This window comes from Streptomyces sp. NPDC059080 (assembly GCF_042739975.1).
Classification (GTDB): Bacteria; Actinomycetota; Actinomycetes; order Streptomycetales; family Streptomycetaceae; genus Streptomyces; species Streptomyces benahoarensis.
On the sequence record NZ_JBHYGX010000001.1, the window covers coordinates 93,738 to 174,566 of the forward strand.

The following is an 80,829-nucleotide window of genomic DNA, read 5'->3' on the forward strand; positions in this document are numbered from 1 at the left end:
GGCACGGACGTCAGCTGTTCGGCGAGGTCGACCAGGTGGGGCCGCGACTCTTGGGGCAGATCGAGCTTGTGGGCGAGGTTCACCAGGTCCCGGGCGCTGAACCAGGGGTGGCGGACCGCGTCGTTGAGTGCGTGGAACCGTTCCGGGGTCAGTCCCAGTTGCTGGGTGCGCCAGGCGGCGACGGCCGGGATGAGGGCGTCGTGGCGCTCGGCGGCGTACTGCCACAGTGCGCGGCGCTGTGCGCGTGTTGCCGCGTAGTAGCCGTTCTCCGGCAGCTCGGGTGCCTGCGGGACCTGCGTCGCCAGGTAGGCGACGAGTGCCGGGAGCTCCTCGATACCGGCGTCCCATGCCCGGAGCCCGGCGAACAGTGACACGAGGTGGGCGGCTTCGGCTTCGTCGCGCCTGCCCAGGGCCCGGCCATTGATGCCGTGCCGTACCAGCAGATCTGAGAGGTCGTGATAACCCCAGCGGATGAGGGCGTCGCCCTGCTCCGCGAGGTCCTGGAAGTAGTCCTTGAACACGTCGAACAGGGCGCGGTGATTGCCGTGCATGAAGGGGAGTCCGGAGACGCGCAGAAGGCCGAGCGCCAGGGCCGGATCGACGTGCAGCTCTTCGGCGAGTGCGCGGACCTCGTCCACCACGGGCCGTCCGACGTGCACGCTGTACTGGTAGAGGGCGTGCATCAGCTCGTCGGGCGCGCCGGTCTCGCGGACGTAGTCGACGGTGCTCGTGAGTGTGATGCCGTTCGCGGCCAGCCGTCGGTAGCCTTCGGCGCTCTGCTCGCCCCCGGTGTTGCCGATGCGGCCTGCATAGGCGGCGACCGTCTGCTCCATCGCCGCCATGAGCATGCGCCCGCCGGCGGCCAGCATGAGCTCGTCCCGGATGTCGACCCCCTGCATGATGAGCGCCCTATGGCCCACGGCGTTGTCGATCCGTTCGAGGAAGGCGAGGAAGAACTCGTTGCGCATCTCTTCGAACGGGTGCCAGGCCATCAGGTGGAACAGGTGCAGCGGCGAGAGCCACCGTCCGGACCACGGCCGCCGGCCGGCGTTGCCGGGGCCGGTGAACGCGGGGTCGGACAGGGCCCGGAACAGCCAGGCACGGTCCTGCGGTGTGTAGGCCCTCGAAAGGGTGGCGAAATCCTTGAGCAGCCGCTCGTACTCCGGGGCGACCGGGAGGCCGAAGACGTGGAGGAAGTACTCGATGGCGGCGTGTTCGTCGTCGAGCAGCCCTGTCTGTTCCGACCAGTGGATGCCGGCGACCCTGCCCTGCTGGGCAGGGCGCCGGGACAGCTGGTCGAGCAAGGCGACGGTGTTCAACACCTCCGGGTCGGATTCCCGGACCCGCCGGTTGGCCAGTGGCCTGAACAGCAACCTCAGCCCGTCTGGCGCGGCGAGGGAGTGGAGTGTGTCCAGCCGCATGGGGCGGTGCTTGAGCACCTGGTAGAGGGCGCGGGGGTTGTTGCGCAGTCCGAGGGCGTCGAGTGAATCCTGGAAGGTCTCGGGGGCCGGGACGTCGCCTGTGGTGCGGACGAGGCGGACGAGGTCACCCATCGAGATGTCCAGCATGCGGTGCAGGGTGTCCAGGCGCACGACCTCCCAGGCGGTGAAGCCCGTGAGGATGTCGCCGTGTTCCTGGACCAGGGCGGACGCGACCGCCTGAGGCGGCGCTTGACCGTATTCGGGCAGCCCGGAGACGCCGTTGTAGTCCGGCGGGAGCGCGCCGGTGCCGGCCTCCGGCACCCGATTGATCACCTCCCCTTCGCGGTCGATTTGGCGGAGGGGCACGCGGTAGTCCATGCGGCGCTGCATGCGCCGGTCTTCCGTGCCGATCCAGGATTCGACGGTGCTCGGCGCGTTTTGGATCGGGCCGGCCCGTCGCTCGTCGGTGAGCCTGATGGGTTCGCCGGCGCGGAATGCGGTGCGTCGCTCGTCGATGAGGGTCATGGTTTCGCCGGCGAGGAATGCGGTGCGCTGTTCGTCGGTGGGCGTCACGAGTTCGTCGGCGAGGAGTGCGGTGCGCTGTTCGTCGGTGAGCGTCACGATGCGGCCGTCGCGGTATGCGGTGCGCTGTTCGTTGGTGAGCGTGGTGTGTTCGGCGTCGAGGTATGCGGTGCGTTGCTCTTCGGTGAACGTGACGGGTCGGCTGGTGAGGAGCGCGATGCGCTGTTGGTTGGTGAGCGTCAGGGGTTGGCTGGCGAGGAGTGTGGGGCGCTGCTGGGCAGTGAACGTGACGGGTTCGCCGGCGAGGAATGCGGTGCGCTGCTCGGGGGTGAGTGTCACGAGTTGGCGGGCGAGGAGTGCGGTGGCCTGGTCCTCGGTGAGCCTTACGGGTGCGGCGGCGCGGAACGCGGTGCCCTGTTCCTCGGTGAGCGTGACCAGCTCGCCGGCGAGGAATGCGGTGCGCTGCTCTTCGGTGAGCAGGTTCTGCACCTGCTGGGGCAGGGCGGCGAAGTCTTGCGCACGCTGGTGGTGCGACGCGGCTGCCGCCGTCTCGCGCGCTGCGGCCAGGCCGTTGAGGAACAGTGCCCTGGTCACCTGGCTGACCGCGTTGCTCATCCCCGCCCGGCGACGCATGGCCTCGGCGTCGTTGTAGGGGCCGAAGACCGAGGGCCACCGCAGGTACTGGGACACCGCCCAGTCTCGCTCCTGGGGGCTGAGAGTCACCAACTGCTGCGGGGTGACGTCCCAGGCCGTGGCGACCTCGGTCAGTGCACGGGGCACTTCGCCTATCGCCTGGGCCAGGGTCACGAGGTGTGCTGCCGACCCGCCGGTCAGGCGGAAGTCGCGCAGGGTGTGCGGCACGGCGCGGAGCTGTTCGGCGAGGTCGACCAGGTCGGGTCGAGCCTCTCGGGGGAGGTCGAGGTCGTGGGCGAGGGCCACCAGTTGCCGGGCGTCGAACCAGGGGTGGCGGGTGGTGTCGTTGAGTGCCTCGAACCGTTCCTGGGCCAGCCCCAGTACCACTCCCAGCCGCAGTTCCTGGGCGGTGCGTGCCGTCGGCGTCCGGGTGGAGGCGGAGCTCTCCCCGGAGTTCTGGTGGTGCGGTGCGGTGGTGCTGCGGCTGCTGGAGCCGGAGCCGGAGCCGCCGGCCTGGTGGGCCGAGTTCCCCGGGGCGGTGAGGTCGCGCTGGTTGCGGGGTGTGCCGCCCAGGCGGCGTCGCTTGCGCCGGTCTTCCGTGCCGATCCAGGAGGTGACGGTGCCCGGCATGTCCTGGGACAGGCCGCTGCGCTGCTCGTCGGTCAGCGTCAGACGTTCGCCGGCGAGGAATGCGGTGCGCTGGTCTTCGGTGAGGAGGTCCTGCACCTGCGGGGGGAGGGCGGCGAGGTCTTCCTCACGCTGTGTCTGTGACGCGGCATTCGCCGCTGCGCGTGCGGCGTCGGGGCCTTCCAGGAGGAGTGCCTTCGCAACCTGGTTGATCGCGCGGTCCAGGCCCGTCCGGCGTCGGTGGGCCTCGGCGTCGGTGCCGATGATCGGGGGCCACTTCAGAATCACGGACGCGAGCCCGGCCCACCTCTCTGCGCTGTACGCCACCAACTCCTGCGGAGTCGTGTGGTACATCTCCGCGACCTGGGGCAGAGCCAGGGGAAGAGCGCCCAGTTCCTGTGTCAGACGCACGAGGTGTGCTGCCGCCTGGCCGGTCAGGCCCAGGGCGAGCAGGGCGTGGGGCACGGTGCGGAGCTGTTCGGCGAGGTCGGCCAGGTGAGGCCGCGCCTCGTGGGGCAGGTTGAGGTCGACGGCGAGGTGCAGCAGTTCCCGGGCGTGGAACCAGGGGTGGCGGGTGGTGTCGTTGAGCTCGTTGAACCGTTCCCGGGTCAGGCCCAGTTCCTGGGCGCGCCAGGCGGCGACGACCGGGGTGAGGGCGTCGCGGCGCGCGACGGCGTACTCCCACAGCTCGCGGCGCTGTTCAGGCGCTGTGTGGTTGTTGTCGTAGCTGCGGGAGTTGAGCGAGGGTGCCTGCGGGTCGTGAACCGTCAGGTGTTCGACGAATGACCCGAGTTCGTCGATATCGGCGTCCCATGTGTGGAGCGCGGTGAGCAGCGAGATGAGGTGGGGGGCTTCGTTTCCGCCGCGCTCGATCACGTCTCGGGCGTGGAAACCGTGCTCTTCCAGCAGGTCTTCGAATGCCGCCTCGCCCCAACGGATGAGGGTGTCGCCCTGCGCCGCGAGGCCCTGGAGGTGGTCCTTGAACGCGGTGAGCAGGTTGCGCTGTTCGTCTTGCAGGCCGAGGGTGTCGGCGACGTACAGGAGGTTGGCCGCCACGGCCGGGTCGACGTGCAGGTGTTCGGCGAGCGCGCGGGCCTCGTTCACCACGGGCCGGTCGGTGCTCGCGCTGTACTCGTAGAGGGCGTGGATCAGGTCGCTGTGCGCGCCGGCCTCATGGACGTAGTCGGCGATGTCCACGAGTGAGATGCCGCGGTCGGCAAGAAGCTGGTACTGCCTGGTGTTCCGGCCCCCACCGGCGTTGCCGATGCGGCCTGCCCGGGAGGCGACTTCGTGCCTGATCGCCGCCATGAGCGTGTGCCCGCCGGGGGGCAGCCGGAGCTCTTGCCGGATGTCCACCCCCACGCGGAGCGCCCTGGTGTCCACGGTGTTGTCGATCCGTCCGAGGAAGGTGGCGAAGTCCTCGTTGCGCATCGCGTCGAACGGGTGCCAGGACATCAGGTGGAACACGTGCAGCGGCGAGAGCCATCGCCCGGTCCACTGCCGCTGGCCGGCGTTGCCGGGACCGGTGAATGCGGGGTCGGACAGGGCCCGGAACAGCCAGGCACGGTCCTGCGGCCCGCGAGCCCCCGCAAGGGTGGCGAAATCCTTGAGCAGCTGCCCGAAGCCCGCGCTGAACGGGACGCCGAAGACGCCGAAGAAGTGCTCGATGGCGGCTTGTTCGTTGTCGAGCAGCCCGGCCTGTTCCGACCAGTGGAGGCCGGCGACCCTTCCCTGCTGGGCGGGGTGCCGGGACAGTTGGTCGAGCACGGCGACGGTCTTACCCACCTCCGACTCGGACTCCCCGGTCCCCGGGACGTCCAGTGAGTGGAATGCCACCCTCAGCATCAGTGGTGCGGCGAGGGAGTGGAGTGTGGCCAGCCGCATGGGGCGGCGCTTGAGCACCTGGTAGAGGGCGCGGGGGTTGTTGCGCAGTCCGAGGGCGTCGAGTGATTCCCGGAGCGCTTCGGGGGCCGGGACTTCACCCGTGGCGCCGACGAGGCGGACGAGGTCGCCCATCGAGATGTGCAGCATGCGGTGCAGGGCGCCCAGGCGCACGACCTCCCAGGCGGTGAAGCCCGTGAGGATGTCGCCGTGTTCCTGGATCAGGGCGGACGCGACGGCCTGAGGCGGCGCTTGACCGTACTCGGGCAGCCCGGAGACGCCGGTGTAGGCCGGCGGGCGGACACCGGCGGCGGCCTGCGACACCGGGGTGATCGCCCTGCCTTCGAGGTCGATTTGGCTGAGGGACCTGCGGAAGTCCATGGGGCGCTGCAGGCGCCGGTCTTCCGTGCCGACCCAGGACCCGACGGTGTCCGGCGTCGTCGCGGGTGCGTCGGTCCACAGCGTCGCGGCGCCGGCGAGGAGTGCGGTGCGCTGTGCGTCGGTGAGCGTCGTGGGTTCGCCGGCGAGGAATGTGGTGCGCTGTTCGTCGGTGAGCGTCACGGGTTGGCGGGCGCGGAGTGCGGTGTGCTGTGCGTTGGTGAGCGTGACGAGTTCGTCGGAGAGGAGTGCGGTGCGCTGTGTGCTGGTGAGCGTGACGGGTTCGTAAGGGAGGAGTGCGGTGCGCTGCGGTCCGGTCAGTGCCACCGGCCGGCCCGTGAGGAAGGTGGTGCGCTGCTCTTCGGTGAGCAGGTTCTGCACATGCTGGGGCAGGGCGGCGAGGTCTTCCGCACGCTGGCGGTGCGAAGCGGCTGCCGCCGCGGTGTGCGCTGCTGCTGTGCCGTTGAGGAACAGTTCCCTCTCCACCTGACTGGCCGCAGTGTTCAGCGCCGCCCGGCGACGGTTGGTCTCGGCATCGTTGTAGGGGCCGAAGACCGAGGGCCACCGCAGGAACTGGGACACCACCCAGGCCCGCGCCTGCGTGCCCGCGACCAGGAGCCCCTGCGGGGTGCTGCCGCAGGCCCTGGCCACCTGGGGCAACGCCAGCGGGATTCCGCCCACTGCCTGGGCCAGGGTCACGAGGAGCGCTGCCGACCCGCCGGTCAGGCGGAAGGCGCGCAGGGTGTGCGGCACGGTGCGGAGCTGCTCGGCGAGGTCGACCAGGTGGGGCCACGACTCTCGGGGCAGGGCGAGGCGGTGGGCGAGGTTCACCAGTTTCCGGGCGTCGAACCAGGGGTGGCGGGTGGCGTCGTTGAGCGCGTCGAGTCGTTCCCGGGTCAGCCCCAGACTCAGGTCCTGGGCCCGCCAGGCGGCGACGGCCGGGGTGAGGGCGTCGCGGTGCGCGACGGCGTACTCCCACAGCGCGCGGCGCTGTTCGTCTGTTGCTTCGGCGTAGCTGTCCACCGGCATCTGGGGTGCCTGTGGGTCGTGAACCGTCAGGTATTCGACGATTTCCGGGAGTTCCTCGATACCGGCGTTCCACGTGTGGAGCGCGGTCAGCAGGGAGAGGGCGTGGGAGGTTTCGGTTCCGCCCCTGACCAGGAGGAAAACGTCGATGCCGTGCTGTGCCAGCAGCTGTCCGAGGTTCCGTTCCCTCCAGCGGAGAGCGTCGCCCTCCGCCTCAAGGTTCCGGAGGTAGCCCGTGAACACGTGGAGCAGGTTGCGCTGTTCGCCGTGCAGGCCGAGGAGTTCGACGAGGTGCAGAAGGCTGAACGCCAGGTCCGGAACGACGTCCAGCTCTTCGGCGAGTGCGCGGATGTCGTCCGTGTGGCGCTGAGTGCGCTGGGCGTCCGTGCCGAGCCAGGGCGTGAGGGTGTGGGGTGCGTCCTGGGGCAGACGGACGCGCTGTTGGGCGGTGAGCGTCACCGGTTCGCCCGTGAGGAAGGTGGTGCGCTGCTCGTCGGTGAGCAGGTTCTGCACCTGCTGGGGCAGGGCGGCGAGGTCTTCCGCACGCTGGTGGTGCGAAGCGGCTGCCGCCGCAGTGAGTACTGCCTGGGGACCCTCCACGAGGAATGCCTGTACCACCTGGTTGACCGCGTCGCTCAGGCTCGCCCGGCGGCGGACGGCCTCGGCGTCGGCACCCTGGATCGTGGGCCACTTCAGGTAGCGGAACGCCAGCCAGATGTGTTCCTGCGCGCCGGCCGCTATCAACTCCCGCGGAGTCGTGTGGTACATCTCCGCGACCATGGGCAGCCCGTGGGGCACTCCGCCCAGTACCTGGGACCAGGTCACGAGGTGTGCTGCGTCCTGGCCGGTCAGGCCCAGGCTGAGCAGGTCGTACGGCACGGTGCGGAGCTGTTCGGCGAGGCTCAGCAGGTGGGGCCACGCCTCTCCGGGGAGGGCGAGGTCGCGGGCGAGGCCCACCAGTTCCTGGGTGGGTACCGCCGGCGTCTGGATGGAGGCGGAGCTCTCCCCGGGGTTTTGGTGGTGGTGCGGTGCGGTGGTGCTGTGGCTGCTGGAGCCGGAGCCGGAGCTGGAGCTGCCGGCCTGGTGGGCTGAGTTCTCCGGGGCGGTGAGGTCGCGCTGGTTGCGGGGTGTGCCGCCCAGGCGGCGTCGCTTGCGCCGGTCTTCCGTGCCGATCCAGGAGGTGACGGTGTCCGGCATGTTCTGGGGCAGACCGTCGTGCTGCTCGTCGGTGAGTGTCAGTGTCAGCAGCTCGCCGGCGAGGAATGCGGTGCGCTGGTCTTCGGTGAGGAGGTCCTGCACCTGCTGGGGGAGGGCGGCGAGGTCTTCCTCTCGCTGTGCCAGTGAGGCGGCTTCCGCCGCGGCATGTGCCGCTGCGGGTCCTTCCAGGAACAGTGCCCTTGTCACGCGCTCGATCGCGCGGTCCCGGCCCGTCCGGCGTCGGTCGGCCTCGGCGTCGGTGCCGATGATCGGGGGCCACCGCAGAATCCCGGACGCGAGCCCGGCCCAGTCCTGCTCGTCGGCCGCCACCAGCTCCTCGGGGGTGAGGGCGTAAGCGTCCGCGACCTGGGCCAGCGCCAGCGGAACGGCGCCCACTTCCTGTGCCAGTCGCACGAGGTGTGCCGAATCCTCGCCGACCACGTTCAGGGCGAGCAGGGTGCGGGGCACGGCATCGAGCTGTTCGGCCAGTTCGACCAGGCGGGGCCGCGCCTCTTCGGGCAGGTCGAGGATGTGGGCGAGGTTCACCAGCTCCCGGGCGTGGAACCAGGGGTGGCGGGCCGCGTCGTTGAGCTCGTTGAACCGTTCCGGGGTCAGTCCCAGATCCTGGGCGCGCCAGGCGTCGACGGCCGGGATGAGGGCGTCGCGGTGCGCGACGGCGTACTCCCACACCTCGCGGCGCTGTTCAGGCGTTATGTGGTTGTCGTCGTCGCTGTCGGAAGTCAGCAGGGGTGCCTGAGGGTCGTGATCCACCAGGTACACGACGAGTGAGGAGAGTTCGTCGAAACCGGCGTCCCATGTGTGGAGCGCGGTGAGCAGCGAGATGACGTTGGGGGCTTCGATTCCGCCGGGCGTGGTCACGTCCTGGGCATCGAAACCGAGCTCCTCCAGCAGCGGTTCGAATTCCTCATCCCTCCATTCCAGGAGGGTGTCGCCCTGCGCCGCGAGGTTTTGGAGGTAGTCCTTGAACGCGGTGAGCAGGTCGCGCTGTTCGTCTTGCAGGCCGAGGATGTCGGAGAGGTACAGGAGGTTGAAGGCCACGGCCGGGTCGACGTGCAGTTGTTCGGTGAGTGCGCGGACCTCGTCCACCACGGGCCGTTCGACGCTCGCGCTGTACTCGTAGAGGGCGTGGATCAGGTCGCTGTGCGCGCCGGTCCCGTGGACGTAGTCGGCGATGTCCCGGAACGTGATCCCGCTGTCGATGAGCTCCAGGTACTGCTCGACGCTTCGGTTGCCCCCGCCGTCATCGGTGCGGCCTGCCTGGGAGGCGACCTCCGCCTCCATCGCCGCCATGAGCTCCTCCCCGCCGGGGGCCAGCCGGAGCTCTTGCTGGATGTCGAGGCTCATCACGATCGCCCTGACGGCCGCGGAGTCGTTGATCCGTTCGAGGAAGGAGAGGAAGTCCTCGTTGCGCATCTCGTCGAACGGGTGCCCGGCCATCAGGTGGAACACGTGCAGCGGCGAGAGCCATCGTCCGGTCCACTGCCGCTCGGCGGCGTTGCCGGGGCCGGTGAACGCGGTGTCGGACAGGGCCCGGAACAGCCAGGCACGGTCCTGCGGCTCGTAGGCCCTCGCCAAGGCGGCGAAGTCCTGGAGGGTTTGCCAGTATTCCGCAGAGTCCAGGAGGCCGAAGACGTTGCAGAAGTGCTCGATGGCGGCGTCTTCGTCGTCGAGCAGTCCCAGCTGGAGCGACCAGTGGGTGCCCGGCAGAATTTCCTGCCGGAACGGGGCTTGGGCGAGTTCGCCGAGCGCTTCGACGATCCGCTGCACCTCCGGGTCGGACTCCTGGATCCGCCGGTGGGTCAGAGGGGCGAACAGGCCCCGCAGAACATCGGGTGCGGCGAGGGAGTGGAGTGTGTCCAGCCGCATGGGGAAGCGCCTGAGCACCTGGTAGAGGGCGTGGGGGTTGTCGCTCAGCCCGAGGGCGTCGAGTGAATCCCGGAGCGCTTCGGGGGCCGGGACTTCGCCTGTGGCGCGGACGAGGCGGACGAGGTCGCCCATCGAGATGCGCAGCGTGCGGTGCAGGGTGCCCAGGCGCACGACCTCCCAGGCGGTGAAGCCCGTGAGGATGTCGCCGTGTTCCTGGACCAGGGCGGACGCGACCGCCTGAGGCGGCGCCTCGCCGTATTCGGGCAGCCCGGAGACGCCGTCGTAGTCCGGCGGGAGCGCACGGGTGACCGGCCGCACCGGGTCGATCACGCTGCCTTCGACATCGATGTGGCTGAAGGACATGCGGAAGTCCATGGGGCGCTGCATGCGCCGGGCTTCCGTGCCGATCCAGGACTCGACGGTGCTCGGCGCGTTCGGCGGGTCGGCCCGTCGCTCGTCGATGAGCCGCATGGTTTCGCCGGCGAGGAATGCGGTGCGCTGCTCGTCGGTGAGCGTCATGAATGCGCTGTTGAGGAGTGCGGTGCGCTGTTGGTCGGTGAGCGTCACGGCTCGGCCGTCGCGGAACGCGGCGCGCTGTCCGTTGGTGAGCGAGGTGGATTCGGCGGCGAGGAGTGCGGTGCGCTGTGGGTTGGTGAGCGTGACGGGTCGGCCGGTGAGAAGTGCGGTGCGCTGCTCGTTGGTGAGCGTCAAGGGTTGGCCGGCGAGGAGTGCGGGGCGCTGCTGGGCGGTGAACGTGACGGGTTCGCCGGCGAGGAACGCGGTGCGCTGTTCGTCGGTGAGCGTCACGGGTTGGCGGGCGAGGAGCGCGGTGCCCTGGTCCTCGGTGAGCCTTACGGGTGCAGCGGCGAGGAATGCGATGCCCTGTTCCTCGGTGAGCGTCATGGGCTCGCCCGCCAGGAATGCGGTGCGCTGTTCTTCGGTGAGCTGGTTCTGCACCTGCTGGGGGAGGGAGGCGAGGTCTTCCGCACGCTGGTGGTGCGACGCGGCTGCCGCCGCCTCGCGCGCTGCTGTCGGGCCGTTGAGGAACAGTGCCCTCTCCACCTGGCTGACCGCGGTGTTCAGCGCCGCCCGGCGACGGTTGGTCTCGGCATCGTTGTAGGGGCCGAGGACCGAGGGCCACCGCAGGAGCTGGGACACCATCCAGGCCCGCCCCTCGGGGGCGAAAGCCACCAGCTGCTGCGGGGTGACGCCCCAGGCCGTGGCGACCTCGGCCAGTGCACGGGGCACTCCGCCTACTTCCTCGGCCAGGATCACCAGGTAATCGGCCGACCAGCCGGTCAGGCCGAAGCTGCGCAGGTCGTGCGGCACGGCATCGAGCTGTTCGGCCAGTTCCACCAGGCGGGGCCGCCCCTCTAGGGAGAGGCCGAGGTCGTCGGCGAGGGTCACCAGTTCCCGGGCGTGGAACCAGGGGTGGCGGGCCGTGTCGTTGAGTTCGTCGAACGACTCCCGGGGCAGCCCCAGTGCCAGATCCAGTCGCAGATCCTGGGCGGAGTTCTCCTCAGACATCTGGGTGGAGGCGGAGCTCTCCCCGGAGTTCTGGTGGTGGTGCGGTGCGGTGGTGCTGTGGCTGCTGGAGCCGGAGCTGGAGCTGCCGGCCTGGTGGGCTGAGTTCTCCGGGGCGGTGAGGTCGCGCTGGTTGCGGGGTGTGCCGCCCAGGCGGCGTCGCTTGCGCCGGTCTTCCGTGCCGATCCAGGAGGTGATGGTGTCCGGCGTGTTCTGGGGCAGGCCGTTGCGCTGCTCGTCGGTCAGTGTCAGCCGTTCGCCGGCGAGGAATGCGGTGCGTTGGTCTTCGGTGAGGAGGTCCTGCACCTGCGGGGGGAGGGCGTTGAAGTCTTCCTCACGCTGCGCCTGCGAGGCGGCTTCCGCCGCCGCGCGTGCGGCTTCGCGGCCTTCCAGGAGGAGCGCCCTCGACACCTGGTCGATCGCGCGGGCCATGCCCATCCGGCGTCGCCGGATCTCGGGGTCGGTGTTGGGGCCGATGATCGGGGGCCACTTCAAGATTCCGAACGCGAGCCCGGTCAGTGTCCCCCCGTTGTCCACCAGCAGTTCCTGCGGGGCGAGGTCGTAAGCGTCCGCGACCTGGGCCAGCGCCAGCGGAACGGCGCCCAGTTCCTGTGTCAGTCGCACGAGGTGTGCTGCGTCCTGGCCGGTCAGGTTCAGGGCGAGCAGGTCGCGGGGCAGGGTGTGGAGCTGTTTGGCCAGGGCGACCAGGTGGGGTCGTGCCTGGTGGGGCAGGTCGAGCTTGTGGACGAGGTCGACCAGTTCCCGGACGCTGAACCAGGGCCTTGCGTCGTTGAGTGCCCGGAACTGTTCCGGGGCCAGTTCCCGTTCCTGGGGGCTGAACGAGGGCTGTGCGTCGTTGAGTGCGTGGAACTGTTCCGGGGGCAGTTGCAGTTGCTGGGCGCGCCAGGCGGCGACGACCGGGATGAGGGTGTCGTGGTGTGCGGCGGCGTACTGCCACAGTGCGCGGCGTTGTGCGGGTGTTGCTGCGTAGTAGGTGTTCCCTGCCAGCTGGAATGTCTGTGGGGCGTGGGCTGTCAGGTGTGTGGCGAGTTCTGGGAGTTCGTCGATGCCGGCGTCCCATGTCTGGAGCGCGGTGAGCAGTGAGGAGACGTGGGTGGCTTCGGCTGCGTCGGACATGAGCAGGGCTTGGGCGTCGATGCCGTGCTGTGCCAGGAGCGCTCCGAGGTCCCGGTCCCTCCAGCGGAGGAGGGTGTCGTCGTCCTGCTCTGCGAGGTCCTGGAGATAGTTCCCGAACACGTCGAGCAGGGCGTGGTGTTCGTCTTGGAGGCCGAGGAGGTTGGCGAGGTGCAGAAGGCTGAGCGCCGACGTCGGGGCGATGTGCAGCTCTTCGGTGAGTGTGCGGAGGGTGTCGGTGTGGTGCTGCGTGCGGTGGGCTTCTGTGCCGATCCAGGGCGTGAGGGTGTGAGGTGTGCCCTCGGGCAGGCCGTCGCGCTGCTCGTCGGTGAGCGTCACGGGTTCGCCGGTGAGGAAGGTGGTGCGTTGGTCTTCGGTGAGCAGGTCCTGTACCTGCGGGGGGAGGGCGTGGAGGTCTTCTGCGCGCTGTGCGCGTGACGCGGATTCCGCCGCTGCGCGTGCGGAGTCGGGGCCTTCCAGGAGGAGTGCCTTTGCCACCTGGTCGACCGCGTTGCTCAGGCCCGTCCGGCGTCGGTCGGCCTCGGCGTCGGCACCGTGGATCGAGGGCCACTTCAGGATCTGGAACGCCAGCCAGATACGTCCCCGTGCGCCGGCCGCCATCAACTCCTGCGGAGTCGTGCGGTGGATCTCCGCGACCCGGGGCAGCGCGTGAGGAACGCCGCCCAGTGCCTGGGCCAGGGTCACGAGGTGTGCTGCGTCCTCGCCGATCAGGTTCAGGGCGAGCAGGGTGCGGGGCACGGTGCGGAGCTGTTCGGCGAGGTCGGCCAGGTGGGGCCGCGACTCTTGGGGCACGTCGAGGATGTGGGTGAGGTTCACCAGGTCCCGGGCGCTGAACCAAGGGTGGCGGACCGCGTCGTTGAGCTCGTTGAACCGATCCTGGTGCAGCCCCAGATCCTGGGCGCGCCAGGCAGCGACGACCGGGATGACGGCGTCGCGGCGCGCGACGGCGTACTCCCACAGTGCGCGGCGCTGTGCGGGTGTTGCCGCGTAGTAGCTGTTCCCCGGCAGCTGGAGTGCCTGCGGGGCGTGAACCGTCAGATGTCCGAGGAGCGCCGGGAGTTCGTCGAAGCCGGCGTCCCATGTGTGGAGCGCGTCGAGCAGCGGGATGAGGCTTGGGGTTCCGGTTTCGAGCCCGATCACGTCCTGGGCATCGAAATCGAGCTCCTCCAGCAGCGGTGCGAATTCCTCATTCTGCCAGTTGAGAAGGGTATCGCCCTGCTCCGCGAGGTTTTGGAGGTAGTCCTTGAACGCGGTGAACACCTTGTGCTGTTCGGCCTCCGGTGCGTCGTGCAGCTCAAGGGTATGGGTGACAAGCAGGAGGTTGAACGCCACGGCCGGGGCGACGTGCAGTTGTTCGGCGAGTGCGCGGACCTCGTTCACCACGGGCCGGTCGAGGTCCGCGCTGTACTCGTAGAGGGCGTGGATCAGGTCGCTGTGCGCGCCGGTCTCGTGGACGTAGTCGGCGATCTCCGCGAACGTGACCTCGTCGTCGATGAGTTCCCAGTACTGCTGGACGGTTCGGTTGCCCCCGGTGTCGCCGATGCGGCCTGCCTGGGAGGCGACCTCCGCCTCCATCGCCGCCATGAGCTCCTGCCCGCCGGCGCGCAGGGGGAGCTCGTCCCGGATGTCGACCCCGCGCATGATGAGCGCCCTATGGCTCACGGCGTTGTCGATCCGTTCGAGGAAGGCGGGGAAGCTCTCGTTGCGCATCTCTTCGAACGGGTGCCAGGCCATCAGGTGGAACAGGTGCAGCGGTGAGAGCCATCGTCCGGTCCACTGCCGCTCGGCGGCGTTGCCGGGGCCGGTGAACGCGGGGTCGGACAGGGTCCGGAACAGCCAGGCACGGTCCTGCGGTGCGTAGGCCCTCGCCAAGGCGGCGAAATCCCGGAGGGTTTGCAGGTGCTCCGCAGGGTCCTGGAGGCCGAAGACGTTGCAGAAGTGCGCGATGGCGGCTTCTTCGCTGTGGAGCAGCCCTGTCTGTTCCGACCAGTGGATGCCGGAGACCCTTCCCTGATGGGCGGGGGTTCGGGCGAGTTCGTCGAGCGTTTCGACGATCTGCTGCACCTTCGGGTCGGAGTCCTGGATCTGCTGGTGGGTCAGAGGGGCGAACAGGTTCCGCAGAACGTCGGGTGCGGCGAGGGAGTGGAGTGTGTCCAGCCGCATGGGGCGGTGCTTGAGCACCTGGTAGAGGGCGTGGGGGTGGTCGGTCAGTCCGAGGGCGTCGAGTGAATCCTGGAAGGTTTCGGGGGCCGGGACGTCGCCTGTGGTGCGGACGAGGTGGACGAGGTCGCCCATCGAGATGCGCAGCGTGTGGTGCAGGGTGCCCAGGCGCACGACCTCCCAGGCGGTGAAGCCCGTGAGGATGTCGCCGTGTTCCTGGACCAGGGCGGACGCGACCGTTTGAGGGGGCGCTTGGCTGTATTCGGGCAGCCCGGAGACACCTTCGTGGGCCGGCGGGCGGACACCGGCGGCGGCCGGCGGCACCACGTTGATCAGCCTGCCTTCGACATCGACCTGGCTGAGGGGACCGCTGTAGTTCACGTGGCGCTGCATGCGCCGGGCTTCCGTGCCGATCCAGGACCCGAGGGTGCTCGGCGCGTTCGGCGTGTCGGCCCGCCGCTCGTCGAGGGGCCTGAGGGGTTGGCCGGCGCGGAATGCGGTGCGTCGCTCGTCGGTGAGCCTGATGGGTTCGCCGGCGCGGAATGCGGTGTGCCGCTCGTCGATGAGGGTCATGGGTTCGCCGGCGAGGAACGCGGTGCGCTGTTCGTCGGTGGGGGTCACGAATGTGCTGTTGAGGAGTGCGGTGTGCTGCTCGGCGGTGAGCGTCACGATGCGGCCGTCGCGGTATGCGGTGCGCTGTTCGTTGGTGAGCGTGGTGGCTTCGGCGTCGAGGTATGCGGTGCGTTGCTCTTCGGTGAACGTGACGGGTCGGCCGGTGAGGAGCGCGATGCGCTGCCCGTTGGTGAGCGTCAGGGGCTGGCTGGCGAGGAGTGTGGGGCGCTGCTGGGCAGTGAACGTGACGGGGCGGCCGGCGAGGAATGCGGTGCGCTGCTCGGGGGTGAGTGTCACGAGTTGGCGGGCGAGGAGCGCGGTGCCCTGGTCCTCGGTGAGCCTTACGGGTGCGGCGGCGCGGAATGCGATGCCCTGTTCCTCGGTGAGCGCCACCTCCTCGCCGGCGAGGAATGCGGTGCGCTGCTCGTCGGTGAACAGGTTCTGCACCTGCTGGGGCAGGGCGGCGAAGTCTTCCGCACGCTGGTGGCGCGACGCGGCTGCCGCCGTCTCGCGCGCTGCGGCCACGCCATTGAGGAACAGTGCCCTCGCCACCCGGCTGATCGCGTGGCTCTGCCCCGCCCGGCGACGCATGGCCTCGGCATCGTTGTAGGGGCCGAGGATCGAGGGCCACCGCAGGAACTGGGACGCCAGCCAGGGCCGCGCCTGCGCGCCGGACGCCAGCAGGGCCTGCGGGGTGTTGCGGCAGGCCGTGGCCACCTCGGCCAGTGCACGGGGCACTCCGCCTATCGCCTGGGCCAGGGTCACGAGGTGTGCTGCGTCCTGGCCGGTCAGGCGGAAGCCGCGCAGGGTGTGCGGCACAGCGCGGAGCTGTTCGGCGAGGTCGACCAGGTGGGGCCGTGCCTCTTCGGGGAGGGCGAGGTTGTGGGCGAGGATCACCAGTTGCCGGGCGTCGAACCAGGGGTGGCGGGCTTCGTCGTTGAGTGCGTCGAACCGTTCCCGGGTCAGTCCCAGTTCCCGTTGCAGTTGCTGGGCGGAGTTCTCCTCAGACATCTGGGTGGAGGCGGAGCTCTCCCCGGAGTTCTGGTGGTGGTGCGGTGCGGGGGTGCTGTGGCTGCTGGAGCCGGAGCCGGAGCCGCCGGCCTGGTGGGCCGAGTTCTCCGGGGCGGAGCTGTCGCGCTGGTTGTGGCGTGCGCCGCCCACCTGGCGCTGCGTGCGCCGGTCTTCCGTGCCGATCCAGGACTCGACGGTGTCCGGCGTGCGCTCGGGCAGTCCGGTGCGCTGCTCGTCGGTCAGCGTCACCGGCTTGCCCGTGAGGAACGCGGTGCGCTGGTCTTCGGTGAGCAGGTCCTGCACCTGCTGGGGGAGGGCGGCGAGGTCTTCTGCGCGCTGTACCTGTGAGGCGGCTTCCGCCGCGGTGCGTGCGGCTGCGGGTCCTTCCAGGAACAGTGCCCTGGTGACGCGCTCGATCGCGTGGTCCCGGCCCGTCCGGCGCCGGTCGGCCTCGGCGTCGGTGCCGATGATCGGGGGCCACTTCAGAATCCTGGACGCGAGCCCGGCCCGCTCCTGCTCGTCGGCCGCCACCAGCTCCTCGGGGGTGAGGGCGTAAGTGTCCGCGACCTGGGCCAGCGCCAGGGGAACGGCGCCCACTTCCTGTGCCAGTCGCACGAGGTGTGCCGCATCCTCGCCGGTCAGGCCCAGGGCGAGCAGGGTGCGGGGCACGGTGCGGAGCTGTTCGGCCAGTTCCACCAGGTGGGGCCGCGCCTCTTGGGGCAGGTCGAGGAGGTGGGTGAGGTTCACCAGGTCCCGGGCGTCGAACCAGGGGTGGCGGGGGGTGTCGTTGAGCTCGTGGAACCGTTCCGGGGTCAGTTCCAGTTCCTGGGCGCGCCAGGCGGCGACGGTCGGGATGAGGGCGTCGCGGTGCTCGGCGGCGTACTCCCACAGCTCGCGGAGCCGCAGGGGCATGGTGATGTCGAGGTTACCGGGACTACTCGGCGGGGGTGCCTGTGGGTCGTGAACCGCCAGGTATCCGACGAGTGAGGCGAGTTCGTCGAAGCCGGCGTCCCATGTGTGGAGCGCGGTGAGCAGCGAGATGACGTGGGGGGCTTCGTTTCCGCCGCGCATGGTCACGTCCTGGACATCGAAACCGTGCTCCTCCAGCAGCGATTCGAAGCCCTCATCCCTCCATTCGAGGAGGAGGTCGCCCTGCTCCGTGAGGTCTTGGAGGTAGTCCTTGAACACGTGGAGCAGGCTGCGCTGTTCGTCTTGCAGGCCGAGGGTGTGGGCGACGTACAGGAGGTTGAAGGCCACGGCCGGGTCGACGTGCAGTTGTTCGGTGAGTGCGCGGATCTCCCTCACCACGGGCCGTCGGACGTTCGCGCTGTACTCGTAGAGGGCGTGGATCAGGTCGCTGTGCGCGCCGGCCTCGTGGATGTAGTCGGCGATGTCCACGAGTGAGATGCCGCGCTCGGCAAGACGCTGGTGCTGCTCGACATCTCGGCTCCCCCCGTCGTTGCCGATGCGGCCTGCCCGGGAGGCGATCTCCTCCTCCATCGCCGCCATGAGCGTGTGCCCGCCGGGGGCCAGCGGGAGCTCTTGCCGGATGTCGACCCCCTGCATGATGAGCGCCCTATGGCTCACGGCGTTGTCGATCCGTTCGAGGAAGGCGGCGAAGTTCTCGTTGCGCATCTCTTCGAACGAGTGCCAGGACATCAGGTGGAACACGTGCATCGGCGAGAGCCATCGTCCGGTCCACCGCCGCCGGCCGGCGTTGCCGGGGCCGGTGAACGCGGGGTCGGACAGGGCCCGGAACAGCCAGGCACGGTCCTGCGGTCCGCGAGCCCCCGCAAGGGTGGCGAAATCCCGGAGGATCTGCACGTACTTCGTGGCCTCCTCGGGGTCCGTGAGGCGGAAGACGTGGAGGAAGTGCTCGATGGCGGCGTGTTCGTTGTGGAGCAGCCCTGGCTGTTCCGACCAGTGGATGCCGGAGACCCTTCCCTGCTGGGCCGGGGCTTGGGCGAGTTCGTCGAGCGTTTCGACGACCTGCTGCACCTCTGGGTCGGAGTCCTGGATCTGCGGGTGGGCCAGAGGGGCGAACAGGTTCCGCAGAACGTCGGGTGCGGCGAGGGAGTGGAGTGTGTCCAGCCGCATGGGGCGGTGCTTGAGCACCTGGTAGAGGGCGCGGGGAGTGTCGGTCAGTCCGAGGGCGTCGAGTGATTCCTGGAGGGCTTCCGGATCCGGGACGTCGCCGGTTGTCCGGGCCAGGGCGGTGAACTCGTCCATCGAGATGTCGAGCATGGAGTGCAGGGTGCCCAGGCGCAGAACCTGCTCGGTGGTGAAGCCCGTGAGGATGTCCCCGTGTTCTTGGCGCAGGGCGGACGCGACCATGCCGGATACGGGCAACGGCGCGAGGTCTTCCCGTGCCGGAGGGGGATTGATGCTGTATTCGGGCAGCTCGAAGACGCTGGTGTAGGCCGGCGGGAGCGCACCGGTGCCGGCCTCCGGCGCCGGGTTGATCACCCTGCCTTCGACATCGATTTGGCGGAGGGGCCCGCGGTGGTCCATGCGGCGCTGCATGCGCCGGTCTTCCGTGCCGATCCAGGATTCGACGGTGCTCGGCGCGTTCGGCGTGTCGGCCCGCCGCTCGTCGAGGGGCCTGAGGGGTTGGCCGGCGCGGAATGCGGTGCGTCGCTCGTCGGTGAGCCTGATGGGTTCGCCGGCGCGGAATGCGGTGCGTCGCTCGTCGATGAGGGTCATGGTTTCGCCGGCGAGGAATGCGGTGCGCTGCTCGTCGGTGGGCGTCACGAGTTCGTCGGCGAGGAATGCGGTGCGCTGCTCGGGGGTGAGCGTCACGATGCGGCCGTCGCGGTATGCGGTGCGCTGTTCGTTGGTGAGCGTGGTGGCTTCGGCGTCGAGGTATGCGGTGCGTTGCTCTTCGGTGAACGTGACGGGTCGGCTGGTGAGGAGTGCGATGCGCTGCCCGTTGGTGAGCGTCAAGGGCTGGCTGGCGAGGAGTGTGGGGCGCTGCTGGGCAGTGAACGTGACGGGTTCGCCGGCGAGGAATGCGGTGCGCTGCTCGGCGGTGAGTGTCACGAGTTGCCGGGCGAGGAGCGCGGTGCCCTGGTCCTCGGTGAGCCTTACGGGTGCGGCGGCGCGGAACGCGGTGCCCTGTTCCTCGGTGAGCGTGACCAGCTCGCCGTCGAGGAATGCGGTGCGCTGCTCGTCGGTGAACAGGTTCTGCACCTGCTGGGGCAGGGCGGCGAAGTCTTGCGCACGCTGGTGGCGCGACACGGCTACCGCCGCCTCCTCCGCTGCGGCCAGGCCGTTGAGGAACAGTGCCCTCGCCACCTGGCTGACCGCGTGGTCCTGCCCTGCCCGGCGACGCATGGCCTCGGCGTCGTTGTAGGGGCCGAAGACCGAGGGCCACCGCAGGAACTGCGACACCGCCCGGAACCGCCCCTGCTCGCCGGAGGCCAGGAGCTCCTGCGGGGTGAGGGTGACGGTCGTGGCTACCTGGGACAACGCCAGCGGGATTCCGCCTACTGCCTGGGCCAGGGTCACGAGGTGTGCTGCTGCCTGGCCGGTCAGGCCGAAGGTGCGCAGGGTGTGCGGCACGGCGCGGAGCTGTTCGGCGAGGTCGACCAGGTGGGGCCGTGCCTCTTCGGGGAGGGTGAGGGTGTGGGCGAGGTTCGCCAGTTCCCGGGCGTGGAACCAGGGGTGGCGGGTGGTGTCGTTGAGTGCGTCGAGCCGTTCCCGGGTAAGCCCCAGCCTCAGTTCCGGGGCGGTGCGCCATGCGGCGACGGCCGGGGTGAGGGCGTCGTGGTGTGCGGCGGCGTACTGCCACAGTGCGCGGCGCTGTGCGGGTGTTGCTTCGGCGTAACTGTCCACCGGCATCTGGAGTGCCTGTGGGTCCTGCGACGTCAGGTATTCGACGAGTTCAGGGAGTTCCTCGATACCGGCGTCCCAGGCGTGGAGCGCGGTGAGCAGCGAGAGGGCGTGGGAGGTTTCGCTCCCGCCCTTGATCAGGTCCGAGAGGCTGATGCCGTGCTGTGTCAGCAGCACGCCGAGGTCCCGGTCCCTCCGGTGGAGGAGGACGTTCTCCTGGTTCGGGAGGTTCTGGAGGTAGCCCTTGAACACCTGGAGCAGGTTGCGCTGTTCGCTTTGCAGGCCGAGGAGGTCGGCGACGTGCAGAAGGCTGACTGCCAGCCTCTGATCGATGTGCAGCTCTTCGGCGAGTGCGTGGACGTCGTCCTCGCGGCGTTGCTTGCGCTGGGCGTCCGTGCCGAGCCAGGGCGTGAGCGTATGGGGTGTGCCCTGGGGCAGTCCGGTGCGCTGCTCGTCGGTGAGCGTCACCGGTTCGCCTGTGAGGAATGCGGTGCGCTGCTCTTCGGTGAGCAGGTCCTGCACCTGCTGGGGCAGGGCGGCGAGGTCTTCCGCACGCTGGTGGTGCGAAGCGGCTGCCGCCGCCGCGCGTAGTGCCGGGGGACCCTCCAGGAGGAGTGCCCTTATCGCCTGGTCGACCGCGTTGCTCAGGCCCGTCCGGCGGCGGACGGCCTCGGCGTCGGCACCCTGGATCGTGGGCCACTTCAGGTAGCGGAACGCCAGCGCGATGTGTTCCTGCGCGCCGGCCGCCACCAGCTCCTGCGGAGTCGTGTGGTACATCTCCGCGACCTCGGGCAGTGCGTGGGGAATTCCGCCCACCGCCTGGGCCAGGGTCACGAGGTGTGCTGCCGCCTGACCGGTCAGGTTCAGGGCGCGCAGGTCGTTGGGTACGGCACCGAGCTGTTCGGCGAGGTCCACCAGGTGGGGCCGCGACCGGTGGAGCAGGTCGAGGTCGCGGGCGAGGTCCACCAGTTCCTGGGCCTTGAACCAGGGGTGGCGGGCCTCGTCGTTGAGTGCGTCGAACCGTTCCCGGGTCAGCCCCAGCTCCAGCCTCAGTTCCTGGGCGGTGCGCCAGGCTTCGACGGCCGGGACGAGGGCGTCGCGGTGCTCGGCGGCGTACTGCCACAGTGCGCGGCGCTGTGCGGGTGTTGCCTCGGCGTAGCTGTTCTCCGGCAGTTCAGGTGCCTGAGGGTCCTGCGTCGTCAGGTATTCGACGAGTTCCGGGAGTTCCTCGATGTCGGCGCCCCATGTGTCGAGCGCGATGAGCAGGGAGAGGGCGTGGGAGGTTTCGGTTTCGCCGGGCGCGATCATGTCGCGGACGCTGATGCCGTGCTGTGCCAGCAGCACGCCGAAGTCCCGGTCCCTCCAGCGGAGGGCGTCGCCCTGCTTCGCAAGCTTCCGGAGGTGGGCCTCGAACACGTAGATCAGGCCGTGCTGTTCGCCGTGCAGGCCGAGGAGTTCGACGACGTGCAGAAGGCTGAACGCCAACCTCTGCTCGATGCGCAGCTCTGCGGCGAGTGCGCGGGCGTCGTCCTCGCGGCGTTGCGTGCGCTGTTCTTCCGTGCCGATCCAGGACTCGACGGTGTCCGGTGTGCCCTCGGGCAGACCGGTGCGCTGCTCGTCGGTCAGCGTCACCGGCTCGCCCGAGAGGAACGCGGCGCGCTGCTCTTCGGTGAGCAGGTTCTGTACCTGCTGGGGAAGGGCGGCGAGGTCTTCCGCATGCTGGTCGTGCGAAGCGGCTGCCGCCGCCGCGCGTCCTGCCTCGGGACCCTCCAGGAGGAATGCCGATATCACCTGGTCGACCGCGGTGTTCAGGCTCGTCCGGCGGCGGTCGGCCTCGGCGTCGGTACCGTGGATCGAGGGCCACTTCAGGACCTGGAACGCCATCCAGAGGTGTCCCTGCGCGCCGGCCGCCACCAGCTCCTGCGGAGTCGTGTGGTACATCTCCGCGACCTGGGGCAGTGCGCGGGGCACTCCGTCCAGTACCTGGGCCCAGTTCACGAGGTGTGCTGCATCCTCGCCGGTCAGGTTCAGGTCGAGCAGGTCGAACGGCACAGCACCGAGCTGTTCGGCGAGGTCGACCAGGTGGGGACGCGCCTCTTCGGGGAGGCCGAGGTCGCGGGCGATGCCCCCCAGTTCCCGGGCGTCGAACCAGGGGTGGCGGGCTTCGTCGTTGAGTTCGTCGAGCCGTTCCCGGGTCAGCCCCAGCCCCAGCACCCCCTGCTCCAGCCTCAGGTCGAGGGCGGCGCGCCAGGCGGCGACGGTCGGGATGAGGGCGTCGCGGTGCGCGACGGCGTACTCCCACAGCTCCCGGCGCTGCGCGAACGTTGCGGTGTCGTAGCTGCCGGACGTCAGCTGGGATGCCTGTGTGTCGTGGGCCGTCAGGTAGGTGAGGAGTGACGCGAGTTCGTCGAAATCGGCGTTCCATGTGTGGAGCGCGGTGAGCAGCGAGATGAGATGGGAGGTTTCGTCTCCACCCCTGGCCAGAAGGAGGAGGTCGAAGTCGTGCTGTGCCAGCGTCTGTCCGACGTCCTGGTCGCACCAGCGGAGGCCGTCGCCTTGCGCCGAGAGGTATCGGAGGTGGCCCTTGAACACGTGGAGCAGGTTGCGTTGTTCGCCTTGCAGGCCGAGGAGGTCGGCGACGTTCAGCAGGCGGAGCGCCGACTGCTGAGGGATGTCCAGCTCTTCGGCGAGTGCGCGGACGTCGTCCTCGCGGCGCTGCGTGCGCTGTTCTTCCGTGCCGAGCCAGGGCGTGAGGGTGTGGGCTGTGTCCTGGGGCAGACCGGCACGCTGTTGGTCGGTGAGCGTCACCGGTTCGCCCGTGAGGAATGCGGTGTGCTGCTCTTCCGTGAGCAGGTTCCACACCTGCTCGGGAAGGGCGGCGAGGTCTTCCGCACGCTCTTGGTCCGAGGCGGCTTCCGCCACCGCGCGCGCTGCCTGGAAACCCTCCACGAGGAGTGTCTTCGTCACGAGCCAGATCGCCTCGCTCCGGTTCCTCCGGCGTCGGTCGGCCTCGGCGTCGGCACCATGGATCGAGGGCCACTTCAGGTAGCGGAACGCCAGCCAGAAAAGATCCCGCCCGTGGGTCATCAACTCCTGCGGAGTCGTGCGGTACACCTCCGCGACCTGGTGCAGGGCGCGGGGCACTCGGCCCACTGCCCTGGTCATGGTCATCAGGCGTACTGCATCCTGACCGGTCAGGCCCAGGTCGAGCAGGTCGTACGGCACGGTGCGGAGCTGTTCGGCGACGTCGACCAGGTGGGGCCGCGCCTCTTCGGGGAGGGCGAGGGTGTGGGCAAGGAGCACCAGTTCCTGGGCCTGGAACCAGGGGTGGCGGGTGGTGTCGTTGAGTGCGTCGAACCGTTCCCGGGTCAGCCTCAGTTCCAGTCCCAGTCGCAGTTGCTCGGCGGTCTCCTCAGACATCTGGGTGGAGGCAGAGCTCTCCCCGGAGTTTTGGTGGAGGCGCGGTGCGGTGGCGCTGTGGCTGCTGGAGTCGTCGGCCTGGTGGGCCGAGTTGTCCGGGGCGGAGCTGTCGTGCTGGTTGTGGGGCGTGCTGCCCACGCGGCGCTGCTCGTCCCGGCGTTCCGTGTCGATCCAGGAGGTGAGGGTGTCCGGTGTGCCCTCGGGCAGTCCGGTGCGCTGTTCGTCGGTCAGCGTCACCGGCTCGCCCGTGAGGAACGCGGCGCGCTGCTCTTCGGTGAGCAGGTCCTGTACCTGCTGGGGGAGGGCGTGGAGGTCTTCCGCGCGCTGTGCCTGTGAGGCGGATTCCGCCGCGGCGTGTGCCGCTGCGGGTCCTTCCAGGAACAGTGCCCTCGTCACGCGTGCGAGCGCGTGGTGCAGGGCCGTCCGGTGGCGGTCGGCCTCGGCGTCGGTGCCGGTGATCGGGTGCCACTTCAGAATCTGGGAGGCGAGTCCGGCGCGCTCCTCCTCGCCGTACGCCAGCAGTTCCTGCGGGGTGACGTGGTGGGCCTCCGCGACCTGTGCCAGAGCCAGGGGAACGGCGTCCACTTCCTGTGCCAGTCGCACGAGGCGTGCTGCATCCTCGCCGGTCAGGTTCAGGGCGAGCAGGGTACGGGGCACGGTGTGGAGCTGTTCGGCGAGGTCGACCAGGTGGGGCCGCGCCTCTTCGGGCAGGGCGAGGGTGTGGGTGAGGTTCACCAGGTCCCGGGCGCTGAACCAGGGGTGGCGGACCGCGTCGTTGAGCTCGTTGAACCGTTCCGGGGTCAGTTCCAGTTCCTGGGCGCGCCAGGCGGCGACGGCCGGGATGAGGTCGTCGTGGCGCTCGGCGGCGTACTCCCACAGCTCGCGGCGCTGCTCGGGCGTTGTGTGGTTGTTGTCGTAGCTGCGGGAATCCAGCGAGGGTGCCTGTGAGTCGTGAGTCGTCAGGTATTCGAGGAATGACCCGAGCTCGTCGATATCGGCGTCCCAGGTGCGGAGCGCGGTGAGCAGCGAGATGAGGCGGAAAGTTTCGCCACTGCCGGGCACGGTCACGTCTTCGCGGTCGAAACCGTGCTCCGCCATCAGGTCTTCGAAGTCCACATTCCCCCAGTCGATGAGGGCGTTGCCCTGCGCCGCGAGGTCGTGGAGGTGGTCCTTGAACGCGTTGAGCAGGTTGAGCTGTTCGTCTTGCAGGCTGAGGAGGTCGGCGAGGTACATGAGGTTGAACGCCACGGCCGGGTCGACGTGCAGTTGTTCGGCGAGTGCGCGGAGGTCGTCCACCACGGGATGCTCGGCGCCCACGCTGTACTCGTAGATAGCGTGGATCAGGTCGCTGTGCGCGCCGGCCTCGTGGACGTAGTCGGCGATGTCCACGAGCGTGATGCCGCTGTCGAGCAGCTCCTGGTACTCCTCGGTGGTTCGGCCCCCGCCTTCGTTGTCGATGCGGCCTGCCCGGCGGGCGACTTCCTCCTCCATCGCCGCCATGAATGCGCGCCCGCCGGGAGTCAGCGGCAGCTCGGTCCGGATGTCCATGCGCATGTGGAGCGCCCTGTTGTCCACGGTGGCGTCGATCCGGTCGAGGAAGGCGGAGAAGCCCTCGTTGCGCATCACGTCGAACCGGTGCCAGGACATCAGGGTGAGCACATGCAGCGGCGAGAGCCACCGTCCGGTCCACTCCTGCTCGGCGGCGTCGCCGGGGCCGGGGCCGGTGAACGCGGGGTCGGACAGGGCCCGGAACAGCCAGGCACGGTCCTGCGGTCCGCGAGCCCCCGCAAGGGTGGCGAAATCCTGGAGGACGGGCGTGTACCTCGGGGAGTTGTCCGTGAGGCCGAAGACGGAGAGGAAGTGCTCAATGGCGGCTTCTTCGTCGTCGAGCAGCCCTGGCTGTACCGACCAGTGGGTGCCCGGCAGCGCTCCCTGCTGGAGGCGGGCTTGGGCGAGTTCGCCGAGCGTTTCGACGACTCGCTGGACCTCGGACTCGGCGGGCTCCTCGTCGCGGGTCAGAGGGGCGAACAGGCGCCGCAGAACACCGGGTGAGGAGAGTGAGTGGAGGGTGTCCAGCCGCATGGGGTGGTGCCTGAGCACCTGGTAGAGGGCGTGGGGGTGGTCGGTCAGTCTGAGGGCGTCGAGCGATTCCTGGAGGGCGTCCGGGTGCGGGAGGTGGTCCGGTGCCCAGCCCAGGGCGGCGAACTCGTCCATCGAGACGTTGAGCATGGTGTGCAGGGTGCCCGCGCGCAGAACCTGCTCGGTGGTGAAGCCCGCGACGGCGTCACCGTGTTCCTCGCGCAGGGCGGACGCGACGATGTCGGTGACGGACAACGGCGCGAGGTCTCCCCGTGCCGGAGGGAGAGCGCGGCTGTATTCGGGCAGCTCGAAGACGTCGGTGTAGGCCGGCGGGCGGACACCGGTGCCGGCCTCCGGCGTCCAGTCGATTCCGTTGCCCTCGGCGTCGATCAGGCTGAGGGAAACGCGGAAGTCCATGGGGCGCCGTATGCGCCGGGCTTCCGTACCGATCCAGGACTCGATGACATTCGGCGTCGTCGCGGGTGCGTCGGTCCACAGCGTCGCGGCGCCGGCGAGGAGCGCGGTGCTCTGTGGGTTGGTGAGCGTTGTGGGCTCGGCGGCGAGGAATGCGGTGCGCTGCTCGTCGGTGAGCGTCACAGGCTGGCGGGTGACGAGTGCGGTGTGCTGTTCGTTGGTGAGCGTGACGGGTTGACCGGAGAGCAGTGCGGTGCGCTGTGCGCTGGTCAGCGTCACGGGTTCGTAGGGGAGGAGCGCGGTGCGTTGCGGTTCGGTGAGCGTCACCGGCTCGCCCCGGAGGAACGCGTCGCGCTGGTCGGTGCCGAGCAGGTTCTGCACATGCTGGGGCAGCGCGCGGAGGTCATCACCACGCTGGTGGAGCGAAGCGGCTGCCGCCGCGGTGAACGCTGCTGCCGTGCCGTGGAGGAACAGTGCCCGCTCCACCTGGCGGGCCGCGGTGTTCAGCCCTGCCCGGCGACGGTTGGTCTCGGCATCGTTGGAGGGGCCGAGGACCGCGGGCCACGCCAGGATCTGGGACACCAGCCAGGCCCGCGTCTGCGCGGAGGCCAGGAGCTCCTGCGGGGTGTAGCGGGCGGCCGCGGCGGCCTGGGCCAGTCCACGGGGCAGTCCGCCCAATTCCTGGGCCAGGGTCACGAGGTGTGCTGCATCCTGGCCGGTCAGGCGGAAGGCGCGCAGGAGGTCCGGCACGGTGCGGAGCTGTTCGGCGAGGTCGACCAGGTGGGGCCACGACTCTCGGGGCAGGGCGAGGTTGTAGGCGAGGTCCGCCAGTCGCCGGGCGTCGAACCAGGGGTGGCGGGCGGTGTCGTTGAGCGCGTCGAGCCGTTCCCGGGTCAGCCCCAGCCCCAGCCTCAGTTGCCGGTCGGCGTGCCAGGCGGCGATGGCCGGGATGAGGTTGTCGCGGCGCGCGACGACGTACTCCCACAGCTCGCGGCGCTGCTGGAGCGCTGTGGTGCCGTAGGTGCCGGACAGCAGATGGCTTACCTCCGGGTCCCGCGTCGTCAGGTAATCGACGATTCTCCCGAGTTCGTCGATCCCGGCGTCCCATGAGGCGAGCGTGGTGAGCAGCGTGATGAGGTGGGAGGTTTCGGTTCCGCCATGCGTGATCAGGTCGCGAGCATTGATGCCGTGCTGTGCCAGCGCCTCTCCCACGTCCATCTGCCACCAGTGGAGGGCGTCGCCCACCGCCTCAAGGTTCCGGAGGTAGCCCTTGAACACGTGGAGCAGGTTGCGCTGTTCGCCGTGCAGGCCGAGGAGGTCGGCGATGTTCAGCAGGCGGAACGCCGCCCTCTGCGGGATGTCCAGCTCTTCGGCGAGTGCGCGGACGTCGTCCTCGCGGCGCTGCGCGCGCTGTTCATCCGTGCCGAGCCAGGGCGTGAGGGTGTGGGCTGCGTCCTCGGGCAGGTCAGCGCGTTGGGACTCCGTGAGCGTCACCGGCCGGCCCGCGAGGAATGCGGTGCGCTGCTCGTCCGTGAGCAGGTTCCGCACCTGCTCGGGCAGGGCGGCGAGGTCCACCGCACGCTCTTGGTCCGCAGCGGCTTCCGCCGCCGCGTGCGCTGCCTGGGGGCCCTCCGCGAGGAGTGCCGTCATCACCTGGTCGACCGCCTTGAGCAGGCTCGTCCGGCGTCGGTCGGCCTCGGCACCGTGGATCGAGGGCCACTTCAGGTAGCGGAGTGCCAGCCAGACCTGTCCCTGCCCGCTGGCCACCAACGCCTGCGGAGTCGTGCGGTACATCTGCGCGACCTGGGGCAGGGCGTGGGGCACTCGGCCCAGTGCCCCGGTCATGGTGATCAGGCGTGCTGCGTCCCAGCCGGTCATGCGCAGGGCACGTAGGCCGTGCGGCACGGCACCGAGCTGTTCGGCGAGGTCGACCAGGTGGGGCCGCGCCTGGTGGGGCAGGGCGAGGGTGCGGGCGAGGTTCGCCAGTTCCCGGGCGTGGAACCAGGGGTGGCGGGTGGTGTCGTTGAGTGCGTGGAACCGTTCCTGGTGCAGTCCCAGTTCCTGGGCGCGCCAGGCGGCGACGGTCGGGATGACGGCATCGCGGTGCGCGACGGCGTACTCCCACAGCTCGCGGAGCTGCCCGGGCGCCCAGTTGCCGGAGCGGTCGGGCCTCAGCTGAGGTGCCTGGGGGTGGTGTTGCGTCAGGTACACGAGGAGTGACGCGAGTTCGTCGAAACCGGTGTCCCAGGTGTGGAGCGCGGTGAGCAGCGAGATGAGGCGGTGGCCTTCATTTTCGTTGCGCGAGTGCACGTCTACGGCGTTGAAGCCGTACTTCACCAGCAGCGCGTCGAACTCTCTGTCCAGCCACTCGATGAGGGTGTTGCCCTGCGCCGCGAGGTCTTGGAGGTGGTCCTTGAACGCGTGGAGCAGGTGGTGCTGTTCGTCTTGCAGGCCGAGGGTGTGGGCGACGTGCAGGAGGTTGGCCGCCACGGCCGGGTCGACGTGCAGTTGTGCGGCGAGTGCGCGGACCTCGTTCACCACGGGCCGGTCGGCGTCCGCGCTGAACTCGTAGAGGGCGTGGATCAGGTCGTTGTGCGCGCCGGCCTCGTGGACGTAGTCGGCGATGTCCACGAGCATGATGCCGTTGTTGACCAGACCCTGGTACTCCTCGGCGTTCCGGTCCCCGCCTTCGTTGCCGATGCGGCCTGCCCGGAGGGCCACTTCCTCCTCCATCGCCGCCATGAACGCGCGCCCGCCGGGAGCCAGCCGGAGCTCGGTCCGGATGTCCATCCGCATGTGGAGCGCCCTGTTGTCCACGGTGCTGTCGATCCGTCCGAGGAACGTGGCGAAGTCCTCGTTGCGCATCTCGTCGAACTGGTGCCAGGACATCAGGGTGAGCACGTGCAGCGGCGAGAGCCATCGTCCGGTCCACTGCCGGTGACGGGCGTTGCCGGGGCCGGTGAACGCGGGGTCGGACAGGGCCCGGAACAGCCAGGCACGGTCCTGCGGTCCGCGAGCCCCCGCAAGGGTGGCGTAATCCCGGAGGACGCACACGTTCCGCACGGAGTCCGGGAGGCCGAAGACGTGGAGGAAGTGCTCAACGGCGGAGTCCTCGTCGTTGAGCAGTCCTGTCTGTTCCGACCAGTGGAGGCCGGCGACCCTTCCCTGATGGGTGGGGGCTTGGGCGAGTTCGTCGAGCGTTTCGACGACCTGCTGCACCTCTGGGTCGGAGTCCTGGATCTGCGGGTGGGCCAGAGGGGCGAACAGGTTCCGCAGAACGTCGGGTGCGGCGAGGGAGTGGAGTATGTCCAGCCGCATGGGGCGGTGCTTGAGCACCTGGTAGAGGGCGCGGGGGGTGTCGCTCAGTCCGAGGGCGTCGAGTGATTCCTGGAGGGCTTCCGGGTCCGGGACGTCGCCCGTTGTCCGGGCCAGGGTGGCGAACTCGTCCATCGAGATGTCGAGCATGTGGTGCAGGGTGCCCAGGCGCAGAACCTGCTCGGTGGTGAAGCCGGTGAGTACGTCGCCGTGTTCTTGGCGCAGGGCGGACGCGACCATGTCGGATACGGGCAACGGCGCGAGGTCTTCCCGTGCCGGAGGGGGATTGATGCTGTATTCGGGCAGCTCGAAGACGCTGGTGTAGGCCGGCCGGCGGACGCCGGTGGCGGCCTCCGGTGCCGGGTTGATCACCATGCCTTCGCGGTCGATGTGGCTGAGGGCCCGGCGGAAGTCCATGGGGCGCTGCGCGCGCTGGTCTTCCGTGCCGATCCAGGAGTCGACGGTCGCCGGCGCCTCCATGGGCGGGCCGGCCCGCAGCGCGTCGACGAGCCTCATGGGTTCGCCGGCGAGGAACGTGGTGCGCTGCTCTTCGGTGAGCGGAACGAGTTCGGCGGCGAGGAGTGCGGTGCGCTGCTCGCCGGAGAGCGTCACGGCTCGGCCGTCGCGGAACGCCGTGCGCTGCTCGTCGGTGAGCGTGGTGTGTTCGGCGGCGAGGAATGCGGTGCGCTGCTCGACGGTGAACGTGACGGGTCGGCCGCGGAGAAGTGCGGTGCGCTGCTCGTTGGTGAGTGCCAAGGGCCGGCTGGCGAGGAGCGCGGTGCGCTGCTCGGTGGGGAACCTGACAGGTTCGCCGGCGAGGAATGCGGCGCGCTGGTCCTCGGTGAGCGTCACGAGTTGGCGGGCGAGGAGTGCGGCGCCCTCTTCCTCGGTGAGCCTTACGGGTGCGGCGGCGAGGAAGGCGGTGCGCTGTTCATAGGAGAGCGCCACCGGATTGCCCGTGAGGAACGTGGCGCGGTCGTCTTCGGTGAACAGGTTCTGCACCTGCTGGGGCAGGGCGGCGAGGTCCTCCTCACGCTGGCGGAGCGAAGCGGCTGCCGCCGCGGTGCGCGCTTCTTGCATGCCGTGGAGGAACAGTGCCGTCTCCACCTGGCGGGCCGCGGTGTTCAGCCCTGCCCGGCGACGGTTGGTCTCGGCATCGTTGTGGGGGCCGAGGGTCGCGGGCCACCGCAGGAACTGGGACACCAGCCAGGCCCGCGTCTGCTCGGCGGAGGCCAGGAGCTCCTGCGGGGTGAGGTTGATGGCCGTGGCGACCTGGGACAACGCCAGCGGGATTCCGCCTACTGCCTGGGCGAGGGCCACGAGGCGTGCTGCGTCCTGGCCGGTCAGGCGGAAGGCGCGCAGGTGGTGCGGCACGGCGCGGAGCTGTTCGGCGAGGTCGACCAGGTGGGGCCGTACCTCTTCGGGGAGGGCGAGGTGGTGGGCGAGGTTCGCCAGTTCCCGGGCGCTGAACCAGGGGTGGCTGGTGGTGTCGTTGAGTGCGTCGAGCCGTTCCCGGGTCAGCCCCAGACCCCGTTCCTGGGCGGTGCGCCAGGCGGCGACGGCCGGGGTGAGGGCGTCGCTGTGCTCGGCGGCGTACTGCCACAGTGCGCGGCGCTGTTCGGGTGTTGCCTCGGCGTAGCTGTTCTCCGGCAGCTGGGGTGCCTGTGTGTCGTGAGCCGTCAGGTATTCGGCGAGTTCCGGGAGTTCCTCGATCCCGGCGTCCCAGGTGTGGAGCGCCGTGAGCAGGGAGAGGGCGTGGGAGGTTTCGCTTCCGCCCCTGATCAGGCGGAAGACGTCGATGCCGTGCTGTGCCAGCAGCACGCCGGGGTTCTGATTCCTCCGGCGGAGGAGGACCTGCGCCTGCGGCGCGAGGTTCTGGAGGTGGCCCTTGAACACCTGGAGCAGGTTGCGCTGTTCGCCGTGCAGGCCGAGGAGTTCGACGAGGTGCAGAAGGCTGAACCCCAGGTCCGGGATGACGCCCAGCTCTGCGGCGAGTGCGTGGATGTCGTGCGTCTGGCGTTGCTTGCGCTGGGCTTCTGTGCCGAGCCAGGGCGTGAGGGTGTGGGGTGCGTCCTCGGGCAGACCGGTGCGCTGCCCGTCGGTGAGCGTTACCGGCTCGCCCTTGAGGAAGGTGGTGCGCTGCTCTTCGGTGAGCAGGTCCCGCACCTCCTCGGGCAGGGCGGCGAGGTCTTCCTCACGCTGCTGGTGCGAAGCGGCTGCCGCCGCCGCGGGTACTGCCTCGTGACCCTCCACGAGGAATGCCCGTACCACCTGATGGACCGCGTCGCCCAGGGCTGTCCGGCGTCGGTCGGCCTCGGCGTCGGTACCGTGGATCGAGGGCCACTTCAGGATCTGGAAAGCCATCCAGATGTGTTCGTGCGCGCCGGTCGTCACCAGCTCCTGCGGAGTCGTGCGGTACGTCTGCGCGATCTGGGGCAGTGCGAGGGGCACTTCACCCAGGAACTGGGTCATGGCCATGAGGTGTGCTGCTGCCTGGCCGGTCAGGCCCAGGTCGAGCAGGTCGCTGGGCACGGCACCGAGCTGTTCGGCGAGGTCGACCAGGTGAGGCCGCGCCCCTGCGGCCAGGTCGAGGTTGCGGGCGAGGTCCACCAGTTCCTGGGCGTGGAACCAGGGGTGGCGGGCCTCGTCGTTGAGTGCGTCGAACCGTTCCCGGGTCAGCCCCAGCTCCAGCCTCAGTTCCTTGTCGGTGCGCCAGGTGTCGACGGCCGGGACGAGGGCTTCGCTGTGCTCGGCGGCGTACTGCCACAGTGCGCGGCGCTGTTCGGGTGTTGCCTCGGCGTAGCTGTTCTCCGGCAGCTGGGGTGCCTGCGTGTCGTGAACCGCCAGGTACTCGGCGAGTTCGGGGAGTTCCTCGATCCCGGCGCCCCAGGTGTCGAGCGCGGTGAGCAGCGAGAGGACGTGGGAGGTCTCGGTTCCGCCGTCCGCGATCACGTCGCGGACGCTGATGCCGTGCTGCGCCAACAGCACGCCGAAGTCCCGGTCCCTCCAGCGGAGGGCGTCGCCCTGCGCCTCAAGGTTCTTGAGGTGGCCGTCGAGCACGTGAAGCAGGTTGCGCTGTTCGCCCTGCAGGCCGAGGAGGTTGACGACGTGCTGCAGGCTGAACGCCGCCTGCTGAGCGACGCCCAGCTCTGCGGCGAGTGTGCGGGCATCGGCCGCGTGGCGCTGTGTGCGCCGGCCTTCCGTGCCGAGCCAGGGCGTGAGGGTGTCCGGTGTGCCCTCGGGCAGACCGGTGCGCTGCTCGTCGGTCAGCGTCACCGGCCGGCCCGTGAGGAAGGTGGTGCGCTGCTCGTCCGTGAGCAGGTTCTGCACCTGCTCGGGCAGGGCGGCGAGGTCTTCCTCACGCTGGTGGTCCGAAGCGGCTGCCGCCATCGCGCGCGCAGTCTCGCGACCCTCCACGAGGAATGCCCGTATCACCTGGTCGACCGCGGTGTTCAGGCTCGTCCGGCGTCGGTCGGCCTCGGCGTCGGTACCGTGGATCGAGGGCCACTTCAGGACCCGGAACGCCAGCCAGATGTGTTCCTGTGCGCCGGCCGCCACCAGCTCCTGCGGAGTCGTGCGGTACAACTCCGCGATCTGGGGCAGTGCGTGGGGAACGAGGCCCAGTACCTGGGTCATGGTCACGAGGTGTGCTGCTGCCTGGCCGGTCAGGTTCAGGTCGAGCAGGTCGTGCGGTACGGCACCGAGCTGTTCGGCGAGGTCCGCCAGATGGGGCCGCACCTCTTCGGGGAGGTCGAGGTCGTGGGCGAGGTCCACCAGTTCCCGGGAGTTGGTGCGCTGCCCGCGCTGGTCTTCCGTGCCGATCCAGGACCTGACGGTGCCCGGCATGTCCTGGGGCAGACGGGTGCGCTGCCCGTCGGCCAGTGTCACCGGCTCGCCCGAGAGGAACGCGGCGCGCTGCTCGGTGGTGAGGAACGTGGCGCGCTGCTCTTCGGTGAGAGGGCCCTGCACCTGCTGGAGCAGGGCGGCGAGGCCCTCCTCACGCTGTGTCTGCGAGGCGGCTTCCGCAGCCGTGCGTGCCGCTGCGGGTCCTCCCAGGAACAGTGACCTCGTCACGCGCCTCACCGCGTGGTCCCGGTCCGCCCGACGACGGTCGGCCTCGGCGCCGGCACCGAGGAACGGGGGCCACCGCAGAATCTGGGAAGCGAGCTCGATCCGCCCCTGCGCGCCGGACGCCAGCAGTTCCTGCGGGGTGACGTCGTGGGCATCCGCGACCTCGGTCAACGCCAGCGGAATGGTGCCCAACTCACGTGTCAGTCGCACCAGTTCGGCTGCCGACCGGCCGGTCAGGCCCAGGCGCAGCAGTGCGTACGGCACGGCCTCCAGCCGCTCGGTGAGCGCCACGAGGTCCGGCAACGCGTCCGCCGGCAGCGCCAGCGCACTGGCAAGGTTCCGCACTGGCTGCGCGGCGTTCACCTGGAGGGAGGTGGTCCGCGTCGACGTGTCCGGTTCCTCGGCGTCGGTGGTCTCCGCCACGTCGACCGGGGGTGCCTGCGCGGTGACGTGGACGTAACCGTCCGTACCGGTCTGCCCCCACGTCACGGTGTACGCCGCTGTGGCCGGGTCCGCGGCCAGTTCGTCGCGGACGTACGCCGCCTCGAACTCCTCGTGCGTCTGGCGCGTGCCGTACGCGAGGACGCTGGTGTCGTCGACCGCCTGGACACGCCACAGCAGGACGCCCGGGGTGGCCGGGATCCGCTGGGCCCGTACCAGGTCCGTCAGGAGGGGGTCCTGCCGGTCCGCCGCGTTGCGCGGCGGGACGAAACGGCCGGACGGCGTGTGGATGGCGGTGCGCGGCACGTCGCCGAGGCCCAGCAGGGTGGCCTCCGGCGAGTACCGCAGGGCCAGCAGATCCGACACCCGGAAGACGACGCTGAGGCTTTCGCCGCCGTAGCGGAGCGCGCCGCGCTCGTTGGCGCCGTGGATCGTCACCTTGACGTAGGCGTCCGCGAAGTCATGGGTGTGCCAGAGGGTGGTCTGCGCGGTGCCGTCGACGCGGCTCATCGCCCAGCCGGAGCTGCTGACGGACTGGCCGGCGGAGCGGTTGAACGACATGGGGCCGGTCACTGTGGCGACCGGCGCCTGCTGGCCCTCTCCCAGCGGGACGCCCTGGCCCCAGCCGAGCGAGAGGCTCTGCCCCTGGCTGGTGCCGAACGACATCCCGTTGTTCTGGGAGCCGTAGTCGCTGCGCTCGGACGTCCCCGGGTGCCAGCCGAGCGACGCGCCCTGCGTGGCGGGCAGCACGGCGATGTCGAGCACACCGGTGGTGTCGGTGAGGGGGCCGCCCAGGCTGCGCAGCGCCGGGCCGACGGTGGCCGGGGTGCCGGTGAGGCCGTGGAGCAGCGCATGGCGGGTGAGGACGTGCGGGTCGAAGTAGCGGTGCAGGCCGTCCTGCGAGAACTGCCCGTCGCGGACCAGGTCGCCGAGGTTCGCGCCGTGGTTCCGCAGCGCCGCCGTCACCTGATCGAACAACTGCCGTACCGCGTCGGGGTTGAAGACCACGCTCACGGACTTGAGGGACAGTTCGGAAGCGGTGATCGCGAACCGGTGGGCGCGCGCGAGGTCGGTGTCCGGACTCGGGGCGATCAGCTGGTGGACGACGGGCCGCGGCCGCCGCGTGGTGGGCAGGTGGTCCGGCAGCTGCGCCAGCGGGACGGTGATCTCCTCGCGCAGCGTGACCCGCCCCGCGGGCCCGGCGGGCCGGCTCATCGTCTGGAAGGCGCGGGCGGTCTGGCGGGCCAGGTCGAGGCTGAGGGTGTTGACGCCCCGGGACGGCACCACCGCCCGGCGGAGGCTGATCTCCAGCACGCCGTCCAGCCGGAAGGTGGCCAGGGTGCCGGAGACGGTGTATCCGTCGTGGCGGCGCGTCAGGACACTCGTGCTGAGGCTCTGCGACGTGCTTGTCGAGTGGCCCAACGACGCCGAGCCGCCCGAGAACATCGGGCTGAGCGAGTGGCCCCTCGCGGTGCCGCGGCTGACCCCGAGTTCCTGGCGGGTGTTCCACTGGGTGTAGCGGCTGACGGTGCCGGGCGCGAGCCGGTGGGTGAAGTGCGCGCCCCGTCCTTCGGGGTCGCGGTGGAGGCGGAACACCAGTTGCAGGTGGGTGGTGTGCCCGGCCCCGGGCACGGTGGTGTGCAGCACCATCCCGGCACCGGCCATGGCGTCGGCCATCGCGTGCAGGGTGCGCGGGGTGAGGACGGTGTCCAGGGTGCCGGACAGCGCCGTGCCCGGGGTCTGGGGCGTCCACTGGGAGTCCAGGGCGGTCCTGGCGTGGGTGGTGAGGAGCTCCCCGACCTCCGCCATCACCTTCTGGCTGAGGGTGGCGGGGCTCTCCAGGTCGTACCCGTGCTGCTCGGCCTCCGCCAGGTCCCTCTCGTCGGCGGACGGCAGGAAGCGTTCGCTGACCGACGCCGGCGGCAGCGCGGTGACCGGCAGCGTGTCCGGGACCGTCCGCTCCTCGGCAGGGTCGATGGTCGGCCACTGCGGGGTGAGGAAGGTGATGCCCTGCGGGACCACCACCTGATCGTTCTCAACCTCCGGAGACCAGTCGCGGAGCAGGTTGACGTTCTTGGACTGCACCGTCAGATGCCACACGACCCGTCCCGTACGGGGACGGTGCGGCAGCGCGCCGCGCGCCACGAAGCTGCCCGGGCAGACGTTGGTGATCTCCGCGAGGCTGCGGCCCTTGCTCGGGGAGAAGGACTGCCCGTACCCCAGCCCGCCCGTCGTGTCCCCCGAACCACCGGCGAAGGTGGCGGAGTGGGAGTGGTTGAGGTGGTTGGTGGTGACGCTGCCCACGTCGGAGAAGCCCGCGGAGTACTCCGCGAGGTCCATCGTCGACAGCGTGACCGGCTCGCCGGCGTCCACCACGTCGGTGATCTCCGCGCGGAAGAGCAGCCGGACCCGGCGGTTGGTCAGGGCCCCGTCCAGGACCACCTGGGTGGCCGCCGAACCGGCGCCGGTGTGCAGCATTGCCACCAACTGGTCGTGGGTGAGGGCCGTTTCCAGATGGGTCCGTGCCTGGTGGGACGGGACGCCGTGCGCCGTCAGCAGTTCCAGGGCGCGCCTGCGCAGTGCGGTGATGCCGGACACGCCGAGCACCCGGTCGTGCTGGGTGAGGGTGACCGGGACGCCGTCCGCCGGCGTTTCGGTGACGGGTGCCTGCGCGGCCGGGACCGGTGTGGTCGCCGGGATAAGCCAGCGCGCCTCGGCCTCGATCACCCGCGGCTGGGTGAGCGACGGGACGGTCTGCGCCACGCCGCCGGAGGGTGCGGGGCGCAGCGCGCGCACCAGACGGTGCACCGCACCGGTCAGGCCGGGCGCCGGAACCTTCCGTACGGTCACGGACGTGACCAACCGCACCTGGTACGTCAACTGGTGGGCGGGGCCCGCGTAGTTGAGGCCGGACAGCAGATATGCGTAGGACGTCAGGCCCTGCTTGGCGGTGTGGCCGTGGGAGAACAGCTTCACCTCGCTCCCGTGACCGACGTGGGGGCCCCAGCCGCTCGACACGCCCACGCTCAGCGCCAGCTTGGTGCTGTGCGACTGGGAGTTGGCGAAGTCCCGCATGGCGCTGGGCCACAGGTCGAACCCGGCCTGGGGCAGATGGACGGCGGACAGCGGTGCGATGGCCTCCCCGGGCACGACGGGCACCCGCTCGGCACGCACCTGGAAGTGGACGGACTCGGTCCCCCCGTCGGCCAGCGGCCGGGCGAAGGTACGGCGCAGCCCCTGCTCCTCAAGGGCGGCGGACGCGTCCCGGTCGCCGAACAGTTCCGTGAAGCGGGCACTCAGCGACTGGGTGTGGAAATGGGTGTCCAGGAACGTCTCCAGGGCCACCAGCTCCGCCGCGGTCCACTCCGGCGCGCCGGTGGACCGCCGCTCATGGAGGAACTGCTCGCGCAGCTGCTCCCGGACATCCGTGTGGTGCCCGTGCCGCGTCAGGCGGGACAGTCCGACCGGGCCGTACAGACCCGAACTGCCCGTCGGCTGCGTCAGCTCGTCCGGGATCACCGGCTCCGGGGCGTCCTGCTGCGGCGCGTACGTGACGGGCAGCGGGGCGCGGGGCAGGAGGCCCTGGCTCTCGTCGTCCACGATGCGGCGCAGCGCGTCCTGGAAGGCGTCGGCGAGCTCCTCGGGCACCCGCACGACGGCCGCGACGTTCTCGGCGAACTCCCGGCCGAGGTCGTCGCCGAGGGTCCGCACACCGGCCTCCAGCCGGACGGTCAGCAGGAAAGGCACGCTCCGGCCGTTGAAGCGGGCGCTGTGCCAGCGCCCGCCGCCGGTGTCGCCCGCGGAGCTGAACGACGCGGACGTACCGACGTCGAGCGTCACCGGGAACTGGAGGGCGGGCAGGGCGGTGCCCGCAGAGGGGGTGGCGCCGGCGGTGAAGGAGAAGCCGCCGCCGGTGGAGGCGGAGGCGCCCTGAAGCTCAAGCCAGCGCAGGTTGAGCACGGTCGGCAGCGCGCTCGCGTCGCCGATCCGCTCGACGCCGGTCACCTGCCCCGACAGCCCGCCCTGCAACATCCGGCCGTCGTTGAGCGGCACCGGCGGCAGGGTCATCCCGCCGTTCAGGATGCGGGCGAGATCGTTGAGCATGCTCAGTTCGCCGAGCCGGTTGTGCACGTACTCATGGAGCGGGCTGCCCGGCCGGGTGTCGGGGACATAGGCGTGGAGCAACTGTTCGCGTAGGCGCCCGAGGCCGCCGATGTGCTGCCCGATGGAGAAGAACCGCAGGACCTCCTGCGTGAACCGGCGGCGCAGCGCGTCGGGCGCGCCGATGGGCAGGGTGGCGTGCCACGGCGTGACGGTGCGGTTCGTGGCCGGCTCCACCAGCTCGACGGGGAAGGCGACGAGGAGCTCGCCCTGCTCCGAGCGAGTCCGGTGCTGCACCGGCACCCCGGGGCCCCCCGTGATGACCTCCAGTTGGACGCCGGCGAAGGTGAAGTGCGACAGCTCGCCGCTGTAGCCCAGCGACGGGTTGGTGTACGCGTTGGTGCTCCGGCTCTGGTCGTACGAGCGGGACGACGACAGGCCGACGCTCGCCTTGGGGGTGACCGGGACGTTGCCCGGTGCGAGCGGCACCTTGACGGCGGCGCTCAGGCCGACGGAGGCACCGGCGCTCTCCGAACTGCCCGTCGAACGGTTGGTGGTCGCCTCCTGCGGGCCGATCAGCTTCTCGCCGTACGGCCGGTAGGGCGAGGTGGTGTGGGTGGCGCGGTCGCGCTGGATGCCGGTCAGCCGGACGAGGATGGTGTGCTCGGCCTGGAGGAAGCCGCCGGGCACGATGATCGTCAGACCGCCGTCGACGAGACGCCGGGAGAGGTTGTTCGCCCCCAACCGGTCGAGATACGCGCCGAGTTGGGCGCGCACCGAGGACGTCAGACGGCTGTGGAGCGCCTCGTCGATCTCGTCCGTGGTCGGCAGCAGCGAGGCGACCAGGTCACCGAGGACGCCGGAGGGCGGGCCGCCGGGCAGGACGCTGCCGTCGAAGCGGATGTCGCCGAAGGAGACGACGGAGCCGAACAGGCCGAGCGGGAACTGCGCCGACTGCCCGGCGACCCGCTCGACGCCGAAGCCGACCGGCGGCACGGGGGTGTCCGGGAAGGTCACGTGCAGCTCTTCGTAGGGCTGGATCTCCTCGACCACCGGGACGGTGAGGCCGTACTCCGTCGTGGCCGGGAGGGAGGCCGGGACGAGCACGGGGAACTCGAAGAGCTCGTAGATGCCGCTCTCGTCGTCGCTCTCGTCGTCGGTCTCGTCGTGGAGCTCGCCGACGGTCCGGTCACCGGTCCTGCCGGACTCGTCCTGGGCCTCGACGTCGAGTTCCTCGGCCGTTTCGCCGACGGGCCTCACCGTCAGGCCCGCGGGCAGCGAATAGGTGAGGTGGACGATTTCGTGGATCAGGCCCTCGGCCGCGTCGTCGTGCTCGTCGTTCTCCTCGGCCGCGGTCGCCGCGGGGAGGAGGTCCCGGGTGTCCTGGAGGGTGCCGCTGGACGAGGGGGCCGCGGCGTCGAGGGCGCGGAGCGCGTCGAGGTCGGCCAGGAGCTCGGGGAAGAGGCCGGCTTCCTGGACCGGCCCGGACGGCGCCACGAGCAGCCTGCCGTGGGCGTCCACGTCGACGGAGTCGACGGTGACCGGCCCGGCGGGGAGCAGCGGAGCGGGATCGTCACGCCACAGGGAGCTACCGGCTTCGGTCCACAGCACCCGGTCGCCGAGGTTGACGGCGCGCAGCGGGGGACGCGCGGTGCCGAAGCGCATCAGCGAAGCCGCGCCTCGACCGGCCGTCCGGAGCTGCTCGGTGATCTCCGAGACCGCGGCCCGGGGCGCGTTGCCGCGCGCCACGGCGGCCTGGCGGTACCGGTCGCTCTGCCACTGGCCGAGGAGGTCCGACGGCTGCGTCGATCCGGCCGCCGATGCGCCCGGCACCTGGTCCGGGGTGGTCGGCGACTGGGCCAGCGGCATACCGACGTCGATGACGCCGACGGCCCGGAGGCGGCCCCCGGCCTGGCGGAGGCTCGCCACGGTGAGGGGCTGCCGCTGCGTGGCGCTCTGCGCGACGGTGACGAGCAGCAGACGGCTCGCCTCGTCGGCCGTGACGCCGGGGAAGACCTGCCGGACGAGCCCGTCGAGCACCGCGGGCGTCAGGAGGTCCGGCGCGTGCCCGGCCTCCCGCGTGGCCAGGTCGACCAGTCGGCGCACGGCGATGAGCCGGGAGACGGCGCGGCCGGGGCCGAACCGTTCCGCGGGGTGGAGCGCGTCGTACAGCTCCGTCAGGTCGGTGGCGCGCAGGGGGGCCAGGACGCTGCGCGTCATCCGGTCGCCCAGCCAGCCGAAGTGCGGCTGCTGCGGGCCGACGGCCGTCAGGCCCTCAGCCACCGGCCGGACGCCGCCGTCCCGCTCCGCCTGGAGCGCGGCCTCGTCGAGGCCGAGCGACGCCGAGTCCTCGTTCTGCGGCGTCTCCTCAGCGGTGTCCTGCGGCAGCGCCCGCTCGGACGGGGGGACCGGCCGCGGCACGTCGAGCACGGCGGGCGGCACCAGGGCCCCGGCCGTCGCCGTCACGGCGCCGCCGTCGCGCGCCGCCGAGGTGGCCGCCGCGTTCCGCGGGGTGAACGTGCGCCACGTGCCGCGGTTGCCCTGGGCGTCGTGGTAGAGGAGGAAGCTGAATTCCTTGACGTGCGGGGTGGCGGCCACCTTGGTGGTCGGCGCCACGACGTTCATGCCGGTGGCGTCCGCGATCTGCTGCGCGATGGAGTTGCCCGCCGCGTCGGTGGCCGCCGCCTCACAGGCGGCCAGCAGGATCCACGCCTTGTTCCCCGCGCGTTCCTTCAGCGCGACGACGCTGTCGCGCCGCCGCAGCGCCCGGCCGAACGACGTGCCCGACATCCGGACGGGCTTGCCGTTCACCGGAACGGTCAGCCAGCCCTTCTCCCCGTGCAGCAGCGCCAGGTACAGGTCGTCGCCCGCCTGCCAGGGCACGGTGTCCAGGTCGCTCTCGGACACCGTGTGCCGGACGGTTTGCGCGCCGTCCCCGTCCGGGAGGCGGACCTGCCGCTCGGGGTCGAAGTGCGCGAAGTGCCGCCTGGTGAGGTCGAGATCGGTGTGGGTGAGCAGCCGCTCCCGCACGTCGTCGGAGGTGTGGAAGGAGCGGCCGGCCGGCCGCAGGGAGCCGGGGGAGACGATGAGGAGGTTGTCGATGTCGGAGGCGTTGACCTGCACACCGTCCGACGTCGTCAGCTCCAGCTCCGTCTCCTCGGCGCTGTCCTCGGCGAGTTCCAGCTCCAGTTCCGGCAGCTCGGCCTCGTGCCGGAACCACTCCCGCACGCTCGGGTGCAGCAGCTCCCGCAGCGGGCTGGTCATCTGCGGGGCGTGGTAGGCCGCGTACGCCTCGGCGAACCACGCACCGGGCGTGGCGAACTGGTAGGCGGACACCGCGTGGGCGCGGGCGGCGGCGGAGTAGCTGAGCCACGCGCCGGTTTCCCGGTGGGTCTGGTAGATGCGCCCGTCGTGCTCCAGCAGGCCCGCGCCGCCGCCGTCCCGCGTCCACGGCTGTGCCATGGCGTCCCGCAGGAGGGTGACCATGGCCGTCAGCTTCCCGAACCGCTCCGCGTCACCGTCGGCCAGCTGCTCGGGGATCCGTGCGATCCGCTGCGGGTCCGGTCCCTCGGCCTGTGCCGTCGGCGTGATCCGGGACGTCACCTCCGCGAGAAGACCGTCGAACGTCCTGGCGTCCGGGGTGGCCGGGGTGTAGGTGGCGGCGGTGAGGTCCGCGAGGGCGAGGAACGCCGTGGCGACCTCGGAGATCTCCCCGTCGGTGTACGTCCGCCAGCCGCCGAACTCCGGCTTGTGGGCGTGCTCCTGCGCCCAGCCCGTCCGGGCGTCGACGGAGCGGCCCACCTCGTGCCGCAGGACCCACTCGACGAGGTTGCCGCGGGGCGGCACGCCGGAGATCTGGCGCGGCGCCCCGGTGGGAGCGAGGAGGTCGGGGGTGGTCAGGTCCTGGTGGCCACCGGCCGTGACGAGGTCCTTCCACCATCGCAGCGCGGCGTCGTCGAGGTCGGGCCGGGTGCCCAGCCACGACGGCATGCGGAACGGGTGGGTGAGGCGGACGGCCCGGTCGTCGGACCGGTAGGCGCTCACGGGCGTCCCGGTCGTGTTGCCGGTGACCGCCGTGAGCTGCGGGTTGTCCTCCACATCGCGGCGCGGCAGGGCGCCGAGGACCTGCTCGATCCGGTCCAGCATCGCGTGGTCGAAGTGGTAGCCACTGCTCGATCCGGCACCGATGAGCGTGCCGAACCGGCGGGTCAGCTCCGCCTCCCGCGCGCTCGCGCCGGTGTTCCGCAGCCAGCCGCCGATCGTCCGGGCCGGGGCGACCGCCACCGGACGGGACAGCGCGGTGCCCTGGGGGCGGAGGGCGGGCAGGTCCCAGGCCGGCGCGGAGCCGCGCGGGACCTGGCCGGACGCGTGGGCACCGGAGGGGGCGAGCGGCTGCTGACCAGGGGGAGCCGTCAGGTTCGAGGCGCCAGTGAAGTCGAAGTAGGCATCCAATTCGTCGACGGGGGCGGAGGGCCCGGCGTCGGAGAAATCTTCGTCGGAGAACTCGGCGTCGGAGAACTCTTCATCGGAGAACTCGGGCGAGGACTCGATCGTCGCGTTGCCCTGGAGGGCGGCGGGATGTCCGGCCGGCAGCAGCCTGCGGAGCCCCTGCGCCAGACGGCTGTTCCTGGACAGCAGGCGGTCGTTGGTCAGGGCGGTGTAGGTCTCTGCGGCCCACTGCGGTGACGGCGCGTCGCCGCCGTTGAGGTGTCGCTGGATGCCTTGCCGGGCCTCGTGCAGGCGGGTGCGCTCGATGTGCTGGACCGTGTGACGTTCGAGCGTGTCCACACCGTCATGCCGGTGGAACTCGTCCGCTCCCCGCAGCGAGCGCGCCGCCTTCTGGTCCGGAAAGAGAGACCCGTAGTCGTAGGCGTGTGCCTCGGTTTCCACCACGAGGGTGCGGCCGGGGGCGGGGGTTCCCCGCTCGTCGAACCACATCCACTTGTCGGGGTGCTCGTCGAGGTGCTTGCCGATGTGCGCCCTCACGTCGCTGAGCGAGCCGGTGATCCGCTCCAACGTCGGATTCTGCGGATCGACTCCGATGGCCTTCAGCCATTCATCGACGGTCAGCGGTCCGAGTTCCAGGGCGGGGTCCAGCACCCTCAGCGTGATCCTGCCTGCCGCGTCCTGGACGGGGGTCGCCGCGGCGATGTGGTAGCCCCATTCCACGGGCAGGGTGCCGAGCTGTGCGGCGGCGCCCTCGGCGTGCGCGGACGCGATGGTCAGTTGCGGGCCGGTGCGGACGGCCATGAGCTTGCGGACGGGCGTGTTCCATTGCTGGAGCTGCATCGTGATCATGTGCGCGCGGAGGTGGCACCCGTTCTCCGGGTGCCGGTGGGGCACGGGACGCGCCCCGTGCTGCGGATGCTGGTACTCCAGCGTCGCCAACCGCTCGTACCACTGCCGCGCCAGCGTCTCGGAGGCGGGCGTCGCGCGGGTGACCTCGCCGAACGCCTCGCCGATCTGGTGCTGGAGCTGCGGAGACTCGCTGGTGCGCCGCCCGGCGAGGGCGAGGGCGTGCCGCAGGCCGCGCCTGTCGAGCTTCTGGTAGGCGTCCTCGACGGACCAGATCTTGCGCAGGTCCCGGCCCAGCCCCCGGACCATGTCCACGGCCTGGGCAGCGTGGCCGTCGGTCAGCAGGAGGGAGAGCCGCAGCGCGTACGCCTCGACCTGCGGCGTCTTCGGGAGCGGAACGCCCTCGGCGACGTGGCGCAGATCGATGTCCCACAGACCGTCCTGCGCCGTCGGTCCGTAGAGGTGCTCAAGGATCCGTAGGGCGTCCGCCGGGGTGAGCGAGCGGTTCCCCACGACGAAGGCGAGGCCGGCGGGGACCGTGGAGCCGGTCACACGGTGGAACGCGCGGTCGAAGTCGTCGCGGGCGAAGCCGTCGGCGGGCCGGGCGTGACCGGCCACCAGCGCGTGCAGCGCCTGCACGTCGACGACCGGCGCGGCCAGGCGATTGCGGAAGTTGACGATGAACTGCTGCTCGGCGAGGGAGAGGGGAGTCCCCGCGCCGAGGGCCTGCGCCGGAGCGAGAACGTCGCTCCGGAGGGCGGCGGGGTGTCCGGCCGGCAGCAGCCTGCGGAGCTCCTGCGCCAGCGGGCTGTTCCCGGGCAGCAGGCGGTCGTTGGTCAGGGCGGTGTAGGTCTCTGCGGCCCACTGCGGTGACGGCGCGTCGCCGCCGTTGAGGTGTCGCTGGATGCCTTGCCGGACCTGGTGCAGGCGGGTGCGCTGGATGTGCTGGACCGTGTGGCGTTCGAGCGTGCCCACACCGTCATGCCGGTGGAACTCGTCCGCTCCCCGCAGCGAGCGCATCGCCTCGGTGCCCGGCGTGATGTCCCCGTAGTCGTAGGCGTGTGCCTCGGTTTCCACCACGAGGGTGCGGCCAGGGGCGGGGGCGTCCAGCTCGTCGATCCGCACCCACTTGTCGGGGTACTCGTAGATGTGCTCGCCGACATGAGCCCTCACCTCGGCGATCGAGCCGGTGAGCCGCTCCAACGTCGGATTCTGCGGATCGACTCCGATGGCCTTCAGCCATTCATCGACGGTCAGCGGCCCGAGCTCCAGGGCGGGGTCCAGCACCCTCAGCGTGGTCCCGCCTGCCGCGTCCTGGACAGGGATCGCCGCGGCGATGTGGTAGCCCCATTCCACGGGCAGGGTGCCGAGCTGTGCGGCGGCGCCCTCGGCGTGCGCGGACGCGATGGTCAGTCGCGGGCCGGTGCGGACGGCCATGAGCTTGCGGACGTGCGTGTTCCATTGCCGGAGCTGCATCGTGATCATGTGCGCGCGGAGGTAGCACCCATCCTCCGGGTGCCGGTGGGGCAGGGGGCGCGCCCCGTGCTGCGGATGCTGGTACTCCAGCGTGGTCAACCGCTCGTACCAATGCTGCGCCACCGTCTCGGAGACGGGCGTCGAGCGGGTGACGTCGCCGAACGTCTCGGCGAGTCCTCGCTGGAACAGCCGGGGGTCACTGGTGCTGCGCCCGGCGAGGGTCAGGGCGTCCCGCAGGCCGCGCCCGTCCAGCTTCTCGTAGGCGTCCTCGACGGACCAGACCTTGCGCAGGTCCCGGCCCAGCCCCTGGACCATACGCAGGGCCTGGGGAGCGAGACCGCTGATCAGGAGGAGGGAGAGCCGCAGCGCGTACGCCTCGACCTGTGGCAGCTTCGAGAGCGGAACGCCCTCGGCGACGTGGCGCAGATCGAGTTTCCACGGAGCGTCCGGTTCCACCGGTCCGTAGAGGTGCTCAAGGATCCGTAGGGCGTCCGCCGGGGTGAGCGAGCGGTTCCCCACGACGAAGGCGAGGCCGGCGGGGACCGTGGAGCCGGTCACACGGTGGAACGCGCGGTCGAAGTCGTCGCGGGCGAAGCCGTCGGCGGGCAGGGCGTGACCGGCCACCAGCGCGTGCAGCGCCTGCACGTCGATGACCGGCGCGTTCAGGTGACCGACGAAGTCGGCGATGAACTGCTGGCCGGCGAGAGGGACGAGAGCCCCCGCGCCGAGGGCCTGCGCCGGAGCCGGAACGACGCCCTGGGGCAGCTGGACGGGCTGCTGCTGGGGCTCGTCGTACGAGACGGCGCCGTCGAAGATCTGGGCGTAGATCGAGTCGACGGGCTGCTGTTGGGGTTCGTCGTACGAGACGGCGCCGTCGAAGATCTGGGCGTAGATCGAGTCGTCGGCCTGCGGTGACAGGGCGCCGACCGCAAGGGTCCCCTTCGCCGTGGTGAGGTGGGCGAACGCCGCCCGCTGCGCCTGGTCCCGGCGCATCCACGCGTCCCGCAGGACCGCCGCGGCCGCGTCGAGCCGGGTGCGTGCCCCGGTGAGGTCCGCGTCGAGTTCGTCCAGGGCGGCCTGGTCCGCGGGCTGCGTCCCGCGCCGGGCCTGCCGGTCGGTCCGGACGAGTGCGTCGTACTCCCGCAGCCGTGCCTCGACGTCCGACTGCGCTCGTGCGTACGCCTCGTCCGTGTCGAGCGCGGCGGCGACATGGTCCCCGGCGCTCTCCAGCGCGTCCTCCACCACGGCGAGCGGCACCTGAACTGCCGTCACCGGGCGGTGCGTCGTCTCCGTGGGGGCCGTCGTCGGGAACTGCGTGAGCGACGCCGCGCCGGGCGTGAGCAGCCACTCACCGATCACCGGCGTGGCCGGGGCGTTCACGGGCTCGGGGGACAGACCGGTGCGCCGCGTCGCGGCGTCCAGCAGCTGCTGTGCCGCTGCCGACTTCTCCTGGGCCGCGGCCCAGGTCCGGTGGGCCCGCTGCGCGTCCTGACCGGCTTCCTCCAGCCGCGTCGCCGCCTCCCGCTCGGCCGTCTGCGCCTGTGCCAGGCGCACCTTCGCCTTCTCCGGATCGGCATCGGCCGGATTCTGCTGCTGCGCGTCCGTGGCCGGCGCCTCGTCCGTCGCGCGCGGCTGCGTGCTCTGCCCGGCCCGCAACAGCTCGGCGTACGCATACACCCTGCTCCACAGCACGACCTGCGCCTGCCGGTGCGCCTGGTGGGCCGCCGCGAGGCCGCCGAGCGCCTCCTGACGTGCCGTGGACGCCTGGCGCAGCTCCGCCGCGGTTTCCTCGGCGTCGCCCCGGAGCGCCGGCAGCGCGGCGGCGGCCTCGGCGGTCAGCGCCGCCTGCCACTCCGCCCGCGCCGTGGTGAAGCGCTGCTCCGCCTGCGCCGACAACTCCTCGAACGTGGCGTGTTCGGGCGCCGCCTGCTGCTCCGCGGACCGCTCCGACCGGGCCTGCCGTACCGCGTCCGCGGCCGCAGCCAGCTCCTCCTGGGCGGCCTGGGACCGGGTCAGCGGCCGTGCCAGGCCGGACACCAGCGGCACCGCGTGCGGGACGGCCGCGTCCTGCGCCGTGTCGGGCGCGGTGCGGAACTCCTCGTGCAGGGCGGTCCCGTCCTCGTGGAACGCCGCCTTCCCGGGCGCGAAGCCGATCAGGGAAGGGGAGCCGGACTGCGTGGCGGGCACCGGGCCGGAGGCCGCGGTGTCGGGGGACCAGGACGTCGCGAGGTCGTACGGGGCCCAGACCCGCAGGTAGGCGGTCATGAGGTCGTCGGTGAACCGCTCCCTGAGACGGGTGCGGGTGGTCTCGTCGAGCGTGTGGTGGCCGGCGAGGGCGTCGAACGCCGTGTCGGCGGCGCGCAGCACGGCCGGGACCTCGGCCTCGAAGTGGAGGTGGGCGGGGAGGGTTTCCTCCAGCTGCGCGAACCGCAGCCGCCAGTCCATGAGGCCGCCGGTCAGCTCCGTGAGTCCGGAGTGCGCCCCGGCGAAGGACGCGTCGAAGTCGGCCGCCGCGCGCTCGCGGAAACCGGCCGCGGCCCGTTCGACCGCCTCGTCGGACAGCGTGAGCCCGGGGTTCGCGGCCCGCCATTCCGTGAGCGCCTGCGCGAACGCCGCCGTGGCCCCGGAGAGCGCCGACACCTTGGCGGCGACCGCCACGAGCCGGGGGTGGACCACATCGGCGCCGGCCAGCCCGGCGTACGTGGCCTCCCAGCCGGAGAGGGCCTGGGTATCGGCGACGGCCTGGTCGAACGCGGCGTTCACCGCGCTCGCGGTGGCGTGCTGCACCGACGCGACGGCGGCGGCGAGCGCCTGCGCGGGCGCCAGGGCGGGGAAGTGCCGCAGGAACGCCCCCGCGTCCGCGTTCTCGGCCAGCGGCGCGGTGGCGTCCGCGACGTCCTGGAGCGCACGCGACAAAACCGCTTCGCGGGCGGCCTGGCGCGTCAGCCGCGCCGGCAGCTCCGCCACCGTCGCCTCGTACACCTGCTGCCACCGCGCCAGCGCCTCGGGGCTCTCCCCGCGTGCCGCCGCGACGGTGTCCGGCCGCAGATGCCGGGAGAACGCCGTGTTCACCTCGGTGAGGTGCCGCTCGCGCAGGGCGTCGAGCCCGGGCTGCGAGAGGGTGGTGTCCTGCGCCCCGAACGACGCGAGCAGCGTGCGCTGCTCCTCGGCCGGGTGGTCGGTGAAGACACGGACGGCGTCGTCGAACTCCTGCTCCGCGCGCCGGAGTTCCGACACCCGCAGCGCCCGCAGGTCCAGGTCGTCGGGGAGTTCGCCGAGGAGGCGCCGCAACTGCTGCACCCCGGCCCGCACGTTCGCGGACAGACGGGTGCCCTGGGCGTCCGCGGGGGAGGCGAACGTCGCCCGGACGTGGACGTCGAGCCGCTGCGCGAACAGCTCCCACTCCTCCTCCGCGACCCGCGCGATCAGCTCCTCGTCGAGCGCGAAGGCGGGGGACGCGGCGCCGGGGGCGAGCAGCGCCCGGCTCCAGGACCGCACGGCGCGGTCGAAGGCGGCACGGCCCCGTGCGTGGGCGGTCTCGCGCGCGGCGTCCAGGGTCATCCGGCCCTGGACGGAATCCCGCAGCTCCTCCGGGGCGGCGCCGTCCTCATGGATGCGGGACGCCTCCTCGGCCAGCCGCTCCGCCTGCTGCGGCGACAGCGGCCGGCCGCCGTCCCGCGCCCACTCCTCGACGCTCTCGCGCACCTGCTGCCGGTGCGCGGCGTCCTCGTTCTCCTGGGCAAGCAACTCGCCGTATCCGGCCCGGAGTTGATGCTCGGCGGCGTGCATGACCGCCGTCCGCCAGTCATCGGGCGCCGCATGCGTCGGGACGGGCGTGGCGGGGGCGGACGCGTCGGCGAGCAGGTCCGGGTTCTCCCGCAGCTCGGCGCCGCGCCGCAGCACGGCCATCCGCTCCGCGTACGCCTTCTTGACCTCGGCCGACGCACCGGGGGTGCGCTCCAGGGACTCGATCGCCTGCGCGCGGTGGAGGTGCCGTTCGGCCTCGAACCAGCGGGTGGTCTCCGCGCTCCATTCGGTGTGGGGCGCGAAGTCGTAGGAGTGGCTGTACTCCGAGAACCGGCCGATGAGATGCGCCATCGGCGCGGCGACGGCGGTCAGCCGCTGCGCCGCGGCGCGGACGGACCGGTCCCACTCGTGGCCGTCCGCGGTCCGCTCGGTGCGCGCCTCGACGTACTCCTGCTCCAGCCCCGCGAGCTTGGCGTCGTACCACGTCCAGACCTTCTCGTCCCAGTGCGGCTGGTGACGGCTGAGATCCTTCTCCGCCGTCAGGCCGTCGACCGGACCGGTCCGGGACGTGAGGGGGCCCTGCCGGAGCGCCGCGCGGAACTCCTGCCGCAGCCCCTCCCGCTCCGCCCAGTCGGCCCGGGCCTGCCGGTACGCGGGGCCGACCGTGCGCGCGGCGGCGTCAGCGGCCGCGGAGTCGGTGAGTCCGTCCTCGACGCCCCGGGCGAAGTGGCCGCCGAACTCCTCCCGGAGACGGGCGGCCTGCCGCGTGGCGTCGAAATCGCGGTGCGGGCCGTCGGTGCCGAGGTGCGAGTCGTGGTACGCCCACGACCGCTGGCGCAGCTCATCCGCCCGGTCCGACGCCGGCTGCCGCATCAGGGAGGGTTCCTGAAGAACCGTCTGTCCGGCGGAGTGCCCGGAGCCCTGCGCCCCGGCCGTACGGGACGGCGTCGCCTCGTGGACGCCCTTCGGCCCCTCGGGCAGCTGCTCACGGGTGCGGCCGGGACCCTGCGCGGACCGCCCCTCGGTGACCTGCTCGGACCGCTCCTTCGTGACCTGCGCGGACCGCTCCTCGGTCAGCTGCTCCTTCGTACGGTCCCCCGTGCGGTTCCCGGGAGCCTGCTCCTGGGGCCGGGCCTCGGTGACCTGCTGCTGTGCCCGGGGGCCGTCCTGCGCGGTGTGCTCGGGTGTGCGGGTCTGGTCCCGGCCGGTCGCCGGGTGCTCCCCGGTCAGGTCCTTGCCGGAGTTCTTCGGGGCGTCCGGACGGGAGTTCTGCGGTACCTCCGTGTCGACGGGGGAACCCGCCGAGTCCCGGCCGCCGGAGGGCGCGGAGTCCCGAGTACCGGAAGTCGCGGGCCCCTTCGGCACGGACTGCCGCTGTCCCCGCGCCCCGTCCAGCCCCCTCTGGAAGTCGTCGGCGCCGTTCCGCTCGACCTCCAGCCAGTTCTTGAGATCGGTGGCACCGGGATGACGGAAGTGGTCCTCCAGAGCGACCCAGTCGCGCCGGAAGGAGGAGGCCACATCGTCGCCGCCGGACCACTTGCCGTCCGCCGGGGTGTGGTGCAGCAGACCGTCGCCGAACTGTCCCTCGAAGACCTCGCCCGCCTCCCGGGTGGCGAACTGCCGGGCCTCATCGATCTCCGCCTCGGCGGCGAAGCGGTCCACCACGGCCCGGGAGTCCTCGCGCCACTGCTGGAAGCGCGGGTCGCGGTCGCCGCCCGCCAGCGGCGACCGGCCGGTCCGGGCGCCGCCCAGGTGCTTGTCGGCGACCCGCTCCAGCTCCGCGGCGAGCTTGTCGCGTATCCGCTCGACGCTCACCGGGTCGTGCATCAGCGACTCGCCGTCGGCCCGCGCGTGCAGGTCGCGGACGTGGGCGTCCAGCTCCTCGTGGAACCGCAGCCGCCCGGCGAGCCCGCGCTCGCCCGTCATCGCCGCCATGGCGTTCCGGCCGTGGCCCGCCGCGCGTCCGGCGGCGTGCGGATCGGCCTTGCTGCCCGCGTGGAACGTGTCGAACGCGTCGTCCACCGCGGCCCTGAGGTCCTTCTCCAGGCTCCGCGCGGCCGCATCGACGACCGCCTGGTCCACGTCGTGCCGGAGCGCCGCATCGGACAGCTTGTTCCGCAGCCCCGGCAGCTGCCGCTCTATGTGCAGCTGCTCCTCCAGCTTCCGGGCGGCACCGTTCAGCACCAGGTCGGACGCCTCGCGCGCCTCCACGCCCGCGGCGTGCAGCCCCCGCGCGTCGCGGTAGGTGTCCAGCAGCCGGCCGCGGGCGGTGGCCCGCCACTCGTCGCGGACGGCGTCCCGCCCGGCGCGGTCCGCACCGCTGCCGAGGTCGTACCGCTTCATCAGGTCGTCGACCTGCCGCTCCGCGCGGCGGGCGAATTCGAGCCGGTCGCGGACGGTGCCGACCGCGTCGCCGCCGTCCGCCCCCGGCTTCCGCGCCGCCGCCAGGTCGTCGGCGTACCGGTCCTTGACGTGGCGGACGAGGTCGTCGGGCAGCGGGTCCTTGCGGAACTCCGGGGTGGCCAGCAGATCGTCGACGGCCTTGTCGGCGGTCGGGGACCAGTCGCCGTCGCGGTAGCGCCGGTCGAAGCGGGTGGGCAGCTCGTCGATGACCTTCTGGTGGTACTGGGACCAGGAGTCGTGCAGCCCCTCGCGGTCGGTGCTCTTCACCAGGCCCGATTCGGGCAGCTCGGTGAGCTTGTCGAACCGGCCGCGCAGCTCGGTGGCGGCGTCGTCCAGCACCGCCTTGATGTCGGCGTCGCCGGGCGCGTACGCCGTGTCGCGGCCGATCAGGTCGCGGAAGTGGTGCGCCCCCGACTCCTCCGCCGCGTGCGCGGCACGCCGGGCCGCGGCCGCGGCGTCGCCCGCGCCGCCGGCGGCGTCCAGGGCCTGCGTGGCGGCCTTCTCCGCCGCTTCGGCGGCCTCGCGGGCCTGCGCGGCGGCCTCCCGGGCGGCGGCCAGTTCGTCCGCGGTGCGCGCAGCGCCGCTCTTGCCGCCCTGCTGGATCCGCTCGGTCGCCGCCTTGGCGCTCGCGGCGGCGTCCGTGGCCCGGGCGCCGGCGTCCCGCGCCGCGGCCGCGGCATCATCGGCGGTACGGGCCGCGGCCCGGGTCTCCTGGACCTTGGCGACGTCCCCGTGCAGCTCCTCGCCGGGGGCTGAGGTCTCCCTGCCGTGTGCGGCGGCCCGCTCCTCGGCCGTGAGGGACTTCGGGGGGACCGCACCGCCCCGGCCGCCCTTCCCGGCGACCCGCTCCAGGGCCTCGGCGGCCTCCTTCGCGGCCGTGGCCGCCTGCCGTGCCGACCCGGCCGCGTTCTTGGCGGCTTCGGCGGCCTGCTCGGCGGTGTGGGCCGCGCCCTCGAACCGCTGGTGCGGCGGCTGCCACTCCCGGGCGGCGTGCCGTACGTCGTCGGCCAGCTGCGCCAGGTGCTGATCCCGTGTCCCGGCGATGTCGACGAGGGTCTCGTAGTGGTCGAGGAGCTGGTCCCGGGCCGCCCGGTGCTCGGCCGCCCGGGCGGCGTCGTGCGCGGCGTCGGGCGCCCGCTCGGGGGTGTGCCAGCGGACGCCGTCCATCCGGCCGTCCGACCAGACCTTCCCGTGCCCCGACACCCAGTCGTGGTGGAACTCCGCCCACATGCGGTCCGCGGTGGACGAGTGCAACTCCCGGTGCCCGGCTGCCATGTCGTCCCACGCGGCCCTCGCGTCGGCGGTCGCCTCGGGCAGCCGCTCGGCGCCCGCCCGCAGCTCCGGCGTCGCCTTGCCGATCTCGGCGAGGTTCGCGTCCAGCTTCGTCAGCGCGTCGTCGACATGGGTGGGGGAGTAGTCGGTGCCCAGGCCCTCGCGGACGTCGGTGACGGCGCGGTGCCGCAGGTCGTTCTGCCAGCTGCGCACCTGCTCGCCGTGCGAGCCGAGGTCACCGGCGGGGCGCTCATGGCTGTTCCACCGCTCGTGGACGCCGTTCTCGAAGCGGAACCGCTCGTCCAGGCTCCGGTTGAGCTTCGACAGCCCGTCCTGCGTGAACTTCTCGATGTCCCGGGCGCCGGCCTCCATCGGCTTGCCGTGCAGGTCGTCGAGGAGCTTCTCGGCGTCCCGCCGCAGCGAGGCATGGACGCTGTCGGCCAGCTCCCCCTTCGTGGACGAGGCGCCGGGCCGGTTCGCGAGGTCCTTGTCGAGGCGGGTCGGCAGATCGTCGACGAACCGCCGGAGGTCCTTACCGGCCTGGATCTCGGCGTCCAGCCGCTTGATCAGCCCCTCTTCCCGCATCGGCCACTTCTTGACCGCGAGGTCGTGGGCGAGCTGCTGCTCCTTGGCGCTGAGCTGGGCGAATGGCCGCATGCGCTGCTTGGTGGCGAGCAGCTTCGCGGCCTCCTCGTCCACCAGATCGCGGAACGCCTGCCGCCCGCCGTGCGCGTAGCGGTCGTGCAGCGCGGCGGTCTCCTCCTTGTTCAGCCCGGCCCCGAACTCCTGCCAGGCGTCGACGTGCTTGTCGACCGCGCCCCGGAACTCGGTCTCCCGGCCCAGCCGCTCGGGCAGCCCCTTGCGCATGCTGTCGGCCATCTGGCCGAACCGCTGGCCCTTGTTGCTCACCTGCCAGTGCGGCTTCGACTTCAGCTCGCCGTACGTGGCGTCCGCGGCGTGGCCCAGGCTCTCCTCGTACTCCTTGGCGGACCGCTCGATGAGGTCGGACTCATGGCCCTCGGCGCGCCACTGCTTGCGCGCCTCGGCGATCTTCGTCTCGATCTGACCGTCCAACTTCACCTGGAGCTTGTGGAGTTGGGCGCGGCCCCGGATGGTGTCGCCGAGCTTGTCCAGCTCCTTCTGCCACTGCTGCTCGGCCTTGGCGAGATCGCCGGGACGGACGTCGCGACCCTCACGGAACGGCCCGAAGAGGTCGTCGAACTTGGCGCGGGCGTCGCCCACCAGCCCGTCGAACACCGTCTGCCGTTCGGCGTCGTCCAGCGACCGGAGCGCCTTGGACGAGCCGGTGGTCTCCGTGAACTTCTCCTGGAGCTTCCGGCCGCCTTCGGTGAAGTGCTCGTCCGAGGCGAGCTTCTGGCCGCGTTCGGCGGTGGCCAGCTTCTCGGCGGTGTTCTTCTTCAGGGTGTCGCTCTCGGTGGCCCACGCCTTCGTCTTGGCGGCGTTCGCCTCCTTCGCGGCGGCGGCACCGGACTGCTCGACCCGGCCCGCCGCGCCCTCGGCGGCCCCACTGCCCGCGTGCAGGGGGTCCTTCGGGCCGGGGCCGGGGTGGACGGCGTCGTCCGCGGTACGCGAGACAACGTGCTCGCCGGAGCGCGTGCCCTCGGCCGCGGCGTCATGGCCCTTGTCGCCCTTGCCGCCGGAGGACGCCGAGGTGTCCTTCGGGCTCTCGGCGGGCGCCTTCGTCTCGGACGTGGGCGCGGCGTCGTTCTTGGCGGTCTTCGGCTGACCGCTCTCCTTGGTCGGTACGTCCTTGCTCGGCAGTTCCTTCGACGGGCCGGTGGCGGTCCGGTCCCCGGTGTTCCGGCCTTCCGCGGCGGACTTGGTGGTGGCGGGGGACTTGTTCTCCGTGACCGCCCTGTTCTCGGTGACGGCCTTGTTCTCCGTGACCGTCTTGGGCTCGCCGGCCTTGTGCTCGGTGACGGTCTTGGGCTCGCCGGCCTTGTTCTCCGTGCCGGACGGCTTGTTCTCGACCGACGGCTTCTCCCCGGCGTGCGTCGCCGACGCGGACCTGTCCGTCGTGCCCTTGCCCTCGGTGGCCGCCGGGTTGGGCTCGGTCTTGGCGGTGTGCTGCGGCTTGCCGGCCTCCGCACCGGACTTGCCGTCCTTCATCCCGGGCGCGATGGCGTCCTGGTTCTTCGTGCCGCCGGTGTTCCCGGTGAGGTCCTGGTTCTTCGTGCCGCCGGTGTTCCCGGTGAGGTCCTGGTTCTTCGTGCCGCCGGTGTTCCCGTTGACGTCTTGGCTCTTCGTGCCGCCGGTGTTCCCGTTGATGTCCTGGTTCTTCGCGCCGGGGTGAGGGGCGAGATCGGCACCGCGGCCGTCATGGACCGAGGCGGGCGGGGTGTCGGCCTTGGCGTGCGGGGCGTCGGCCGCGGGGTTGCGGCCGGGCGGGGTGGGCTCCAGCGACGCCTTCGTGCCCGGGACCTTCTGCAGGCCCTCGTGCCCGACGTGCTGCGCACCCTTGCCCGGCGCACCGGCCGCGCCGGGTGCCTCGACCGTCGACGGGTTCGGGTGCGAGGTGGGGGCCCCGCCGAGATCGGCCTTCGGCTGGTGCGACAGCTCTGCCTGGGGGCGAGCGCTGTTCGTCGGGGGCATCACGTCGTGGGGCGTGGGGTTCCCCTTGGTCCCGCGCGGCGGACCCACCGACAGATGAGGATCGATGTTCCCCGGGATCTTGGTCTGGGGCAGCCCGCCGGGGTGAACCGTGTCCGTCTTCGGGGGAGCGATGTTGCCGCGGCTCGGGAGGGCGCCGCCCGGCCCGTCCGGCAGCTTGTTGACGAGGTGGCTGTCGATGTTGCCGATGCCCGGCGGCGGGGAGAACGACCCCTTCGGCACGTCGATCCCGGCCGCGCCCTTGCCGCCTCCCATCGGCGGCGCCTCGACCTTCGGGTCGAACTTCGGCGCCGTCAGCTTCGGGCCGCGCGCCAGATCGCCCAGCCCTCGCCGCAGCGCGCCGAGCCCCTTCAGGCCCGGAGCGAGAAGGCTGGCCCCGCCCGCGAGACCGATGTTCAGGGCCTCGTGCTTCCACCACTCCTTGCTGCCGAAGTCCGGCATGTCGGTGTGGGTGACGGCGGCCGCGAGCGCCTGCGCGCCCATGTCGGCGCCGATCTGCACCACGATGTTGAGGATCACATCGATCGCGACGGCACCGGCGTAGGCGGCGGCGACCGCCATGCCCTCCATCACCACGCCCATGGCTTCCAGCACCGAAGTGAGCGCCGCAAGGATCGTGCCCAGCGGCAGCAGCACCGCCAGGGCCACGACGGCGAGCAGCGGCAGCAGGGTGACGAGCATGAGCTTGATCGCCTCCATCTTCGCCGCGTGCAACTCCTTGGCCTGCACGTCCTTGATGAAGTCCCCGTACGCGTTGATCGCGTTGCCGACGTCCCAGGCGTGGCTGGCGGCGGACGAGAGCTTGTACCGCAGCGGGCCCCAGGCCCAGACGACGGCGATCTCGCGGGCATCACCGGACCACTGGACGCCCTGGATGGAGTCATCCATGGCGCACATCTTTTCCCACATCTGGTCGCCGAAGTCGATCCACGCGTTGCCAAGGGTGTAGATCTCGTCGGCAATGGTCGGATCGGGCTCGTACATGGCGACATCACCTTGATGGGGAGAGAGGGAAAGAAAAAGGAGGTTAGCCGGGCCCGGGGAAGGCGCGAGCTGGAAATATCAGCGAGACGTCAGCGAAACGCAAGAAAAACGCAAGCGGAGCGTCGGCGGGGAAAAGCCGGGTGGTGCGGAATTTACGGCGGTCAGAATGTTTCGCCGATTGCGGACTTCGTGCTGTCGGTGACGTTCTCCGGGTTTCCCCCGCCGCCTCCCCAGGAGAGGAGCTGGGAGGCGAAGCTACCGAACTCCTGGTAGGCCGCCTCCTCCGCGGAGAGGTAATTGTTGCCCGCCAGCGTCAGCGAGAAGGCGACCCGCGCCAGCACGCTGTTCGCCTGGCTCTGGGTGTCGCCGCCCTTGCCGAAGAGGCTCGTCATGCAGGCGTCGAGGCGCTGGAAGAAGACCGCGGCCTCCTCCTGGGTCTGGCCCGCCCAGCCGAGCTGGAGGTCGGTGAGCGACTTGAAGATCTTGGATACCTCGTCACCGAGGTCCGAGACGAGCCCGCCCGCGCCGTCGGGCCCGCCGATCTGCTCCCCGTACGTGCGCAGCGCCTCGCCGTCGACGCTGATGTAGGCGTGCGCGCCACCGACCTGGCCGTAGATGACCGGGATCTCGGGCTGGGGCTGAGGGTCGTTGCTGGGGCTCACCGCTGCTCCTGGGGCCGTACGCGGGAGCGCCACCGCACCAACGGGCAGGAAGGCTCCCTGAGGGATGTACCGGACGCCGACGTCCGCCGTACGACCGGGGTACGGCGGACGCCCTCCGCGTGGGGGGTGCCGTCCGGGCCCACGCGGACCGGACGGCATCCCTGGCGCTACTTGTGGAAGTTCTTCGTGTTCTTGGTCTCGACCTCGTGGTACATGTCGTACGCCGCCTTCATCCGCCGCTTCATCTCGTGCAACAGTGTGACCAGCGTGTCCATGTGGTCGCTGAACTCACGCTGGAGACCGGAGAAGGTCGCGCTGGACGGGGACTGCCAGACGGCCTCGGCGAGCCGGAAGGCTTCCTTCACGGCGGCGATGTCCGCCTCGATGGCGGCGGTGCATCCGCCCACAGTGCCGATGGTGTCGTGGAGCCGGTCCAGCTCGATCCGGAACTCGTTGAGGGTGAAGCTGCGAGAGGCCACACGGTGACTTTAAGTGCATGGATGACTCCGATGCAGGTCCCTCTTTCGACGCCGGTCACGTCACTGATCAGGGGCAATGAGGGTGTCACCGAACGGGGACCTGTCCGTTGCGCACCCGCATTGGATGGGATGGACGGTACCGGCTTCCACCCGGGATGATCATGGCGGAAGGGCAATTGTGGCAGTGGAACCGAAAGACTCCCGGTACGGTCCCCACCGGACGCCCATCAAAACCGATGGCGACGGTTCGGACACGTCGGGCGACGGCGCGCCGCCCCCCGCCGGAGTGGTCCCGCCCACCCTCTCGATGCTCTGGCTGACCCCCGAGACGATCACCACCGAGATGCCGAAGACCGAGGGCGGCGGTGGCGAGAAGACGGTGACCAAGGCGCCGACCCACCCGGCCCTCACCGTCAACATCGGTGGCCTCGCCGACAGCATGGAACTCCTGCGGACCTCCTCCTCCGACCTGGTCACGCAGTACGAGAACCTCAAGACGCTCGTCCTCGCCGCCGACGCCTCGCACACCGTCTTCGGCGAGCAGGCGACCTACAAGGACAACATTCCCAAGCCGCGCCCGAACCAGTACGTGGACAGGCGCAACCCGCACGAGCCGACGTTCTTCGAACCCGACACCGGCCCCATCATCAAGGAGGACCCGGGCGTGCGGCAGGCGGCCGAGAAGTTCGGCCCGGTGATGTACCCCAGCATGAAGAACGTGCTGATGGAGTGCGCCAACTCCATCGAACTGGTCGGCCGGTACATGGTCCTGATGGACCGCGCGGGCACCTACTACGCCCACGCCGACCACTCCTCCGCCTTCCCCGAGCCGACCGGAAAGCCGATCGTGGACGGCTGAGCACACAGGCTTACCGGTACCAACGGGCCGGGTCCCTGCCGACTCCTCGCGGAGCGGTCAGGGGCCCGGCCCGTCCGGTTCGCGGACCGTTCACGGGCGGGCGCGCCGTACGGCGCCCCGCCCATGTCCGTCACCGCGAACCGGTGCCCGACCGCCCGGTCACGCGGGCGCGCAGCTCAGCTGGACCGGCGCGGCGACGTCGTGCGCATGCTGCGTCGCCGCCGTGTGGTCGACCCCGGTGTTGAACATCCGCAGCGTCACATGACCGCTGCGGACCTTGAACGTCCCGGGCGACAGCCACTTTCCGCGGCTGTTGACCTGGTCGATGTCGAATGCGGCGGCGGGGGTGCCGCCGCTGCGGTCGGAGTCGTAGATCGCGTACTTGGCGGGGTGCCCGCCGACGTAGAGGATCTTCGGGTTGTTCGGGATGTACACCGCCAATCGGCAGGTCGCAGCGCCCTTGATCTTGGCGGTGTAGTTGAACTTCCACAGCACGTACTGCGACGCGTCGTACTTCGTCGACGACCCCGACATCGGCAGGGAGACATACCGGCCGGTGCAGCCGGAGCCCGTGTAGCCGCCGGTGCCGGACTTGACCCAGCCGTCCTCCTTCAGGTTGAAGTTGGGGTCCTTCATCCAGAACCCCGCGGTGGGGCTGGACGGGCAGCCGTACCCGGCGAGCGCGGTGAACGCCGGGGCGACGCTGCGGGTCCGGGCCGTGCTGGCGCCGCTCCTGGCGGTGGCGCTGGCCTTCGGGCTCGGCGGGGTGTGCGAGGAGCCCGTCGTGTCCGGGGTTTTCGGCGCGGGTATGTGCTGCTGCCCGTCCGGGGTGAGGTCCTGGCTGCCCGAGCCGCCGCTGGTGCCGCCGCCGATGCCGCCGATGGTTCCGCCGATGGTGCCGCCGGTCCCGGCGCCGCCGGCGGGAGACTCCCGGCCCTTCTCGTGGTGGTCGGCCTTGGCGGTGGCGCCCGCCGGGGCGACCTTGTCGGTTGCCTGGTTCTTCTTGTCGCCCGGGCTGTTGAGCGCGCCGATGGCGAGGGCACCCAGGCTCAGCGCGGCGACGACCGCGATGCCGATCGCCACCAGACGCTTGCCGGGCCTGCCCTGCTCGCCCTCGGAGCGGACGCCTCCCACGAACGCGGAGACGAAGCCGTGCCGGTCCTCCTCCGGCAGACGCCCCGACGCCTCGGCAGCGGGCTGCGGGGACTTTTCCTGGTCAGCCACGTACGTACTCTCCAATTGTCTTGCCGTAAGGGACAGGCGGCAGAATACCGCTCACCGGCAATCGGAAAAGGTCTCCGGGAGAAAATCGAATCACCTCGAACGGTTTGCCTTCCGGGGCCGCGCGGAGCGATTGTGTGATGCCCCGGCGGAACATTGCCGTTCCGTTCCGTCTCAGCGTCGATCCGGGGTACACCGATCGGTGCGGTACGTTGGGGTGCATCGCCTCGTTCCTCCGCTAGTCTGCCGTTCGGGGGATCGGGGAACGACGCGTTGATCTGACGACAGGAATACGCATGTCTAGTTGTGCGCGCATTGTCATTGTCGAGCGCCAGAATCTCGTCCGGTACGGTCTGGAAAGGGCACTTTCCCGGGCTTCGTGGCTTGAGGTGGTCGCCTCGGTCGAGCGCGTGCAGGACCTCCCGCTCGCCCCGGGAGCCGACGCCCCCGACGCCATCCTCTACAGCCCGCCCGCCTACGACCACACGGGGACGGAATCACCGGCGCGGACCCTCGACCGCCTCGTCGCCTGCGCCCCGGTGCTCCTGATATCGGGCTTCGTCCAGCCCTACCGCCTGCTGGGCGCCGTCCGCGCCGGGGTGCTGGGCTGCGTCACCGACCAGGTGGACGACGAGGAGCTGCTGCGCGCCGTCGGCACCGTCGTCACCGGCGGCTTCCACCTCTCCGCCACGCTCGTGCCCCGGCTGCGGAGCGAGCTGGAGCAGCCCGGCGGCATCGAGCCGCGGTCGCTCGCCCGCCGCGAACTGGAGGCCCTGCGCCTGCTCGCCGAGGGATTGACGCACGGCCAGATAGGCCGCCGGATGGGCCTGTCCGAGGCCACGGTCAGTACGTACGTCAAGCGCATCCGGGCCAAGCTCAACGTCGGCAACAAGGCCGACCTCACCCGCACCGCCATCGAGTTGGGGCTGTTGCGCGACCCTCATGCGGTGCTCGGCGCGAGCGCCATGGCGCCGCTGGCCACGCCGGGACGGGCGCCCGGCAGACAGCTCACGGGCCGGGCGTACGCAGGATGAGCGCCGCCATGTCGTCGAGGCCGTCGCCGGGATGGTGGTCGGCGAGGGTGCGGCACAGCTGGTCGACGGGTTCCCGGGCGTGGTGGCGGGCGAGTGCCGCCAGTGCGCGCATCCCCTGGGTCAGGGTTTCGTCGCGGCGTTCGACCAGTCCGTCGGTGTAGAGGATGACCGTGCTGCCCGGCGGCAGCGCGCGGGAGTGGTCGGGCCGGGGCAGGGTGACGTCCACCCGGAGCGGCAGCCCGGGCTCCGCTTCGAGGTAGTGGGTGGCGCCGTCCGGCAGCACCACCAGGGGCGGCGGATGTCCGGCGCTGCTCCACCGCAGCATCCAGCCCCGGTCGACGGGGTCGAGACGGGCCACGCACGCCGTGGTGAGCCGGCCACCGGTCAGATGCATGATGCGGTCCAGCTGCGTCAGGGCTGCGCTCGGCGGGATGCGGCCGTCGAACGTCAGTGCCCGCAGCATGCTGCGGGTCTGGGACATGGCCGCCGCGGCTTCGAGGTCGTGGCCGACGACATCGCCGATGACGGCGATGCACGAGTTGTCGGAGAGCTTCACCGCGTCGTACCAGTCGCCGCCCAGCTGACCGGGCGTACGGGCCGGACGGTAGAGGGCGCCCGCCTCGAACGGCCGGAGGTCCAACAGCTGAGGCAGCAGCAGCCGCTGGAACCGCTCGGCGCTGTTGCGGACCTGGTCGTACAGGCGCGCGTTCTCGATCGCCACCCCGGCCGTCCCCGCGAGCGCCAGGATCACGCCCTCGTCGTGCCGGTCGAACGGCTTCCCGTCCGTCCGGTCGGACAGATAGAGGTTGCCGTAGAACCGGCCGCGTACCGCGATCGCGACGCCGAGCAGGGAGCGGATCGGCGGGTGCCCGGGCGGGAGACCGGCGGAATCCGGGTGGGCGGCGATGTTGTCCACCCGCAGGGGCCGCGGATGGCGGATGAGACGGCCCAGCAGGCCACGGCCCCGGGGCAGTTCCACCCCGGCGAGGCCGGCCTTCTCCTGCGGGGTGAGGCCGAGCGGGATGAACCCGGCGAGCTGCTCGCCGGTGTCGTCCAGGATGCCCATGGCGCCGTAGCGGGCGCCGACCAGCTCCATCGAGGTGCGTACGATCCGCCGCAGCACGGCCGACAGTTCCAGTTCGCCGCTGATGCCGACGACGGCTTCGAGCAACGCCTGGAAGCTGCGCTGGGCGCGCGCCAGATCGTGCATCTGCTCGCCGATGCGGTCCAGGTCCGCGCTGAGCGGCAGGTTGAGCAGCGACATGTACGGGACGTCGTCCGGCTCGTCAGGCGTTGTCTCCTCCCGGTCCTGCGCCACGCCTGCCCCTTGTTCACCGCCGCCGGAACGCGCGAAGGACGCGCTCACCTCGAAATACAGACCATCCCATAAGAGCACATATCGGCTGCATCGCGCCTGGTGTGGGGGGCGGGCTGTGCACCGTCCGGGGTAACGGGACCCGGTGCGGCCCCGCGCCGACGCGTCACTCCCGCGCGCCCCGTCGGCCGGACGTCTCGCGGTGGACCTGCGCCAGGTGATGCTGGAGGCGGGCATGGCGGAACTGGTAGACCGCGCCCGCCTGACGCAGCACACCGCGCCGGTAGGCGTCGTCGAGGAAGGCGACGACGGCCCACGGCAGACGGCCCGTCAGCGGCAGCCAGAGCCGCCCGAGGACGAGCCACTGGCCCCAGGCGGTCAGGGCGAGCGCGTACCCCAGGGCGCCGCCGACCCCGCTGAGCGTGCCGAGGACGAGCCCGGCGGCGGGGCTCCACACCAGCGGACCCAGCGCGCCGCGCAGCAGCGGGACCGCCGCCGCGGCACCGCCTCCGACCAGCGCCCCGAAGGCGGGCGCCCAGACGGCGAGCCGGGCCAGCACCGTCGAGCGGTGGGTGCGCAGCAGGCCCCGCGGATGGGCGGCGGAGCGCAGGTCGAGGGGGCTTTCCACCAGGCCCAGCAGGCAGAAGCTCAGCCCGGCGGCGACGCCGAAGACCAGCCCGTAGAAGATCCCGTCGACGGTCCCGTACCGCAGCCCGTCCGGCCAGCGGAAGCGGTGGTGCATCAGGCCGACCACCAGCCCGTAGCCGCAGCCGAAGACCGCCCCGCCCAGCGTCCCGACGATCAGCCGGGGACCGGCCGTGCCGCGGCGGGCCCCTCCGCCGCCGAGGCGCAGCCGCATGGCGGACGGCGCCACCGGAACGTCCCGGGCCGCGAACATGAGCCAGTACACGAGCCCGAACATCAGCCCGGCCAGGAGTCCCACGAACGCCCCGTCCGCCAGCGGGTACGGGGCGCCGACGGCGGTGGCCAGGGCGGCGTCGGCGACGCCGATGGCCAGGCCCGTCACGAGCGCGGTGACCGCGGTACGGGGGCCGCGCCGCAGCCCGCCGCCCAGCCGCCACCACGCCAGGTCGGGGGTCTCCAGCCGGTTGAGGTGGTGGGCGAGGTGGCCCAGCCAGTGCCGGGCGCGGTCAGGGGCGAAGGTGCGGCGGGGCCGGGCGCCCGGTGCCGACGGCAGCGGATGGCGGTAGACGGTGGGCAGAAAGCTCTCCAGGAGGTGGTCCTCCAGCGCCTCCGGACCGCCGAAACGCTCGCCGTCCAGGAGCTCGGCCGGATCGTGGTCCGGGGTGTCGCTGTAGACGGCGCGGGCGAGCGCGACCATCAGCGGGCTGGTCAGGACGGTGGCGAGCGGCGACGCGGGCCGCTCGCGCAGGGCGGCCAGCACCGGCTCCCAGGCGTTCGCGGCGGGCCGCGCACGGCAGGGCTTACGGGTCGTACGGGGCAGATAGGCGGCCAGGTCGTCGAGGGTGAGGCCGGTGAGGGCGACCGCCGCGGCGGAGGTGAGGACGTCGGTCTCGGCGACCGCGGCGGCGTACTCGGCGGGGCGGCTGGTGAGCAGCAGCGGAAGGGTGGTGGCGTTGAGGGCTTCCAGCGCGGGGCGGCGTAGCCCGGCGGCCATCTCGTCGAATCCGTCCAGCACGGGCAGGACGCGCCCGGACTCGACCAGCGCCGCCGCCAGCGTCGTTCCGCCGGGCCCCTGGGCGGCGTAGCCGGGATGGTCGCGGGTCAGCCGGTCGGCGAGCCAGTCCCGCAGGGTGACGGCCGTCGGGTTCCATGCGCCGATGCTGAAGATCACCGGCACCGGCTCCTCGGCGGTGCGCGACGCGAGATGGTCCAGGACGAACCGGAGCGCCAGCACCGTCTTGCCCGAACCGGACCGCCCCAGCACGACCAGCCGCCCGGACGGCAGCCGCCGGTACAGCGCCGCGATGCCGTCCAGCTGCCCGTCCGTCTCCAGCGGCCCGGCCGCGGCACCGGGCGGGAGGCGGCGGATGTTGGCCCAGTGATCGGCCAGCTCCTCGGGGGCGGCCCGCCACCGGACCGGCAGGGGGAAGGGGTCCTGGATCTGCCGCTGCTCCTCCTCACGGCGCCAGCGGGCGGCCACGGCCGTCGCCAGTTGCTCGGCGGCGTCCGCCGTGGCGTCCGCGGCAGCCGGCGCCACCCGCGCCGCGCCCGCACCTGGGGCCGCGTTCGCGTCCGGGGGCGCGCCCGGGTCTGGGGCCGCACCTGGGTCTGGGGGCGCGCCCGGGACTGGGGGCGCGCCCGCGCCCGCGTCCCGCGCCTCCCACGCGGCGTGCGCCCCCTGCGGCGCCGCCTTCTCCGCGTCCGCCGCCCGCTCCGCGGCCCCGTCCTCGCGAGCGCCGCCCCTCTCGCCGCCCACCGCCGCGCGCTGTAACTCCGCGCGCTCGTCGGGCCCGAGCGGCAGCGCACGGGCCAGCTCCTGGACCGTGGTCATCCGCGGGTTGGCGCGGCTGCCGGTCTCCAGGCCGCGGATGGTGCGGGCGCTCACCCCGGAGCGCTCCGCCAACTCCTCCTGGGTCAGCCCCGTACGGCTCCGCAGCCGCCGCAGCACCTCGCCGAACGCACCGGCCAACTGACGGCCCCTCCCCGTGGGATGACGTCTTGGGACGACGTCTCTTCGCAGGTCGAGGACTGTAGCGCGGCCACCGGCCACATATGGCCGCCTCGGTGTCCTGTCCACGGTTCCTCCACCGGGCCACCGTGAACACCGGCGACGCGCGTGCCCGCAGACGCCCGACGACCGCGCCACGGAACGGGGAAACCACCATGCCGACGACGACCACCACCCACGGACGCCCGGACATCACGCCCCTCACCGCCCGGGAACGCGAGGTGCTCCACGGGCTCGGCTGCGGCCTGGACGACGCCGAGATCGCCGACGCCCTCGGCCTGCCCGTCCCCGCGGTGGCCGCACAACTGGAGGGCATCCTGCGGAAACTGGGACTGCGCAACCGTGCCGCCGCCATCGTCCACGCCTTCGACCGTGGCCTCGTCGTCCCCGGACTCGGCCCCCGCAGACACCGGACGGCACCGGAGGCCGCCCTCCCGGACACGGCGCCCGGACCGCGGCTGCGGATCTCCCTGCTCGGACCGTTGCGGGTGCACCTCGCCGGGCGCCCCGTCGACGTCGGCCCGGTCCGCCAGCAGGCCGTCCTCGCGGCGCTGGCCCTGAAACCGGGCCGGCCGGTCAGCCGACGGGAGCTGCTGGACGACGTCTGGGGACTGGAGTCACCGGACGCGAACGTCGTACCGGTCTACGTCTACCGGCTGCGCAAACCCCTGCGGCTCGGGGAGTGCCCGGACTCGGTGATCCGCCGCGACCGGTACGGCTACGCGCTGGCCCGCGGCGTGGTCGAGGTGGACGTGGCGTGCATGGAGGACGAGGCCACCGCCGCCGCGGCAGCCGCCCGCGCCGGGGAACTGCACGAGGCGGTACGGCGCTGCTCCCGGTCGCTGGAGCTGTTCCGCGGTGAGCCGCTGGCCGGGCTCCCCGGTCCGCTGGCCGAGACGGAACGGATGCGGTTCGCCGAACGCCGGGTCACCCTGGCGCAGCAGCGCGCCGACTGGCTGCTGCGCCTCGGCCGGGTCCCCGACGCGGTCGCCGCACTCACCGCGCTGGCCTCGCAGGAACCACTCAACGAACCGGTCGCCGCCCTCCTGATGCGCGCCCTGCGCCACGGCGGCCGCCGGGCCGAGGCCCTGGCCGTCTTCGACCGCACCGCCCGCCACCTCGCCGACGACCTGCGGGTGCCGCCGGGCGAACTGCTGCTGCGCGCCCGGTGGTCGGTCCTGCGCGGCGACGGCACGGGCACCGGCGGCGACCGGGCGGGTGCCGCGTGACCGGCCGCGGAGGGAGAGCCGCATGACCGGCCACGAAAGGGTGGGTGCCGTGACCGGCAGCGGCCGGGCGGGTGCCGCATGACCGGCTCCGACCGTGCCGAGGAGCTGCAACTCGCCCGCGTCTCCGCGGCCGGCAGCCGCGCCCGCCTCGGCCGGCGCCGCGCCACCTACCGGGCCGCCCCGCCCGGCCCCGCACCCCGCACGGCGCCACGCCGCTCCCTGCGCCGGGCTCTCGCGACGCGTGTACGCCGTCTGCGGAGCCCCGGCGCGCCGGTCGAGGAGGCGGCCCCGCGGCTGGACTTCTACGACCACGGGATGACGGTCGCCACCCACGGTCGGATCCACGCCATCCGCTACGACACGACCGTGGTGCGCCGCCACGGTGCCCTCTCCCCGCAGGGCATCACCCTCGTCCACGTCCTCCGCGACATCGACGGCGGCCAAGTCCTCCTGCACGCCGCCGACTTCGGCGACCCGGAGGCATGGGCCCGCGAGATCCGCCGCGCCGTCACCGGCGCCCAGGTACCGCGCGCCCTGGCCACACTGGCCGGGGGAGGACGGCTCACCTTCGGCCCCGTATGGCTCACCGCGGACGGCATCGGCCGCGGCACCACGTCCCTGCGATGGGACCGGGTCCAACGCGTCGCGAGCGTGAACGGCGCCGTCGCCGTCCGCGTCGCCGGACGGTGGCAGGTGCTGGCGTCCGGACTCCCGTCCCCGTTCGTCCTCCACGCCCTCGCCGCACACCTGGCCACCACCACCGGCGACGGCTGACCCGGCCCCACGCAACCCACCGCAGGCGACGATCCGACGGAGACCGGTATTCCTGTCCGTGGTGGTGCACCTCTTGATTGCCGCGTCCGTGGGTTGCGGGGGCGGTGGCGTCGGCCCCCTCGTCCGAGCCGGGGCGGAGTGCACCGTGTCCGAGCCGGGGCGGAGTGCACCGTTTCCGTCACAGAGTTCCTGACCCGGGTGTCAGGATCGCGTCAGCGCTGGGTAGCGTGGCCGGGTGAGCGAGAAGACCCTGCAGCACCGCATCGACGGCCCCGCCGACGCCCCCGTCCTCGTCCTGGGCGCTTCGTTGGGGACAACATGGCACATGTGGGACAGGCAGATCCCGGAGCTGACCCGTCAGTGGCGGGTCATCCGCTTTGATTTGCCTGGTCACGGTGGTTCGCCCGCCTACCCCGCGTCCTCGGTCGCCGAGCTGGCCGACCGGGTCGCCGCCACCCTCGACGCGCTCGGCGTGGACCGTTTCGGCTACGGCGGCTGCTCCCTCGGCGGCGCCATCGGTACGCAGCTGGCGCTCACCCGCCCGCAGCGCGTCACCTCGCTCGCGCTGGTCTCCTCGTCACCGCGGTACGGCACCGCCGACTCCTGGCGTCAGCGCGGCGTCGTCATCCGTACCAACGGCCTCGACCCGATCGCGCGGACCGCGCCCGAGCGCTGGTTCACCCCGGGGTTCGCCTCCGCTCAGCCCGCCATCGTCGAATGGGCCGTGCAGATGGTGCGGACCACCGACCCGGGCTGCTACATCGCCGCCTGTGAGGCGCTGGCCTCGTTCGACGTCAGATCGTCGCTGGGCAGAGTGGGCGTGCCGACGCTCGTCGTCGCCGGGTCGGAGGACCAGACCACGCCGACCACCGACGCCCGCAGCCTGGTCGCCGGTATCCCGGACGCGAGCCTGGCGCTGGTGCCCGGCACCTCCCACCTCGCCCCGGTCGAACAGCCCGCGGCCATCACCGAACTCCTCATCCGGCACTTCAGCACCGCCTGGCACGACAAGCCGTCCGCGGGCGGGCAGCCGGCGATCGGCACGGCGGCGCCCAAACCGCAGCTGGCGGCGGCCGCGCAGGCCGCGCCCGCCGCCATCGAGGCGGGGCTGGCCCAGCCGGAGGCGGTCCGCGGCAGCGCGTACGAGCGCGGCGCGAAGGTCCGCCGCGAGGTGCTGGGCGACGCCCATGTCGACGCGGTCGAGGAGGCCACCGACGCGTTCTCCGGGGAGTTCCAGGACCTGGTGACCCGCTACGAGTGGGGTGAGACCTGGACGCGGCCGGGCCTGGACCGGCGCACCCGCAGCATCATCACGCTCACCGCGCTGGTCGCGGGGGGCCACCACGGCGACATCGCCGCGCACACCCGCGCCGCGCTCCGCAACGGCCTGACGCCCACCGAGATCAAGGACATCCTGCTGCACACCGCCGTCTACTGCGGTATCCCCGCGGCGCACGCCGCCTTCACCGTCGCGCAGCGGGTGATCCGCGAGGAGACCACGCCGGAGGGCTGAGCCGGGCGCGGCCGGGCCGGGGCGGCAGGATGGCGTCATGGAACTGACGAAGAAGACCCATTCCTGTGTCCGGCTGGAGAAGGACGGGCGGGCGCTCGTCATCGATCCCGGGGTGTTCAGCGAGGAGGACGCGGCCGTAGGGGCCGACGCCCTGCTGGTGACGCACGAGCACGCCGACCACTTCGACGAGGGGCGGCTGCGCGCGGGCCTGGAGGCCAATCCGGCCGCCGAGATCTGGACGCTGGCCGCCGTCGCCGAGCAGCTGTCGGCGGCGTTCCCGGGCCGGGTGCACACCGTCGGCGAGGGCGACACCTTCACCGCCGCCGGTTTCGACATCGAGGTCCACGGCCAGCTGCACGCCGTCATCCACCCCGACCTCCCGCGCATCACCAACGTCGGCTATCTGATCGACGGCACGGTCTTCCACCCCGGTGACGCGCTCACCGTGCCCGAGGGGCGGCAGGTCGACACGCTGCTGCTGCCGGTGCACGCGCCCTGGAACAAGGTGTCCGAGGTCATCGACTACGTCCGCGCGGTCGCGCCCCGCCGGGCCGTCGACATCCACGACAGCCTGCTGCGCGACCACGCCCGGCCGATCTACGACGGCCTGATCGGCAATCTCACCGCCACCGACCACGGCCGCCTGGCGCCCGGCACCGCCACCGGGCCGCTCTGACGCTCCGCGGCCGTTGTCAGTGGTGCGCTGTAGGTTTACCGGCATGCGCATCGCGACCTGGAACGTCAACTCGATCACCGCCCGCCTTCCGAGGCTGCTGGCCTGGCTGGAGAACACCGGCACGGACGTGCTGTGCATTCAGGAGACCAAGTGCTCCCCGGAGCAGTTCCCCGCCGACCAGCTGCGGGAGCTGGGGTACGAGTCCGCGGTCACCGCCACCGGCCGGTGGAACGGCGTGGCGCTGGTCTCCCGGGTCGGCCTGACGGACGTCGTCTCCGGTCTGCCCGGCGGACCGGCGTACGACGGCGCCCAGGAGCCCCGCGCCGTCTCCGCCACCTGCGGCCCGGTCCGCGCCTGGTCGGTCTACGTCCCCAACGGCCGCGAGGTCGACCACGCGCACTACGCGTACAAGCTGGAGTGGCTGGCGGCGCTGCGGACGGCGGTCGCCGGGGACGCGGCGGGCGGCAGCCCGTTCGCCGTCCTCGGCGACTTCAATGTCGCGCCGACCGACGACGACCTGTGGGACCCGGCCGCGTTCGTCGGCCAGACGCACATCACGCCCGCCGAGCGGGAGGCCCTGGCCACCCTGCGGGGCACCGGCCTGAGCGATGTGCTGCCCCGCGCCCTCAAGTACGACCGCCCCTTCACCTTCTGGGACTACCGCGCCCTCGGCTTCCCGAAGAACCGCGGAATGCGCATCGATCTCGTCTACGGCAACGCTCCGTTCGCCGGTGCGGTGTCGGACGCCTATGTGGACCGGGAGGAGCGCAAGGGGAAGGGCGCATCCGACCATGCGCCGGTCGTGGTCGATCTGGATCTCTGAGGAAGCCCGGGGCAGGGGCGCCGGCCCGCCGGCCCGCGCCCCTGCCCCGTATGCCTCACCCCCGGCCCGGCACCAGCTTCCGCAGATCCACCGAGTCGGCGAGCGCCGCGAGGCCCGCGTCGCCCGGGTGGAGATGGTCGCCGCTGTCGTAGGCGGGGAGCATCCGCTGCGGGTGGGCCGGGTCGCGGACCACGGCGTCGAAGTCCAGCACCGCGTCGAACGCCCCGCCGTGGTCGCGCAGCGCCGCGTTGACCGCCTGCCGCCGCGCCTCGACCTCCGCGCTGCAGTCCTGGTAGCCGCCGCAGGGCGTGAGCGTCGCCGCGACGACCCGCAGCCCGTGGGCGTGGGCGCGCCGGGCGAGCGCCCGCAGCCCGTCCACCACCTCCGGTGCCGGGGTGCCCCACCGCACATCGTTGATGCCCTCGAAGAGCACGACGGTACGGGCCGAGGTCTGCGCCAGGACATCGCGCTGCAGCCGGTGCCCGGCGCTCACCCCGCCCAGGTCGTTGCTGATGCCGTCGCCCGGGTAGCGGTCGGTGACCACGCGGTTGGCGGAGATGCCCTGGTTGAGGACGCCGTAGCGGGGGAGGGCGTGCTGCTGCCGGAAGCGGCGGGCGAGGGCGTCGGGCCAGCGGTGGTTGGCGCCGCTGGTCGAGCGGACCCCGTCGGTGATCGAATCGCCCAGCGTCACGATCGCCCCGGGCCCGCCCGCGACGTCCACACCGGTCAGGAACGGCCAGGTGGTGAGGGTTCCGGGGTAGGCGCCGCCGCCCGCGTCGGCGGTGCGGTCACCGGCACCGGACGCGCTGAGGTACGAGGTCTGGGCCGCTTCCTGGTGCACCGGCGCCGCCGTGACCGTCCCCGGCAGATGGACGCTGACCAGCAGATCCCGTCCGGCGGGCACGGGGAAGCCCAGCGGATCGCTGACCGCCTCGGCCCCGGCCGGAACGCGGACGCCGCGCTGCCCGTGACGGAAGGTCAGCCGCCGTGGTGTGCCGTCGGCCGTGGCGCCGTCCCGGCGGACGGCGACGCTCGCGGCGCCGAGGGTGACGGGCGCGGCCGCGAAGGTGTTGGTGAACCGTACGCGGACCCGCTGCCCGCCCGCGCCGGTGTGGACCACCAGCCGCAGCGTCCGGTCCCGCCACGGCCCGACCGCCGTGTAGCCGGAGGTGCTGGTGGCCCAACTCCCCGTCCAGTCACGGTCGTCGCGGCGCACCGCCAGCGCGAAGACGTGCAGCGCCGCGCCGGAGGCGGTGGCCCGCGGCAGCCGTACGGAGGCGACGGCGCGGCCCGGCCGCAGCGGTACGGTCACCGCGTACAGCCGGGCCGGTCCGTCGACGGTGCCGTGCGGGGTGACCAGATGCGGCAGCGCCACCGCCTTGGTGGCGGGCGGGCCGGAGCGCCAGTCGGGGGCGGTCAGCCGGTAGCCGCTCATCGAGCCGTCGCGGTAGCGGACCGTGCCGTTCCCGGTGGCGGGGGCGCCGGTGCCGGTCGCGGCGGTCAGGAAGGTCAGCGCGGAGCCCGTGCCGTCGGCCGCGACGGTCTGGCCGTTCGCCACCACATTGTCGGGCCGCCCCGCGGTGGCGTGTGGCCAGGTCAGCGGGGCGGCGTCGAGGTCCAGGGCGCGGCCCGGCGTCCAGCCGGCCGCCGACAGGTCGGGCGCGGAGAGGGCGTTGCCCGCACCGTCGAAGTTGGCGGCGCCGGGTCCGGAGCCGCCGCCGACCGCGGTGTTGTCGTAGAGGTGCGCCAACGGCAGGGCATGCGCGGCCTGTTGGGCGGAGGTGGTGCGCGTCGTGGCCGCGCTCGCCGTGGCCGCGGGCAGCGTCGCCGCGGTGGTGAGCAGTGCCAGGGCGGTGCACAGATGTCGTATGCGCATCGGTCGTTCCCTCCGTGAGACATGAGGTGCGGGAGGCATGAGGTGCGGGAGACGCCCGCGGCGCCTGTCCGGTACGGCGGCGGGCGGCGGGACGGTGCGGACTTCCCCTGATGCAACGGGCGTTCCGGTGAGAGGTGACGGCTGTCGATCCGGCAGATCAGACCGGAGCGCCGTGAAAGGGAGGAGAAGGGAAGGGGGCGTCGGGATGACGAACGGCGGTCGGCGGTTGCCGCGCGCCTGTGGCGGGGCCCGGTGGGCGGGTGGGACCCTGCACCCCATGAACATGTCTTTCCTGGACAAGTGGCGCAAGGGTTCGGGTGCGCGCCGTACGGCGGTTCCGCTCGCGGACGCGGTGCGCGAGGACTCCGGCGCCATCGCCGAGCTGCTGTCCGAATGCGAGCTGCTCCGCGCCGAGGCCGGGCACGCCGGGGTCGAACTGGATGATTCCGCCGCCTCGTTGGAGGCGCTCGACCAGCTGCAACCGGTGTGGCGGGATGACCCGGAGGCGCTGCCCTGGCTCGGCAACGACGCGGGGCTCTACCTCGGCACGGTCCTCGTACGGACGGTGCCCGGCGCGCGGTGGCGGGTGTGGCCGGACGGGCAGCCGGTGGTGTGCCTGGCGTCCGGCCGGGAGATCGATGTGGTGGCCGCCGGGCACGAATGGGCCGACGACGGGGCGCCGGAACTCTCGCAGATCTATGCGGAGGTCGCGGAGAACTGAGGGGCGGGCCCGGCCTCGTGGCGCTTCGGCCCGGCGCCGCGGTCACGCGCCAACGGCGAGCGGGTCCGGTGACGAGAGGGCCCTGCGCGAGCGGGCCCCGGCGACGGACAGGCGGGCCCAGACCGGCGGATAGCCGGACCCCGGCCCCGCCCCGCTCCCGTACCCCCCAGCCCCCGCTCCGTCGATTCCACTCTCCCCCCACCCCCGTGCGTGTCAGCGGAGAACTGTCGGAAATGTCCCGGTAAGTTGCTCACTCTCCGCTGTACGGATGAGAGTGAGCAGACTGCATGGCCGGTGAGGTGCTGATCGAACTGCGCGGGGTCAACAAGCACTACGGGAAACTCCATGTCCTCCAGGACATCGACCTCACCGTCGGCCGCGGCGAGGTGGTGGTCGTCATCGGCCCCTCCGGATCCGGGAAGTCCACGCTCTGCCGGACCATCAACCGCCTGGAGACCATCGAGTCGGGCACCATCACCCTGGACGGCACCCCGCTGCCCGAGGAGGGCCGGGCGCTCGCCGGGCTCCGCGCCGAAGTCGGCATGGTCTTCCAGTCCTTCAACCTCTTCGCGCACAAGACCGTCCTCGACAACATCACGCTGGCCCCGGTCAAGGTCCGCAAGCAGAAGAGGGACGTGGCCGCCCGGCGCGCCCGCGAACTGCTGGACCGCGTCGGCCTCGCCGCGCACGCCGCCAAGTACCCCGCCCAGCTCTCCGGCGGCCAGCAACAGCGCGTCGCCATCGCCCGAGCCCTGGCCATGGACCCCAAGGCGCTCCTCTTCGACGAGCCGACGTCGGCGCTGGACCCGGAGATGATCAACGAGGTGCTGGAGGTCATGCAGCAACTCGCCCGGGACGGGATGACGATGGTCGTCGTCACGCACGAGATGGGGTTCGCCCGCTCCGCCGCCAACCGCGTGGTGTTCATGGCCGACGGCCGCATCGTCGAGGACCGCACGCCCGAGGACTTCTTCACCGCGCCGCGCAGCGAACGGGCCCGCGACTTCCTCTCCAAGATCCTCAAGCACTGAACGGGGGCGCGAAGATGCCGAACTCCCACCGGCGGCGCCCACGCCGCACCGCCGTCGTCCTGCTGCTCGCCGTGCTCGCCCTGGCCGTCGCCGCCTGCGGCCGGGAGGGCAGCCCGCCCGCCAAGGGCCCGAGTGCCGAACAACTGCCGCACTACGCCGTGGACACCGGCTTCCGGCTGCCCGACTCGCCCACCTGGCGTCGGGCCGAGCGCCGCGGCCACCTCGTCATCGGCGTCAAGGAGGACCAGCCCTACCTGGGCGAGCGCGACCCCTCCACCGGCCGCTACTCCGGCTTCGACATCGAGATCGCCAGGATGATGTCCGCCTCCCTGGGCTTCGACCCGGCCACCATCGACTTCAAGACCATCTCCTCCGCCAACCGCGAGACCGCCCTGCAGAACGGCCAGATCGACCTCTACGTCGGCACGTACACCATCAACGCGATGCGGAAGAAGCAGGTCGGCTTCGCCGGGCCGTACTACATGGCCGGGCAGGGGCTGCTGGTGCGGGCCGGTGAGGACGACATCAACGGCCCGGAGGACCTGGCCGGACGGCGCGTCTGCTCGGCCGCCGGATCGACGCCCTACCAGCGCATCAAGGCCGACTACCCCAAGGCGGTCCTCGTCGCGTACGACACCTACTCCATCTGCGTCGACAACCTCCTCACCTACCAGGTCGACGCGGTGACCACGGACGACGCGATCCTGCTGGGCTACGCGGCGAAGGCGCCCGACGAGCTGAAAGTCGTCGGCAGGCCCTTCTCGAAGGAGCCCTACGGGATCGGCGTCCCCCGCGCAGACACCGCGCTGCGGATGGCGCTCAACGACGCGCTCGCCGCCCGGCAGCGGAACGGTGACTGGAAGAAGGCGTTCGAGGCGACCCTCGGCCTGTCCGGGGCACCGGCGCCGAAGCCGCCGCCGATCGACCGCTACCCGGGCTGAGAAGGAACCGACCGATGAACGTTCTCCTCGACAACCTCTCGCTCTACGGCAAGGGCCTGCTCGGCACCGTCGAACTCACCGTCTACGCCTCGCTGCTCGCGCTCGCCCTCGGCCTGCTGATGGCCGGATTCCGGGTCGCGCCCGTCGCCTCGCTCCGCGTCTTCGGCACGGCCTGGGTGACGGTGCTGCGCAACACCCCGCTGACCCTGCTGTTCTTCGCGGTGGTGCTGGGGCTGCCGCGGTTCGGTCTGGTGCTGCCGTTCACGCTGTTCGCCATCCTCGCGCTGGGCTGCTACACCTCGGCGTTCATCTGCGAGGCGGTCCGCTCGGGCATCAACACCGTGCCGAAAGGCCAGGGCGAGGCGGCCCGCAGCCTGGGCATGACCTTTCCGCAGACCCTCGGGGACGTGGTGCTGCCGCAGGCGTTCCGCTCGGTGATCCCGCCGATCGGCTCGACGCTGATCGCGCTGGCAAAGAACTCCGCCATCGCCGGCTCGTTCAGCGTCGTCGAACTGCTCGGCACCTACAAGACCCTCAACGAGCTGGGCTACAGCATCGTCTGGTCGTTCATCTGGATCGCCGTCGGCTATCTGCTGGTGACCCTGACCATCAGCGCGGTCTTCAACGTGCTGGAGAAGCGCTGGGGAGTCGCCCGATGACCACCGTCCTCTACGACGCCCCCGGCCCGCACACCCGAAGCCGTCACCGCGTCTACGGCATCGCCGCCACCGCCGCGCTGCTGGCGCTGGTCGGCTGGGTGCTGTATCTCCTCTTCGACACCGGCCAGTTCACCGCCGCGAAGTGGACGCCCTTCCTCTACAAGGGAATTCAGGAACTGCTGCTGAAGGGCCTCGGCAACACCCTCAAGGCGTTCGCCTACGCGGCGGTGCTGTCGCTGGTGCTCGGCGGGGTGCTGGCGGCCGGGCGGCTCTCCGACCACCGTGCGGTGCGCTGGGTGTGCACGCTGCTGGTGGAGTTCTTCCGCGCCATGCCGGTCCTCGTGATGATCTTCTTCGTCTATGTGGCGCTCCAGGCGGAGCCGCTGATCGCGCTGGTCAGCGGGCTCACCCTCTACAACGGCTCGGTGCTCGCCGAGGTCTTCCGTACGGGCGTGAACACCGTCGAACGCGGCCAGGGCGAGGCGGCGCGCGCGCTCGGGATGCGCAAGACGCAGGCCATGACGTATGTGCTCGTCCCCCAGGCGGTCCGGGCGATGCTGCCGACGATCATCAGCCAGCTGGTGGTCGCGCTGAAGGACACCTCGCTGGGCTTCCTCATCACGTACGAGGAGTTCCTGCACGCGGGCAAGCTGATCGCGTCCAACCTCGACTACGACCTGCCGTTCATCCCCGTCGTCATGATCATCTCGCCGATCTACATCGGCCTGTGCATGCTGCTGTCCGCGCTCGCCACCTGGGTCTCCCGGCGACAGCGGCGCAACCCCAAGGTGGAGGCCGCCGAGGTCGGGCCGCCGGAGCCGGGCACGCTGCTGCCCGGCGCCGGACAGCACCCGGGGGCGCGCCCGGGGGGGGGGCGCCGGCGGGGGGGGGGCGCGCGCGCCCCCGCCCCCGGGCGGGGGGGGGGGGGCGGCGGGGGGCCCGGCCGCGGCACCGGCCCTCCCGGGTCAGCGCAGGCGGAGCGGGAGCGCCGTCAGCCGCCAGCTGGACGGCAGCGGGACGCGCTCCAACTCCTCGGGCGCGACGGCCAGCGCCAGGTCCGGGTAGTGCGCCAGCAGCCCGGTGAACGCCACCTCGCCCTCCTGGCGGGCCAGCGTGGCGCCGAGGCAGTAGTGCATCCCGTGGCCGAAACCGACGTGGTTCTCGGCCTGGCCCGCCGGGTGACGGGTGAGGTCCAGCCGGTCGGGGTCGTCGTAGTGGCGCGGGTCGAAGTTGGCGGCGACCAGCATCAGCTGGAGCGCGTCCCCCTTGGCGATCCGCACCCCGGCCAGCTCGACGTCCTCGGTGGCGTACCGCAGCTGGGTGCCCTGGATGGGGCCGCACCAGCGCATCAGCTCATGCACCGCGCGGGGCGCGAGCTCCGGGTCCTCGCGCAGCAGCCGCAGCTGGCCGGGGTGGGTGAGCAGGGCGGCGGTGCCGTTGCTGATCAGATGGGCGGTGGTTTCGTGACCGGCCAGGACCAGCGTGAGCACCATGGTGACCATCTCGACGTCGCTGAGCCGGTCGCCGTCCTCGTCGTGCGCCCGGATCAGATCGCTGAGCAGATCGTCGGTGAGCGCGTCGCGGCGGTGCCGGATCAGATCGTGGATGTGCTCGATCATCGACGGCATCGAGCGCCCCAGCCGCCCCGGCTCCAGCGAGACCAGATCGGCGCCCCAGGTGCGCCACTGTGCCCGGTCCTCCTCCGGGATGCCGACGAGTTCGCAGATCACGGTGATCGGCAGCGGGTAGGCGAAGTGCTCGACGAGGTCGACGACACCGTCCTCGGCGTGCTCGGGCAGGCGGCGCAGCAGATCGTCCGCGATCGCCTCCACCCGCGGCCGCAGCGCGCTGATCCGGCGCGCGGTGAAGGCGCGCGAGACCAGACGGCGCAGCCGGGAGTGGTCCGGCGCGTCCTTGTTGAGGATGGAGTCCGCGAAGTACTCGTTCATCTCCTCGGGGAGGCCGAACGTCTCCAACGTCCGCGACAGCGGGTCCTCGCCCTCGTCGCTGCCGCGGGCGTGCGCACGGTCGTTGGCGAACCGCGGGTCCCGCAGCACCTCGCGGACCTCGTCGAAGCGGGTGACGAACCAGATCGGCGAGTCGTCTATGAAGCGGCCGCGGACGACCGGCCCCTTCTCGCGCAGTGCGCCGAAGCCGCCGAACGGGTCGTGCAGCAGCGCCGGTTCCATGACATTGGGCTCGCCCGGGTGCTTCCCGACGTGCGCGGTGAGCGCGGCGGGCGCCGTGGTCCGGTCGGTGGACGTCTTCGCTGACATCGTGTTCTCCTCCGGTCGGGAGTCAATCGCGTAGCTGGCGGCGCATTTCCTCGGCGCTGAGCTGGGCGATGTGTTCGTACAGCGCGGTGACCGCGGGCGCGGCCAGGGCCGCGGCTGCCCGGACGCCGGGCAGGTCGCCCGGGTCGGTGACGGAGCCGGCGGGGGTCTCCAGCGCGGCTCGCAGCGTGCGGGCGAGAAGGGCGGCGTGGCTCTCGGCGGTCTCCGGGGCGCGCCCGTCGAGCAGCACCTCGCTGGTGAAGAAACCGCTGATGATTGCCGTGAACGTGTACAGCTGGTCGGTGGTGGCCAGATCGTCGCGGACCAGACCGTGGGTACGCAGGATCTCCAGATGGCTCAGGACGGCCCCGTTGGTGTGGTCCATCAGGTCGGCGAGTTCCGCGGCGGCGATGTCGTTGAGGCGGCCCAGGACGTTGGTGTCGTCGGTGTGCAGGGCGCGCAGCACCGGACTCGTCAGGAAATCGTGGAAGTAGCCGCGCGCCATCCGGCTGGGCAGCACCTCCAGCGGACACTCCCGCTGCCGCGCCAACTGCCGCTGGAGCGCGGCGTTCTTGCTGTCCAGGAGGACCGCGAGCAGCAGTGCGTCCTTGGTCTTCCAGTGCAGGTAGACGGTGCCTTTGCCGACCCCGGCGCAGCGGGCGATCTCGTCGATCGTCACCCGCCGGTAGCCCCAGGCCACCAGGAGTTCCCCCGCCACGCGAAGAATCCGCTCCCCGCGCCCCGGCCGCTCCATCGCCGCACCCCCGCACCGCGTCGTGACCAGATTTCTCTTCCGGTCATGGCGTCAAAGGTACGGCGGCGCCCCGTCCCTGGACAGTCAACTTCCGGCCATGCCGGGCGTGTTGGGGGTGCCGGGGTGAGCGGGAGCGGCCGGGCTGTCGTTCAAAGTCCCAGATCGGGGCCGAAGACCTCGTAGTGCAGGTCGGCCGGGCGCACGCCCGAGGCCAGCAACTGTGCGCGGGCCGCCTTCATGAACGGCACCGGCCCGCACAGATACGCGATCGTGCCGGGCGGGATTTCCAGCGCGCCGAGATCGATCAGCCCCTGCCGGACGGTCGGCGTCCGGTCGGGGCCTGCGGCGTCCGCCGCGCCCGGACCGGCGGTGTCTGCCTGGTCGCCGGTCGCCTGGTCGCCGGTCGCCCGGTCGTCGATCGCCAGGCCGCCGGTCGCCAGGCCGCCGGTTGCCGCGGCATCGGGCTCCGGCCGCTCGTACCAGACCTCCGCCGTCGCGTTCGGCAGCTTGTCGACGAGGTGGTGGAGATCGTCGCGGAAGGCGTGGGTGGTGGGGGTGCGGTCGGCGTGGGCGGCGATGATGCGGCGCGGGGAACCGGCGGCGGCGAGATGGGCCAGCATGCCGATGGCCGGGGTGCAGCCGATGCCGGCGGTCGCGAAGAGCAGCGGCCCGTCACCCTCGTCCAGGACCACCTCGCCGAAGGGTGCGCTCACCCGCAGGGTGTCGCCCTCGTGGACGTGGTCGTGCAGATGGCCGGAGACCTCGCCCGCCGGAGTCGCGACGCCCGGCGCGGGCTCGCCTCCGGGCACCCGCTTCACCGAGAACTGGAGCCCGCCGTCCGGCTGCCCCGAGAGGCTGTACTGCCGTATCTGGTGTGCCCCGTCGGCGAGTTCGACCTGTACGGAGACGTACTGACCGGGGCGGGAGGGCGGTACGGGCTTCCCGTCGGCGGGCCGGACGAAGAAGGTCGCGACCTCGTCGGTCTCCGCCACCCGTCCGGCGACCCGGTAGGTGCGCCAGGTGTCGCCGTCCGGTGTGCCGGCCGCCGCGTACAGCCGTCGTTCGGCCGCGATCAGACCGTTCGCCATCAGCCAGTACACCTCGTCCCAGGCGGCGGCGACCTCGTCGGTCACCGCGTCGCCCAGCACCTCGGCCAGGGCGGCGAAGAGGTGGGTGCGGACGATCGGGTACTGGTCCTCGCGGACGCCGAGGGAGGCGTGCTTGTGCGCGATGCGGTCGAGGAGGGCGTCCGGTCGTTCGTCGGGGTGGTCCAGGAGGTGCCCGGCGAACGCCGCGATGGACCCGGCGAGCGCCTCGCGCTGGCTGCCGTCGGCCTGGTGGGCGCGGTTGAACAGATCGCGCAGCAGCTCCGGGTGGGCGGCGAACAGCTTCTCGTAGAAGAGCGGGGCGACCTCGCCGATGGCGGCGGCCACGGCGGGCAGGGTGGCGCGGACGGTCTCAGCCGATTTCGGCGACAACATGGAGGACTCCTGCCTTTCGGGAGGACGGGGAAGAGGGGGGAGGTGGGGAGAAAGGGGGCGGGCGAGGGGGAGTTGGTGGGCGCCCGGGGCTTAAATATGCATGTGAGATGCGTATTTTTGGCCAAGAGGGGATGCCGGTAGGGGTGGTGGAGGGTGGTGGGGTGGGTGGGTCAGGCTGGTCGGCTCCGGGGCGGAGCGGGTCCCGCATCCGGCCCGGCGGGGTGAAGTGGCGAACTGCCTCGGGCCCGCACGGCCGCCCTCAGTCAGGCGGCCGGGGGGAGAGGCTGATCAGCAGTGGCCCGGTCGGCGACTCCACCAGGTCGTTGATCGACAGCGGGTCGAGGGAGGTGTAGAACGCCTCCTGGGCCGTGTGCAGGGCGCCGCGCAGACGGCAACCGCCGCGTAGCGGGCAGCCCGGGCCGTCCTCGCAGCCGACGACGTCATGGACGCCCTCCAGCTCCCGGACGAGACGCCCGAGCGAGGCGGTGCGTCCCGTGTCGGTCAAGGTCAGGCCGCCGCCCCGCCCGCGTCGCGCCTCGACCGCGCCGAGGTGCTGGAGCTTGCTGACGACCTTGGCCGCGTGGGTGTAGGGGACGTCGACCGCGGCGGCCACCTCGCGGGTGGTCGGCGCGTCGCTGCTGTCGCCGATGACTGCCAGGCGCATGGCGATACGCAGGGCGATGTCGGTGCTCTTGGTGAGTCGCACGGTCCCCACCGTACAGAAGTTGCATCTCCCATACCAATTTCAAAAGCCGTGGCCGGAGCGGCGGTGCGGGGCGTGTGGCTCAATCCCGGCGGGCCCGTGCGGATCTTCTTTGACGCGTGGAGCAGGGCCTCCATACCGTCGATCACGCGTCGGTCGGTGGGGGTGCGGACCGCGGCGGGGGAGTGCGCGTGAGGTGGTTCACGGCGGCGCCCGGCGTGACGGCGAGGCCACGGCGGCCGACGGATTTCGTGGCCACCGTCAAGAGGGCCACCGTCAAGAGAATGAGGATTTCCGCATGCGCGTTCTGTGTACCTCGACCGGTTCGCCGTCCCACGGCCGGGCCATGCTCCCGCTGGCCCGCGCGCTGGCCGGGGCCGGACACGCGGTCACCGTCGCCTCGACCCCCGAGATGGCGCCCGTCTTCCGCGACGACGCCGTCACCCTCGAACCCCGCCTGGCGTCGCCGCCGATCCCCGGCCCGCTCGACGCGGACGCCGGACCCGACGCGGAGCCGGGGAACGTGACCCCCGGGGACGGCCACATCCAGATGATGCTGGCCCGGCTCACCGGCGATCATGCCCACGCGATGTACGGCGTGCTGGCGGAGCTCGCCGCCGGGGTCCGTCCCGATGTGATCATCCGGGACGGGATGGACATGGCCGGGATCGTGCTCGCCGAGCGGCTCGGCATCCCGCATCTGCCGATCCCGTCCGGGCTGGTCAACATGGTCGATCCGGCGCAGCTGCTGCCGGACCTCAACCGGCTGCGCCGGGATCTGGGCCTGCCCGAGCAGGAGGACGCCGCGTCGTTCCATCCGTACGGCAGGTTCGACTATCTGCCCGAGGAGTACGCGTTCGCCCGGTTCCCCGCGCCCGTACGGGCCTACCGGCAGACCACGCTGGTGGACCGCACGGACGGGCTGCCGGGCTGGGTGACCGACCTCCCCGCGGACCGGCCGCTGGTGTTCGCGGCCATCGGCACCGCGCTGCCCATGATCCTCGCGATGAGGGAGCGCGGCGTCGAGCTGCTGCCCGGGATGACGCACCCGGAGGAGATGCTGCGGGCGACCGTCGAGGCGCTGTCCCGGCTGCACTGTTCGGCGATCGTGGCGACCGGCGGCGTCCCGCTCGACGGTGTCGAGCCCGCCCCGCACGTCCGGCTCGTCGACCGCCTCGCCCAGCCGCTGCTGCTGGAGTGCGCCGACCTGTTCGTGACCCACGGCGGCTACAACAGCGTCCGCGAAGCGGTGCGTACGGGGACGCCGATGGCGGTGCTGCCGAACTTCGGCGACCAGCCCCACAACGCCGCGCGCGTGGCCGAACTGGGCCTGGGGCGGCACGTCACCGAGACCACCCCGGACGCCGTTGCCGCAGCCTGCCAGGACCTGCTGGAGGACCGGGACGTCGCCACCCGCGTCCGCCGTGCGCACCGCGCGGCGCTTGCCCTGCCGGAGGTCGGTCAGGTCGCGGCGGACCTGGAGAAGCTGGTGCGGCAGGCACGCTGAACCGGCCGCGCCGCCGGACCCGTTGACGTACACGGGTCCGGGGGGGCCCGCGGGGGGCCGGGGGCCCCACGGCCCCCGCCCCGGCTGGCGCTCGCGGGCGCCGGCCGCCCCGGCGCGCCCCGACACGCCCC

The 80,829-nt window shown here is 71.7% G+C and carries 23 protein-coding genes and 1 pseudogene (1 of these 24 cut by a window edge); 13 read left to right on the forward strand and 11 right to left on the reverse strand.

Going from position 1 to position 80,829, the window contains the following annotated elements:
* The 3 genes from ACFWWQ_RS00210 to ACFWWQ_RS00220 all read right to left on the reverse strand — a co-directional run.
* Positions 1 to 55,514 carry the 5' portion of a protein-glutamine glutaminase family protein gene (locus ACFWWQ_RS00210; RefSeq protein WP_384587557.1) on the reverse strand. Its footprint begins 5,884 nt before the window's first position, so only the first 55,514 of its 61,398 coding nucleotides appear in the window; the start codon lies at positions 55,512 to 55,514; the stop codon falls past the left edge of the window.
* 161 nt (positions 55,515 to 55,675) lie between these two features.
* On the reverse strand, positions 55,676 to 56,176 hold the full coding sequence (locus ACFWWQ_RS00215; RefSeq protein ID WP_384587560.1) for a WXG100 family type VII secretion target: 501 nt from the start codon (positions 56,174 to 56,176) through the stop codon (positions 55,676 to 55,678).
* Positions 56,177 to 56,343: 167 nt separating this feature from the next.
* The gene (locus tag ACFWWQ_RS00220; RefSeq protein WP_143939703.1) at positions 56,344 to 56,655 is read right to left on the reverse strand and encodes a WXG100 family type VII secretion target; all 312 of its coding nucleotides are present in this window, start codon (positions 56,653 to 56,655) and stop codon (positions 56,344 to 56,346) included.
* A gap of 184 nt (positions 56,656 to 56,839) precedes the next feature.
* Between ACFWWQ_RS00220 and ACFWWQ_RS00225 the strand changes: the two genes are divergently transcribed.
* On the forward strand, positions 56,840 to 57,514 hold the full coding sequence (locus ACFWWQ_RS00225; RefSeq protein WP_384587564.1) for a hypothetical protein: 675 nt from the start codon (positions 56,840 to 56,842) through the stop codon (positions 57,512 to 57,514).
* A gap of 159 nt (positions 57,515 to 57,673) precedes the next feature.
* Here the strand turns inward: ACFWWQ_RS00225 and ACFWWQ_RS00230 are convergent, their stop codons facing one another.
* Positions 57,674 to 58,738: a hypothetical protein gene (locus tag ACFWWQ_RS00230; RefSeq protein ID WP_384587566.1), complete on the reverse strand. Its 1,065-nt coding sequence runs from the start codon at positions 58,736 to 58,738 to the stop codon at positions 57,674 to 57,676.
* A gap of 407 nt (positions 58,739 to 59,145) precedes the next feature.
* Between ACFWWQ_RS00230 and ACFWWQ_RS00235 the strand changes: the two genes are divergently transcribed.
* Positions 59,146 to 59,769 carry a response regulator transcription factor gene (locus ACFWWQ_RS00235; protein ID WP_384587569.1) on the forward strand — a complete coding sequence of 208 codons (624 nt, stop codon included), beginning with the start codon at positions 59,146 to 59,148 and terminating at the stop codon, positions 59,767 to 59,769.
* On the opposite strand, the gene ACFWWQ_RS00240 is transcribed toward ACFWWQ_RS00235, so the two are convergent.
* Together ACFWWQ_RS00240 and ACFWWQ_RS00245 are read right to left on the reverse strand one after the other, a co-directional pair.
* Positions 59,744 to 61,033 (reverse strand): PP2C family protein-serine/threonine phosphatase, encoded by a 1,290-nt coding sequence (locus ACFWWQ_RS00240; protein WP_384588137.1) that lies wholly within the window; start codon positions 61,031 to 61,033, stop codon positions 59,744 to 59,746. The two genes, ACFWWQ_RS00235 and ACFWWQ_RS00240, sit on opposite strands and share 26 nt — an antisense overlap.
* A 217-nt stretch (positions 61,034 to 61,250) precedes the next feature.
* Complete coding sequence (locus ACFWWQ_RS00245) at positions 61,251 to 63,698, reverse strand: helix-turn-helix domain-containing protein (RefSeq protein WP_384587572.1); 2,448 nt, start codon at positions 63,696 to 63,698, stop codon at positions 61,251 to 61,253.
* Positions 63,699 to 63,892: 194 nt separating this feature from the next.
* Here ACFWWQ_RS00245 and ACFWWQ_RS00250 point away from each other — a divergent pair, with 194 nt between their 5' ends.
* From ACFWWQ_RS00250 to ACFWWQ_RS00270, 5 genes are all read left to right on the forward strand, one after another.
* A complete protein-coding gene (locus ACFWWQ_RS00250; protein ID WP_384587575.1) occupies positions 63,893 to 64,966 on the forward strand; it encodes a BTAD domain-containing putative transcriptional regulator in 1,074 nt (357 codons plus the stop codon).
* 78 nt (positions 64,967 to 65,044) lie between these two features.
* A complete protein-coding gene (locus ACFWWQ_RS00255) occupies positions 65,045 to 65,740 on the forward strand; it encodes a hypothetical protein (RefSeq protein WP_384587578.1) in 696 nt (231 codons plus the stop codon).
* Between the two features lie 235 nt (positions 65,741 to 65,975).
* Positions 65,976 to 67,253, forward strand: a complete 1,278-nt coding sequence (gene pcaD / locus ACFWWQ_RS00260; protein ID WP_384587581.1) for a 3-oxoadipate enol-lactonase — start codon at positions 65,976 to 65,978, stop codon at positions 67,251 to 67,253.
* 37 nt (positions 67,254 to 67,290) lie between these two features.
* Complete coding sequence (locus ACFWWQ_RS00265) at positions 67,291 to 67,929, forward strand: MBL fold metallo-hydrolase (protein ID WP_384587584.1); 639 nt, start codon at positions 67,291 to 67,293, stop codon at positions 67,927 to 67,929.
* Positions 67,930 to 67,972: 43 nt separating this feature from the next.
* Complete coding sequence (locus tag ACFWWQ_RS00270; protein ID WP_384587587.1) at positions 67,973 to 68,752, forward strand: exodeoxyribonuclease III; 780 nt, start codon at positions 67,973 to 67,975, stop codon at positions 68,750 to 68,752.
* A 55-nt stretch (positions 68,753 to 68,807) separates the two neighbouring features.
* On the opposite strand, the gene ACFWWQ_RS00275 is transcribed toward ACFWWQ_RS00270, so the two are convergent.
* Positions 68,808 to 70,628 carry a GDSL-type esterase/lipase family protein gene (locus ACFWWQ_RS00275; RefSeq protein WP_384587590.1) on the reverse strand — a complete coding sequence of 607 codons (1,821 nt, stop codon included), beginning with the start codon at positions 70,626 to 70,628 and terminating at the stop codon, positions 68,808 to 68,810.
* Positions 70,629 to 70,905: 277 nt separating this feature from the next.
* On the opposite strand from ACFWWQ_RS00275, the gene ACFWWQ_RS00280 reads away from it, so the two are divergent.
* The 5 genes and pseudogenes from ACFWWQ_RS00280 to ACFWWQ_RS00300 form a co-directional block, all read left to right on the forward strand.
* Entirely contained in the window at positions 70,906 to 71,349 is a 444-nt protein-coding gene (locus ACFWWQ_RS00280) for a DUF6278 family protein (RefSeq protein WP_384587593.1), read from the forward strand.
* A 287-nt stretch (positions 71,350 to 71,636) separates the two neighbouring features.
* Positions 71,637 to 72,380, forward strand: a complete 744-nt coding sequence (locus ACFWWQ_RS00285; RefSeq protein WP_384587596.1) for an amino acid ABC transporter ATP-binding protein — start codon at positions 71,637 to 71,639, stop codon at positions 72,378 to 72,380.
* Between the two features lie 14 nt (positions 72,381 to 72,394).
* The gene (locus ACFWWQ_RS00290) at positions 72,395 to 73,321 is read left to right on the forward strand and encodes a glutamate ABC transporter substrate-binding protein (RefSeq protein WP_384587599.1); all 927 of its coding nucleotides are present in this window, start codon (positions 72,395 to 72,397) and stop codon (positions 73,319 to 73,321) included.
* Positions 73,322 to 73,335: 14 nt separating this feature from the next.
* Positions 73,336 to 73,980, forward strand: a complete 645-nt coding sequence (locus tag ACFWWQ_RS00295; protein WP_384587602.1) for an amino acid ABC transporter permease — start codon at positions 73,336 to 73,338, stop codon at positions 73,978 to 73,980.
* Positions 73,977 to 74,819: pseudogene (locus ACFWWQ_RS00300) on the forward strand (amino acid ABC transporter permease); the annotation flags it as partial. The gene ACFWWQ_RS00295 and the pseudogene ACFWWQ_RS00300, both read left to right, overlap by 4 nt.
* Before the next feature lie 126 nt (positions 74,820 to 74,945).
* Here ACFWWQ_RS00300 and ACFWWQ_RS00305 read toward each other — a convergent pair.
* The 4 genes from ACFWWQ_RS00305 to ACFWWQ_RS00320 form a co-directional block, all read right to left on the reverse strand.
* Positions 74,946 to 76,256, reverse strand: a complete 1,311-nt coding sequence (locus tag ACFWWQ_RS00305) for a cytochrome P450 (RefSeq protein WP_384587605.1) — start codon at positions 76,254 to 76,256, stop codon at positions 74,946 to 74,948.
* A gap of 22 nt (positions 76,257 to 76,278) precedes the next feature.
* The gene (locus ACFWWQ_RS00310; RefSeq protein ID WP_384587608.1) at positions 76,279 to 76,971 is read right to left on the reverse strand and encodes a TetR/AcrR family transcriptional regulator; all 693 of its coding nucleotides are present in this window, start codon (positions 76,969 to 76,971) and stop codon (positions 76,279 to 76,281) included.
* Positions 76,972 to 77,156: 185 nt separating this feature from the next.
* The gene (locus ACFWWQ_RS00315) at positions 77,157 to 78,488 is read right to left on the reverse strand and encodes a globin domain-containing protein (protein WP_384587611.1); all 1,332 of its coding nucleotides are present in this window, start codon (positions 78,486 to 78,488) and stop codon (positions 77,157 to 77,159) included.
* A 259-nt stretch (positions 78,489 to 78,747) separates the two neighbouring features.
* Positions 78,748 to 79,194 carry an RrF2 family transcriptional regulator gene (locus ACFWWQ_RS00320; RefSeq protein ID WP_384587614.1) on the reverse strand — a complete coding sequence of 149 codons (447 nt, stop codon included), beginning with the start codon at positions 79,192 to 79,194 and terminating at the stop codon, positions 78,748 to 78,750.
* A 295-nt stretch (positions 79,195 to 79,489) separates the two neighbouring features.
* On the opposite strand from ACFWWQ_RS00320, the gene ACFWWQ_RS00325 reads away from it, so the two are divergent.
* Entirely contained in the window at positions 79,490 to 80,698 is a 1,209-nt protein-coding gene (locus tag ACFWWQ_RS00325; RefSeq protein ID WP_384587617.1) for a glycosyltransferase, read from the forward strand.
* Positions 80,699 to 80,829 lie beyond the last annotated feature (131 nt).

Excerpts from the sequence above, each read along its gene's own strand:
- ACFWWQ_RS00240 (WP_384588137.1), bottom strand. The coding sequence starts at position 61,033 with ATGTCGCTGCTCAACCTGCCGCTCAGCGCGGACCTGGACCGCATCGGC.
- ACFWWQ_RS00250 (WP_384587575.1), top strand. The coding sequence starts at position 63,893 with ATGCCGACGACGACCACCACCCACGGACGCCCGGACATCACGCCCCTC.
- ACFWWQ_RS00255 (WP_384587578.1), top strand. The coding sequence starts at position 65,045 with ATGACCGGCTCCGACCGTGCCGAGGAGCTGCAACTCGCCCGCGTCTCC.
- ACFWWQ_RS00265 (WP_384587584.1), top strand. The coding sequence starts at position 67,291 with ATGGAACTGACGAAGAAGACCCATTCCTGTGTCCGGCTGGAGAAGGAC.
- ACFWWQ_RS00270 (WP_384587587.1), top strand. The coding sequence starts at position 67,973 with ATGCGCATCGCGACCTGGAACGTCAACTCGATCACCGCCCGCCTTCCG.
- ACFWWQ_RS00275 (WP_384587590.1), bottom strand. The coding sequence starts at position 70,628 with ATGCGCATACGACATCTGTGCACCGCCCTGGCACTGCTCACCACCGCG.
- ACFWWQ_RS00280 (WP_384587593.1), top strand. The coding sequence starts at position 70,906 with ATGAACATGTCTTTCCTGGACAAGTGGCGCAAGGGTTCGGGTGCGCGC.
- ACFWWQ_RS00285 (WP_384587596.1), top strand. The coding sequence starts at position 71,637 with ATGGCCGGTGAGGTGCTGATCGAACTGCGCGGGGTCAACAAGCACTAC.
- ACFWWQ_RS00290 (WP_384587599.1), top strand. The coding sequence starts at position 72,395 with ATGCCGAACTCCCACCGGCGGCGCCCACGCCGCACCGCCGTCGTCCTG.
- ACFWWQ_RS00295 (WP_384587602.1), top strand. The coding sequence starts at position 73,336 with ATGAACGTTCTCCTCGACAACCTCTCGCTCTACGGCAAGGGCCTGCTC.
- ACFWWQ_RS00305 (WP_384587605.1), bottom strand. The coding sequence starts at position 76,256 with ATGTCAGCGAAGACGTCCACCGACCGGACCACGGCGCCCGCCGCGCTC.
- ACFWWQ_RS00315 (WP_384587611.1), bottom strand. The coding sequence starts at position 78,488 with ATGTTGTCGCCGAAATCGGCTGAGACCGTCCGCGCCACCCTGCCCGCC.
- ACFWWQ_RS00325 (WP_384587617.1), top strand. The coding sequence starts at position 79,490 with ATGCGCGTTCTGTGTACCTCGACCGGTTCGCCGTCCCACGGCCGGGCC.